At 52.2% G+C, this 115,343-nt stretch carries 101 protein-coding genes, 2 pseudogenes and 1 riboswitch (2 of these 104 cut by a window edge); of the genes and pseudogenes, 56 read left to right on the top strand and 47 right to left on the bottom strand.

The features are described 5' to 3' along the window. Together ABIC79_RS06640 and ABIC79_RS06635 are read left to right on the top strand one after the other, a co-directional pair. Positions 1 to 534: the final stretch of an MFS transporter gene (locus ABIC79_RS06640; RefSeq protein ID WP_013574339.1), read on the top strand. 804 nt of this gene lie to the left of the window's left edge; only the last 534 of its 1,338 coding nucleotides appear in the window; its start codon lies off the left edge, out of view; the stop codon is at positions 532 to 534. Next, the gene (locus tag ABIC79_RS06635) at positions 527 to 1,873 is read left to right on the top strand and encodes an enolase C-terminal domain-like protein (RefSeq protein ID WP_112151297.1); all 1,347 of its coding nucleotides are present in this window, start codon (positions 527 to 529) and stop codon (positions 1,871 to 1,873) included. Before ABIC79_RS06640 ends, ABIC79_RS06635 begins: the two co-directional genes overlap by 8 nt. Positions 1,874 to 1,910: 37 nt before the next feature. On the opposite strand, the gene ABIC79_RS06630 is transcribed toward ABIC79_RS06635, so the two are convergent. The 3 genes from ABIC79_RS06630 to ABIC79_RS06620 form a co-directional block, all read right to left on the bottom strand. After that, the gene (locus ABIC79_RS06630) at positions 1,911 to 2,114 is read right to left on the bottom strand and encodes a hypothetical protein (RefSeq protein ID WP_013574341.1); all 204 of its coding nucleotides are present in this window, start codon (positions 2,112 to 2,114) and stop codon (positions 1,911 to 1,913) included. A 135-nt stretch (positions 2,115 to 2,249) separates the two neighbouring features. Beyond that, positions 2,250 to 3,500 (bottom strand): L-lactate MFS transporter, encoded by a 1,251-nt coding sequence (locus ABIC79_RS06625; RefSeq protein WP_013574342.1) that lies wholly within the window; start codon positions 3,498 to 3,500, stop codon positions 2,250 to 2,252. A 376-nt stretch (positions 3,501 to 3,876) separates the two neighbouring features. After that, entirely contained in the window at positions 3,877 to 4,653 is a 777-nt protein-coding gene (locus ABIC79_RS06620) for an alpha/beta fold hydrolase (protein WP_013574343.1), read from the bottom strand. A gap of 193 nt (positions 4,654 to 4,846) precedes the next feature. Here ABIC79_RS06620 and ABIC79_RS06615 point away from each other — a divergent pair, with 193 nt between their 5' ends. Beyond that, entirely contained in the window at positions 4,847 to 5,245 is a 399-nt protein-coding gene (locus tag ABIC79_RS06615) for a hypothetical protein (protein ID WP_015689469.1), read from the top strand. A gap of 207 nt (positions 5,246 to 5,452) precedes the next feature. Then, positions 5,453 to 7,399 (top strand): peptidoglycan DD-transpeptidase MrdA2, encoded by a 1,947-nt coding sequence (mrdA2, locus tag ABIC79_RS06610; RefSeq protein ID WP_013574345.1) that lies wholly within the window; start codon positions 5,453 to 5,455, stop codon positions 7,397 to 7,399. Between the two features lie 13 nt (positions 7,400 to 7,412). Here the strand turns inward: mrdA2 and ABIC79_RS06605 are convergent, their stop codons facing one another. Together ABIC79_RS06605 and ABIC79_RS06600 are read right to left on the bottom strand one after the other, a co-directional pair. Then, entirely contained in the window at positions 7,413 to 8,180 is a 768-nt protein-coding gene (locus ABIC79_RS06605) for a hypothetical protein (RefSeq protein WP_013574346.1), read from the bottom strand. Between the two features lie 93 nt (positions 8,181 to 8,273). Next, the gene (locus tag ABIC79_RS06600; RefSeq protein WP_354566644.1) at positions 8,274 to 8,996 is read right to left on the bottom strand and encodes a hypothetical protein; all 723 of its coding nucleotides are present in this window, start codon (positions 8,994 to 8,996) and stop codon (positions 8,274 to 8,276) included. Positions 8,997 to 9,759: 763 nt separating this feature from the next. Here ABIC79_RS06600 and ABIC79_RS06595 point away from each other — a divergent pair. From ABIC79_RS06595 to ABIC79_RS06565, 7 genes and pseudogenes are all read left to right on the top strand, one after another. Further along, on the top strand, positions 9,760 to 11,199 hold the full coding sequence (locus ABIC79_RS06595) for a sensor histidine kinase (RefSeq protein ID WP_015689470.1): 1,440 nt from the start codon (positions 9,760 to 9,762) through the stop codon (positions 11,197 to 11,199). Beyond that, a complete protein-coding gene (qseG, locus tag ABIC79_RS06590; protein WP_013574349.1) occupies positions 11,199 to 11,954 on the top strand; it encodes a two-component system QseEF-associated lipoprotein QseG in 756 nt (251 codons plus the stop codon). The genes ABIC79_RS06595 and qseG overlap by 1 nt, the downstream gene beginning before the upstream one ends. Next, positions 11,951 to 13,288, top strand: coding sequence for a two-component system response regulator GlrR (glrR, locus tag ABIC79_RS06585; protein WP_013574350.1), 1,338 nt, complete (start codon positions 11,951 to 11,953; stop codon positions 13,286 to 13,288). The genes qseG and glrR overlap by 4 nt, the downstream gene beginning before the upstream one ends. A gap of 154 nt (positions 13,289 to 13,442) precedes the next feature. Beyond that, positions 13,443 to 13,781 (top strand): nitrogen regulatory protein P-II, encoded by a 339-nt coding sequence (glnB, locus tag ABIC79_RS06580; RefSeq protein WP_013574351.1) that lies wholly within the window; start codon positions 13,443 to 13,445, stop codon positions 13,779 to 13,781. 419 nt (positions 13,782 to 14,200) lie between these two features. After that, entirely contained in the window at positions 14,201 to 14,722 is a 522-nt protein-coding gene (locus ABIC79_RS06575) for a sorbitol dehydrogenase family protein (protein ID WP_013574352.1), read from the top strand. Between the two features lie 26 nt (positions 14,723 to 14,748). Beyond that, positions 14,749 to 16,350 (top strand): GMC family oxidoreductase, encoded by a 1,602-nt coding sequence (locus tag ABIC79_RS06570; RefSeq protein WP_013574353.1) that lies wholly within the window; start codon positions 14,749 to 14,751, stop codon positions 16,348 to 16,350. Positions 16,351 to 16,360: 10 nt separating this feature from the next. After that, positions 16,361 to 17,763, top strand: a pseudogene (locus ABIC79_RS06565) (cytochrome c). A 64-nt stretch (positions 17,764 to 17,827) separates the two neighbouring features. Here the strand turns inward: ABIC79_RS06565 and hmpA are convergent. After that, positions 17,828 to 19,018, bottom strand: coding sequence for an NO-inducible flavohemoprotein (gene hmpA, locus ABIC79_RS06555; RefSeq protein WP_112151292.1), 1,191 nt, complete (start codon positions 19,016 to 19,018; stop codon positions 17,828 to 17,830). A gap of 332 nt (positions 19,019 to 19,350) precedes the next feature. Here hmpA and glyA point away from each other — a divergent pair, with 332 nt between their 5' ends. Together glyA and ABIC79_RS06545 are read left to right on the top strand one after the other, a co-directional pair. Continuing rightward, positions 19,351 to 20,604, top strand: a complete 1,254-nt coding sequence (gene glyA / locus ABIC79_RS06550) for a serine hydroxymethyltransferase (protein ID WP_015689472.1) — start codon at positions 19,351 to 19,353, stop codon at positions 20,602 to 20,604. 163 nt (positions 20,605 to 20,767) lie between these two features. Next, on the top strand, positions 20,768 to 21,928 hold the full coding sequence (locus ABIC79_RS06545) for a 3-phenylpropionate MFS transporter (protein WP_013574357.1): 1,161 nt from the start codon (positions 20,768 to 20,770) through the stop codon (positions 21,926 to 21,928). Here the strand turns inward: ABIC79_RS06545 and csiE are convergent. Then, positions 21,925 to 23,205 (bottom strand): stationary phase inducible protein CsiE, encoded by a 1,281-nt coding sequence (gene csiE, locus ABIC79_RS06540; protein WP_013574358.1) that lies wholly within the window; start codon positions 23,203 to 23,205, stop codon positions 21,925 to 21,927. The genes ABIC79_RS06545 and csiE overlap by 4 nt on opposite strands. Before the next feature lie 187 nt (positions 23,206 to 23,392). On the opposite strand from csiE, the gene ABIC79_RS06535 reads away from it, so the two are divergent. Both ABIC79_RS06535 and ABIC79_RS06530 read left to right on the top strand, forming a co-directional pair. Next, on the top strand, positions 23,393 to 24,058 hold the full coding sequence (locus tag ABIC79_RS06535) for a DUF1007 family protein (RefSeq protein WP_223509731.1): 666 nt from the start codon (positions 23,393 to 23,395) through the stop codon (positions 24,056 to 24,058). Beyond that, complete coding sequence (locus ABIC79_RS06530; RefSeq protein WP_126124668.1) at positions 24,049 to 25,068, top strand: nickel/cobalt transporter; 1,020 nt, start codon at positions 24,049 to 24,051, stop codon at positions 25,066 to 25,068. Before ABIC79_RS06535 ends, ABIC79_RS06530 begins: the two co-directional genes overlap by 10 nt. 80 nt (positions 25,069 to 25,148) lie before the next feature. On the opposite strand, the gene suhB is transcribed toward ABIC79_RS06530, so the two are convergent. Beyond that, positions 25,149 to 25,952: an inositol-1-monophosphatase gene (gene suhB, locus ABIC79_RS06525; protein WP_013574361.1), complete on the bottom strand. Its 804-nt coding sequence runs from the start codon at positions 25,950 to 25,952 to the stop codon at positions 25,149 to 25,151. A gap of 127 nt (positions 25,953 to 26,079) precedes the next feature. On the opposite strand from suhB, the gene trmJ reads away from it, so the two are divergent. The 16 genes from trmJ (at position 26,080) to ABIC79_RS06445 (ending at position 42,564) form a co-directional block, all read left to right on the top strand. After that, positions 26,080 to 26,817: a tRNA (cytosine(32)/uridine(32)-2'-O)-methyltransferase TrmJ gene (gene trmJ / locus ABIC79_RS06520; protein ID WP_354566641.1), complete on the top strand. Its 738-nt coding sequence runs from the start codon at positions 26,080 to 26,082 to the stop codon at positions 26,815 to 26,817. 215 nt (positions 26,818 to 27,032) lie between these two features. After that, the gene (gene iscR, locus ABIC79_RS06515) at positions 27,033 to 27,527 is read left to right on the top strand and encodes a Fe-S cluster assembly transcriptional regulator IscR (protein WP_013574363.1); all 495 of its coding nucleotides are present in this window, start codon (positions 27,033 to 27,035) and stop codon (positions 27,525 to 27,527) included. Between the two features lie 274 nt (positions 27,528 to 27,801). After that, positions 27,802 to 28,971, top strand: coding sequence for an IscS subfamily cysteine desulfurase (locus ABIC79_RS06510; RefSeq protein WP_223509716.1), 1,170 nt, complete (start codon positions 27,802 to 27,804; stop codon positions 28,969 to 28,971). Positions 28,972 to 29,052: 81 nt separating this feature from the next. Continuing rightward, positions 29,053 to 30,363, top strand: a complete 1,311-nt coding sequence (gene pepB / locus ABIC79_RS06505; protein WP_354566640.1) for an aminopeptidase PepB — start codon at positions 29,053 to 29,055, stop codon at positions 30,361 to 30,363. An 82-nt stretch (positions 30,364 to 30,445) separates the two neighbouring features. Next, positions 30,446 to 31,309 carry an enhanced serine sensitivity protein SseB gene (gene sseB / locus ABIC79_RS06500; protein WP_013574366.1) on the top strand — a complete coding sequence of 288 codons (864 nt, stop codon included), beginning with the start codon at positions 30,446 to 30,448 and terminating at the stop codon, positions 31,307 to 31,309. Between the two features lie 221 nt (positions 31,310 to 31,530). Then, positions 31,531 to 31,956, top strand: coding sequence for a nucleoside-diphosphate kinase (ndk, locus tag ABIC79_RS06495; protein WP_013574367.1), 426 nt, complete (start codon positions 31,531 to 31,533; stop codon positions 31,954 to 31,956). Between the two features lie 225 nt (positions 31,957 to 32,181). After that, positions 32,182 to 33,381, top strand: coding sequence for a dual-specificity RNA methyltransferase RlmN (gene rlmN, locus ABIC79_RS06490; RefSeq protein WP_013574368.1), 1,200 nt, complete (start codon positions 32,182 to 32,184; stop codon positions 33,379 to 33,381). A 100-nt stretch (positions 33,382 to 33,481) separates the two neighbouring features. Next, on the top strand, positions 33,482 to 34,219 hold the full coding sequence (gene pilW, locus ABIC79_RS06485) for a type IV pilus biogenesis/stability protein PilW (RefSeq protein ID WP_041673193.1): 738 nt from the start codon (positions 33,482 to 33,484) through the stop codon (positions 34,217 to 34,219). After that, positions 34,209 to 35,201, top strand: a complete 993-nt coding sequence (gene rodZ, locus ABIC79_RS06480) for a cytoskeleton protein RodZ (protein ID WP_013574370.1) — start codon at positions 34,209 to 34,211, stop codon at positions 35,199 to 35,201. Before pilW ends, rodZ begins: the two co-directional genes overlap by 11 nt. 42 nt (positions 35,202 to 35,243) lie before the next feature. After that, positions 35,244 to 36,365 carry a flavodoxin-dependent (E)-4-hydroxy-3-methylbut-2-enyl-diphosphate synthase gene (gene ispG / locus ABIC79_RS06475; protein WP_013574371.1) on the top strand — a complete coding sequence of 374 codons (1,122 nt, stop codon included), beginning with the start codon at positions 35,244 to 35,246 and terminating at the stop codon, positions 36,363 to 36,365. A gap of 136 nt (positions 36,366 to 36,501) precedes the next feature. Further along, the gene (hisS, locus tag ABIC79_RS06470) at positions 36,502 to 37,776 is read left to right on the top strand and encodes a histidine--tRNA ligase (protein ID WP_119261344.1); all 1,275 of its coding nucleotides are present in this window, start codon (positions 36,502 to 36,504) and stop codon (positions 37,774 to 37,776) included. A 13-nt stretch (positions 37,777 to 37,789) separates the two neighbouring features. Next, a complete protein-coding gene (locus tag ABIC79_RS06465; protein ID WP_013574373.1) occupies positions 37,790 to 38,410 on the top strand; it encodes a YfgM family protein in 621 nt (206 codons plus the stop codon). A gap of 11 nt (positions 38,411 to 38,421) precedes the next feature. After that, a complete protein-coding gene (gene bamB / locus ABIC79_RS06460; protein WP_013574374.1) occupies positions 38,422 to 39,603 on the top strand; it encodes an outer membrane protein assembly factor BamB in 1,182 nt (393 codons plus the stop codon). A 211-nt stretch (positions 39,604 to 39,814) separates the two neighbouring features. Next, a complete protein-coding gene (gene der / locus ABIC79_RS06455) occupies positions 39,815 to 41,299 on the top strand; it encodes a ribosome biogenesis GTPase Der (RefSeq protein ID WP_112151287.1) in 1,485 nt (494 codons plus the stop codon). 66 nt (positions 41,300 to 41,365) lie between these two features. After that, on the top strand, positions 41,366 to 42,322 hold the full coding sequence (locus ABIC79_RS06450; RefSeq protein ID WP_013574376.1) for an AEC family transporter: 957 nt from the start codon (positions 41,366 to 41,368) through the stop codon (positions 42,320 to 42,322). Positions 42,323 to 42,333: 11 nt separating this feature from the next. Then, a complete protein-coding gene (locus ABIC79_RS06445; protein WP_013574377.1) occupies positions 42,334 to 42,564 on the top strand; it encodes a zinc ribbon domain-containing protein in 231 nt (76 codons plus the stop codon). Here the strand turns inward: ABIC79_RS06445 and ABIC79_RS06440 are convergent. From ABIC79_RS06440 to ABIC79_RS06430, 3 genes are all read right to left on the bottom strand, one after another. Continuing rightward, on the bottom strand, positions 42,549 to 42,893 hold the full coding sequence (locus ABIC79_RS06440) for a protealysin inhibitor emfourin (RefSeq protein ID WP_013574378.1): 345 nt from the start codon (positions 42,891 to 42,893) through the stop codon (positions 42,549 to 42,551). The genes ABIC79_RS06445 and ABIC79_RS06440 overlap by 16 nt on opposite strands. Next, on the bottom strand, positions 42,894 to 43,928 hold the full coding sequence (locus ABIC79_RS06435) for a M4 family metallopeptidase (protein ID WP_354566639.1): 1,035 nt from the start codon (positions 43,926 to 43,928) through the stop codon (positions 42,894 to 42,896). It lies immediately after the preceding gene. 135 nt (positions 43,929 to 44,063) lie between these two features. Beyond that, positions 44,064 to 45,146: a LacI family DNA-binding transcriptional regulator gene (locus ABIC79_RS06430; protein WP_119262221.1), complete on the bottom strand. Its 1,083-nt coding sequence runs from the start codon at positions 45,144 to 45,146 to the stop codon at positions 44,064 to 44,066. 214 nt (positions 45,147 to 45,360) lie between these two features. Between ABIC79_RS06430 and ABIC79_RS06425 the strand changes: the two genes are divergently transcribed. Beyond that, on the top strand, positions 45,361 to 46,674 hold the full coding sequence (locus ABIC79_RS06425) for an MFS transporter (RefSeq protein ID WP_112151285.1): 1,314 nt from the start codon (positions 45,361 to 45,363) through the stop codon (positions 46,672 to 46,674). After that, positions 46,671 to 49,034 carry a glycoside hydrolase family 31 protein gene (locus ABIC79_RS06420; protein WP_354566638.1) on the top strand — a complete coding sequence of 788 codons (2,364 nt, stop codon included), beginning with the start codon at positions 46,671 to 46,673 and terminating at the stop codon, positions 49,032 to 49,034. The genes ABIC79_RS06425 and ABIC79_RS06420 overlap by 4 nt, the downstream gene beginning before the upstream one ends. 52 nt (positions 49,035 to 49,086) lie before the next feature. Here the strand turns inward: ABIC79_RS06420 and xseA are convergent, their stop codons facing one another. After that, a complete protein-coding gene (gene xseA / locus ABIC79_RS06415; protein WP_013574383.1) occupies positions 49,087 to 50,460 on the bottom strand; it encodes an exodeoxyribonuclease VII large subunit in 1,374 nt (457 codons plus the stop codon). A gap of 168 nt (positions 50,461 to 50,628) precedes the next feature. On the opposite strand from xseA, the gene guaB reads away from it, so the two are divergent. The 3 genes from guaB to ABIC79_RS06400 all read left to right on the top strand — a co-directional run bounded on the left by guaB (position 50,629) and on the right by ABIC79_RS06400 (position 55,365). Further along, entirely contained in the window at positions 50,629 to 52,095 is a 1,467-nt protein-coding gene (gene guaB / locus ABIC79_RS06410) for an IMP dehydrogenase (RefSeq protein WP_015689478.1), read from the top strand. 104 nt (positions 52,096 to 52,199) lie between these two features. Beyond that, positions 52,200 to 53,777, top strand: coding sequence for a glutamine-hydrolyzing GMP synthase (guaA, locus tag ABIC79_RS06405; RefSeq protein WP_013574385.1), 1,578 nt, complete (start codon positions 52,200 to 52,202; stop codon positions 53,775 to 53,777). 253 nt (positions 53,778 to 54,030) lie between these two features. Beyond that, positions 54,031 to 55,365 carry a sensor domain-containing protein gene (locus ABIC79_RS06400; RefSeq protein ID WP_354566637.1) on the top strand — a complete coding sequence of 445 codons (1,335 nt, stop codon included), beginning with the start codon at positions 54,031 to 54,033 and terminating at the stop codon, positions 55,363 to 55,365. 118 nt (positions 55,366 to 55,483) lie between these two features. On the opposite strand, the gene ABIC79_RS06395 is transcribed toward ABIC79_RS06400, so the two are convergent. After that, complete coding sequence (locus tag ABIC79_RS06395) at positions 55,484 to 56,257, bottom strand: NAD(P)H-dependent oxidoreductase (RefSeq protein WP_121019581.1); 774 nt, start codon at positions 56,255 to 56,257, stop codon at positions 55,484 to 55,486. An 85-nt stretch (positions 56,258 to 56,342) separates the two neighbouring features. Between ABIC79_RS06395 and ABIC79_RS06390 the strand changes: the two genes are divergently transcribed. Continuing rightward, entirely contained in the window at positions 56,343 to 57,236 is an 894-nt protein-coding gene (locus ABIC79_RS06390; protein WP_013574388.1) for a LysR family transcriptional regulator, read from the top strand. 51 nt (positions 57,237 to 57,287) lie between these two features. On the opposite strand, the gene ABIC79_RS06385 is transcribed toward ABIC79_RS06390, so the two are convergent. The 6 genes from ABIC79_RS06385 to ABIC79_RS06360 all read right to left on the bottom strand — a co-directional run bounded on the left by ABIC79_RS06385 (position 57,288) and on the right by ABIC79_RS06360 (position 62,934). Next, the gene (locus tag ABIC79_RS06385) at positions 57,288 to 57,947 is read right to left on the bottom strand and encodes a DUF3313 domain-containing protein (RefSeq protein ID WP_013574389.1); all 660 of its coding nucleotides are present in this window, start codon (positions 57,945 to 57,947) and stop codon (positions 57,288 to 57,290) included. Between the two features lie 139 nt (positions 57,948 to 58,086). Beyond that, the gene (locus ABIC79_RS06380; RefSeq protein WP_217192343.1) at positions 58,087 to 58,521 is read right to left on the bottom strand and encodes a GNAT family N-acetyltransferase; all 435 of its coding nucleotides are present in this window, start codon (positions 58,519 to 58,521) and stop codon (positions 58,087 to 58,089) included. 97 nt (positions 58,522 to 58,618) lie between these two features. Further along, positions 58,619 to 60,391 (bottom strand): ArnT family glycosyltransferase, encoded by a 1,773-nt coding sequence (locus tag ABIC79_RS06375; RefSeq protein WP_354566636.1) that lies wholly within the window; start codon positions 60,389 to 60,391, stop codon positions 58,619 to 58,621. Continuing rightward, positions 60,375 to 61,283 (bottom strand): hypothetical protein, encoded by a 909-nt coding sequence (locus ABIC79_RS06370; RefSeq protein WP_126124674.1) that lies wholly within the window; start codon positions 61,281 to 61,283, stop codon positions 60,375 to 60,377. The genes ABIC79_RS06375 and ABIC79_RS06370 overlap by 17 nt, the downstream gene beginning before the upstream one ends. Continuing rightward, positions 61,268 to 61,906, bottom strand: coding sequence for a class I SAM-dependent methyltransferase (locus ABIC79_RS06365; protein ID WP_231576089.1), 639 nt, complete (start codon positions 61,904 to 61,906; stop codon positions 61,268 to 61,270). The genes ABIC79_RS06370 and ABIC79_RS06365 overlap by 16 nt, the downstream gene beginning before the upstream one ends. A gap of 8 nt (positions 61,907 to 61,914) precedes the next feature. After that, positions 61,915 to 62,934, bottom strand: a complete 1,020-nt coding sequence (locus ABIC79_RS06360; protein WP_354566635.1) for a glycosyltransferase family 2 protein — start codon at positions 62,932 to 62,934, stop codon at positions 61,915 to 61,917. Positions 62,935 to 63,224: 290 nt separating this feature from the next. Then, positions 63,225 to 63,323, top strand: a riboswitch (TPP riboswitch). A gap of 34 nt (positions 63,324 to 63,357) precedes the next feature. Between ABIC79_RS06360 and thiM the strand changes: the two genes are divergently transcribed. Together thiM and thiD are read left to right on the top strand one after the other, a co-directional pair. Further along, positions 63,358 to 64,167 carry a hydroxyethylthiazole kinase gene (thiM, locus tag ABIC79_RS06355; RefSeq protein ID WP_354566634.1) on the top strand — a complete coding sequence of 270 codons (810 nt, stop codon included), beginning with the start codon at positions 63,358 to 63,360 and terminating at the stop codon, positions 64,165 to 64,167. Further along, complete coding sequence (gene thiD, locus ABIC79_RS06350) at positions 64,164 to 64,964, top strand: bifunctional hydroxymethylpyrimidine kinase/phosphomethylpyrimidine kinase (protein WP_013574392.1); 801 nt, start codon at positions 64,164 to 64,166, stop codon at positions 64,962 to 64,964. Before thiM ends, thiD begins: the two co-directional genes overlap by 4 nt. Positions 64,965 to 64,971: 7 nt before the next feature. Here thiD and ABIC79_RS06345 read toward each other — a convergent pair whose 3' ends face one another. The 3 genes from ABIC79_RS06345 to ABIC79_RS06335 all read right to left on the bottom strand — a co-directional run bounded on the left by ABIC79_RS06345 (position 64,972) and on the right by ABIC79_RS06335 (position 67,547). Continuing rightward, a complete protein-coding gene (locus ABIC79_RS06345) occupies positions 64,972 to 65,820 on the bottom strand; it encodes a hypothetical protein (protein WP_119261351.1) in 849 nt (282 codons plus the stop codon). 122 nt (positions 65,821 to 65,942) lie between these two features. Next, complete coding sequence (locus ABIC79_RS06340) at positions 65,943 to 66,629, bottom strand: GntR family transcriptional regulator (protein ID WP_013574394.1); 687 nt, start codon at positions 66,627 to 66,629, stop codon at positions 65,943 to 65,945. A 90-nt stretch (positions 66,630 to 66,719) separates the two neighbouring features. Further along, complete coding sequence (locus tag ABIC79_RS06335; protein WP_197060751.1) at positions 66,720 to 67,547, bottom strand: AraC family transcriptional regulator; 828 nt, start codon at positions 67,545 to 67,547, stop codon at positions 66,720 to 66,722. A gap of 281 nt (positions 67,548 to 67,828) precedes the next feature. Here ABIC79_RS06335 and ABIC79_RS06330 point away from each other — a divergent pair, with 281 nt between their 5' ends. Both ABIC79_RS06330 and ABIC79_RS06325 read left to right on the top strand, forming a co-directional pair. Then, entirely contained in the window at positions 67,829 to 69,238 is a 1,410-nt protein-coding gene (locus tag ABIC79_RS06330; protein WP_015689482.1) for an MFS transporter, read from the top strand. A 23-nt stretch (positions 69,239 to 69,261) separates the two neighbouring features. Beyond that, the gene (locus tag ABIC79_RS06325; protein ID WP_354566633.1) at positions 69,262 to 71,235 is read left to right on the top strand and encodes a glycoside hydrolase family 127 protein; all 1,974 of its coding nucleotides are present in this window, start codon (positions 69,262 to 69,264) and stop codon (positions 71,233 to 71,235) included. A 5-nt stretch (positions 71,236 to 71,240) separates the two neighbouring features. Here ABIC79_RS06325 and ABIC79_RS06320 read toward each other — a convergent pair whose 3' ends face one another. From ABIC79_RS06320 to mdtD, 12 genes are all read right to left on the bottom strand, one after another. Beyond that, the gene (locus ABIC79_RS06320) at positions 71,241 to 71,795 is read right to left on the bottom strand and encodes a chorismate mutase (protein ID WP_037036379.1); all 555 of its coding nucleotides are present in this window, start codon (positions 71,793 to 71,795) and stop codon (positions 71,241 to 71,243) included. 277 nt (positions 71,796 to 72,072) lie between these two features. Further along, complete coding sequence (locus ABIC79_RS06315; RefSeq protein ID WP_015689485.1) at positions 72,073 to 73,362, bottom strand: MFS transporter; 1,290 nt, start codon at positions 73,360 to 73,362, stop codon at positions 72,073 to 72,075. A 123-nt stretch (positions 73,363 to 73,485) separates the two neighbouring features. Continuing rightward, complete coding sequence (locus ABIC79_RS06310) at positions 73,486 to 74,499, bottom strand: Zn-dependent oxidoreductase (RefSeq protein WP_013574400.1); 1,014 nt, start codon at positions 74,497 to 74,499, stop codon at positions 73,486 to 73,488. 11 nt (positions 74,500 to 74,510) lie between these two features. Continuing rightward, positions 74,511 to 75,725 carry a D-mannonate dehydratase ManD gene (gene manD, locus ABIC79_RS06305; protein ID WP_013574401.1) on the bottom strand — a complete coding sequence of 405 codons (1,215 nt, stop codon included), beginning with the start codon at positions 75,723 to 75,725 and terminating at the stop codon, positions 74,511 to 74,513. Between the two features lie 191 nt (positions 75,726 to 75,916). Continuing rightward, on the bottom strand, positions 75,917 to 76,930 hold the full coding sequence (yiaK, locus tag ABIC79_RS06300) for a 3-dehydro-L-gulonate 2-dehydrogenase (protein WP_126124676.1): 1,014 nt from the start codon (positions 76,928 to 76,930) through the stop codon (positions 75,917 to 75,919). Then, positions 76,917 to 78,479 (bottom strand): MFS transporter, encoded by a 1,563-nt coding sequence (locus ABIC79_RS06295; protein ID WP_013574403.1) that lies wholly within the window; start codon positions 78,477 to 78,479, stop codon positions 76,917 to 76,919. The genes yiaK and ABIC79_RS06295 overlap by 14 nt, the downstream gene beginning before the upstream one ends. A 245-nt stretch (positions 78,480 to 78,724) precedes the next feature. Further along, on the bottom strand, positions 78,725 to 79,612 hold the full coding sequence (gene yegS / locus ABIC79_RS06290; protein WP_354566632.1) for a lipid kinase YegS: 888 nt from the start codon (positions 79,610 to 79,612) through the stop codon (positions 78,725 to 78,727). Between the two features lie 369 nt (positions 79,613 to 79,981). Continuing rightward, positions 79,982 to 81,367 carry a prephenate-dependent tRNA uridine(34) hydroxylase TrhP gene (trhP, locus tag ABIC79_RS06285; protein ID WP_013574405.1) on the bottom strand — a complete coding sequence of 462 codons (1,386 nt, stop codon included), beginning with the start codon at positions 81,365 to 81,367 and terminating at the stop codon, positions 79,982 to 79,984. 186 nt (positions 81,368 to 81,553) lie between these two features. Next, a complete protein-coding gene (locus ABIC79_RS06280) occupies positions 81,554 to 81,901 on the bottom strand; it encodes a YegP family protein (protein WP_013574406.1) in 348 nt (115 codons plus the stop codon). A 154-nt stretch (positions 81,902 to 82,055) separates the two neighbouring features. Beyond that, positions 82,056 to 82,775 (bottom strand): envelope stress response regulator BaeR, encoded by a 720-nt coding sequence (gene baeR, locus ABIC79_RS06275; protein ID WP_037036367.1) that lies wholly within the window; start codon positions 82,773 to 82,775, stop codon positions 82,056 to 82,058. Further along, positions 82,776 to 84,161, bottom strand: a complete 1,386-nt coding sequence (baeS, locus tag ABIC79_RS06270) for an envelope stress sensor histidine kinase BaeS (protein WP_112151270.1) — start codon at positions 84,159 to 84,161, stop codon at positions 82,776 to 82,778. After that, entirely contained in the window at positions 84,158 to 85,633 is a 1,476-nt protein-coding gene (gene mdtD / locus ABIC79_RS06265; protein ID WP_037036364.1) for a multidrug transporter subunit MdtD, read from the bottom strand. The genes baeS and mdtD overlap by 4 nt, the downstream gene beginning before the upstream one ends. Before the next feature lie 259 nt (positions 85,634 to 85,892). Between mdtD and ABIC79_RS06260 the strand changes: the two genes are divergently transcribed. After that, complete coding sequence (locus ABIC79_RS06260; protein WP_126125293.1) at positions 85,893 to 86,846, top strand: aldo/keto reductase; 954 nt, start codon at positions 85,893 to 85,895, stop codon at positions 86,844 to 86,846. 68 nt (positions 86,847 to 86,914) lie between these two features. Here ABIC79_RS06260 and yegD read toward each other — a convergent pair whose 3' ends face one another. The 3 genes from yegD to tal all read right to left on the bottom strand — a co-directional run bounded on the left by yegD (position 86,915) and on the right by tal (position 91,410). Further along, entirely contained in the window at positions 86,915 to 88,267 is a 1,353-nt protein-coding gene (gene yegD / locus ABIC79_RS06255; protein ID WP_013574411.1) for a molecular chaperone, read from the bottom strand. 141 nt (positions 88,268 to 88,408) lie between these two features. Further along, positions 88,409 to 90,403, bottom strand: a complete 1,995-nt coding sequence (gene tkt / locus ABIC79_RS06250) for a transketolase (RefSeq protein WP_112151268.1) — start codon at positions 90,401 to 90,403, stop codon at positions 88,409 to 88,411. Positions 90,404 to 90,459: 56 nt separating this feature from the next. Beyond that, complete coding sequence (gene tal, locus ABIC79_RS06245; protein ID WP_126124678.1) at positions 90,460 to 91,410, bottom strand: transaldolase; 951 nt, start codon at positions 91,408 to 91,410, stop codon at positions 90,460 to 90,462. A gap of 369 nt (positions 91,411 to 91,779) precedes the next feature. On the opposite strand from tal, the gene maeB reads away from it, so the two are divergent. Further along, the gene (gene maeB, locus ABIC79_RS06240; protein WP_013574414.1) at positions 91,780 to 94,059 is read left to right on the top strand and encodes an NADP-dependent oxaloacetate-decarboxylating malate dehydrogenase; all 2,280 of its coding nucleotides are present in this window, start codon (positions 91,780 to 91,782) and stop codon (positions 94,057 to 94,059) included. 59 nt (positions 94,060 to 94,118) lie between these two features. Here maeB and uriH read toward each other — a convergent pair whose 3' ends face one another. From uriH to amiA, 4 genes are all read right to left on the bottom strand, one after another. Continuing rightward, complete coding sequence (gene uriH, locus ABIC79_RS06235) at positions 94,119 to 95,066, bottom strand: uridine-preferring nucleoside hydrolase UriH (protein ID WP_013574415.1); 948 nt, start codon at positions 95,064 to 95,066, stop codon at positions 94,119 to 94,121. A 54-nt stretch (positions 95,067 to 95,120) separates the two neighbouring features. Next, on the bottom strand, positions 95,121 to 95,570 hold the full coding sequence (locus ABIC79_RS06230; RefSeq protein ID WP_013574416.1) for a YaiI/YqxD family protein: 450 nt from the start codon (positions 95,568 to 95,570) through the stop codon (positions 95,121 to 95,123). Further along, entirely contained in the window at positions 95,570 to 96,553 is a 984-nt protein-coding gene (gene hemF / locus ABIC79_RS06225) for an oxygen-dependent coproporphyrinogen oxidase (protein ID WP_015689490.1), read from the bottom strand. Before hemF ends, ABIC79_RS06230 begins: the two co-directional genes overlap by 1 nt. 99 nt (positions 96,554 to 96,652) lie before the next feature. Then, positions 96,653 to 97,537, bottom strand: a complete 885-nt coding sequence (gene amiA, locus ABIC79_RS06220) for an N-acetylmuramoyl-L-alanine amidase AmiA (protein ID WP_037036359.1) — start codon at positions 97,535 to 97,537, stop codon at positions 96,653 to 96,655. Positions 97,538 to 97,813: 276 nt separating this feature from the next. On the opposite strand from amiA, the gene ABIC79_RS06215 reads away from it, so the two are divergent. Then, on the top strand, positions 97,814 to 98,239 hold the full coding sequence (locus tag ABIC79_RS06215) for a GNAT family acetyltransferase (protein WP_013574419.1): 426 nt from the start codon (positions 97,814 to 97,816) through the stop codon (positions 98,237 to 98,239). Between the two features lie 63 nt (positions 98,240 to 98,302). Here the strand turns inward: ABIC79_RS06215 and ABIC79_RS06210 are convergent, their stop codons facing one another. After that, positions 98,303 to 98,701, bottom strand: coding sequence for a YgiW/YdeI family stress tolerance OB fold protein (locus tag ABIC79_RS06210; RefSeq protein WP_041673194.1), 399 nt, complete (start codon positions 98,699 to 98,701; stop codon positions 98,303 to 98,305). A gap of 217 nt (positions 98,702 to 98,918) precedes the next feature. Between ABIC79_RS06210 and ABIC79_RS06205 the strand changes: the two genes are divergently transcribed. The 10 genes from ABIC79_RS06205 to ABIC79_RS06160 all read left to right on the top strand — a co-directional run bounded on the left by ABIC79_RS06205 (position 98,919) and on the right by ABIC79_RS06160 (position 108,286). Continuing rightward, positions 98,919 to 99,362 carry a DUF2919 domain-containing protein gene (locus tag ABIC79_RS06205; RefSeq protein ID WP_013574421.1) on the top strand — a complete coding sequence of 148 codons (444 nt, stop codon included), beginning with the start codon at positions 98,919 to 98,921 and terminating at the stop codon, positions 99,360 to 99,362. Between the two features lie 150 nt (positions 99,363 to 99,512). Beyond that, positions 99,513 to 100,142 carry an RpoE-regulated lipoprotein gene (locus tag ABIC79_RS06200; RefSeq protein WP_183065307.1) on the top strand — a complete coding sequence of 210 codons (630 nt, stop codon included), beginning with the start codon at positions 99,513 to 99,515 and terminating at the stop codon, positions 100,140 to 100,142. A gap of 104 nt (positions 100,143 to 100,246) precedes the next feature. After that, a complete protein-coding gene (locus ABIC79_RS06195; protein ID WP_037036357.1) occupies positions 100,247 to 101,146 on the top strand; it encodes a Dyp-type peroxidase in 900 nt (299 codons plus the stop codon). 212 nt (positions 101,147 to 101,358) lie between these two features. Next, positions 101,359 to 102,381, top strand: a complete 1,023-nt coding sequence (cysP, locus tag ABIC79_RS06190) for a thiosulfate ABC transporter substrate-binding protein CysP (RefSeq protein ID WP_112151264.1) — start codon at positions 101,359 to 101,361, stop codon at positions 102,379 to 102,381. Further along, a complete protein-coding gene (gene cysT, locus ABIC79_RS06185) occupies positions 102,381 to 103,211 on the top strand; it encodes a sulfate/thiosulfate ABC transporter permease CysT (protein WP_013574425.1) in 831 nt (276 codons plus the stop codon). Before cysP ends, cysT begins: the two co-directional genes overlap by 1 nt. Then, on the top strand, positions 103,211 to 104,086 hold the full coding sequence (gene cysW / locus ABIC79_RS06180; RefSeq protein ID WP_013574426.1) for a sulfate/thiosulfate ABC transporter permease CysW: 876 nt from the start codon (positions 103,211 to 103,213) through the stop codon (positions 104,084 to 104,086). Before cysT ends, cysW begins: the two co-directional genes overlap by 1 nt. After that, a complete protein-coding gene (cysA, locus tag ABIC79_RS06175; RefSeq protein ID WP_013574427.1) occupies positions 104,076 to 105,170 on the top strand; it encodes a sulfate/thiosulfate ABC transporter ATP-binding protein CysA in 1,095 nt (364 codons plus the stop codon). The genes cysW and cysA overlap by 11 nt, the downstream gene beginning before the upstream one ends. A 115-nt stretch (positions 105,171 to 105,285) precedes the next feature. After that, a complete protein-coding gene (gene cysM / locus ABIC79_RS06170) occupies positions 105,286 to 106,170 on the top strand; it encodes a cysteine synthase CysM (RefSeq protein ID WP_013574428.1) in 885 nt (294 codons plus the stop codon). Positions 106,171 to 106,272: 102 nt separating this feature from the next. Then, the gene (locus ABIC79_RS06165) at positions 106,273 to 106,956 is read left to right on the top strand and encodes a response regulator transcription factor (protein WP_013574429.1); all 684 of its coding nucleotides are present in this window, start codon (positions 106,273 to 106,275) and stop codon (positions 106,954 to 106,956) included. Beyond that, positions 106,937 to 108,286 (top strand): HAMP domain-containing sensor histidine kinase, encoded by a 1,350-nt coding sequence (locus ABIC79_RS06160; RefSeq protein WP_013574430.1) that lies wholly within the window; start codon positions 106,937 to 106,939, stop codon positions 108,284 to 108,286. The genes ABIC79_RS06165 and ABIC79_RS06160 overlap by 20 nt, the downstream gene beginning before the upstream one ends. Positions 108,287 to 108,341: 55 nt before the next feature. On the opposite strand, the gene crr is transcribed toward ABIC79_RS06160, so the two are convergent. The 5 genes and pseudogenes from crr to cysZ all read right to left on the bottom strand — a co-directional run bounded on the left by crr (position 108,342) and on the right by cysZ (position 113,315). Continuing rightward, positions 108,342 to 108,851, bottom strand: coding sequence for a PTS glucose transporter subunit IIA (gene crr / locus ABIC79_RS06155; protein ID WP_013574431.1), 510 nt, complete (start codon positions 108,849 to 108,851; stop codon positions 108,342 to 108,344). After that, positions 108,830 to 110,627, bottom strand: a pseudogene (ptsI, locus tag ABIC79_RS06150) (phosphoenolpyruvate-protein phosphotransferase PtsI). Before ptsI ends, crr begins: the two are co-directional and overlap by 22 nt. 50 nt (positions 110,628 to 110,677) lie before the next feature. Continuing rightward, positions 110,678 to 110,935, bottom strand: coding sequence for a phosphocarrier protein Hpr (gene ptsH, locus ABIC79_RS06145; protein WP_013574433.1), 258 nt, complete (start codon positions 110,933 to 110,935; stop codon positions 110,678 to 110,680). Between the two features lie 403 nt (positions 110,936 to 111,338). Continuing rightward, positions 111,339 to 112,304 (bottom strand): cysteine synthase A, encoded by a 966-nt coding sequence (gene cysK, locus ABIC79_RS06140; protein WP_354566631.1) that lies wholly within the window; start codon positions 112,302 to 112,304, stop codon positions 111,339 to 111,341. Between the two features lie 210 nt (positions 112,305 to 112,514). Beyond that, positions 112,515 to 113,315 carry a sulfate transporter CysZ gene (gene cysZ, locus ABIC79_RS06135; protein ID WP_015689492.1) on the bottom strand — a complete coding sequence of 267 codons (801 nt, stop codon included), beginning with the start codon at positions 113,313 to 113,315 and terminating at the stop codon, positions 112,515 to 112,517. Between the two features lie 223 nt (positions 113,316 to 113,538). On the opposite strand from cysZ, the gene zipA reads away from it, so the two are divergent. Together zipA and ligA are read left to right on the top strand one after the other, a co-directional pair. Further along, entirely contained in the window at positions 113,539 to 114,537 is a 999-nt protein-coding gene (gene zipA / locus ABIC79_RS06130) for a cell division protein ZipA (RefSeq protein WP_013574437.1), read from the top strand. A 71-nt stretch (positions 114,538 to 114,608) separates the two neighbouring features. After that, positions 114,609 to 115,343, top strand: partial view of an NAD-dependent DNA ligase LigA gene (ligA, locus tag ABIC79_RS06125; RefSeq protein WP_015689494.1) — the 5' end (the start) only. The gene runs 1,287 nt beyond the window's last position; 735 of the gene's 2,022 nt are visible here — the first part of the coding sequence; the start codon lies at positions 114,609 to 114,611; its stop codon lies off the right edge, out of view.

The raw sequence follows: 115,343 nt of genomic DNA, 5'->3' as shown, positions 1-115,343 counted from the left end.
CCGGAGATCATCGGCCGCATTCAGGGGCTTTCCCCCTTCCAGATCGGCATGCTGAATTCCGTTCCGTGGATTTGCGCCATTATCGCCATCAATATTCTTGGCCGCGTCAGCGACCGTTTCCGCGGCAGTCGCGAAACCATTCTGGCGCTGGCGTTGATTGTGGCTGCGATCGGCACCTGCCTGTGTACGGTCGGCAGTCCGTGGTTTGGCTTATTTGCGCTGTGCGTGGTGTGTATCGGGACGAAATCCAGCGCGGTATTGTTCTGGCCGATCCCGCAAAGTCAGCTACCGTCATCCATCGTGGCACCGGGGATTGCGCTGATCAATTCGCTGGGCAATCTCGGCGGTTTCTTCGCACCGGCGGTGTTTGGTTATCTGCAACAAACCACCGGCAGCACCACTGCGGGTTTGTATATCCTCAGCGGAATTTCGGTTTTCGCCGCTATCACGCTGTTCTTCACCAAAACTCACCGCACGCCAACGCAACCTGAATATCACGCCCCGCAGGGAATGGAGCCAAAACGTCATGTCTGATACGCCTAAAATTGTCGAAATGCAGGTCATTCCGGTCGCCGGTTACGACAGCATGCTGCTGAACATTGCCGGTGCACATAACTGTTATTTCACCCGTATTTTGCTGGTGCTCAAAGACAGTGCCGGACATACCGGCGTGGGCGAAGCGCCCGCCACCGGCGTGGTGCTGAAGATCCTCAATGATGCCATCCCGCATATCGTCGGGCAGAAAATTGGCATCATGAATCAGCTGGTGAGCGATTTGCACAAACGGGATCTGGAGGAAAACCGTCAGCCGAAACCGGTGCTGCCGGGCTTCCGGCCGTGGGATCTCGAACGTCATCACAATGCCGTCGCGGTTCTGGAAACCGCACTGCTGGATCTGATGGGGCAGTTTCTCAATCAGCCGGTGGCGCAACTGCTCGGCCCCGGTAAACAGCGCGATGAAGTGCCGGTGCTCGGTTATCTGTTTTATATTGCCGACCGGCAGAAAACCGATCTGGATTATCAGCCAGGAAAGGCGCAGGCGGGGCAGCATCCGTGGTATCACCTGCGTCATCAGGAGGCCATGAGCCACGAAAAAGTGGTGCAACTGGCGGAAGCGGCACAGGATAAATACGGTTTTAAAGATTTCAAACTTAAAGGCGGCGTGCAGGCGGGTGAAGTCGAAATAGAAACGGTCAGGGCACTGAAAAAACGCTTCCCGCAGGCGCGTATTACTGTGGACCCGAATGCGTCCTGGTCGCTGGATCAGGCGATTTCGCTGTGCAAAAACATGCACGGGATTTTGTCTTACGTTGAAGATCCGTGTGGCGCGGAGCAGGGGTTTTCCGGACGTGAAACGCTGGCGGAATTTAAGCGCGCCACCGGATTACCGGTCGCGACCAATATGATTGCCAACGACTGGCGGCAGATGAGCCATGCGCTGCAACTGAATGCGATCGATATCCCGCTGGCTGATCCCCATTACTGGTCGATGCGCGGGGCGAATACCATCGGCACATTATGTAATGCGTGGGGGCTGACGCTTGGCTGTCATTCGAACAATCACTTTGATGTGTCGCTGGCGATGCTGGCGCATCTCGGGGCGGCCGCGCCCGGCGAGATCACGCCATTTGATACACACTGGATCTGGCAGGAGGGACAGCATCTGACCAAAAACCCGTTGCAGATTAAAGACGGTAAACTGGCGCTGAATGAACTGCCGGGGCTGGGCGTTGAACTGGATATGGATGCCGTCGGCATCGCCCATCAGCGTTACAACAACCTGCGGCACAAAGATCGCGATGATGCGATCGCCATGCAGTATCTGATCCGCGGCTGGGCGTTTGACGGCAAGCGCGCCACTTTGGTTCGCTGACGTCGGGCTGACTGGCGTGTGGTGACTTAAGCGAGTTTTATTTCAAATAATCGGTGCGGGCGTTCAGTTTGTTATGCGCGCTGGCATCGATAGTTGTGGAAGGTCTGGTGCTGCTTTCGCTGGCTTTACGGTTCAGTTCAGAAGCCACTTCCTGAGCGCTGGAAGGGTAAGCCTGAGCGAAACTGTTGAACGTGGTCATTGAGATCATCAGGCCAAAAAGAGCGAGGGTAATGCGTTTCATTTTGCAGGTGTCCGGTCTGTTCACATTTTGTCATAAGGGTACGTGATTCAGCGGCCGATTTTATATGCTTTCTTCATAAGAAACGGGAGCTAATTGTGCTCCCGTTCATCATTTATGCTGTGCTCAGCTGCTGTGTTACACGTGCTGGAGCGTATTATGCGCTTCTTCTGACTTATTCGGTAAGCGAATTGTGGCAGAAAGAACCAATGACACAATCAATAATACAGTGATGATGCTGAAGGTCACTGCGAAGCCACCGAACAGGGAAGCCACCAGTGAGGCAAAGATGCTGCCGATACCGAAGCCCAGATACAGCAGGCCGTAGTTTTTGGTCATGTTGTTCAGGCCGAAGAAGTCGCTGACCAGTGAAGGGTAAACGGTGATGGTTCCACCGAAGCTGAAAGCGACGCAGGCCACGGAGAGGAAGAACATCATTTCGTTCATCTGGGTGAACAGCATCATGCTCATACCGGCCAGCGACACAATCTGCGCGATAGAGATAACGCGGATACGCTGCATTTTGTCAGACAACACACCCAACACCAGGCGGCCGCTCAGGTTAGCAATCGCAATCACGGTTACGGCGTTGGCGGCGGTCAGCGCATCCAGTTTAACCAGGCTTTGACCGATATCTTTCGCCACACCAATCACATACAAACCACTCATGCAGGCGGTCAGGAACATCAGCGCCAGCATCCAGTATTGCGGTGCACGAATGGCTTCGGCCAGGGTGAAATCACGGCTGTCGTTGCTGTTATCGTTCAGGGTGTTTTCCTCACGGGTGACGGCTGATGTTTCCTGTTTCGGCGCATCTTTCATCATCAGTGCGCCGGCAATCACCATCACCATCGCCACACCACCCCAGATCATGAAAGTGTTTTGCAAACCTTCCGTCGCCAGCAGATGACCGCAGACGAATTTGAATAACAGACTGCCCAGCCCGTAAGCACCGATTGAACAGGCTGAAATCATGCCTTTACGCTCAGGGAACCATTTCACGCAGTTGGTGAGGGTCAGCAGGTAACCGGCACCGTCCGCCAGACCGACCAGCACGCCGGCGCTGATGTACAGCATGATCACGTTATCGGAATGGGCGGTCAGCGCGAAACCGGCGGCCATCAGTAAACCGGCGGCGATGGTGACGGCACGCACACCAAACCGTTCCTGAAGTTTACCCGCAACGGAAGAGGCGAGAGCCAGACACAGACTCAGGATACCGAACGTCAGCGCAACGCGGCTGATCGGTTCGCCGAGTTTTTCGGACAACTGACCGTTAAAGAGACTCCAGGTATAAACGGAACCCAGTGCAAGCTGAGTAAGAATGGTACCGGCCAGTGTCAGCCAGCGGGTACGGTTGTCGTTCTGCATGCCAGATTTGTCACTCATAGTGGGTTCTCCCGAGCGAAGTAGATTCAATTAACTGTGGCTATGATAAGTCCGCGGAATGGATGCGGATGATTTGTGGAGTGAGATGCATGAGTTGCGGAATGAAATGCATCCATGACGGCATGAGTCGCCATTTTCTGGCTAAAATCAGCTCAAAATTGGACTTAAAACACCGCTGCAGGCCTTGCGGGGCGCGGGTTTTAGTTGATCTGGATCACTAATCTGTTATTTAGTTTTTTCAGGCAGGGTTACAAAGGTTTCGTTGTGTCACTGGCTGCATCAGAAAGATTCTGACCGGGGGAGTTTTAAACGATTAATTATTAATAAGGTGAAAAAAACGAGCCGTTTGAGCTCGTTTTTGTTTCTGCGTTCCGGTCTACAAGGCCCCGGTATTCAGCGCGGCATTAATCGCGGCCGCGACGCCGGTCGGGTTTTCCCACATCATCGAGTGACCGGCTTGCGGCACAATGGCGGTCTGAACACCATGTTGCGGCAAAACGGCGACATCCGGTTCAGGCAGTGAAAACTCACCAAACAACACCGTCGCAGGCATTTCAAGCTGATAAAGCTGTTCGCGCCATGATACCGTTTCCCCCTTTACCAGCCCGACCGCCTGACGGTGGATGGCCAGCGGCGAGGCGATGCTCATACATCCTGCCCAGATGTGATTATTCCCGCGTACGGCGACATCAATCAGATGTGTATGGCCCTCGCGCAGATATGCTTCTTCTGAATACTGAGTCACCGCGCGGCTGAAGGTGCCGCCGCCGGCATCCAGATTTGGCTCGGCGACAATCAGGCGCTGGATCAGGTCAGGGCGCTGCGCTGCCACCATAATGGCAATGCTGCCGCCCATGCTGTGACCGATTAAATTGACCTGTGGCACACCCAGGCTTTCCAGCCAGGCAATCACACAATCAGTATGCGCCCGGAGGCTGTAGCTGAAATCATCGGGTTTATCGCTGTAACCTGAACCGGCGAAATCCAGCAGCAGCGAGCGACGCGGGCGCAGGGAAGCATCTGTCGCCACCCGTGGAAAATCGCAGGAAGCTGCACAGCCGAGACCGTGTAAAAAGACCAGCGGCACACCCAGCCCTGGTAACTCGTGGAAACGTAACTGCATTTCCATACCGGGTACTTTGAACGATTTCATCTCAATCCTTTGTTAATCACTTAAGTGCAATCTGCGGATTATAGGCAGGATTTTTCTTAGCGGCAGTATAAAAAAGGGGTGAACACGCATCCGGGACTGGCGGCATCATCAATGATGGTGGATTCCCGTTAAGTCATTCAGCATGTGAATATTTTTTTTCCGGACTCTTTCTATCAGCCAGACAAGTGATAGCATGGAACCCTTGCTCACTTTATGGATTTATCTGATGGTCAGGTTAGGCAGTTTTGTGGCGGTTACCCTGGTGTTGGCGTCGTTTTCAGCATCTGCTGTCACTCAGTATCAATGTGTATTAACGCACCACACGCAGTCTGATGATGGCAACGATGTTTCTGAAGTCGTCAATAAAAACGCACAGGTCTATGATGCGGGTAATACGTTCAGCTTTTCTCCGGATGGCAGCAAAATGGTCACCAGCCCGGAACTGACGGACATCATCGGCAAAGACAATCAGCCCATGAAAGCCGGTGCACAAGATAACCTGATGTATATTCACGTAAAAGACAGTTTTGTTGTCGCCACGCAAACCGAAGGTTATGTTTACGGAGATTGCAAAGTGAATACCGCGAAGTAAAAATCCTGGCCACAGCATTTTCTGAATCCGGGCGTTACGTCTGTCCGCAACGCCCTGCAATAAATAGAAACACTCCTGCCAGTTCATTAGCACACTTCTTATAGTCGCCTGTTGCACGACGGGCTATCCTTGCGCACTTTTCCGGTCCCCACTTTTTTTCATTTTCGCCCGCTTCAAGAAGCAGACAAAAAAGGTATTTGCCCGCTTATGGCCTTACTTAACGACGAAATCCGCGACCATACTGCCGAGTCCGTCCTTTTCGTTCGTCGTGCCGTGATCGCATTTATGGTGGTGATCCTCCTGTCGTCTGCGCTGGTGTTTAACCTGTATCACCTGCAGGTGGGCATGCATGATTTTTATCAGACCCGCTCGAATCAGAATGACATCAAAATGCTGCCGATCGCGCCCAGTCGCGGGTTGATCATGGATCGCAACGGTGTCGTGCTGGCGCAAAATATCACCCTGTACCAGATTGAAGTCATCCCGGGAAAAGTGCCTGATCTCAACGCCACGCTGAATGCGCTGAAACCCATTGTCGATCTGACACAGGACGATCTGGACAGTTTTCACGATGCGATGATCCACGGACGTCGCTTTGCGCAGATCCCTCTGAAGCTGGCGCTGACGGATGTTGAAGTGGCGCGTTTTTCCGTCAATCAGTTTGATTTCCCCGGCGTCTCTATCAGCACCTATCAGCAGCGCCGTTATCCGTACGGTGCGGAACTGGCGCATGTTGTGGGTTATGTTTCGAAGATAAACGACAGAGATGCCAAACGCCTCGAGGCGGAGGGTATCGCTGAGAATTACGCGGCTGACCACGATATCGGTAAGCAGGGCGTTGAAAAATACTATGAAAACATTTTGCATGGTCGCACCGGATATCAGGAAGTCGAGGTCGATAACCACGGTCATGTGGTGCGTTTACTGAAAGAGGTTCCGCCGCAGGCCGGGCAAAATATCTATCTGACGCTTGATCTGGATTTGCAGCAGTACATCGAAAAAGTGCTGAAAGGGCAGCGTGCGGCAGTGGTGGTGATGGATCCGCGTGACGGCGGGATCAAAGCGATGGTCTCCAGCCCGAGTTATGATCCGAACCCGTTTGTGAACGGCATTTCCAGTAAGCAATACAGCGCGTTACTGAAGAACCCGGATCTGCCGCTGATCAACCGTGTGACCCAGGGGCTGTATCCGCCGGCCTCGACGGTGAAACCGTTTATGGCAACATCGGCGCTGTTTGAAGGGGTGATCACGCCACAAACCACGTTCTTTGGTGCGCCGACCTGGACGCTGCCGGGTACAGAACGGCATTACCGCGACTGGCTGAAAACCGGTCACGGCCTGCTGAATGTCACCAAAGCTATCGAAGAGTCCGCTGATACTTTCTTCTACCAGGTGGCCTATGAAATGGGCATCGATCGTATTCATACCTGGCTGAGCAAATTTGGTTACGGGCAGTCGACAGGTATTGATCTCGATGAGCAATATAACGGTGTGCTGCCGAGTCGTGAATGGAAACTGAAGGTACATAAAAAGGGCTGGTATCAGGGCGATACGGTGTCTGTCGGTATCGGTCAGGGCTACTGGGTGGCGACGCCGATCCAGATGGTGCGGGCGCTGAGCGCACTGGTGAACAACGGTAAACTGGAAACGCCTCACCTGTTATATTCCGCCAAAAGCGGCAAAGTGATCACGCCGTATAAAATGCCGCCGACGCAGCAAATCGCTGACCCGAAATCGCCCATCTGGGGCATCGTGAAAAACGGGATGTTCGGGATGGCTAATCTCCCGAATGGTACCGGTTATAAACTTTTCCACACCGCGCCTTATCAGATTGCGGCAAAATCCGGAACATCACAGGTATTCAGTCTGCGCGAAAATCAGGTGTATAACGCCAAAATGACGCCGGTACGTTTGCGCGACCATATTTTCTATACTGCGTTTGCGCCTTATAAACACCCGACGGTGGTGATGGCGCTGATCATGGAAAATGGCGGCGGTGATGGTGTGGTGGCCGGGCCGACCGCGCGGGCGATCCTCGACCATATTTTCCTGCCGCCGCAGGCGGTGATGTGTGATCCGGCCAAAGCGGATAATCCGGCAGACTGCGAACAACCGGTGCCGGCGCCAAATTCACTCGGTTTCAGTGAGCATTGATCCGGGCGTGTGATCAGAGCATTTCAAAGGGCACGTTGTTGAGCCGGGCAACGTGTTTTCCAATCTCTTCCGTGGTCTTCATGTGACCAGCAGGGACTTTACTGTAGTCAGGAGACTGCCTCTTATCGGCGCCTAACACTCTCGTCACCCGGATGCTTTGAGTTGCGGGGAGCCCGTCATAGAGATTCAGACCCTGGCGGCCGATAATCAGTATTTCATTGTGGGTAAATTGATTACGGATCACTTTATCTTGCGTCATGAGAGCCGCGGGGGTCAAAAGTTGCTGATAGCCACCCTCGCATCTGAAGTCACCTACCCCTCTTCCGCTCTGAATGCACTCCACAAGTCCATAGGGCTGGAGCACCCGCCCTTGGGGGTTACATCCTTCCCGTCCGGCATGGTTCATAAACCACACGTCACGCGGGAATGTCCCGAGGATATTTTGTCGGGGGACGTCAAGAACCAGCGCGATGTTGTGATACATCCCTGTGTAACGAAAAGACTCTGTCGTGAATTTTTTAATATCGTTTAAATCAACCAATGATGTGCTGAAGACATCCCAACTATTAAACAGGGAGGCTGCGTCCTGACGGCAGAACGGGCTTTCTTGCAGTTCAAAGGTATGGACCAAAACATGGCGCTCAGGCAGTACGGCCCAGCTTTGCAGTATGGCTGCTTTTTGCAGATTCCGCGCTTTTATTCTATCGCCCCGCTTTTCCCGCTCAGCTAAATACATTGCATGCGGCGATAATGTCGGGGTTTTCTTTTTGAAAAATGGCATGATATCAATCCTGAAATAGTCAATATTTTATTAAGTCTGCTTTCATCGTTATGGTGTTACATCAGGCGGGATCCTGTACTTATCGAAATTCCTTCAAACTATTTCGTATTCTAATTCGTTGATTTCCGCCACTTTAGCGGCGACTGTTTCTGGTGAGCCTGCATAATAGTCATACATGCTGTTACTCTCTGTTGGTTCGGCAACGACTATTTTGCGCACCCGGATCCTTTGTGTTGCCGGCAGACCTGCATATAACTTAACTCCCGGGCGACCAATAATGAGTACCTCATTATGTGATTCGATAGAGCGTGTTTTTTTATCTTCTGACAGAAGCGACTGAGGTGTCAGCAGTCGTTGATATCCACCTTCACAATGGTAATCTTCTTTGCCTTCTCCCCGGAATATCGCCCGACTCAGGGCTGAAGCATCGATAATTCTTCCCGCTGCATAGCCATTTTCACGCCCGATATGATTAGGAAACCAGACGTCAGTCGGATGCGTCCCAAGAATATTTTGCACCGGGACATCCAGAATTAAGGCTGTGGTGCAATACATCCCGGTATAGCGTTTAATTTTGGTTAAGGGTTTAATATCTTTTAAGTCAACCAACGAGGTGCTGATAATATCCCAACTGCTTAAAATAGACTCTGCGCGGTGCTGGCAAAAAGGACTTTCTTCACCCTCAAAGGCATGAACCAGCAAATAGTTTTTCGGCAGGGAACGCCAACTGTTGAGTATTTTTTCCTTATCTCCAGATGAATATTTAATATCCTGCTTTTTAATAAAATGAATTCCTGATTTTTTATGTGAAAACATAATAATCTCGCGGGTAAATTTTAGGGGAATATGGTGAGGAATATAACATATGAGTTTTTTTTAATGACTTAATCACTTCTTAAGAATAATGATATTGCAGTTTCTCTTTAACGGGAGGTATAAGCGGCCGTGAAACCGGCAGATTTTTTCATTGCGTATATTTTCTGCGGCGGAACGCCGTCATCCCCCTGCGAAACAGCGTGTGTCATAAAATGGCGACAATCACGTTATGTGCTGTCGTCATTTGGAGACATTTAATATATTGATAATTAAGCGTTTGAATTACTTCATCGAATACTGTTGGGTTTTGGCGACACTCCGGGTGTTTTTTAAACGGGTTATTGCACGTCGTGCAGATGCCTGAAAACACATTTAAAATAAAAAACCTTTAAATTCATCTGGTTGATAATTAAACTTTAAAGTTGGCACGCATCCTGCTAGAATCGGGCAGTTGCTCATTCACCTGATTATGATTGGCTCACGCGAAAGCGTTGATATGCTCATAATGTCCGAATGACGCCAAAGAAACGGTGCCTATCGTTCACCCGACCGATAATCGTTGCGCAAGCACGTTATCAAACATCGAACGACACGTTGAGTGAGGCACCACCTCTTCCGGTTTGCAGAACATCCGTCAGGATGTTCTGCAACACCAACCCCTCTGAAGTCTGCCTTTTTGTTTCCCAATCCTTTTACATATCCTCTCTGACACTGGCTGTTCAAACCGTTGTCCGCTAGCATGACGTTATCGGTGGTCAATGAGATGAATGCGTTGAAAAGAGGACGTTTATTCCCCGGCTCGTTACGTCAGCTGGTCTTAATGGCTTTCCTGCTGGTGATGCTGCCGTTGCTGGTGCTGGCCTATCAGGCCTATGACAGCCTGGATCAGCTCAGCCGGCAGGCGGCGCGTATCAACCGCACCACGCTGAGTGATGCGCGTCGCAGTGAATCGATGTCCGGCATCGCGCTGGAGATGGAGCGCAGCTACCGCCAGTATTGCGTCCTTGACGATCCGACCCTTTCCCGCCTTTATCAGAATCAGCACAAGCAATATGCCCAGTTGCTGGATGCCCATGCGTCTGTGCTGCCGGATTTACGCTATTACCAGACGTTGCGCACCTTACTGACTCAACTGACACAACCGGCCTGCCTGAATAACTCGCCGGATAAAGATTCCTCTGCACGGCTGGAAAATTTCTCGCGCACCAATGCCGAAATGGTTCAGGCGACGCGGGAAGTGGTGTTCTCGCGCGGACAGCAACTCCAGCGCGCGATTGCCGAACGTGGTCAGTTCTTTGGCTGGCAGGCGCTGGTACTTTTTCTGCTCAGTGGCGCGCTGGTGGTGCTGTTCACCCGCATGATTATCGGGCCGGTGAAAGGTGTTGAACGAATGATCAACCGGCTGGGTGAAGGACGTAATCTGGGCGATGTGACCCGTTTCAAAGGGCCGCGGGAGATCCGCTCGCTGGTGCAGCGCATCGTCTGGCTGAGTGAACGTCTTGCCTGGCTGGAATCACAGCGCCACGAATTCCTGCGCCATATTTCTCATGAACTTAAAACCCCGCTCGCCAGTATGCGTGAAGGCACCGAACTGCTGGCAGATGAAGTGGCCGGGCCGCTGACGCCGGATCAAAAAGAGGTGGTGGCTATCCTCAATAGCAGCAGCCGTCACCTGCAAACGCTGATTGAACAACTGCTCGATTACAACCGCAAGCTGGCTGATGCGCCGACGCTGAGTGTGTTTGTCGATCTTAAAGCGCTGGTGGATGACGTCGTAACGGCTAACAGCCTGCCCGCCCGCGCCAAGAAAATCCGCAGTGAAGTGATTATCGGTGCACCCCGGTGTCTGGCGGAACCGACCTTACTGAGGCGGGTGCTGGATAATCTCTATTCCAATGCGGTGCACTACGGGGCTGAATCCGGTACTATTTGGGTCCGTAGCCGGCAGGAAAACGGACGGGTGATAATCGAGGTGGCGAACACCGGAATACCGATCCCGCAGGCCGAGCGCACGATGATTTTTGAACCTTTTTACCAGGGTAGCCAGCAGAGGAAAGGGGCTGTAAAAGGCAGCGGTCTGGGGTTGAGTATTGCTCAGGACTGTATTCGCCGCATGCATGGAGAGCTGCAACTGGTTGCCGTTGAGGATGCGGACGTCTGTTTTCGTATCGAATTGCCCCTGACGGCTGAGAAGAATGAATAATGATGAAATTTTCAGGCTGGCTGCATGTGCTGTTACGCTGCCGGGTAATCTTATTGAGCATACCGCTGGTGCTTGCAGGCTGCGCGCCGCATTCCGCCAGTAATCCCTATTATCAGCAAGTTTCCGATCAGGTCGTGCCTGACAGCAAAGTGATCGACTTTCGCATTGCGCCCTGTGAAACCCTCTGGGCGCTGGATGACAGCGACGCGCTGACCAATTCGCTGTACTGGTTACGGGCGATGGACTGCGCTGACCGGATGAGTGATGCGCAGGCGCGTTACCAGGCGCAACAGATCCCGGCCACAAGTTGGGAACAGGTGTTTAAACAAAGCATCCTGCTTGCCGGCGCGGATCCCGATCAGCAACAGCGTCGCGCATTGCTGGCGAAAGTGAGCGAGTACCGTGGCCAGATGCCGGGTTCGATTCGCCCGCTGGTGCAGTTATGGCGTGAACGTCAGAATTTGCAGGTGGTGCTGGGGGATGAAAAAGCCCGCAACGCCCGTCAGCAGGTGATGAATGAAGAAAAACTTCAGACGATGATCGCCGGACAGCAGGTGCTGGAAAACAATCTTGCGGATACGCGGCGTAAACTGGAAAACCTGACCGACATTGAGCGTCAGCTTTCCTCGCGTAAACAAATTCAGGGAGATTTGCCGGATAACGACGCCAGCGTACCTGCGAAAGCGACATCCGGTAAGCCGGTCAAACCTGCCGAAACCTATGCGCCGCCCGCTAAGGATCAGAACGCCAAATGACGATACGTAAAGCTGCCAGCTTATTGCTGGTTGATGACGATCCCAGCCTGTTAAAACTGTTGGGCATGCGCCTGACCAGCGAAGGTTTTCGCGTCACCACGGCGGAAAGCGGCGCTGAAGCGTTGCGTTTGCTGCATCGCGAACGTATTGATCTGGTGCTGAGCGATTTGCGCATGGATGAAATGGACGGCATGGCGCTTTTCGCCGAAATCCAGAAATTCCAGCCCGGCATGCCGGTGATCATTCTGACGGCGCACGGTTCTATTCCCGATGCGGTGGCTGCCACCCAGCAGGGCGTATTTGGATTTCTCACCAAGCCGGTTGACCGCGATGCGTTGTATAAAGCTATCGATGAAGCGCTGGCGCAGTCCAGCCCGTCAGTCGATGAAAGCTGGCGCGAATCGATTGTCACCCGCAGCCCGATTATGTTGCGTCTGCTTGAACAGGCCAATATGGTCGCACAGTCTGATGTCAGCGTGCTGATTAACGGCCAAAGCGGCACCGGTAAAGAAGTGCTGGCGCAGGCCATTCACGGTGCCAGCCCGCGCGGCAAGAAAGCCTTTATTGCCATTAACTGTGGCGCATTGCCGGAACAGTTGCTGGAATCCGAATTATTCGGTCATGCCAAAGGGGCGTTTACTGGCGCGGTGAGCAGCCGTGAAGGTCTTTTCCAGGCAGCGACCGGCGGCACGTTATTCCTTGATGAAATCGGCGATATGCCCTTGTCGCTGCAGGTGAAATTGCTGCGCGTGTTGCAGGAACGCAAGGTGCGCCCGCTGGGCAGCAATCAGGATGTCGATGTGGATGTGCGCATTATTTCTGCGACGCACCGTGATTTGCCAAAAGCGATGGAGAAGGGTGAGTTTCGCGAAGACCTGTTTTATCGCCTCAATGTCGTCAGCCTGAAGCTGCCGACGTTGAGTGAAAGATCAGAAGACATTCCGCTGCTGGCCAATCATCTGCTGCGTGTTGCGGCGCAGCGACATAAACCTTTTGTGCGCAGTTTTTCGACGGATGCGCTGAAACGGCTGATGGCTGCCAGCTGGCCGGGCAATGTGCGCCAGTTAGTGAACGTCATCGAGCAATGTGTGGCGCTGACGTCTGCACCGGTGATCAGCGAAGCGCTGGTGCAACAGGCGCTGGAAGGTGAAAATACCGCGCTGCCGACGTTTGCCGATGCACGTAATCAGTTCGAGCTGAATTATCTGCGCAAGTTGCTGCAAATCACCAAAGGCAACGTGACGCAGGCAGCACGTATTGCCGGGCGTAACCGCACCGAGTTTTACAAGTTGCTGTCCCGTCATGAATTAGAAGCGACGGATTTTAAAGAGTAACGGGAATTTACTTTCAGAGGCTTGAGGTACATTCCTGCCGCTGAACTATGATACCTTTAGCGCCTTCGCATGCCTCCGGCATCCGAAACCAGATTGTGAACCATGCTGCCGCTCAGGAAGGCGGAGAGCAAACGAATGATTATAAGGGTCCGCCATGAAAAAGATTGATGCGATTATCAAGCCATTCAAACTCGACGATGTCCGTGAAGCACTGGCTGAAGTCGGGATTACCGGGATGACCGTGACCGAAGTGAAAGGCTTTGGCCGTCAGAAAGGTCACACAGAACTGTACCGTGGTGCGGAATACATGGTCGATTTCCTGCCAAAAGTGAAAATCGAAATTGTCGTGGCGGATGACATCGTGGATACCTGCGTGGAAACTATTATGACCACCGCGCAGACCGGTAAAATCGGCGACGGTAAAATCTTCGTGTTTGATGTGGCGCGTGTGGTGCGTATCCGTACCGGCGAGCAGGACGAAGAAGCGATTTAATGTTTCATCAGGGCGGGTAATACGATGTTACCGGCCCTGAGTTTTTCCTCTGTTATTCCCCGTTTCCTCCTTCCTGTCTTGTTATACCAATCTTTTTTTAACCACATTACTTCTCAACTCTTTGTTTATCCAGTTCTTAGCGGTTAATTCTGTTCATCAGCCCCCAAAGTTCCTCTCCGCCAATAACCACAAAAAATGCTATTTGTTAGTTTTGTGTGAAATTTGTGGGGTTTTTATTGTGACTTCATTGAAAAAGTGAGAGTAAAATCACGTTTGTTGTTATACCAGTTCAGATAACCTGTCAGATACGTTGTAATCACCCACTAAAACAATTCAGGGTGAAAGTATCAGGCGGCCGGAACTGGTGTGGATTGATCTCCGTTGATCGTGGTTTTCACACCCATTCAGAAGGCTTTGCAATGTCACAACCAGAAAAACCCATACGCATTTCCCGGCGCGTATTTTTAGGGGGCGCACTGGCGGCGCTTTCCGTTCCGTTGATGAATAAGCTGCTGCTCAGCCCGGTCTATGCCGCGCCGGTTGCCGGTTTGTCACAGGCAAAACAGGATTTCACCCAACTCTCGCTGTATCTGACCGGTCACGACCGGCTGGACCTGGCCCTTTCTGAACGTTATTACCAGACGATGTTAGCGCTGTATCCGGACTTCACCGCGCAGGTTCAGGCGTTGCAGGCGTTTATTACGGCGAATCACATTGATGCCGCTGAACTGCAAAAAGCGCTCGATGCACAGCAGCCCGCGCTGGCGAAATTGCCGCGCAGCATTCTTCAGGCGTGGTATCTCGGTGTGGTCGGCGATGGCAAACAGGCGGTTTGTCTGGCGTATGAAAATGCGCTGATGAATGTTGCGGTTCGCGATCACCTCAATCCGCCGAGTTATGCCTACGGCGCTTACGGCACCTGGGCAAAACAGCCTGTCTGAAAATAACGTTCAAAAAGGGTTAAACAATGAGTGAACAACTTTCCGCTGACGTCGTCGTCATCGGCTCGGGGATCTGCGGCTCGCTGGTCGCACAGCGTCTGGCAAAACAGGGCATCTCCGTCATTATTCTCGAATCCGGCCCGCGTATTGATCGCGGTACGCTGACTGAAAACTTCCGTAATTCGCCGCGCAAAAAAGACTTTATGTCGCCATATCCGTACTCGGACTGGTCACCGCATCCGGTATATAAACCGGAAGATAATGATTATCTGCAACAGCAGGGGCCGTATCCTTTCCCGGCGGAATACATCCGCATTATGGGCGGCACGACCTGGCACTGGGCGGCGCAGGCATGGCGTGTTCTGCCTAATGATATGAAGATTAAAACACTGTACGGCGTCGGGCGTGACTGGCCGTTGTCGTACGAAGAGCTGGAACCGTTTTATTACGAAGCCGAAGTGAAAATGGGCGTGTCCGGTGCGCCGAATAACGGTTCACCGCGCAGCCAGCCCTTCCCGATGGAACCGGTCGCTGAATCCTGGCTGCAACAGCGTTTCCGCGAGCGTCTGGCACCGGGCGGTTATGAGGTGATCGTTAACACCACCGCCCGTAACAGCCGTAACTATGACGGCCGTCCTGCCTGCTGTGGTAACAACAACTGCATGCCGATTTGCCCGATTGACGCGCAATATCACGGCGGCATCGCCGCGCAGGCGGCTGAAGCGGCGGGTGCAAAACTGATCACCAGCGCGGTGGTTTACCGTCTGGAGCATGATGAGAAAGGCCGTATTGTTGCCGCGCATTATTACGACCCGGATAAAGGCGAACATAAAGTTACGGCGAAAAACTTTGTGCTGGCGGCGAACGGCATCGAAAGTCCGAAACTGCTGCTGATCTCCGCCAGCGATAAATATCCTGACGGGCTGGCAAACAGTTCCGGCACCGTCGGGCGTCATCTGATGGATCACCCGAGTAACTCACTGACCTTCGAAACCGAAGAACCGTTGTGGGCGGGGCGCGGGCCAATGAGTCCGGCGTCTATCAACAGCCTGCGCGACGGCGATTTCCGTAAAGATTACGCCTCGTTCCGTATCGATATCGCCAACTCATCTCAGGTGCAGTCGGTAACGCAAGATCTGCTGGCGGAAGGCGTTTACGGCATCAGCCTGGATAACGAAATTCGTCGCCGTGCCTCGCACCAGACCAGCCTGAAAAACGTGATGGAGCAGTTGCCGAATTACGATAACCGCATCATTCTCAGCGACAAAAAAGACAAACTGGGTATCCCGAAACCGGCAGCGATTTACCACATGGACGATTATGTGCATCGCGGTATGGCGCGCGCAGTGAAGGAATATACCGAGATCGCCAGACTGATGGGCGGCACCAATTTGCGCTTCAGCAAGCCGGGCGTTTATGGCAACAACCAGCATATTACCGGCACGATGAGCATGGGGCATGACCCGAAAGATTCCGTGGTGGATGCGTTCGGACGTACTCATGACCATGAAAATCTGTTCATCACCAGTACCGGTGTCATGCCGACCTCGGCCACGGTCAATTCGACGCTGACCGCTGTCGCACTGGCGTTACGCACTGCTGATCATCTTGCCAAAACTGCGCTATAGGCTGACTGACATGACTCTGAATCGTTTAACTCAAAAACGTCTGACGGGCGCGTTGCTGGCCTTTGGCCTGAGCCTGACGGCGGGCACAGCTTATGCCGCGTTATCGCCGGAACAGGATGCGCTGATCAGGAAAGGCGAATATGTCGCGGTCGCCGGGGACTGCGTGGCCTGTCACTCCACCGAAGGCGGCAAACCGTTCGCCGGTGGCCTCGGACTGGCAACGCCACTGGGCACTATTTACTCGAGCAACATTACACCGTCTAAAAAAGACGGTATCGGCAATTACACGCTGGAGCAATTTGAACACGCGGTGCGTGATGGCGTGCGCGGTGATGGTGCGAATCTGTATCCGGCGATGCCGTACACCTCGTATGCCAAAATCAGCGATGACGACATGAAAGCGCTGTACGCCTACTTTATGCAGGGCGTGGAGCCGGTGGATGTGCCGTCAACGCCGACGGCGCTGCCGTTCCCGTTCAACGTGCGTTTGTCGATGGCAGGCTGGAATTTACTGTTCCTCGAAAAAGGCGCGTTTAAAGCCGATCCGTCGAAAAGCGATCAGGTCAACCGTGGCGCGTATCTCGGCGAGGCACTGGCGCACTGCAGCACCTGCCATACGCCGCGTAATGCGCTGATGGCCGAGCAGGGCGATAAAGCGCTGGGCGGCAGCAGTCTGGGCACCTGGTTCGCGCCGAACATTACGTCGGATGCGGTCAGCGGGATTGGCAACTGGAGCACCGGTGAGATCGCCGGTTACCTGAAAACCGGTCACGCGCCGGGTAAAGCACAGGCGGCAGGGCCGATGGCGGAAGCGATCGACCATAGCCTCAGCCATCTGAGTGACAGCGATTTGCAGGCAATTGCCGTCTGGCTGAAACAGACCACGCCGGTCAGTCAGCAAGGGCAGGCGAGAGCCGCAGACCAGTTCGGATCACCGGCAAATTATGCCGATACTTTGCGTGGTGTTCCGCGTCCGGCTGATGCCGATAAAATGACTGGCTGGCAGGTTTATGACGGCTATTGTGCCAGTTGCCATCAGCCCGACGGCCGTGGCAGCAAGGACGGTGGCCTGCCGTCGCTGATCAATAATACAGCGCTCGGGCACCTGAACAGCGACAACCTGGTGATGGCGATTCTGCATGGCGTGCAGCGCGGGCCGGAAAGCAAAGATGTCGCGATGCCAGCGTTTGAGCATTTACTGTCGGATACGCAGGTCGCTACGCTGAGCAATCAGTGTTGCGGCAGTTTGGTAACGATCAGGCGAAAGTGACATCTGACCGCGTGAAAGAATTGCGTGCAGGTGGCAAACCTTCGCCGTTGCTTGAACTGGCGCACTGGGGCATGGGCATTGCGGGACTGGTGGTTATCCTGCTGATTGCGCTGTTCTTTGTACGTCGCCGACGTCGTCATTAATCTGTACTGAACAGCAATAAAAAAGGCTGACATTCTGTGTCAGCCTTTTCTTTTCGTGCAGGGATTAAAGGACTTTGTGCGGACCGAAACATTCGTAATGAATGTTGGCTTCGCTGATGTTCATCGCCAGCAGTTGTTTCGCTGCAAACTGCATAAAGCCGACCGGACCGCACAGGTAGAAATGCATCGCCGGATCGCTCAGCTGTGCGCTGACTTTGCTCAGATCCATCAGCCCTTCATACTGAAAATCTTCACCGGGTAAATCATTCGCCTGTGGCCGGTTATACCAGACATGGCTTTCCAGTTGCGGCAGGTTTTTCTGCGCGCTTGTCACTTCACCGGCAAATGCGTGCACGGCACCGTTTTCAGCCGCGTGCAGCCATTGTACCGGCGCATGATGTCCGCGTTCTGCCAGCGTATTGAGCATACCCAACATCGGCGTCTGACCAACACCTGCAGAAATCAGCGCCACCGGCGTGGTATCGCTGATATCCATAAAGAAATCACCGTGAGGGGCAGCAAGATGAATGATGTCGCCCGGCTGCGCAAAATTATGCAGGAAGTTGGATACGGCACCTTGCCCTTCGCGTTTTACCGCGATGCGGTAGGTTTTGCCGTTCGGTGCCTGGGTCAGGGAATACTGGCGGATTTCCTGATTTTCCAGTGAGGCATCGCGGATATATACCGCCAGATATTGCCCCGGCTGGAAGTCGGCCACCGGTTTACCGTCGACAGGTTCCAGCAGGAAAGAGGTAATCAGCTCACTCTGCGGTTGTTTTTCGGCGATGCGGAATTCACGCGTGCCGCGCCAGCCACCCGTTTTTTCTGCGCTGTCCTGATAAATCTCGGTTTCACGGTTAATAAACACATTCGCCAGCACGCCATAGGCTTTGCCCCATGCATCCAGCACTTCCTGACCCGGACTGAACATTTCATCCAGCGTTGCCAGCAGGTGAGCGCCGACAATATTGTATTGTTCAGGCTGGATGGTGAAGCTGGTGTGTTTTTGCGCGATGCGTTCCACTGCAGGCAGCAGCGCCGCCAGATTTTCAATATTAGCGGCATAAGCGCAGATGGCATCAAACAGCGCCTGACGCTGATCGCCGTTGCGCTGGTTGCTCATATTGAAGATGTCTTTCAGTTCGGGATTATGCGCGAACATACGGTCATAAAAGTGTGCGGTCAGTTTCGGACCGGTCGCAGCGAGCAAAGGAATAGTGGATTTAATGGTGGCGATAGTGGCTGAATCAAGCATGGTGAACACCTTGTCTGTGATGATTTTATTTAAACATGTATTTTAAATGCATCTTATATAAACCCACTATTTCTGTAAACACCCCCTAAAGGGGTAAGGGCTTTTCCCGACAGGGGCTGAGTCACAAAGCTGAAATTTGTACATGTTCAGGTGAATATTTATCCCTTGATTATGGACAGATGTTCGCAGATCAAAGCCTTGCTGTATCTGGAGCCAATCGTTTGCCTAAAAACCTCAAACTGACCCTATCCGAAGGCCGCTTAAACATTTACACTGTGGCGCAGAACCCGGAAGGGGCGTTTATTTTTAGTTTGTTGAGTCAGGAGATGCGGATGTTAAAGCGTGAAATGAACATTGCCGATTATGATGCTGAGCTGTGGGCAGCAATGGAAAAAGAAGTTGTTCGTCAGGAAGAACATATCGAGCTGATTGCGTCAGAAAACTATACCAGCCCGCGTGTCATGCAGGCTCAGGGTTCGCAACTGACCAACAAATATGCAGAAGGCTACCCGGGCAAACGTTATTACGGTGGCTGTGAGTACGTCGACATCGTTGAACAACTGGCTATCGACCGTGCAAAAGAATTGTTCGGTGCAGATTTCGCCAACGTTCAGCCGCACTCCGGCTCACAGGCAAACTTCGCGGTGTATACCGCACTGCTGCAACCGGGCGACACCATTCTGGGGATGAACCTTGGCCATGGCGGTCACCTGACGCACGGTTCACCGGTTAACCTTTCCGGTAAACTGTATAACGTGGTGCCTTATGGTATCGACGAAAGCGGCGACATCGATTACGAAGACGTGAAACGTCAGGCCGAACTGCACAAACCAAAAATGATCATCGGCGGCTTCTCTGCATTCTCCGGTATCGTTGACTGGGCAAAAATGCGTGAAATCGCCGACAGCGTTGGCGCTTACTTCTTCGTTGACATGGCACACGTTGCCGGTCTGATTGCTGCGGGCGTTTACCCGAACCCGGTTCCACACGCACACATCGTGACCACCACCACGCACAAAACGCTGGCTGGCCCACGCGGCGGTCTGATTCTGGCGAAAGGCGGCGACGAAGAGTTCTACAAAAAACTGAACTCTGCTGTCTTCCCGGGTGGTCAGGGCGGCCCGCTGATGCACGTGATTGCCGGTAAAGCGGTAGCACTGAAAGAAGCGATGGAACCTGAGTTCAAAGCTTACCAACAGCAGGTGGCTAAAAATGCACAGGCAATGGTGGCTGTAGTTCTGGAACGCGGCTACAAAGTGGTTTCCGGCGGTACGCACAACCACCTGTTCCTGATGGATCTGGTCGATAAGAATCTGACCGGTAAAGAAGCCGATGCCGCTCTGGGTCGCGCTAACATCACTGTGAACAAAAACAGCGTACCTAACGATCCGAAGAGCCCGTTTGTGACCTCTGGTGTGCGTATCGGTACCCCGGCTGTGACCCGTCGTGGTTTCAAAGAAGCTGAAGTGCGCGAACTGGCTGGCTGGATCTGTGACGTGCTGGACAACGTGAACGACGAAGCAACGATCGAACGCGTTAAACAGAAAGTTCTCGACATCTGTGCACGTTTCCCGGTTTACGCGTAATATTTGCGAAGCCGTTAAGCTGCTAAAACCCGCTACGGCGGGTTTTTTTATGGGCATGTATCAGAATTTGTGAGCTGGCAGACATTACGGGAGTATGAAAGCGTCTGCGGATTGCTAGCGATTGTGAGCTTTGTCAAAGTATTGGCCTCACACCGGAGGATTTATGGAATTGCGTTCCACGCGCTGGCTTGCACTCAGTTATTTCACCTATTTTTTCAGTTACGGTATTTTTCTTCCTTTCTGGGGCCTGTGGCTTAAAGGTGAGGGGATCTCCTCCGAAAGCATCGGCTTGTTGCTGGGTGCGGGTCTGGTCGCCCGTTTTCTCGGCACGTTAATCATTTCTCCGTCCATCAAAGACCCGTCTTACCTCATCACCGGTTTGCGTATTCTGGCGCTGCTTACGCTGGCGTTTGCCGTCGGGTTCTGGTTTGGCAACGGCTGGGCTTGGCTGATGATCAACATTGCCGGTTTCAGTCTGTTTTTCGGTCCGCTGGTGCCGCTGACCGATGCGCTGGCAGGCACGTTGCAACGCCAGATCAATATGGATTACGGCAAGGTGCGTGTCTGGGGCTCCATTGCCTTCGTGATTGGATCGGCGGTGACCGGCAAGCTGGTTGAGGTCTACGGTCATAAGGCGATTTTGTACACACTGACCGCAGGCGTGGCCGCGATGTTGCTCGGTATGTTGCTGCGCCCGAGCGTGAAGCCGGTGGGAGAGCCGCGTACCAGCGGTGCGCCGGGTATTTCGTGGAAAGCGTTGCTTGGCGAAAAACCAGTCTGGCGTTTCCTGTTATGTGTGACGCTGTTGCAGGGCGCCCATGCGGCGTATTACGGTTTCAGTGCAATTTACTGGCAGGATGTGGGCTATTCTTCCACGACCATCGGCTATTTGTGGTCGCTGGGCGTCGTGGCGGAAGTGCTGGTCTTTACCTTTAGCAAACAGCTGTTCAGCCGCTGGTCAGCGCGGGATCTGCTGCTGCTTTCGGCCGTGTGTGGCGTGGTGCGCTGGGGAATGATGGGTGCGTTTACCGCGTTGCCGTGGCTGATTGTGATGCAGATTCTGCACTGTGGCACGTTTACGGTTTGTCATCTGGCGGGCATGCGATTTATCGCTGCACGACCACGTGATCAGGTGATCCGCCTGCAATCGGTGTATTCCGCACTGGCGATGGGGGGCGGCGTGGCCGTGATGACCATGGTATCCGGTTTCCTGTTCGAACATCTGCATGCCGGATTGTTCTGGGTGATGGCGCTGCTGGCGGTGCCGGCGATTTTCCTGCGTCCGGTGGTTACGCCGTCAGCGCCGGTGACGTCAGCCCGTTAGGGGGCTTCGAGCAGCGAGCGGATACGTTTACGCTGCTCTTTGGCCAGCGGTAGTTGCGTGTGGATCACCAGCGGGTCGGCGTCGGTGCTGCGGGTGGCGTAAGGGGTGACAATCAGCGCTACGCCACTCGGCGCACCAAATTTATAGAAATCCGCCAGCGTCTGATATTTAATGTTCAGCGGCAGCAGCGTCGCTTCGCGAATTTGCTGCTCGACCGCTTCTTCCAGCTGCGGATTGTCGTGCGTCAGCAGCAAAATTTGTTTTTCCTGCAAGGCATTACCCTGCATCAGCCACGCGCCGAAAGTGATCGCCACCAGCCCGATTTCATCCTCAGAAAGCGTAATCAGATATTCGTGTTCGAAACCCTGCAACGCCTCGCGGGTGGTTCGCACCAGACGCGGATACATGCGGTTCACTTCTTCCTGCATCAGATTGTCGATGCCGATGCCAAAATGACAGCGTTCGATCGCCGGGCCCAGATGGGCGAAAAGCTGGCCGACCAGCCCTTCGTAACTGCTGAATTTCATCCCGGCGATATCCTGAAAACGCGCCACCATATTTTCAATTTCTAATAACAGCCGCTGATCTTCCGTCGAACCGGAACTCTGATAACTGTGGATTTTCAGCATGCGTAACATCAGGGTGAAAAACTCACATTCGCACTCATCCAGCCGGCCGTTGCTGAGTTCCTGTAACTGAATAAACAGTTCGCGGGCGGCAGGATATTCGGGCTTTTCGCGCAGCCAGCGACGCTGTTGTTCGGTGAAGCGTAAGCCGGTCGGGCCATTGTTTTGCCACAGACAGTATTGCAGGCAGATGAGCATCAGCTGGCGGTCGTGTCCGCTCAGGGGTTTGGGTAATAACGCGCCGCAGTCTTCCAGCATCATGCCAAGAATGTCGGTGCGCAGAGCAGCCTTCGGGCAGGCCTGGCCTTCGAAGGCAATATGCAGCCAGGGAATAAAATGGCGGGAAACGAAGTCCGGTGAAATGCGCAATGTACGGCGCAAGCCCTGAAATAAACACAGCCTTTGAGCGAGCGTATCGCCCTGAATGCGGCATTCTTTTTCGCTGTACTGCAGCACATCAAGCTGGTGGATCCGCTGAATTTCGCAGGTCACTTCCGCCAGATCTTCCCACGTCATGTCTAGCCCGACGCCGTTAATTTCGCTGATGATCTCCAGCTGAACCGCCGTCAGCGGCGCGTACAGCATCAGCAACACGTGGCAACGGCGTTGCGTAGCGGAAAGCGCAGGGGAGGGCTGTTTTTCTGGATTCATATCACCTGCCGAAAAGGTATCGCCTGAAATTATTAGTCAAGCATAGCAAAGCGAATGCCCGCAATAAGGCGCGGGGATTGGCTTTTACTCCGGCTTACAACTCAGATCACAGATATTTTTGACGACCGGTTAAATGCACAGCAAAATACTGTTACTTAGTAACAATATAATGGCGCCTGATATGGAAATGACGTTACACCAGGCCCGGAACCGGCCTTTCTCCCGTTACGCCAAATGGCTGGGCGTTGCGCTGTTCTGTCTGCCCGCAACGGTGCTGGCGCACCCGCACAGTTTTATTGATATGCAGACCACGCTCGTGGCGAATGAAACCTCGCTGACCGGGCTGAAAATGGTCTGGACGATGGATGAAATCACCTCGGCAGATTTGCTGTACGACGCACAGAACGCCAAACCGGGGTCGGATATCTGGAAGAAACTGGCGGCCGAAGTCATGGCGCGGGTGCTGAGCCAGCATTACTTCACGGATTTCTATCGCGACGGAAAACCGGTGAAATATCTGGATCTGCCCAGTGAATATCAGCTTTCCCGTAAGGGCGATCAGGCAGTGCTGGAATTCGTCCTGCCGCTGGCCAAACCGCAAGGGCTGGAAGGCAAACCGATGGAATTCTCCACTTTTGATCCTTCGTATTTTGTCGATATGACCTATAAAGACAAAACCGCGTTGCATCTGCCACCGGCGCTGGAAAAACGCTGTACGCTGGCACTGTTTACGCCGAAGCCGGATGCCTCGCTGCAAAATTATGCCCTGTCACTCGATAAGGCTGATGCCCCGCCGGAAGACATGGATCTTGGTCAGCAATTTGCTCAGAAGGTCACGCTGGAATGTCATTAATCTCCACGCCATCGAAAACCCTGTCCTGGCGCGATCTCTGGCCGCTGGCAGTATTTCTGTTGCTGCTGGCGGGCGGCGCTTCCCTCTTAATCCATTACTGGCCGCGTATTTTGCTCAGCAGCATTATCTGGCAGCGGGAGTTACATCAGGAACTGGCGGGTCTGCTGCGGCAGGTGAAAGAAAATCCGATGCAGGCGGGTATGACGCTGGCCGGTTTTAGCCTGATTTATGGCGTGATCCACGCCATCGGGCCGGGGCACGGCAAAATCGTTATCACCACCTATCTGGCGACGCATCCTTCGCGACTGAAAAACAGCCTGAAGCTGACCTTCGCGTCGGCGATTGTGCAGGGGCTGGTGGCAATATTATTGGTCAGTGTGGTGCTCGGCGTGCTGCAACTGTCTTCGCGTCAGCTGCATCAGAGCAGTTTCTGGATGGAGCGGGGCAGTTTCATTCTGGTGATGTTGCTGGGGTTGCTGTTGTGCTGGCGGGCGCTTAAACGGATGTGGCAAACCATCAACAGTTTGCGTCCGGTTCACGCCATGAAAATCCACAGCCTGTCGCCGATGGGCAATGAAACGCATGTCCACGACGAACATTGCGGTTGCGGCCATCAGCATGTGCCAAACGATCAGCAGCTTCAGGCGGGCGGAGATTTGCGCACGCAGGTGGCGATTGTGCTGGCGATGGGATTACGCCCGTGTTCCGGCGCGATCATGGTATTGCTGTTTTCCAAGGTGATTGGCGTCTACAACTGGGGCGTGATTTCAGCCATTACGATGGCTATCGGCACCTCGCTGACCGTCTCGCTGATTGGTGTGCTGGTGTTTTACAGCCGTGCGCTGGCAGTGAAACTAAGCGCAACCCGCACGCCTGCGGCGTGGCAGCGGATCACCTGGTCACTGCTGGCGCTGACCGGCGGAATTGTGCTGCTGGTGGCGGGCATTTTGCTCTTCAGCACCGGCGGCGGTGATGTTTCACCGATAACCGGCGGGCCATTCAGGGGATAACCTCCTGTACATAAACAACAGACATAAAAAAACGGACGCCCGAAAGGACGTCCGTTTTTTTTAACTGATACTCAGCGGAATTAACGCTTCAGCGCTTCGCTCAGTTCATCACGCATGGTCATCAGAATACCTTTAACGACGCGTGGGTTGCCGGCAACGATGTTGCCTGACGAGAAGTGGTTGTGGCCGCCAACAAAGTCAGTCACCACGCCGCCGGATTCACGAACCAGCAGTTCGCCGCCAGCGAAATCCCAGGGCTTGAGGGCGATTTCGAAGAAACCGTCAACGCGGCCAGCAGCCACGTAGGCCAGATCCAGCGCAGCAGAACCGGTGCGACGGAAGTCTGCACATTCGGTGAACAGTTTGCCAACCACATTCATGTAGCTGGTTGCGTGTTGTTTTGCTTTGAACGGGAAGCCGGTCGCCAGAATGGTGCCGTCGAGATCTTTCGCGTTAGTACCGCGCAGACGGTAACCGTTCAACTGTGCGCCCTGACCACGGCTTGCGGTGAACAGCTCGTTACGCATGGGATCGTAAACTACCGCGACTTCAGTGCGGCCTTTGATGCGCACGGCGATAGAAACAGCGAAATGTGGGAAGCGTTTAACGAAGTTGGTGGTGCCATCCAGCGGGTCGATAATCCATTGTACGTCTTTGTCTTCGCCTTCCAGCTCGCCACACTCTTCACTGATGATGGTGTGTTTTGGATAGGATTTGCGAATAACATCGATAATCATGTGTTCTGCATCGCGGTCTACGTTGGTAACAAAATCGTTGGTACCTTTTTGTGTAGATTCTACAGAGTCTGGCGTTTCGTAATGTTTGGCAATCAGGTTACCGGCCTTGCGCGCAGCGCGCACGGCGATGGTGAGCATCGGATGCATGGATATCTTCCAACTAGGATGTTAAAGAACGGGAATACGGGAAACGGCGCGCAGTATAGCAGGGGTTCTGAAAATTAACTACCGTTGTGTTAGGCTGTTGTGATTTTCCGTCTGGTTAAGAGTTCCTATGCTGCCCAATATCCGCATTGTATTAGTAGAAACGTCCCACACTGGCAATATGGGCTCTACCGCCCGTGCTATGAAAACCATGGGCTTATCAAGCCTTTATCTGGTGAATCCGCTGGTAAAACCTGACTCTCAGGCTATCTCTTTGTCTGCCGGAGCCAGTGATGTCATCGGTAACGCGACAATTGTTGATACGCTTGATGAAGCGCTGGCTGGCTGTAGTCTGGTGATCGGCACCAGCGCACGTTCCCGTACACTGCCGTGGCCGATGCTTGAACCGCGCGAGTGCGGTGAGCACAGTGCGAAAGCCGCACAAACCGCGCCGGTGGCGCTGGTGTTTGGCCGTGAACGCGTCGGGCTGACCAACGAAGAACTGCAAAAATGTAACTATCACGTGTGTATTCCGGCAAACCCTGAATACAGCTCGCTGAATCTGGCGATGGCTGTGCAGATTATTGCCTATGAAGTACGCGTCGCACATCTGGCTTTACTGGAAGCGGCAAAACCGCAAATCGAATACGAAGAAACGCCGTATCCGCTGGTCGACGATCTCGAACGTTTTTATCAGCATCTGGAAAAAACCTTGCTGGAAACCGGCTTTATTCGGCAGGCACATCCGGGGCAGGTGATGAGCAAATTACGCCGTCTGTTTACCCGTGCACGACCTGAATCTCAGGAATTAAACATCCTGCGCGGTATCCTGACGTCGATTGAAAAGACTCATAGCAGCAAAGAATAAGTATCGGAATTTGATTATAAAACACCGGTTTGTGGCTTTTTATCAAAGGGTTGTCGATTATCAGTAAATGACAGAAATCGTGCGGTTCTGCCCGCTCTGTAATACTTGAGTAAATTACTAGGTTAAATAGTTGACTGTTTTACTCGGGAATGGCAGACTCGTTTGCATGTTCCGCACTATTGAATTTCTAAGTCATTTAAACAGGTAACCATGCTATGAGACTGACATCCAAAGGCCGTTATGCCGTGACCGCTATGCTCGATGTTGCACTGCATTCCCAGGAAGGACCAGTACCACTGGCTGACATTTCTGAGCGTCAGGGTATTTCCCTTTCTTACCTGGAGCAGCTTTTCTCGCGCTTACGCAAAAATGGTCTGGTTGCCAGTGTTCGTGGTCCGGGCGGTGGTTATCTGTTAGGTAAAGATTCTGGTGATATCGCCGTTGGTGCCGTGATTACTGCCGTTGACGAATCTGTCGATGCGACCCGTTGCCAGGGTAAAGAAGGCTGCCAGAATGGCGAACGTTGCCTGACTCACACCTTATGGCGTGATCTGAGCGAACGCATCAGCGGCTTCCTGAACAATATTACGCTGGCAGAGCTGGTCAATAATCAGGAAATCCTGGAAGTGGCTGACCGTCAGAACGGTGAAACCCGTCGTCAGCCGAATGGCCGCCAGATGGAAACTATCAACGTCAATCTTCGAGCCTAATCCCTGTCATCCTTCGCGTCGCCTCGGGGTTTGCTCCGTTGCCGCCTTGATGCGACACGAATGATTTAGGGGAAGCATGTGAATTTTTACGTTACTCAAAGCCCGCGGAAATGCACATTTCCGCGGGCTTTTGCTTTTCTGACGTCAATTCTTACCGATTAGTGCCCGCAAAGCGTCATTTCCCTTTTAAGAAGCCGTGAACCCGTTTTAAACTGGATGTCGTTTTTTAATTCTTTCGTTCGAAGCCGAACGCGCAGTCCGGAGCTTACCTGCCATGAAATTACCTATTTATCTTGATTACTCTGCCACCACGCCGGTTGATCCGCGTGTTGCACAGAAAATGATGCAGTGTTTAACACTGGACGGTACTTTCGGTAATCCGGCTTCCCGTTCTCACCGTTTCGGCTGGCAGGCTGAAGAGGCGGTGGATGTGGCGCGTAACCAGATTGCCGAGCTGATTAATGCCGATCCGCGTGAAATCGTCTTCACGTCGGGCGCCACCGAATCTGACAATCTGGCGATTAAAGGTGCCGCCCACGCGCACAGCACGAAAGGCAAACACATTATTACCAGCCAGACTGAGCATAAAGCGGTGTTAGACACCTGTGCACAGCTGGAAACTGAAGGCTTCGACGTCACCTATCTGTCGCCGCAGGCAGATGGTTTTATTCCGCCAGCGGCGATTGAAGCGGCGCTGCGCCCGGACACCATTCTGGTGTCCATCATGCAGGTGAATAATGAAATCGGCGTGGTACAGGATATTGCGACCATCGGCGAACTGTGCCGCAGTCGGGGCATCCTTTTCCATGTGGATGCGACCCAAAGTGTGGGCAAGATTGCGATTGATCTCAGCGAGTTGCAGGTTGATCTGATGTCGTTTTCCGCGCATAAGATTTACGGCCCGAAAGGCATCGGCGCGCTGTACGTGAGTCGTAAACCGAAAGTGCGGATTGACGCGCAAATCCACGGCGGCGGTCATGAACGCGGCATGCGTTCCGGTACATTGCCGGTGCATCAGATTGTCGGGATGGGCGAGGCTTATCGTATCGCCAAAGAAGAAATGACCGCCGAAGTAGCGCGTCTGACTGAACTGCGCGATCGTTTGTGGAAAGGCATTCAGGCGCTGGATCAGGTGTTTCTGAACGGCACGCCGAAACATGCGGCACCGAATATTCTCAACGTCAGTTTTGCCGGTGTAGAAGGGGAGTCTCTGATCATGGCGTTGAAAGATCTGGCGGTATCGTCAGGTTCGGCTTGTACGTCTGCCAGCCTTGAGCCTTCCTATGTTCTGCGTGCTCTGGGATTAAGTGAAGAACTGGCGCACAGCTCCCTTCGCTTCTCGCTGGGGCGCTGGACAACGGAAGAAGAAATTGATTATGCGATTGCGCTGGTGGTGAAATCTGTCCGCCGCCTGCGCGAGTTGCCACCTGTTTATACGAAATGAAGTGCCACCCGATGAAAGGGTGATTTGCCTGTCATTGAAAATGAATATTCATTGAAGATAAAAAACATCAGGAGTGCTGTTATGAGTTCCGAAGTCACGACCAATGAAGCAATGTCCGTATTCCTTTCTTCCCAGCCTGCTGATGCGCGCTGGGGCGAAAAAGCCACACTGAGCACCGATTCCGCCGGTATGACCATTCATTTGAATGGCGGCGATGTGCTGACGGTCATTGCCCGTGCCGCGCGTCGTATCGACGGTCAGGGTGTTAAAAATGTTAAACTGGCGGGTGAAGGCTGGGATCTCGAAAATAGCTGGGCATTCTGGCAAGGCTTCCGTGGCCCGAAAGGCACACGCAACGTTGAATGGGCAGAATTGTCCGAAGATGACGCCAACATGCTTAAAAAACGGCTGAAAATCATCGACTGGGTACGTAATACCATTAATACCCCGGCAGAGGATTTGTCCCCTGAACAACTGGCGACCCGCGCGGTTGATCTGATGTGTGAATTCGGTAATGAAAAAGTCAGCTACCGCATCACCAAAGGCGACGACCTGCGTCAGCAAAGTTATATGGGTATCCACACCGTGGGCCGCGGTTCTGACCGTCCGCCGGTATTACTGGCGCTGGATTACAACCCGGGCGGCGACGCAGATGCACCGGTTTACGCCTGTCTGGTCGGCAAAGGTATCACTTTTGATACCGGCGGCTACAGCCTGAAGCCAAGTGCGTCAATGGATTCCATGAAAGCGGATATGGGCGGCGCGGCCACGCTGACCGGCGCACTGGCGCTGGCAGCGGCGAACGGTCTGAATAAACGTGTGAAACTGTATCTGTGCTGCGCGGATAACATGGTCAGCGGCAATGCACTGAAACTGGGCGACATTATCCGCTACCGCAACGGTAAAACCGTTGAAGTGATGAACACCGACGCCGAAGGCCGTCTGGTGCTGGCTGATGGCCTGATCGACGCTTCTGCGCAAAAACCCGAACTGATCATTGATGCGGCCACGCTGACCGGCGCGGCGAAAACTGCGCTGGGTAACGATTATCACGCACTGTTCAGCTTTGACGATGCACTGGCAGGCGAACTGCTGGAAAGCGCGAAAGCCGAACACGAACCGTTCTGGCGTCTGCCACTGGAAGAATTCCACCGTTCACATCTGCCGTCTAACTTTGCCGAGTTGAACAACATTGCCGGTCCTGCACACACTGCGGGCGCAAGCACAGCCGCTGCGTTCTTGTCTCATTTCGTCACTGACTATAAGAAAGGCTGGCTGCACATCGACTGTTCCGCAACGTACCGCAAAAGCGCGGCGGATCAGTGGTCTGCCGGTGCGACGGGTCTGGGTGTGCGTACCGTCGCCAACCTGCTGTTAGCCAAGGCGAAGTAAGTTTTAGAAAGCAATGCATGCATGAAGCACAACGGGGCGCTTAACAGCGCCCCGTTTTATACCACTAGCGGAGTTAAGAACCATGAGTGTCCCACACGATCATCTCCCTGCCAGCGCGGCGGCGACCGACGGTGAAAACGAGCTGGAGCGCCTGCTCCGCCTGTCTGTCACCGCGCCTGCCTGGCGTCCGGCGTTTTATCAAACTTTGCTGGAGTCCACCGTGTTTGTGCTGGGTGATGCAGGGCAGGATGACGCTGAAAAGCAGGGCAGTGTGGCGATTACCGCAGGCAGTGAACTGAATGTTTTGCACTGGGAAAAACAGGACGGCAGCTCGATCATTCCTTTCTTTTCCTCTGTGGAGGTTCTGGAAAAAGCCAGTGCCGGCGAAAGCCCGGATGAGCAGGCGTTTGTCGCGCTGCCTGCCCGCGTGTTGTTTGAAATGACACAAGGGGAGGAGTTGTTTCTGAATCCGAAGTCGGAGTACGGCAAGGAATTCACCCCGAACGAGGTGACGCTGTTGCTGAGCAATGGCGGGTTAAATGCGCCGTCTGAGCTGGTGCTGGATAAAGAAAGTCAGCTGCTGATCGGCCAGCCGGAGGAGTATCCTTCCGCTATGATCGACGCGCTCACCACGCTTTTCACCCAGAAGAAACCGGTGCGCCGTGCATTTATGGCGCTGATCCACGATAAAGCCGTGGATGAACAGCCAAACCTGCTGATTGGCGTCGAAGCGGATGGTGATGAGCAGGAGATTGACGCGCTGATCCGCGAGGCAGGGAATGTGGCGAGTGAAACCTCTCCCGACGAGCGTCCGGTGGATTTCTGTATCGTTTCTGAAAAAGAGCGTGGCATCAGCCATTATCTGATCAGCCACACCCAGCCGTTCTATCAGCGCAAGTGGGGAAGCTGGTTGCGCAATATTATTCCTTCGTCAGGACAGGCATAAAGTGAGAGGACACCAGGGGAAAGCACCGTTTTGCCCCTGTTTTGTTTGCGGGAAATAGGTGGTTTAGGTTCGATAGTGAATTAATCACACATTTTTTTAATTAAATGTTGTGATTCGGGTAGGCAATCGTAACTTCGCTCCCTATAATCACCGCCATTTTACGGCAGGTATAACATTAAATTAACCGGCCCTACCTATAAAAGTCAGACAGAGGTTTTTTCATGACTATCGAACGCACTTTTTCCATCATCAAGCCAAACTCCGTAGCTAACAACGACATCGGTGCTATCTACGCACGTTTCGAACGCGCTGGCTTCACCATCATCGCGTCTAAAATGCTGAAACTGACGAAAGAACAAGCTGAAGGCTTTTACGCAGAACACAAAGGCCGTCCGTTCTTCGACGGTCTGGTTGAGTTCATGACCTCTGGCCCGATCATGGTTCAGGTTCTGGAAGGTGAAAACGCGGTTCAGCGTAACCGTGACATCATGGGCGCAACTAACCCGGACAACGCACTGGCTGGCACACTGCGTGCAGACTTCGCGGATAGCTTCACTGCTAACGCGGTTCACGGTTCTGATGCTGTAGAATCTGCACAACGCGAAATCGCTTACTTCTTTACCGAAAGCGAAATCTGCCCGCGTTAAGATTTTTGAGTCACCGTTGCTGGAAGATAAGCCGCAAATTCACAAGAATTTTGTAACTGTACTTTCCAAACATGGCAACCGTGCCCTAAAATTTGTACAATGTTGCGCCCCGAATGAGCCAGCCTCTTCGGGGCGCAATTTTATTTGCAGGCCAGCCGTTACCTTTCGGGCCAGGCTCTGCACTTCCAATACGCCATAACGTGTAACAACGAGGCCATTTTCATCATGTTAGAATCCAACACGTCCGAGCCAATTTTGTCTGAAAATAACGCTGTTTCCGCAGAAGCCGTGAATACTGTCGTGCCTGCTGCCGCAAAAATTAACCTTCTTGACCTTAACCGCAAGCAAATGCGTGAGTTCTTCATCAACATGGGCGAAAAACCGTTCCGTGCTGATCAGGTCATGAAGTGGATGTATCACTACTGCAGCGATGATTTCGAGCAAATGACCGATATCAATAAGGCGCTGCGTGAAAAGCTGGCCCGCGTTGCAGAAATTCGTGCACCGGAAGTCGCGTCAGAACAACGTTCAACTGACGGCACCATCAAGTGGGCGATTCAGGTGGGCGGACAACTGGTTGAAACCGTGTATATCCCGGACGGCGACCGTGCGACGCTTTGCGTTTCCTCTCAGGTCGGCTGTGCACTGGAATGTACTTTCTGTTCCACGGCGCAACAGGGCTTTAACCGTAACCTGCGTGTGTCCGAAATTATCGGTCAGGTATGGCGTGCGGCAAAAATTATCGGTGCGGCGAAAGTGGCCGGTACGCGCCCCATCACCAACGTGGTGATGATGGGCATGGGCGAACCTTTGCTGAACCTCAATAACGTGGTTCCGGCCATGGAAATCATGCTCGACGATTTCGGTTTCGGTTTGTCAAAACGTCGCGTGACGCTTTCCACATCGGGTGTCGTCCCTGCGCTGGACAAGCTGGGCGATATGATTGATGTCGCGCTGGCGATTTCCCTGCATGCACCTAACGACGCCATTCGTGACGAAATTGTGCCGATCAACCGCAAGTACAATATCGATACCTTCCTGGCCGCGGTTGAGCGTTATATTAGCAAATCCAACGCCAATCAGGGCCGCGTTACCATCGAATACGTTATGCTGGATCACATCAATGATGGCACCGAGCATGCGCATGAACTGGCTGAGCGTCTGAAGAATACGCCATGCAAAATCAACCTGATCCCATGGAACCCGTTCCCGGGCGCGCCGTATGGCCGCAGCTCGAACAGCCGTATTGATCGTTTCTCTAAAGTGCTGATGGATTATGGCTTTACAGTTATCGTGCGCAAAACCCGTGGTGATGACATTGATGCCGCGTGTGGTCAGCTGGCCGGTGATGTTATCGACCGTACCAAACGTACGTTGAAGAAAAAAATGGCAGGCGAGCAACAGATTTCCGTAAAAGCCGTCTGATCCCAATGGGCTTCGCCACGGTGTTCCGTCGAAGCCCGCTGTTTTATTGTCGCTGGCAGGGTAAAGGGAATTAAGCATGGCAATGAAGGGCAGTGTGAAAATGCTGATCGCCGCAGGCATGACTGTGGCTTTACTGGCGGGATGTTCCAGTTCACCGAAAGAAACGCAACAGGCCAGCGGCGCAGCACAAACGCGTCTCGAACTTGGCATGGCGTACCTGAATCAGGGGAACATGGAGGCGGCCAGGCAGAATCTGCAGAAAGCCGTTGACGGTGCGCCGCAGGATTATCGGACACAGCTTGGCATGGCGCTTTACGAGCAAAAAAACGGCAATCAGAAAGCAGCGGAAAGCCGCTACCAGCAAGCGTTGCAGCTGGCGCCGCAAAATGGGACGGTCTTAAATAATTACGGTGCGTTTTTGTGTAGTTTAGGGCAGTATGTACCCGCACAACAGCAGTTTAGCGCCGCAGCTAATGCGCCTGATTACGGTCAGGTTGCTGACAGTCTGGAAAATGCAGGCTACTGTTTTCTGAAGGCCAATCAGAATGAGGAAGCGCGAGTGTTACTAAGCCGGGCATTGAAAGTGGATCCCGATAAAGGCGCACCCTTGCTGACTGAGGCAACCAAAGAATTTGGGGAAGGGAACCGCGCTCAGGCGAAACTATTACTGGATGTATATCAACATGTTCTGCCAGCCACTGCCGACAGCCTCATGTTACAAATTCGATTCGCTGCGTTAGCGGGCAACCCGGATAGCGTTCAACGCTACGGTAAGCAACTTGCGCGTAGTTATCCACAATCTAAACAGTACCAGCAGTTCTTAGCCAATGAATACTGAAGCCCCTCAAGAAAATAATGCAAAACTGACTACAGGCGAACGTCTGCGTCAGGCTCGTGAACAGTTAGGTCTTAGTCATCAGGCTGTTGCAGAACGCCTGTGTCTGAAAGTCTCAACTATTCGCCAAATCGAAGAAGAAACGACGCCGGCCGATCTTGCGCCGACTTTCCTGCGTGGTTACCTCCGTTCCTATGCAAAACTGGTTCATGTCCCGGAAGAAGAATTATTAGGTCTGATCGGTAAACAAGCGCCGATTAAAGTGCCTAAAGTGGCTTCAATGCAGGGATTCTCTCTCGGTAAGTCTCGCAAAAAACGCGATGGCTGGCTGATGGGCTTTACCTGGCTGGTGGTGTTTGTGGTGATTGGCCTGACCGGTGCATGGTGGTGGCAAAATCATCAGGCGCAACAGCAGGAAATCGCAACAATGGCCGATCAGTCATCAGCACAACTGAATCAGGATAACGGCCAGGGGCAAACTATTCCTCTGGGCGACAATGCGAATTCTGCACCGACAACAGAAGATACTTCTTCTGACCCGGCTCCTGCTGCAAACACAACACAGCCGCAGAATTCTATCCCGCTGAATACCGCACCGGGCGCAGCAGCAAGCAACGCACCGGCAGCATCAGGTACGCCAGCGGAGCAAGCGCCTGCCGCTGTTTCAACCAGTCAGCCTGCAACTGCTGAAAACGGTCTACCAACCGGTGATGCACAAACTGCGGCAGCAGGTGCGGATCCACAAGCGGTGACCTTTACCTTTAAAGCTGACTGCTGGTTCCAGATTGATGACGCATCAGGGAAAACCCTGTTCAGCGGCATGAAGAAAGGCGGAGAGACCTTCAGCGTGAAGGGCACTGCGCCGTATAAACTGAAAATCGGTGCGCCGGGGGCGGTGGATATCCAATTCCAGGGCAAGCCGGTTGATTTAAGTCGTTTTGTAAAATCAAGCCGTGTTGCGCGCCTGACCTTAGCTGCCGAGTAATCGGCAGTTTGTCAGACGATTGCAACGATGGAGAGTGAAGTAATGCATAACCAAGCACCCATTACCCGTCGCAAATCAACCCGGATTTATGTCGGCAAGGTGCCTGTAGGTGACGGAGCACCGATTGCGGTGCAATCGATGACCAACACTCGCACCACAGATGTCGCGGCGACAGTCGCACAGATCAAATCACTGGAACGCGTCGGTGTCGACATTGTTCGCGTTTCTGTGCCAACCATGGATGCGGCAGAAGCATTCAAACTTATCAAACAGCAGGTTAATGTCCCGCTGGTCGCTGATATTCATTTCGATTACCGCATCGCCCTGCAGGTTGCAGAATACGGCGTAGATTGCCTGCGTATTAATCCAGGTAACATCGGTAACGAATCCCGCATCCGCTCCGTGGTGGATTGCGCACGCGACAAAAATATTCCTATCCGTATCGGTGTGAACGGTGGCTCCCTGGAAAAAGATATTCAGGAAAAGTACGGCGAACCTACGCCGCAAGCGCTGCTGGAATCGGCGATGCGCCACGTTGATATTCTTGACCGTCTTAACTTCGACCAGTTCAAAGTCAGCGTAAAAGCCTCTGACGTTTTCCTGGCTGTTGAGTCCTACCGCCTGCTGGCTAAGCAAATTGTTCAGCCTCTGCATCTGGGAATTACCGAAGCCGGTGGCCTGCGTGCAGGTTCCGTTAAATCAGCCATTGGTCTGGGCCTGCTGCTCTCAGAAGGTATCGGCGACACGCTGCGTATTTCGCTGGCGGCTGATCCGGTTGAAGAAGTCAAAGTCGGATTCGATATCCTCAAATCACTGCGTATCCGTTCCCGTGGTATCAACTTTATTGCCTGTCCGACTTGTTCGCGTCAGGAGTTTGATGTCATCGGTACCGTGAATGCGCTGGAACAACGTCTGGAAGATATCATCACGCCAATGGACGTTTCGATCATTGGTTGTGTGGTTAACGGTCCGGGCGAAGCGCTGGTTTCTACCATGGGCGTCACCGGCGGTCATAACAAAAGCGGTTTCTATGAAGACGGTGTCCGTCAGAGAGAGCGTTTTGATAACAATGATATGATCGACCAGTTAGAAGCAAAAATTCGCGCCAAAGCGGCGATTATGGATGAGAGTAAACGTATCGTTATCAATCATCTTGAAAAGTAACATCGGTTGCAGGTGTCAGCGTACATCTGCATTATTATATTGAACCCGACTGGGGTAATGGCGTCTGTGCGTTGAACCACAAGCCACAAAGCCCCTATAATCGGGTTCATTTTTTATAAAACGATAGAGAACTGACGTGGCAAAGAATATCCAGGCCATTCGCGGCATGAACGACTACCTGCCAGAAGACACAGCCCTGTGGCAACGTATTGAAGGATCGTTGAAACAAGTGCTTGGCAGTTACGGCTACAGTGAAATCCGTATGCCGATTGTAGAGCAGACCCCATTGTTTAAACGCGCTATCGGTGAAGTGACTGATGTCGTGGAAAAAGAAATGTATACCTTTGAAGACCGCAACGGCGAAAGCCTGACGCTGCGTCCGGAAGGTACGGCGGGCTGCGTGCGCGCCGGTATTGAACATGGTCTGCTGTACAATCAGGAACAACGTCTGTGGTACATCGGTCCGATGTTCCGTTACGAACGCCCGCAAAAAGGTCGCTATCGTCAGTTCAATCAGTTGGGTGTAGAAGTCTTTGGTCTGCAAGGGCCGGACATTGATGCCGAATTAATTCTGCTGACCGCCCGCTGGTGGCGCGCGCTGGGGATTTCTGAGCACGTGGCGCTGGAACTGAACTCTATCGGTTCACTGGAAGCCCGCGCGGACTATCGTGATGCGCTGGTGGCTTTCCTTGAGCAACATAAAGACAAGCTGGATGAAGACTGTAAACGTCGCATGTACAGCAATCCGCTGCGTGTTCTGGACTCCAAAAATCCCGATATTCAGACGTTATTAAATGATGCACCGGAGCTGGGTGATTATCTTGATGAAGAATCAAGAGAACACTTTGCAGGTCTGTGTGAACTTTTAGAGCAGTCTGGTATCCCATATACGGTTAATCAGCGACTTGTGCGCGGTCTGGATTATTACAACCGCACCGTGTTCGAATGGGTAACCAGCAGCTTAGGCTCACAAGGGACTGTGTGTGCGGGGGGCCGCTACGACGGTCTGGTCGAACAACTGGGCGGTCGTGCAACACCGGGTGTCGGTTTCGCCATGGGGCTGGAACGTTTGGTATTACTGGTTCAGGCCGTAAACCCGGACTTCAAAGCACCGGCAACCGTCGACACCTACGTGATCTCATCCGGTGCTGGCACGCAAAGCGTGGCTATGCAACTGGCTGAAACACTGCGTGATGCGCTGCCTGAGCTGAAAGTTATGACTAACTACGGTGGCGGCAATTTCAAGAAACAGTTCGCCCGTGCTGATAAATGGGGTGCGCGTGTTGCCCTGGTACTAGGCGAAACTGAAGTCGCTAACCAGCAGGTCGTCGTAAAAGACCTGCAGAGTGGAACGCAAGAAACGCTGGCGCAAAGCGAAATCGTCGCGCGTCTGGCTTCGATGTTGGGTTAAGGAGAAGGACACTGTGGAAGTCTATACCACTGAGAATGAACAGGTTGATGCTGTACGTCGCTTCTTTGCCGAAAACGGTAAAGCGCTGGCCATCGGCGTTGTTCTGGGTATTGCAGCCCTGGGCGGCTGGCGTTTCTGGCAGAGTCACCAGGACTCTGCCCTGACGGAAGCTTCTGCGTCTTTCCAGCAAGCTAATCAGTCGCTGACCAGCAATAACGCGAAAGGCGTGGCTGATCTCGAAAAATTTGCTCAGAGCAATGACAATAATTACGGCGTATTTGCCGCCCTGCAACTGGCTGATCATTTTGTCGGAACCAGTGATTTCGCCAATGCTGAAAAGCAATTAGTGCAGGCGCAAGGTCAGGCCAAAGAAGATAATTTACGTTCGCTGGTGAATTTACGTCTGGCGCGTGTCCAGATGCAGCAAGGCAAATTTGATGATGCACTCAAAACGTTAGACGGCGTGAAGGGTGAAGGCTGGACGGCTATGCAACAAGGCATCCGTGGTGATGTTTTGCTTGCCAAAGGCGATGCAAAAGGTGCTCGTGAAGCCTACAGCAAAGGACTTGATTCTAAACCCTCTCAAACGCTGCAAACCGTGCTGCGTATGAAATTGAACAACTTAGCCAGCTAAGGGGAACCCCGATGCAATTGCGTAAAACACTCTTGGTAGGATGGGTTTCTGTTGCCCTGCTAAGTGGCTGTTCATTGTTTAACAGCGAAGAAGACGTGGTCAAAATGTCTCCTCTGCCAAAAGTTGAGAACCAATTCACACCGACGCAAGTGTGGAGCAAATCCGTAGGCGACGGCATTGGCGAATTCTACTCCAATCTGCGTCCGGCCTGGCAGGACAGCACCATTTTTGCGGCTGACCGTTTTGGTCTGGTTAAAGCACTCGACGCTGACAGTGGTAAAGAAAAATGGAGCGTCAACCTGTCTGAAAAGACCGGCTTCCTCTCCCGAAATATTTCTGCACAGCTGTCTGGCGGCCTGACAGTTTCAGGTGATCACGTTTACGTTGGCAGTGAAAAAGCTATCGTTTATGCATTGAACACCACTGATGGTAAAATCGCCTGGCAGACCAAAGTGGCGGGGGAAGCATTGTCCCGTCCGGTTGTCAGCGATGGTCTGGTTCTGGTTCACACCGGCAATGGTATGTTGCAGGGTCTGAATGAATCCGACGGTACCATTCAATGGACCGCTAACCTCGATATGCCAACGCTGTCTCTGCGTGGTGAATCAGCGCCTGCAGTAGCCTTTGGTGCTGCAATCGTCGGTGGTGATAATGGCCGCGTCAGTGCTGTACTGATGAAAGAAGGTCAGCTGATCTGGCAACAACGTATTTCTCAGACTACCGGTACGACTGAAATCGACCGTCTGAGCGATGTGGATACCACGCCGGTTATCGTTGATGGCGTTGTTTATACGCTGGCATACAATGGCAATCTGGTGGCGATGGATCTGCGTTCTGGTCAGATTATGTGGAAACGTGATGTTGGTTCTGTGAATGACATCATTGTCGACGCAGGCCATATCTATATGGTTGACCAGGATGACCGCGTGATGGCGCTCGATACTCAGGGTGGTGTCAGCGTGTGGCGCCAAAGTGAGTTGCTGCACCGTAACCTGACGGCACCGGTGCTGTATAATGGTTACATTGTGGTCGGCGATTCCGAAGGCTATCTGCACTGGATCAACACCACTGATGGTCGTTTTGTTGCTCAGCAGAAAGTCGACAGCGATGGCTTCCTGAGTGCGCCGATTGTGGCAAGCGACAAGCTGGTTGTGCAGGCGAAAGGTGGCGAGGTTTACTCCTTCACCCGCTAATACTGCGACCGGCATCTGGCCCTGAGGTCGGTTGACCCCGGGCTTTAAAACGGCTCCTGAATTGCTCAGGGGCCGTTTCGTATTCTGAAATCCGCGTAATCCCAAATGAGAGATTACGCTGTAACAAATTGAATTATAGTGGTTTGCAATGAAATTCAGCAGGCCAGCTATTTGCGTTTAGCACCACCTATAAAAACACTGAGGCTTCAAAATGATACCTGTCGTTGCGCTTGTTGGGCGCCCGAATGTGGGTAAATCCACTTTATTTAACCGTTTAACCAAGACGCGTGATGCGCTGGTGGCGGATTTCCCGGGGCTTACGCGTGACCGCAAGTATGGTCGTGCCGAAATTGAGGGTAATGAATTCATCATCGTGGATACCGGCGGTATTGACGGTACCGAAGATGGCGTTGAAACCCGCATGGCAGGGCAATCTCTGCTGGCTATCGAAGAAGCGGATATCGTGCTGTTCATGGTGGATGCGCGCGCGGGCCTGATGCCTGCCGATCAGGGCATTGCCCAGCATCTTCGCAGCCGTGAAAAAGCCACCTTCCTGGTGGCGAACAAAACTGACGGGCTGGATCCGGACAGCGCAACCGGTGATTTCTACTCACTCGGTTTGGGCGATGTGTATGCTATCGCGGCTTCACACGGCCGTGGCGTGACGCAGCTTATCGAACACGTTCTGATCCCGTTCGTGGGCGAAAAGCCGGAAGAAGTCGAACTCACCGAAGAAGAGGCGAATGCCGCTTACTGGGCTGAGCAGGAAGCCACCGGTGATGAAATCCCTGAAGACGAAGAAGATAATTTCGACCCGCAGTCTCTGCCAATCAAACTGGCTATCGTCGGACGTCCGAATGTAGGTAAGTCCACACTGACTAACCGTATTCTGGGTGAAGAGCGCGTCGTGGTTTATGACATGCCGGGCACCACCCGCGACAGTATTTATATCCCGATGAACCGAGACGACCGTGAATACGTTCTGATCGACACCGCCGGTGTGCGTAAGCGCGGCAAAGTGACTGAAACCGTGGAGAAATTCTCGGTAATCAAAACCCTGCAGGCGATTGAAGATGCCAACGTAGTGATGTTGGTTATCGATGCCCGCGAAGGCATTTCCGATCAGGATCTCTCGCTGTTAGGCTTTATCCTCAACAGCGGGCGCTCACTGGTTATCGTGGTCAACAAGTGGGATGGCATGAGCGAAGAAGCACGTGCTCAGGTTAAAGATCAGCTGGATCTGCGTCTTGGTTTCGTTGATTTTGCCCGCATTCACTTCATCTCTGCCCTGCACGGAAGCGGCGTTGGCAACCTGTTTGAGTCAGTAAACGAAGCGTACACCTGTGCAACCACGCGTGTGAGCACCTCCTTACTGACCCGTATCATGCAAATGGCGGCTGACGATCACCAGCCACCGCTGGTCAATGGTCGCCGCGTGAAACTGAAATATGCTCACGCCGGGGGCTATAACCCGCCAATCGTGGTGATTCACGGTAATCAGGTGAAAGACTTGGCTGATTCCTATAAACGCTATCTGATGAACTATTTCCGTCGTTCACTGAAAGTGATGGGAACGCCAATCCGCATTCAGTTCAAAGAAGGTGAGAACCCGTATGAAGGCAAGAAAAACTCGCTTTCTCCTCACCAGCAGCGCAAGCGCCGACGTCTGATGCAGCACCTGAAAAACAAATCCTAAACGAATGGGGTGCATGAAAATGTACCCCTTTTTTTCGTCTTAATTTCCCCGCAAGGAGCTGGCTGGATGTTCTGGCAGACCTGGAGTTTTGCGTTTGGCGTTACGGTCCCAAACTTACTGATCTTGCTGCTGGGCGTGTTTTTGCGCCGCACTGGCCTGATGGACGACAGTTTTAACGAGAAAGCCAGCCGTCTGGTATTCAATATCGCCTTACCTTGCCTGCTTTTTTTCAGCGTGGCGCAAGGGCATGATTCCTCAGGCTCAAATCTGCCGCTCGCCATTTATGGTGGCCTTGGCACCGTCGCTTCATTTCTGTTGCTGGAACTGGTGGCGATAAAACTGGTGAAAGACCCGCGTGAGCGCGGTATTTTTGTGCAGGGAGGATTCCGTGCCAATACCGGCATCGCGGGTCTTGCTTATGCCTCGCTGGCCTTTGGCAGCGAAGGTATTGCGCTGGGGTCGATGTATCTGGCGGTCACAGTGATCCTCTTCAACGTGCTTTCCGTGATTACGCTAACCCGCAGCCTGAAAGGCGGGCAGGGGAATAGCATCGGGCTGAAGCCGATTCTGCGCGGCATTATCACCAATCCGCTGATTATTGGTCTGGTGCTCGGGCTGGCGTTTAAGTACAGCCATTTACCGATGCCAGCGACCATTGCCAGCACTGGTGAGTTTATTTCAGGGATGGCGCTGCCGCTGGCAATGTTATGTGCCGGTGCCAGTCTTGACGTGAAGGCGATGTTCCGCAGTTCTCACGTGGCAGCCTGGTCTTCCGCGTCACGTGTGATATTTGTGCCTGCGCTGATGACCTTCGGGGCATGGCTGTTTGGCTTTCGCGACGCGGCGCTCGGCGTTATATTTCTCTTTTCCTGCACACCGACCGCAGCGGGCAGCTACGTGATGACCCGTGCAATGGGCGGCAACGCGACGCTGGCGGCGAATATTATTGCCGTCACCACGCTCGGATCATTTTTCACTACCGCACTGGGTCTGTATTTACTGCGGACGCTGGGTGTTATTTAGAGGGATAGACGATGGATGCACTTTGTCCGGTTTGCAGCCAGCCGATGAGCTGGGTAAGTGGTCACTTTCATTGTGACGCCAGCCATGGCGACTATCAGCAAATCGCATTATGCCCGGATTGCCAGCAACCGTTGCAGGAGCTGAAAGCCTGCGGCGCGGTCGATTACTTCTGCCAAAACGGGCACGGGATGATTTCTAAAAAAAGGGTACGGTTTACGTATTCGCCTTATTCCGCAGAGTGATCGTCAGGGGGAGCCTGCTTCCATAAATTCACCAGTTCCTCGGGCGTTTCGGTTTCAGGAATAATCACCACCAGGCTGGCCGAATGCGCTTGCGAAGCATAGTAAATCTCCAGCCGGAAATAACGCTGGTCGCCATGACCGGCGTTTTCTTTTTCCTGAGCATAGGGCAGGGCTTTGTTGATGAGCTGGCAAATTTCCCGCCGCTTATCATCACTCATACCTGAAAGTTCGACCCGTCGCGGCCCGCTGAGTTTCGGGATAAACGCAATGCCGCCTTCGCGGTAAATCTCAATGACCGCATTACTTTCCAGCGAATCTAAAGGTTTCATTTACATCACTCCGACCTGCTCCCAGGCTTCACGAACCGCTTGTGCAACGGAAGCGTCAAAGCGTTTTTCCGCATGCTGAATCGTCAGTTGGGCGAACGTGACAAAGTCTGCATTTTTGGGCAGGGATTTATCACAAACCGTGTCATACCAGACGTAACCTGCACGTTCCCACGCGTTACCACCCAGTTTAGTCGCTGCCAGATAGAACGCGCGGTTAGGTATGCCTGAATTAATGTGCACACCGCCGTTGTCATCGCGGGTATTCACATAACCCTTCATGTCCGCTGGTTGCGGATCTTTACCCAACAGCGGGTCATCGTAAGCGGTACCGGGATGAGACATAGAACGCAGGCCGGAACCGTTAATGCCTTTCGCCAGCAAACCTTCACCAATAATCCAGTCGGCTTTATCGGCAGTTTGTTTCAGGTGGAATTGTTTCACCAGCGAACCAAACACATCCGACATCGATTCGTTCAGTGCGCCGGACTGGCCGTTATATTCCAGACCTGCTTCCGTTTCGGTGACCCCGTGGGAAAGCTCGTGCCCGACAACGTCGATAGCAATCGTGAAGCGGTTAAAGATTTCGCCGTCACCGTCACCAAACACCATCTGCTGCCCGTTCCAGAAGGCATTCTGATAGCCTTTGTCATAATGCACCGTGCCGAGAAGCGCCAGCCCTTTGTTATCAAGGGAATTTCGCTGATAGGCCTGCCAGAAGAAATCATAGGTCACGCCAAGATAATCATAGGCTTCATCCACCGACACATCGCCGTTACTTGGCTGACCTTCCTTACGCACGGATTTCCCCGGTAGTCGGGTGGTATTTTTGGCGTCATAAATATCACGCTCAACCTGACCCGCTTTGGCTGTCACGATCTTCTGCGGTTTGGCGTAGGGCTGTGCCATCAGGGTATTCACATGTACCAGCGTCTGTCTGGCACATCTGCGCTGGGGCTCTGAACCGTGTTCAATAATACGGTTAAGCATGTAGGGCGGGATAACGCTGTTGTAACGCTTTGCTGAACTGTGATTCATCGTGAATCTCCTTATCAAGAGTCACCCGAAGGTGAAAACAAGGTGTTCTGACCGTCTGATACTGAAAGCCGGCTAATGAATAGTCATCACCGTCAGTATAGGACTGCTGAGCGTTAAGTCTGTTAAAGATGGGATTTATCTGTCCGGCTGCGGGTCATACAACGTATGCGAATGACAAATCACAGCGCGTCCGCTGGCTTTTCTGACCGATTCGCGCACCACCAGTTTTCCCTGCAACAGCTGCGTTGTGTGAGGCGCATCGGGGCGCAGCATGCGCCGTTGCAACAGGGAAATCGCTTCGGCACCGAGTTCATCGCGCGGCACATGCACCGCTGTCAGCGGCACATCGTGAATTTCTGCAAGATTGAATCCGTCAGTGCTGATAACGCTGATATCCCCGGGCACGGAAAAGCCGCGTTTAGCCAGCGCTGCTACCACGCCGGAAGCCATAAAATCGCCACCGGCCAGGATTGCGGTCGGCAGCGGCTGGCCGGGCGGCAAGGCATCCAGAAATTCCAGCAGCGCCTGTTCGCTTTCCTGGGCACCGAATCCTGAGGTATTCAGCAAATGCTGGCTGTCACTGAAAACCTGATGATGGCGCGTGAACGCCTGTTTAATCCCCGTGAGCCGAAGTTCCATCGTATGACGTCGCAGGCACTGCACGGTCACGATATGTGTGTGGCCCTGAGAAAAGAGATAGTCGCAGGCGAAATCGCCCATCGTCTGATGATCGGGGCTGACACTGTCATGGCGCATATGCCGGTCATGGCAATTGACCAGCACGCAGGGCTTGCCCATGTCAGCGGCCAATTGATGAATGTGAGGATCGTCGATACCGACCAGTAATACGGCTTCGGTTTGCGGATCGGTCATTTTGGCGATGAACAGCGCAGCATCGGCATTTTCTTCTTCCATCGCACAATACCGGACGCGCACTTCATGATGGGCGGTGGCAGCCAGAATGCCCTGGATCACCTTGTAGTAAAAAATATCGCTGCGCACATCAAAGGCGCGGGCGGGAGCGAAAATCAAAATGTTGTTGAGCATCAGCCTGCCGGTGGAAAGGCCATTGAGAACGCCCTGAGATTTGGCACACTCAAGCACGCTGTCGCGCGCCTTGCTGCTGGTGTTATTTTTTCCGGCTAAAACCCGTGAAACGGTACTGATCGACAACCCTGTCTGGTCGGCAATTTGCTGGATATTTAACTTTCCTTTCAAACTGTGATCTCCTTCAAAATCGTCCATGCAAAAATTTTCATATCAGAAGATGTGCTTCCCGTGAGCTTTTATCCTCCCTGACTTCCCCGTCCAGTTATAGCGTGAAAGCTTTTGCAAAAAATCACGTTTCCCTCACAAATCCGGCTGCCTACTCTGCAGAAGTACCTCACATGACACATCATCTGCGGCCAGGCCGACGGGTGGGAGAACGGACATGACAATTCAAATAAATACCGGGACAGCTGCGGTTGCAGGACGCAGAAAGATAAAGGCTTTACGCTGGTGGATGCTGGCGCTGTTTCTGCTCGGCGTGACGGTCAACTACGTCACCCGAAATTCTCTGGGGTTACTGGCGGCTGAACTGAAAACCAGCCTGAACATGACCACGGAACAATATTCTTACATCGTCGCGGCGTTTCAGGCGGCGTACACCATTTTCCAGCCGTTGTGCGGCTGGCTGATTGATGTAATTGGCCTGAAGCTGGGCTTTCTGATCTGCGCCTCAATCTGGGCGGTGGTTTGTATGCTGCATGCAGGGGCGGGCAGTTGGATCCAACTCGCCGTTCTGCGCTTCTTTATGGGCAGTGCCGAAGCGGCGGCGACTCCGGCCAACGCCAAAGCGATTTCCGACTGGTTCCCGCGTAAAGAGCGTCCGGTTGCCGCGGGCTGGGCAGGCGTAGGCTTCTCGATTGGTGCCATGCTGGCCCCGCCGATTATCCTGGTCGCGCACGTGTCATTTGGCTGGCGTGGTGCGTTCCTGTTCTGCGGCGTGCTGTCGATGCTGTGGGTTCTGCTGTGGTGGAAGTTCTACCATTCACCGGAAACGCATCCGAACCTGAGCAAAGATGAACTGGCGCTGATCCGTTCAGATAACGAGCCGCAACAAACGCGTCTGCCGTTTATCAAATCGCTGAAAATTGTCTGTAAAAACAAGAAATTCTACGGTATCGCCATTCCGGCATTTCTGGCTGAGCCTGCGTGGGCGGTGTTCAGTTTCTGGGTGCCGTTGTATCTCGCCAATGAACGTGGGATGGATTTAAAACACATTGTGATGTTTGCCTGGCTGCCGTTCCTGGCCGCCGACCTCGGCAGTATTGCCAGCGGCTATCTCACCACGTTGTACCGCAAAGTGTTTGGCTGCACCCGCATTAACTCCATCGTCGCCAGCTCCGTCACCGGCGCATTTATGATGCTGTCGCTGGCGCTGGTCGCCTTGACGCAAAGCCCGTATGCCGCCATCGCCCTGATTTCCATCGGCGGTTTCGGTCATCAGGTGATTTCCTGCATGCTGAGCGCCGTCGTGGTGGAGACATTCGATAAGAGCCAGGTGGCGACAGTTAACGGCATGCGCGGTTCTTCGGCGTGGATCGCCAGTTTCCTGTTTTCACTGCTGATCGGCGCCGTTGCCGACAAAATGGGTTTCAATCCGCTGTTTATCGCGATGGGTTTCTTTGATTTGATCGGCGCAGTCTTCCTGGTTGCTCTGATCGCTGAACGCCGCAATCCGGCAAAAAGGGAGAGTGTATGAAGACGTTAAAACACTGGGAGCTTGCCGGGCAGGATGAAGCAGGCGTGGATTTGCGGGTTGATGGTAAACATCTGTTTTCTCTGCGTGTGCTGGAACAGGGTTTAATCCGCGTATTCATCCAGCGAAACGGCGAGCTTGCGCTGGATCGTACCTGGAGTATCGCACCACAAAATGATGCACCATGGGAAGGGCGTGGCCGTCTGAGCAACGAAGGTTTTTCAGTGCCGGGCTATCAGCTCGAACAGGGCGACGATTGCCTGACACTGACCACTGAGGCGCTGCGCGTCACGGTGCATCAGCCGTTGTGGCTGGAGTGGGAATATAAAAATGAGGCCGGTGTCTGGCAGCCGCTGGTAAAAGATCGGAAAACCGGTGCATATATGCTCGGCGTGAAAAACGAAGCATCGGCGCACTATCAGCTGCGTGAGGCGCAGGATGGCGTGTACGGGCTGGGCGAGAAAGCCGGTGATCTCAACCGTAGCGGCCGCCGCTTTGAAATGCGTAATCTGGATGCGATGGGCTATAACGCCGCCAGCACCGATCCGCTGTATAAGCATATCCCGTTTACCCTGACGCGGCGCAATGGTGTCAGTTTTGGCGTTTTCTACGACAATCTCAGCAATGTCTGGCTTGATCTCGGCAATGAACTGGATAATTACCATCTGCCTTACCGTCGTTTCAGTGCCGAAGCGGGCGATCTGGATTACTACCTGTTTGTCGGCCCGACGTCACTCGACGTCACCAAAAAGCTGGTGCGCCTGACCGGTAAAACTACCTTTGGGCCGAAATGGAGTCTCGGTTACAGTGGCTCGACCATGTATTACACCGATGCGCCGGACGCTCAGCAACAGCTGATGAAATTCATCACGCTGTGCGAACAGCATGAAATTCCGTGTGATTCATTCCAGTTATCATCGGGTTACACCTCGATCGGCAACAAGCGCTACGTCTTTAACTGGAACTACGACAAAGTGCCTGAGCCGGAAGTGATGTCGAAAGCGTTTCTTGACGCTGGTATCCGTCTGGCGGCCAATATCAAACCTTGCCTGTTGCAGGATCACCCGCAATATGAACAGGTTGCTGAGCAGGGTTTATTTATCCGTGACAGCGAAAGCGACGTGCCGGAACGCTCAGTATTCTGGGATGACGAAGGTTCCCACCTCGATTTCACTCATCCTGCCGCTGTGTGCTGGTGGCAGAAAGGCGTGACGCAACAGCTGCTCGAAAAAGGCATCGGTTCGACGTGGAACGACAACAACGAGTATGAAGTCTGGGACAGCGATGCGCGTTGCCACGGTTTTGGCAAGTCTATCGCCATCAAACATATCCGTCCGGTGATGCCGCTGCTGATGATGCGTGCGTCGTTTGAAGCGCAGCAAAACTTTGCGCCGGAAATCCGGCCGTATCTGATTTCCCGCTCCGGCTGTTCCGGCATGCAGCGTTACGTGCAAACCTGGAGCGGTGATAACCGCACTAACTGGCAGACGCTGCGCTACAACACCCGCATGGGGATTGGTATGAGTTTATCCGGTTTGTATAACGTCGGGCACGACGTCGGTGGATTCTCAGGAGATAAGCCGGATGCCGAACTGTTTGTCCGCTGGGTGCAAAACGGCGTGATGCATCCACGTTTCACCATTCATTCCTGGAATGATGATCACACGGTGAATGAGCCGTGGATGTATCCGCAGGTGACGCCGCTTATTCGTGATGCCATCCGTCTGCGTTATCGCTTATTGCCTTATTTCTACACCTTGCTGTGGCAGGCTCATGCGGATGACGAGCCGATGCTGCGCCCGACATTCCTCGACCACGAGCACGACAAAAACACCTTCGCGGAAACCGATGACTTCCTGATGGGACGTGATTTGCTGGTCGCCAGCGTGGTGGATGAGGGGCAGCGTGAGCGTAATGTTTATCTGCCTGATAACGGAATGGGCTGGTGCGATTTCTATACCGGCGAATGGTTTGCGGGCGGGCAGACAATCACCCTCGACGCACCACTGGACAGATTGCCGCTGCTGGTGCGCGCCGGTGCTGCATTGCCGCAATCTTGCCGTCTGGCGCATGTTGAGGCCAGTAAAGATATGCTGCGTGAATTGCATGTGTATCCGGCACCGGGTCAGGTGACATCGTCAGGCATGCTGTTTGAAGATGACGGCGAAAGCCATCGCTGGGAGCAGAATCATGCGCTGTGGCTGAACTGGGATATCGCCAGTGACGATCAGCGAATCAACATCACGCTGACGCAGCGCGGTGATTTCAAACCAGCGTGGAAAACCCTGAGCATTGTGCTGCCGCAAGGCGAAACGCGTGAAGTTTGGGTGAATGGCGTGAAGACAAATAACTATAATCTGTAAGCTTTTCAATCTCCTCCCCCTGCGAAGGGGGAGGATGGGGGAAACCTAACGCTTATTTAACCGCACGTTTACGCACCTTCTTCTCTACCACAATCGATTTCACTTCACTTTCAATCCAGCCATCGGCCAGACGTGTTTTCAGTGTATCGCCCGGTGCAGTCTGCGTGGTTTTCTTCAGCAACGCGCCTTGCGGCGTGGTCGTCACGCTATAGCCGCGGGCGAGTGTCGCCAGCGGACTGACGCCTTCCAGTTGCGTACAGGCAGTACCGAAACGCTGACGGCTTTCGGTCAGTTGCGATGACATCGCCTGTTGCAGCCGGTACTGAAGCTGCTGAACCCGCTGCTGGGCGCGGTGAATACGCGGCTGCGGTTGCTGTTGTGTGAGGCGTTGCTGCAAACGGTCGGTGCGGCGCAGCATCTGACGCAGCTGGTTTTGCATGGCTTCATCAAGACGACGGCGCAATTTGAACAGCGCCGTTTGCTGACGCGCCAGACGTAAATGCGGATGCTGCTGTTGCAGGCGGTGATTCAGACGCGTGAAGCGCTGCGTCAGTTGTGCGAGATAATAATCCATCGCCATTTCGAGGCGCTGCTGCTGCGACTGGATCTGGCGCAGCAATTCCAGCTGATTGCGGCTGATCAGTTCGGCAGCAGCAGACGGCGTCGGCGCACGTAAATCAGCAACAAAATCGGCAATCGTCACATCGGTTTCGTGGCCGACGGCGCTGACGATCGGAATGCGGCTGGCAAAAATCGCCCGTGCCACGCGCTCATCGTTAAAGCTCCATAAATCTTCCAGCGAACCGCCACCGCGCCCGACAATCAGGACATCGACTTCTTCCCGAGCGTTAGCCAGCTCAATGGCGCGGACGATTTGCCCCGGCGCATCCGCGCCCTGAACTGACGTCGGATAAATAATGACGGGTAACGACGGGTCGCGACGCTTTAAGACATTTAACACGTCATGCAGCGCGGCACCACTGGCGGAGGTGATGACACCCACGCATTTGGCCGGTGAAGGCAGCGGCTGTTTAAACTGCGCATCAAACAGACCTTCGGCGGCCAGTTGCTGTTTCAGCAGATCGAATTTTTGCTGCAATAAACCGTCGCCGGCTTCCTGCATACTTTCGGCAATCAGCTGATAATCGCCACGTGGCTCATACAAGGTAATGGTCGCGCGGACTAATACCTGCTGGCCATTTTGCGGGCGGAACGTTGTGCGGCGATTCGTGTTGCGGAACATGGCACATTTGACCTGAGCGCGGTCATCTTTGAGCGTAAAATACCAGTGGCCGGAGGACGGCTGAGAGAAGTTTGAAATCTCACCGGAGAGCCAGACCTGACCCATTTCGTTTTCCAGCAACTGTCGGACCGTCTGATTCAGGCGGCTTACGGTAAAAATAGGAGGCGAAGAAGGTAGCGACATGTGATCCAGATCAAATTCAAAAACAGAGACTTAATCGAACGATACTACATGCCCGCAAAAGGTAATCAAGAAGTTTTTGAAATAGTTCTGGTCGAAATGCCTACTCACCTGTATACTCCCGCTGCAATATTTTATCTTTTCCGCATCCACCTTGGTGAGATATTGCCCATGCTACGTATCGCAAAAGAAGCACTAACGTTCGACGACGTTCTCCTTGTTCCAGCCCACTCCACAGTTTTGCCTAATACTGCCGACCTCGGTACTCAACTGACCGCTAAAATCCGTCTGAATATCCCTATGCTGTCCGCAGCGATGGATACCGTGACTGAAGCGAATCTGGCGATTGCTCTGGCGCAGGAAGGCGGCCTCGGATTCATTCACAAGAACATGTCTATTGAGCGTCAGGCGGAAGAAGTCCGTCGCGTGAAGAAGCATGAAAGCGGCGTTGTTGCTGACCCTAAAACCGTCACGCCATCGACCACTTTGCGTCAGGTTAAAGAACTCACTGAAATTAACGGTTTTGCCGGTTATCCGGTCGTGACTGAAGAAAACGAACTGGTCGGTATTATTACCGGTCGTGACGTGCGCTTCGTGACCGATCTGGAACAGCCTGTCACTGCGGTCATGACGCCGAAAGAACGTCTGGTCACCGTCAAAGAAGGCGAAGCCCGCGAAGTCGTGCTGCAAAAAATGCACGAAAAACGTGTAGAGAAAGCGCTGGTGGTTGACGCGCAATTCCATCTGCTCGGTATGATCACCGTAAAAGACTTCCAGAAAGCCGAACGTAAACCGAATGCCTGTAAAGATGAGCAGGGCAGCCTGCGCGTCGGTGCAGCGGTTGGTGCGGGCGCGGGCAACGAAGAACGTATCGATGCGCTGGTTGCTGCCGGTGTTGACGTCCTGCTGATCGACTCCTCTCACGGCCATTCCGAAGGCGTTCTGGAACGTATCCGCGCAACCCGCGCAAAATACCCGGATCTGCAAATCATTGGCGGTAACGTTGCAACTGGCGCAGGTGCTCTGGCACTGGCGAAAGCAGGCGTGAGCGCGGTGAAAGTCGGTATCGGTCCTGGCTCCATCTGTACTACCCGTATCGTGACCGGCGTGGGTGTTCCGCAAATCACTGCCGTTTCTGACGCGGTTGAAGCGCTGGAAGGCACCGGTATTCCGGTTATCGCTGACGGCGGTATCCGCTTCTCCGGTGACATCGCAAAAGCTATCGCTGCCGGCGCAAGCTGTGTGATGGTCGGCGGGATGCTGGCGGGTACTGAAGAATCTCCGGGCGAAATCGAGTTGTATCAGGGCCGTTCATACAAATCTTACCGCGGCATGGGTTCTCTGGGCGCGATGTCCAAAGGCTCTTCAGACCGTTACTTCCAGACTGATAACGCTGCTGACAAACTGGTACCGGAAGGTATCGAAGGTCGCGTCGCATATAAAGGCCGTCTGAAAGAGATCATCCACCAGCAAATGGGCGGTCTGCGCTCCTGTATGGGGCTGACCGGTTGTGCTACCATCGACGACCTGCGCACCAAGGCTGAGTTTGTCCGCATCAGCGGTGCCGGGATCCAGGAAAGCCACGTACATGACGTGACGATTACCAAAGAGTCACCGAACTACCGCATGGGATCCTGACCCTAAAGACAGCGAGCTAAAGGCTCGCTGTCTGCTTTTAAGATTGTTAGAAAATTTAACCTGTTGTTTTAACGCTTTTATTGCTTTCTGGAAAACGCCCCCTCATGAGCGAAAATATTCACAAGCACCGTATCCTGATCCTCGATTTCGGCTCCCAGTACACCCAACTTGTTGCGCGCCGCGTGCGTGAACTGGGTGTCTATTGCGAACTCTGGGCCTGGGACGTAACCGAAGCCCAAATCCGCGAATTCAATCCGAACGGGATCATCCTGTCCGGCGGCCCGGAAAGTACCACCGAGCATGACAGCCCGCGTGCACCAGACTATGTCTTCGAAGCCGGTGTACCGGTTCTGGGCGTCTGCTACGGCATGCAAACCATGGCGATGCAGTTAGGCGGCCATGTTGAAGGCTCTAACGAGCGCGAATTTGGTTATGCGCAGGTTGAAGTTCAGACTGAAAGTGCGCTGATCCGTGACATTCAGGATGCCCTGAGCGAGAACAACAAACCGTTGCTCGACGTCTGGATGAGCCACGGCGATAAAGTGACGGCCATCCCGTCTGATTTTGTGACCGTTGCCAGCACTGAGACTTGCCCGTTTGCCATTATGGCCAACGAAGAAAAACGCTTCTACGGTGTGCAGTTCCACCCGGAAGTGACGCATACCCGTCAGGGCCTGCGTATGCTCGAACGTTTCATCATGGATATCTGCGAGTGCGAAGCACTGTGGACGCCAGCAAAAATCATTGAAGATGCCGTTGAACGTCTGCGTGTGCAGATTGGCGACGATCATGTGATCCTCGGCCTGTCCGGTGGTGTTGACTCTTCCGTGACCGCCATGTTGCTGCACCGCGCCATTGGCGACCGTCTGACTTGCGTGTTCGTCGATAACGGTCTGCTGCGTCTTAACGAAGCAGATCAGGTGCTGGAAATGTTCGGTGACCGTTTCGGTCTGAACATCGTTCATGTCGCTGCGGAAGAGCGCTTCCTGTCTGCGCTGGCAGGCGTTGATGAACCTGAGGCCAAACGTAAAATCATCGGCCGCGTCTTTGTTGAAGTGTTCGATGAAGAAGCCTGCAAGCAGGATGAAGTGAAATGGCTGGCGCAGGGCACCATCTACCCTGACGTGATTGAATCCGCAGCCTCGGCCACCGGTAAAGCGCACGTGATCAAATCGCATCACAACGTGGGCGGTTTGCCGAAAGAAATGAAACTGGGTCTGGTTGAGCCGCTGAAAGAACTGTTCAAAGACGAAGTACGTAAAATCGGTCTGGAACTCGGCCTGCCGTATGACATGCTTTACCGTCACCCGTTCCCGGGCCCGGGTCTGGGCGTTCGCGTGCTGGGCGAAGTGAAGAAAGAGTACTGCGACCTGCTGCGTCGCGCCGATGCTATCTTCATCGAAGAACTGCATAAAGCCGACCTGTATAACAAAGTCAGCCAGGCCTTCACCGTCTTCCTGCCAGTCCGCTCCGTTGGTGTGATGGGCGATGGACGTAAATACGACTGGGTCGTTTCCCTGCGTGCAGTAGAAACCATCGATTTCATGACCGCGCACTGGGCACACCTGCCGTACGATTTTCTTGGCCGCTGCTCCAATCGCATCATCAACGAAGTCGACGGTATCTCCCGCGTTGTCTATGACATCTCGGGCAAACCACCGGCAACGATTGAGTGGGAATGATTTCGCGTCTGGCAACAGTCTGCACGCTAAAGCAATAAATACCTCTAAGCCCGCGTAAATGCGGGCTTTTTGATATCTGTCAGATATCAGACGGCCGTTTCAACCTTATCATGTGATTCTTTCCTGAGTTTATTCAACTGTACCTGTACTATCTTTAACCGGTGGTGCAAAACGATGCAGTGCTAATGGACGACGGATATCTATCGTAAAGGTAGTCGTATTCACTCTTATATTCAGGCCTTATAGTTTCTCTATGGAATCGAATCCTCACGCGCCGTTGGCCAGTTTTATTGATCTCATGATGGATGCTGTTTTTGCGGTTGATGCCCATGCCAATATCGTTTTTGCGAGTGCATCATGCGAACGTATCTTTGGCTATACGCCGAAAGAAATGATCGGCAAAAACATGTTTGACATGATGCTGCCTGAAGATCGGGAAATAACCCGAAACTCGGTGGTGGGGATCATGTCTGGCAATCCTCAGTTTCATTTTGAGAACCGTTACATTCATAAGAATGGACAAGTAGTCAACATCATGTGGACGGCACGCTGGTCACCGGCTGATCAATTGCGCATTGGGGTTGCCCGTGATATTACCGAACGCAAACGATCCGAATTGTTGCAATCTGCGCTTTATTCTATTTCTGAAGCTGCACATACCGCCGAAGATTTACTCAAGTTATTCCAGCGTATTCATGAGATCGTCGGCACGCTGCTGCCCGTCGATAATTTCTCGGTGACGCTCTACGATGATGAAACCGGTAAACTTAGCTTCCCTTATCATGTGGATCAGTTTCTGCCGAGGCCAGACCCCTTTACCCTGATCCCAGGTACGTTCTACGCAGAGATTATTCATACCGGTCTGCCGCTGCTGCTCACACCTGAAACGATGGTTGCCCGCATGGAAGAATTGCGGGTCTCTTTTGGCATGAATCCATTCTGCTGGCTGGGTGTTCCGCTCAAGTCGCATAAGGGCACGATTGGCGTGCTTATGGTCAAAAGCTACCCGGGGGGTGTGTGCTACAACGAACAGGATCAGGAGTTACTGCAGTTCGTTTCGACTCAAATTGCGACTGTCATTGAGCGTCAGCAAATGCAGGCTCGGCTGCAGTATATGGCGCAGTATGATCCACTGACCGACCTCCCGAACCGGGGTTTTTTGCATGACCGCCTGAAAGTCGCGCTCTCAACAGCACGTCGGGAGCAAGGTCAGTTGTCGCTGTTATACATTGATCTCGACAAATTTAAACAGGTTAACGATACGCTTGGCCATGGTATTGGGGATTTACTGCTGCAGGGGGCCGCTGCGCGCCTGAAGTTGTGTGTGCGCGAATCGGACACCGTCGCTCGTGTCGGCGGCGATGAGTTTGTGGTTTTGCTTCAGGGGGGTTCCTTACCCGCGTCTGCTCGGGTAGCAGAAAAAATCCGTGACGCTTTCAATCCTCCTTTTACCCTGGAAGGCCACAGTTTGACCATCACGCCCAGTATCGGAATCGCACTCTATCCGGAGCATGGTAACGATGAACGTCAGCTTCTCGAATATGCCGACAACGCCATGTATGTAGCCAAAAACGGCAAAGCGCATTGAGAAAATAGCGATCAAATGGGAATAAGTTTTAGAGACATCTGCTATTTAAAATCCACAAAACGCCAGTGTGATTAAATTATCCACTGGCATTTTTTATGCCTGAAATTCTCTCAGATCGTTATTTCAAATGCGCCGCAAACCCATTTTTCTCCGGCGCAATTTCCGGTTTCAATATCAGTGACGGAATAGCGTAATCGCCGCCATTCTGCTGGCGGAATGAAATGGGTGTCGCGCTTTCTAATGTATCCAGCCGGTGAGACATCTCCGCGCAAATTTGCGCATAGCGGGTTTCATCCATGCGTCCGGTGCGGTAGAACACCAGCGGCGGCAGTACGCTGAAGCCCGGATAGTGCAGGATGCCGTGATGGATCGGGAACAGCAGCTCGTCGATAGGGCCATTAATCCCACGCGCACTGTAATGCGGTTCCCACCCGCCGGTCGTGACCATCAGCATGGCGCGTTTACCGGCCATTTTGCCTTCTCCGTAACGGTCGCCCCAGTGCGTGTCGGAATGTTCACCGACACCGTAAGCAAATCCGTAGGCATAAACGCGTTCCACCCAGCCTTTCATAATCGCGGGCATTGAAAACCACCATAGCGGGAACTGAAATATCACGGTATCAGCCCACTGTAATTTTTCCTGTTCGGCGCCAATGTCATGGCTTTGCGTGCCATTCTGGTAAGCGCGCTGTGAATCCTGCGAAGGTTGAAAAGGCCCTGGTGAAGGCTCGGTGTTATCTCCGGCATCCAGCGCAGCTTTCCATTGCATGGCATACAAATCCGATATCTGCACATTGTGCCCGGCGGCCTGCAGGTGACTGACCGCAAAATCTTTCAGCGAGCCGTTCAGTGATTGTGATTCAGGGTGGGCATAGACGATCAATACATTCATGACGAATTCTCCGCTAAGTGGTAAACGCAGAGTAGGTTGTTGTCAGGTATAGTTGAAATGAATTGATCATATAGCAGGTATAGCGATGAGTAATTTCGGCCGTTTGGATCTCAATTTGTTGCTGACGCTGGATGTCCTGCTCGCCGAGCAAAACGTCACGCGTACGGCGCAACGCCGTAATCTTTCACAACCTTCAGTCAGCGTTCAGCTCGCGAAGTTGCGGGAATTTTTTGATGACCCTTTGCTGCTGCCGGGACCACGGGGGATGCGGCCGACCGCGCGTGCTGATGAATTACGTGAGCCGCTGCGACGGGCACTGGCCGCGCTGGAGCAGGCCGTGTCTGCGGGTGAAGTGTTTGACCCCTCGACGGCAAAGAATACCTGGAATCTGGGGGCGGCAGATTATGGCGAATCGACCATTGTGCTGCCCGCGTTACGGGCATTACGTAGAGCCGCACCTTCTGCACGGCTGGCTATTTTTGAAACGTCACCTGCGCGGATTATCCGCAAAATGGAGCAGGGTACGCTGGATCTCGCATTCCATACCGGCGAGGCGGTGATGAATGGCCTGCACAGCCGATTATTGTTTGCTGAACGTTATGTTTTGGTGAGCAGAAAAAGACATCCGCAGGTTAAAGGCGAGATATCGCGTTCAGCGTTTTGCGCACTGGAACATGTGATCGTTTCACCTGATGGTGGGGGTTTCTATGGCAATACCGACATCGCGCTGGCGGCCACTGGATTATCGCGCCGCGTCGTCATGTCAGTGCCGCATTTCCTGTTTGTCGTTCAGGTGCTGATGACCACTGATCTGGTGGCGATGTTGCCGGAACGTCTGGTACGTGGAAATCCTGCTTTGCAGGTTACTACACCGCCGCTGGATGTTTCGGGGTTCGAGATGTACATGGTCTGGCACGAGCGCGCTCATCGTGATCCTGCACATCAGTGGCTGCGTGAGTTTATCGCTGATTCAGTCTGAAAAAAGGCAGCCTTACGACTGCCTGTGTCTGACGGTGCGGAAAACCGGAACTTATTCGTTGAACAGCTTGGTATCATTCGCCAGGCTATCTACCACAACTTTTAAATCGTTGGCGGTAACTTTCTGTTTATCATTAGAAACTTGTTTACCGAATCCTTTACGCACGACTTTGATCACCGGTTTGCCAGTACTGGCGTCGATCAGCTCACCTTCGAAATACACTTCAGTGTCACGCGTGCGGTGGCCTGTCGCGGTTTGAGTTCCGGCAATAACCAGCGCGACCGGGACGACTTCATAGAACTGCAAACCTTCTGCCGACGTGTTCACACCGGTGATCGCACCTTTGAAAATCAATGTGCGCGGCCCTGCGTGATCTGTCAGTGGCAGGCGCTCTGCCAGTGCAGGTTTCATGCGGCTGTTGGCGTAATCCAGCACCCCCTGCAAGGTGGTTTTGTCGATCTGCGCCGTAGGCTGCGGTTCCGGGTAGAATTTAATCGGTTCGTATTTGATGTAAGAATAATTTTCTTTCTTAAACGAAGGATCGATCCAGCGCAGAACCGGATTTCCCCCAGCCGTTTTCACTTCCTTAAGGCCGGAATAATCGCCTAAAAAACCTGAGTATTTTTCCGTCTTGGTAATGTGGCTGGTACAACCGGCCAGGAACAGTGCGCCAGTCACTGCGGCGATCTGCATCAGTTTTATTGTTTTCATTCGTACCCTCGAAATATTTTAAGGAAGACCAAGTATGTATAGCACCGCTGCGGAATTTAACCTCTTAACGACAAAGAAAAATTGATATTCATCAGGATCGCGAAAATACGGTTCTGTGAGGTAATCATTTCTTCCTTAATTATTTTTTTGATGAATGAAACAAATAGTATTCACCTTTTGGACTGTCCCCCGTAGAGATGATGTTCCAGCCTTTTGACAGATAAAAAGCGACTGATTTTTTACTCTTTACTAAACATTTCAACGACCCCTGACGGGTAAACGTTTCTTCCGCAGCCTGAAGCAATGCTGAACCTGCGCCGGTTCCCTGATATTGCGGATCAACAAACAGGTTATGCAGGAAATTTTCCTGAGTGAAAATTGAGGCGAATCCCAGTAAATGTCCGTCACGTTCTGCCACCAGAATCGTCTCGCCGATCACTGCGCGGTCAAAATCTTCCAGCTGAAAATCGTCTTCCAGCCATGTCCAGGTATGCTTGCGTGAGGCCAGATACAACGTGCGTAAAAACGGGCGGTCTGCTTCTTCATAAGGACGGATCTTGAGAGTTGATGGCAAAACGTAATCTCCCTGAAAGCCAATTCTTAAAAAATAATTTCCGCATCTACTGATAGTGAGGATACGAAGGAGAAGACGTTATACTATCTATAACTTACTAATTTTTAAATGCATAATTCCAGGCTGGCCCGTAAATTTTGAATGAGAATGTTGCCTCTAGTGGCTTTTCATCTATAAATGCTTGGACACCTTCATTATCTTTGCTGTTTGATTCTTCCGGTCCATACACTGTCCCATTATACATAGGATAAGGGTTGGGTTTTTTATAGGCATACCAGGTAATTGCGTTTCCCTGAATACTATCATGTGATGATAATCTGAGTTTATACATTGATCCTTTTATTAGAACTGTTGGTTTAAAATTAAAAGTGACCCAAGTATTATCGTGAATTTTGTTTATGCTTAATTTGCTTTGCGCTATCACATTATCTGAGTTATCAACTATTTCCAGTGACAGTATTCCGGTGTTTATTCTTGCATAGGTGGCGAGATTCAGATCAACCCTTTCTACAGAATTGTATTGTGCAATAAAACTTTGCTCAAACAAGTGGTCTTTTGTGAGTTCGCCTACTACTGTATTGATACTGGTTTGTCCAAAATAGGGGTGAATCATATTGCTTACTGAAGGGTAGAATGCAGGATAAAAGGAAAGTAGAGTCGTAAATGATATTAAGATACTTAGCGAAAGTCTTATGAAATTTATTTTTATACCATGGATAACGAGGGCGTAAACGATGACCATAGCAGGTAAAAAACCAAAAAAATAACGAGCTTGCATAGCGCCTGGATATCCAGTTTTAACATTTAAACGATAAATTGTAATGAAATAAAATCCTATGAATAATAAAAATGAAATTGCACTTAATGCAATGAAGCGCCATTGTGGAGAGCGATCTTTTATTTTTCTATAAATAGCGATGACACAAAATATTGGCAACAGGCTTAAGGTCAGGCCCAGAAGTTGTCGTCTGATGTCCCAGTCATCGAATGATTTATGTCCATATGGTGTTAGTAATGTATTTAAGTTTGACTGATAAAAAGCAGTAATGTACTCCATTTTTGTAAAGCGTGGTGCGTCAGGATTAGCGGCGTGGAACCAATCACTTGGATCACCCTGAGGTGCCGGGAAAAACTTTCCATAAGTGAGCAGCATGAAAACATAATAGGTCACAACACATAATATTGAGAGGGTTATGTAAATAAAATCTGCGCGTTTCAATTCATTGCATTTGATGAGCAGTCTTTTGTTTTCTATAAGGATGAATATAAAAAGAATACAAACAACAGATAAAGCACCAGTGGCCTTTGTCAAAGAAACGATAATTCCGCCAATTAATATATAATGCAATGTATGCCTGACAGAATGATAATTATAGTAGAGGCTGAGACCATAAAATACCAGAGCACATCCTAAAATCATAAGAGGGTCATTATTTATCGAAGCGCTAAGCAAGATAAACATAGGTATACTGATGAGTACCAGCATTGAGAGAATAGCAGATTCATTATTTACTTTAAAAGATTTTAGGCTTTTATAGATGAAGATTAGCGTAAGTGAAGATATGAAGAAATTGATAATGCGTAAAGACTTATAAAGAGGCGAGCTAAGTAAAGTTGCGATATTATCTATTATTCCTGCAATGATATAATAAAGTGCCGGGTGCTCGAGCCTGTTCAACTTTACAGAACCATATGATTTTCCAGATGTATAATCAGGGAAGCCGTGTTTGGCAACATCAAGAACATATCCGAGATGCGGGTTTTCATCAGGAAACAACCCTAAGTCAGTGTTTAAATAGTAGCCAGTGCAAAGGATGAAAAAAATCACAAACACAAGCAGGGCCATTTTATCTTTATTTAACAGGCTCATGACTTTTATCCTTTTTGATATTCAATAGCGTGTATACATAGAAATAGAATACGACATCCCCGAGAACGGTGACAAAACGCCCTAATACCACGGCTAGCAACAATTCAGACTCTGGGATAATAGATCGCAGACAAAAAACAATAACTAACTCTCTTATGCCCACTCCTGCTGGCGCTCCCGGAGTGATTAACCCTACAAGCCATGCAATGGTATATGCGCCAAATATATAAATATAGTAGTTTAATGGTATTCGTTCTTTGAATGAAATTTCTGTTAAAATAAAAGTAAATATTATTGCAGACAGAGAAAGAAATAGTAGTTGCAATAAGAATGCATACGAAAGTTGCTTACTAAAAAATACTTTAATTACAGCGAAGGTTATGATGATGCTTAAGACGGTAATCATTACCCCTATAACTTGCGGTATGACGGGGAATATTATTGGTATAATGAGAAATATAGAGGTACTACCTGCTATTGCTATCAATATTAATTCATAAAAATTTGATTTTAAAACTTGCCTGGAAGGGTATCCTGAAGCCATTGCTATAGCTTGTCTTCCCGCTATATGAAAAATATTCCCGGGAATATATTTAGCAAGCTGAGATATCCCATAAGTTCTGATTGCCCACCTTTTTTCGACAGAAATAGTCAAGTGAAGTAAGATGCTTTTCCATGCAATAGCAAGTAACAAATTTATTATGCCATAGCATATGGCCATAAACCCAATCAATAACCAAGAGACAGGAGGTAAAGATTGAATGTCCGCTTTTTGCCAATAATTATGGAGGCGTGCTACGACAAAAATGACGCCGATTATTGCCAATCCGCTACCCAGGATATTAAGTGCGATATTTATCGTCGATTTATTAAATTTTAACGCTGGCGACATAAAATCATTGTCCATGGTAATGGGCTTTTCACTTCAACAATAATGAAGTGTTTATCAACTAATTCTATGAATGATTTTTTTGACCAGTGTTGTAAGTGACCGGGAGTGTTTCCAATATCCTTAACATATTTCCCACGGGCAAGGTTAAGTACTCGCCACAAAGGCTCTCTGGGAACACTTAATATGACATAATTATCGGCTACTTTTTTTATTGCCTTTAAGCCTGCTTCAGGATCTTCCAGATGCTCCAGCACCTCGCAACAGACAATCAGCTCCGCAGAATCCTCAGATTTATTGAGGTCATAAATACTTCTTGTTTTGAATAATGAAGCGGGCAAATTTTCTGAGGATGAGTTTTCTTGTGCAATACTAATAATTTGTTGTGAAAAGTCACACCCCCTCGCATCAATTCCCTCTTTATTCCACTTAAGAACCCAATATCCTTCGCCACATCCAACTTCATGGATCGTCTGAGGATCAACGGTTGCAACAAGTCCTGAAAGAGAATTCTCGAACCCTTTCATCATCCAGCGTACTATTGGATTTTTAGAAGCATATTTATCGTAATTATTACCTACAACAATACCATCTTCAGTTTTACCACCAGCAATTTTTATAGCCATCATTTTTCCTATTGTAATAATTTTCTAGTTTTATAATTGATCTTTTTCAGGTGGATAATTTTTTTTTGCCAAAGGTTGAGGATTTCTGTTGTGCAGTTGTGCAGTTGTGCGGTTTTAAATCTTAAATCTTCAAGTAATGTTCTGTTAGCAGAAAGCAAATCTGCAACGAATGCAATCAGCAAGGTCTGAAATCCCATCCCCAACAAGATAGATGCCAAAATTAGAGACTGTATATTTCCTGTGCCATCTCCCGTAAAGTATTTGAATAAGAAACGTAGTCCGATCAAAAATCCAATGGTGAAAAGTGTCAAGCCAATGGTTCCAAAAAATCTGAATGGACGATAGATCACGAATATTCTTATAATTGTGATTACGCTTCTTTTGATATATGAAAATGTACTTTTCACCAGTCGGGAAGGGCGTAAGTCATCATTTACTCTGATAGGTACGGATGTAATAGAGATGTTTTTCTGTCCGGCTTGGATAATAGTTTCAAGGGTATAAGTATAATTACTGAAAACTATAAGCTTTTGAGCCGTTTCGCGGTTAATTGCACGAAAACCACTGGGCGCGTCAGGAATATCCGTTTTACTGGCCGTCCGCACAACCCAACTCCCTAGTTTTTGAAGTAATTTCTTCAAAGGTGAGAAGTGTTCAATTGCCTGAATTGGACGTTCCCCAATAACAAATTCTGCCTGTGACGAGAGTATTGGGGCAACTAATTTCGGAATATCATCTGCATTATATTGATTATCGGCATCAGTATTGACGATGACGTCGGCACCAAATTTTAAACAGGCATCAATTCCTGTCATGAATGCATAAGCCAGGCCTTTATTGGTCTTATGCCTGACTATGTGGTCTACGCCATTTTTCCTGGCCACGTCGATGGTATCGTCTGAGCTGCCATCATCAATAATCAGCCATTCAACGCTATCAAAGCCTTCAACATGCCGGGGCAAGGCATTCAGAGCAATAGCCAACGTGCCACCTTCATTAAAGCAAGGTATTTGTATAATTAATTTCACATCACATTCCTCTGCTAACGCTGATGTATATTATTCATGAATTTAATATAATCATTTCAATAAGTAAAAGCACTTATAGATATTCTTAAGCATATATAAAACCAGACGGTATTTGATATAGATTAGCAGGTATATGTGATGCTTGTGGCAAAAATAACATATTAATGAAAAGCCGCCTTAGTAAGGGTATTCCTGTCAAACCAATGGATATGTTAATACTGTCCTATTAGAGAACAGTGGTTTTTAACGCATTTCCTGATTGATCTTCTGACCTTCGCCGCCAATAATGTTCCCTTGACTCGGGGTGCCCGCTGCAAAGCAGGGCTGAGATTTTACCCGTATTACCTGATCTGGATTATGCCAGCGTAGGGAAGTCAGGTATCTCTCCTGATACCGCCTTCCTGAGTGCCGGTGGGGAGATTTATGAATACCCGACCTAACTTCTTGCCCGGCGCCTTAGCCGCCACTTCTCTCAAACAACTCCGCCTTTCAGCGCCGCTGGTTCATTGCCTGACCAACGACGTGGTGCAATCTTTTACCGCCAATGTCCTGCTGGCGCTGGGTGCATCTCCGGCGATGGTGGTTGATCCCGCCGAAGCGGCGCAATTTGGCGCCATTGCCGATGCCTTATTGGTGAACGTCGGCACGCTGACACATCCCCATGCCGATGCGATGCGGGCGGCTATTCACGCAGCCACTCAGGCCGGAAAGCCCTGGGTGCTGGATCCGGTTGCTGTCGGCGGTCTGAGCTGGCGTACAGAATTCTGTCGTGAAATCATCACACTTAAACCTGCCGCAATCCGCGGTAATGCCTCGGAAATCCTGGCTCTCAGCGGCCTCAGTGCGTCCGGGCGCGGCGTGGACAGCGGTGATGATTCCCTTTCTGCCTTACCTGCCGCACAGCAACTGGCGCGGGAGACCGGCGCGGTAGTGGCTGTGACGGGTGAAACCGATTACGTCACCGACGGGATGCGCAGTTGGGCGGTGGCTGGCGGACATCCGATGATGACCCGCGTGGTGGGTACCGGATGCGCATTATCTGCGGTGGTGGCGGCCTTTGTGGCTTTGCCGGGTGATCGCCTGGATAACGTGGCCGCCGCCTGCCGGGTGATGTCCTGTGCCGGCGAGCGCGCCTGTGCGGTCGTGAAGGGGCCGGGCAGTTTCACGCCTGAATACCTCGATAATCTGTATTTAATGGGCGAGGAATGGCTGAATGGCGAGGAAATACAATGAAACGTATTAATGCACTGACGATTGCAGGCACAGATCCGAGTGGCGGGGCGGGGATCCAGGCGGATTTGAAAACCTTCTCGGCGCTGGGTGCGTACGGCACCAGTGTGATCACCGCGCTGGTGGCGCAGAACACCCGTGGTGTGCAGTCGGTCTATAACATTGAGCCCGGTTTCGTTTCAGCGCAGCTCGATTCCGTACTGAGCGATGTGCGGATCGACAGTGCGAAAATCGGCATGCTGGCGAACAGTCAGATTGTGGAGGCGGTTGCGGAGCGACTCAGACATTATCAGCCGCCGTTTGTGGTGCTGGATACCGTGATGCTGGCGAAAAGTGGCGATCCGTTACTGCTGCCGGAGGCCGTGGATGCCGTGCGTCGTTTGCTGATCCCGCAGGCTTCCATTATTACGCCAAATCTGCCCGAAGCGGCGGCGTTACTGGACTGTGCGGTGGCGGCGAATGAAACCGAAATGCGTAAGCAGGGAGAAGCCTTACTGGCGATGGGATGTGGTGCCGTGCTGATGAAAGGGGGACATCTGAGTGATGAGGAAAGCCCTGACTGGTTGTTTGTGACCGGTTCCCGTGAGCGGTTTACTGCGCCGCGTGTGAATACCCGACATACTCATGGCACCGGTTGCACGCTGTCGGCCGCGCTGGCCGCGTTACGTCCGCGTCATCACAACTGGGCCGATACGGTACGCGAAGCCAAAGCCTATTTACAGCAGGCGCTGATGCAGGCCGACTCACTGGAAGTCGGCCACGGTATCGGGCCTGTGCATCATTTCCACCGCTGGTGGTAACCGCGGATTATGCCTGGTGCTGGGTTTCGCTCAGCGCCTGTTCAACCTGATGAAATTTCGTCAGCGCCTGTTGCAAATGAACGGCATCAAACGGGTTCAGCGGATAGAATTTTTCTTCTTTACGCGGGCGCAGCATGACGCGGATTTTAGTTGCTGACATCCGTTCAAACAGATAGCTGGCAATATCGTCGTTCTCCTCGTCCTGCCACGACAGCAGCAATGCCGCATGCTCACCGCTGCGGCGGCCAATAAATTGTCCGTGTGACCACAGCCCTTCAAATTCGCCATCCTTTTGCAGTTTTTTGCCACTGAACCACGGTGATTCAGCCAGCGTCAGGAGGGCTTGCGGCGTGATATCCGCATACAACTGGCGCCACTGCGGGCGGTTGTTATCCATCTGCCAGCAGGCCATGCCGAGATAATCGTTCAGTTCACGCCAGTCCTGTTCCAGTTTCTCCCTGAGTTCAGGATCCTGCACATGCATGAACTGTTGCAGGCCGGTCGCCTGATCACCCAGCTTGTTATAGGCAATAACGGTCATGGTGCGGGGCTTACGGCGGAATGTGACCCACAGCAGTACTTTGGGGATGCGGAAAGTGATGGCCTGAACGGTGAGTTTGTAACGGTTGCCACGTGACATCACCAGGCCGCTGGAAGTGCCCCGTTTGTCCTGATAATTTCTCACCAGTACCACGCTGTTCTGTCCCATCCAGCCCGTGACGTAATGTTCTTTTTCGCTTTCTGCCACGTCCAGATCGTGAACGATCTGGGTGATTTTCTCGTTATCGAGCTGGGAGAGGGACAGTGACTGATCGGCACTGTAGTAGCTTTTTTTCAGGGCGGCTGCGGCTGGCATAAAAGTATCCACGATATTGATGTGGTTTACAGCTTACACCAAGTTGTCATACAGATTTTAGGGATAACCCGCAAAATTTGATCGCTGTCGTTCACTGTTTGTGTATTACAACGTCCTTTTACTTACTCGGCATCAAACCAGTCACTGTTCTGTTCGGCAATCGGGGTAATGGTGGAAATCATTTCCTGCAAATGAATGCGGATAGCTTTTTCAGCGGCGTCCGGGTCATGCGCTTTCAGCCCGTCAAAAATCGCATAATGTTGTGCAATCAGATTTTCCGGCGGTGACACTTTACTGAGTGTCAAAAAGCGCACGCGATCCATTGTCGCTTTGATGTGCTCGACGGTTTCCCATGCCAGGCGGCAGTCGATGATCTGCGCAATCGTGCGGTGGAACTCATCATCCAGCAACAGGAATTCCTGCGTTTGTTGACTCTTTGCCGCCAGCGTCTGACGCTCAAGATTATGTTCGAGCAAGGCCAGATCTTTATCGGTGGCGACCATGGCTGCACGGCGTACCACGGCGGTTTCGACTGCTTCGCGAATGAAGCGTCCGTCGGCAACCCGCTTGGAGGAAATTTTCATTACATAGGTGCCGCGTTGCGGTAAAACCTGAACCAGCCCGGCTTCGGCCAGTTTGATAAAAGCTTCGCGAACCGGCTGGCGGGACACATTAAAGCGTGTGGAAATTTCTTTCTCCGACAGGAATGCCCCCGGCGCGATGGCACAGGTGACGATGTCCTGACGCAAGGTGCGATAAATCTGCTGATTAACCGGCACATTACTGAGAAATTCAAAGGAGTCTGTCATGGGCAAAAGTTGTCTTTAAAGTCGGGAAACGACAATACTAACATGAGTTTTCTGATGTTTTTGAGATTGTTAGCGCAAGCTTTCATCAAATTATTGGGAGTTTATATGCTCCCGGCAATACAGCTTTTTATAGGCCGCGGGTGTGATACCCAGCAGTTTACGAAATACCCGGCGAAAATACGCCACATCGTTAAACCCCGTCAGGCGTGCCACGTCTGCCACATTGCCGGTATTGGCCAGTAACAGCTTTTCTGCTGCAGCGACACGTTGTTTATGCAGCGCATCCGTCAGCGTCATCTGAAAGGTCAGGCGGAAAACCCGCCCGAGATAATCCGCGTTACAGTGCAGCCGCTGCGCCAGCTCAGAGGCCCCCAGTGGCAGATGAAACTGTGTGGTGATCAGCTGACGGGCTTTGTAGGCCAGCGCCACGCCGGGGCCGCCGGGTTCGACATTCTCCGGCCAGGCGCGCGAGACTTCCTCTAACAGCAAAATCAGGAACAGCTCAAGAGAATTACCGCCGCGTTCCTGTTCATATAAAAATAATCTGAACAGCGTTAACAGGGTTTCACTGTCCCTGACTTTACAATGCTGTGGAATATTTAGCTGTAAAGAGGGACTATTTTGCTGTGGTTTAATGATTGCTATATCTTCCACAATATCAAAATGCAGCCAGTAAAATTTTAAATCGGGATCAAAGGTTGTGACGCCTTTATGTTCCCTGCCGGGAAATAACAGTAAACTTTCTCCTGTATGCAAATCAAAACGCGTATTTTCTTCCTGTAAAGACAACGAGCCACGGACGACATAAATTAATTCGTGCGAACTCAGGCGTCGGGTCGGATGTGTGCCAATTCCTCTGGAAATGAACAGGCCACCGTTTTGCACTTTAACCGGGTAATTTACGGAGAACGCGAGCATTTCAGGCATTTTAAGGCACTCATCAGGCAAGTTTTGTCTGACAGTAGCACAGGAAACGTGCACCACCAGCCGGGTATGAAGAGGTTTTGATCTGCTTCACAGATTCTGGATGTGAGTCGGAATTGTCCCGTTTAACTACTTTTCTCTCCTCTTGTTGGCATGAGAACCCTATGCCAGATTTATGGCGTACCTTATTTCATCTCAGGGCTGATACGAATAATTAGCCTTATTCATTGTGTTCCTACAGCTTATAAATAACGATATAAAAGCGAGGAAAGATAATGCCAACAGATTCAGTTAATACAGGCTCTGCACCGGTAAACGGTGAGGACAGAATACTTTCTGCTAATGCCAAACTTTCTGTCAGTGAAAAAATCGGTTATGGATTAGGTGATGCCGGTGGCACGATAATTACCTGTCTTATCACCAGTTTTCTGACATTCTTTTATACCGATGTTTTCGGGCTGACACCTGCGATTGTCGGTACGCTGTTTATTTCGCTGCGTGTGATTGACGCGATTTCCGATCCGCTGATGGGCATTCTGGCTGACCGCACGCAAAGCCGCTGGGGACGTTTTCGTCCCTGGCAGTTATGGATCGCGTTGCCTATTGGCGTGGTCGGATTTCTCACTTTTACGGTACCCGGCCTGAGTGGCGATGCCAAAATTGCCTACGCCTTCTTCACCTATTTCCTGCTCTCCGTGTCCTATACGGCAATCAACGTGCCGTACTGCGCGCTGATTAACACCATGACCACTGATCATCGCGAAGTGATGTCTTGTCAGTCGTGGCGCTTTGTACTGTGCGGCGTGGCGGGCTTTATGGTTTCCGTCGGGCTGCCGTGGCTGGTGCAGGTGTTGGGTAAAGGTAATGCGGCGGTGGGATATCAGCAGGGCGTAGGGTTGCTTTGCGCGGTTGCTGTGGTGATGTTCCTGTGGTGCTTCTTCACGGTACGCGAACGCCTGCCCCTTGCACTGCTCGGGCAATTCAGCGTTAAGGAACACATTCGCGGGATGCTGAAAAACGATCAGTTGCTGCTGGTTTTACTGATGTCTTTCCTGCTGATCAACGTGTTCAATCTGCGTGGCGGCGGCTACATGTATTTCATCACTTATGTGCTGAAAGGCGGGGCGGGCTACGCCTCTATGTTCTTCGGCATGGTAACGCTGGCATCCATTCTTGGCGCGGTGATCGTCAATCAGCTGACCAAATTTATCGACAGCGTGCGGCTGTATATGTTGACTAATCTGGTACTGGCGGTGTTTTCCCTGATGCTGTGGTTTGTCCCTGCCGGTGAACATTATCAGACGCTGTGGCTGGGTATCATCTTTGTACACTGTGTGATCCTCGGGTTCACCTTGCCGCTGCACTTTTCCATCATGGCGTTCGCCGACGATTACGGGCACTGGAAAAATGGTATCCGTTCCTCCGGCATGAACTTTGCCTTCAATTTGTTCTTTATCAAACTGGCCTGGGCATCAAGTGCCGGGATCATCAGCCTGGTCTTTATTCTGGTCTCTTATCAGGCTGGCGCAGAGCATCAGACTGCAGCGTCGCTCGGCGGGATCACTTTGCTGGAAACATTGTTGCCTGCGGCGATGCATCTGCTGCTGGCGGGAACGCTGATGTTTTGCAAACTCGATAACAAATTGCTGTCGCGGATGTCGCACGATTTGGCCGCAAAAATCTAATTTACTGTTTTTCAGGAGGTTGTATGCCGTTTTCTCCGGTTGATTCTTTAGAAGTGCCTTTGCAAAAAGTGAATGTTTCCGATGCGTTCTGGCTGGAATATCAGCGACTGGTGAAAGATGTGGTGGTGCCGTATCAGTGGAAAGCGCTCAACGATGACGTCGCCGACGCCGAACCAAGCCATGCGATTGAAAATTTCCGGATTGCCGCCGGGCAAAGCGATGGCGAGTTTTATGGCATGGTTTTTCAGGACAGCGACGTGGCTAAATGGCTGGAAGCGGTGGGGTATTTGCTGGCGAAAACGCCGGATCCTGCGCTGGAAGCAACGGCGGATCAGGTGATCGAGCTGGTCGGCGCGGTGCAGCAACCTGACGGCTATCTGAACACGTATTTCACCGTCAAAGAGCCGCAACAACGCTGGGCCAATCTGGCTGAATGTCACGAACTTTACTGCGCCGGACATCTGATTGAAGCGGGTGTGGCCTATGCGCAGGCGACCGGCAAAACCCGGTTACTCGAGATTGTCTGCAAACTGGCGGATCACATCGCAGACGTTTTCGGGCCGGGCGAACAGCAACTGCATGGCTATCCGGGGCATCCGGAAATTGAACTGGCGCTGATGCGTTTGTATGAACAAACTGCCGAAACGCGATATCTCGAACTGACCCGCTATTTTGTTGAACAGCGCGGCACACAGCCGCATTTCTACGATATCGAATATGAAAAACGTGGAAAAACTTCGCACTGGAATACTTACGGTCCGGCGTGGATGGTGAAAGATAAGGCCTACAGTCAGGCGCATGTACCGGTGGCTTTGCAGACAACGGCCATCGGGCACGCGGTGCGTTTTGTGTATCTGTATGCCGGTGTGGCGCATCTGGCGCGGTTGAGTCAGGATCAGGAAAAACGCGAGGTGTGCCAGCGATTGTGGGAAAACATGACCCAGCGGCAGATGTACATCACCGGCTCAATCGGCTCGCAAAGCAGCGGTGAGGCGTTTTCTTCCGACTATGATTTACCCAACGACACGGCTTACACCGAAACCTGCGCATCGATTGGCCTGATGATGTTTGCCAACCGTATGCTGCAGATGGATTCTGACAGCCGTTATGCCGATGTGATGGAGCGTGCGCTTTATAACACTGTGCTGGCCGGTATGGCGCTCGACGGCAAACATTTTTTTTATGTGAATCCTCTGGAAGTGCATCCGAAAAGCATTCCGTTCAACCATATTTATGACCACGTAAAACCGGTGCGTCAGCGCTGGTTCGGCTGTGCCTGCTGTCCGCCGAATATTGCGCGTCTGCTGGCGTCGCTCGGCCATTATATCTATACCCAGCGTCCGGACGGTGTGGATATCAATCTGTATATCGGCAGTGATGTCGAAGCGACCATCGGCGGAAAGGCGTTGCGACTGAAACAGTCCGGCGGTTATCCGTGGGCAGAAGGCGTGCTGATTGAAATCGATAACGATCAGCCACTGGAAGCCACGCTGGCGCTGCGTTTACCTGACTGGTGCGCCAGTCCGCAGGTCACGCTCAATGGCAATCCGCTTGAACTGACCGGCCTGACGCAACGTGGATATTTGCGTTTGACGCAGGAATGGCAGAAAGGCGATCGCATTGAAATGATGCTGCCGATGCCGGTGATGCGGGTGAAAGGCAACGCGCTGTTGCGGCATGTCGCGGGGAAAGTGGCAGTGCAGCGCGGGCCGCTGGTGTATTGCCTTGAGCAGGCAGACAACGGCAGTGAACTGCATAACATCCGCCTGCCGGGTGATGCGCAATTTCGTCTGATTTCCGGCAGCGGATTGTTCGCCGGTAAAACCTTATTGCAGACACAGGGCGAACGCCGGACATCCGTTCAGGCCAGTCAGCAGCCACTGTATCGTTACAATCCGCCAGCGCAACAAACGGTACCGCAAACCATAACCTTTGTGCCGTACTTTACCTGGGCGAATCGTGGGGAAGGAGAGATGCGGGTTTGGGTGGACGAATAAAACCGTCATCCTTCAGCCTGTTTCACGCGTCTGATCCCGGATAACCCCTGGACCAGACGCGCTTTATCCACCTCGGTTAGCTGCGGCGCATGCAGCAGAATCATAATCTCTGATTTATCTTCCTCACTGAACCCGCCGGCCAACAGGCGCTGACTAATGGCGCTCAAAATTTGCTTATCTTGTGCAGAGATGGAGTCCCTGACCTTATCGAGGCTTTTCGGTTTGTCCCCCATATCGGGCTGCGATAACCAGTCAGCAAAATAGCGGTACTGGATAGCTTTGGCGACGTCCATCTGCGCCTGAATAAAAGGAAGCACCGAGTGCGGGTCAAGCCCTGCCTCTTCCGCTTCAGCCTGCGCGAGAGAGAGGACCTTCTTTTCACGCACCAAATCTTCGACCGGTAAATGATTTGCCGCTTTATAAGCCGCCACGTCTTTCATATCCACCATGCGTTCGTTCATCGCCGTTGTGAGAGAAGAGATCGCTGTGGCCGGCACCGATGCCGCATAAACTGAGCCCACCATAAATAACGAAGACAAAAACACCATGATATAAGCCATAACACCCTCAGTTGCGTCAGGAAGAATAAGGAATTTACTTTGCCATTAAAATAATACCGCAGTGTTACAAAGATTCATGCATTACGCCTGAAATGTGCTCTGACGGCTTTTGAGTGATGGGCAGTATGGCAAGCATGGCGTACCGGGTACAGATTGTGCAGATGGCGGAAAGGGCGCTTCCGGAATGAACGGCATCGCGTTAATGTAAGATTACAATCAGCAAATAGGGAAAAATGCCGCTCCCCTGTGGCAGGGAGCAGCATTGGTATTCAGAATATCAGTTGTGAGACAGAGTGGAGTCGGGCAGGTGTTTTGGCGGTTTAATCACGAAGAACACCAGCATTGCACCCAGTGCGGCGACGCCGCCAGCGAGAATAAAGGCACTGTCAAAACGTCCGGTGTTTTGCACAATGAAACCCGTCACGACCGGACCAATGATGCCCGAGACGCTGCCGACCAGATGAATAAATCCGCTGGTGCCGCCGACGCGGGATTTATGCACCACATCCTGAATAATCGCCCAGTAAATCGCACCGGTGGTATACAGGAAGAAAATAGACACTGACATCAGAATGACTGCCGGCACCACGCTGGTGACAATACCGGCGAGGGCGACACAAATAGCCGCGGCTAACAGGCTGACCACTAATATAATTTTACGCGACAATAACAAACGGCCGGTAATATTGAAAATCTTATCAGAAATATAACCGCCCAATGCCAGGCCGACAAAACCGACAATCCACGGAATAACCGTTGTCAGACTCATCTCTTTGATATTCAGGCCATGTGCCTGAACCAGGTAAGCCGGGAACCAGCTGAGGAAGAAAAATAAAATATAGTTGTAGCAGAAGAACGCAAATGCCGTAACCAGAATAATCGGCTGACGTAAATAATAGCCCAGACCATGTGCGGCCTGCGCCATATTCTCTTCTTCGCTTAAATGCTCGTTCTTCATTTCATCAACTAAACGCAATTCTTCCGGTGAAACGCGTTTACTTTTCAGCGGATTATCGGCAACGGTAAAGAACCACACGACCATCCAGACGATCCCGATACTGGCAATGACCATAAACGCCGGACGCCAGCCGAAGGAAATCGCCAGATACCCGACAATCGGCCCGGCCACTGCACCGCCGAGGGGAGAACCGGCGCTGAGCAAGCCCATCGCGGTTGCCGCCTGTTTCTTCGGGAACCAGCCGTTAATCATCTTATTTGCTGAGGCGCAGATCGGGCCTTCGGCCATGCCGAATAATACCCGTAAAATAAGCATGGAATAAAAACCGGTCGCGATAGCGGTCATGCCGCAAAATACTGACCATAAGCCGACGGCTAATCCCATTACCAGCGTCGGACCGAATTTATCCACGGCCAGGCCACCGATAAAGTTAAATATCGCGTAACCAAAGAAGAAGCTGCCAAATATCATGCCAAATTGTTCGGGATTAATGGTCAGTTCTTTTTCTATCATAGGCACAGTAATCGACAGCGCAACGCGGTCGAGGTAATTGATCATGTAAACCAAGAACAGCAAAAATACGATGATCCAGCGTAGGTTCTTAAACATAAATGTATGCTCCACTTGTAGGTGTCGTTTTAATAGTGTTGCGTTTTTATAGGTAGAATATGAGGTACGGGAGGCGGGAAGATATTTGAAATCTTCCCGTCTTTTATAAAAAAAATCAAAAAATCAGAATGTCAGTAAAACCTTGCAGCAGGAACGCTGATCTTTCTCAAACAGCGTTAATGCCGCTTCCACTTCGCTGGCGGGCATCCAGTGCGTCACCAGTTTTTCGGGTGCGATTTTTCCCTGCTCCATCCATTCAATCACCTGGGGGAACCGGTGACTGTTCAGGCGTGAAGAAAACAGTGAAATCTCTTTGCTGGTAATGCTTTGCTGCGTGACCAGGCTGGGCTCGCCGGAGAAACCCATCATACCGATACGTGCTGCCGGAGACGCCAGCAGAATAGCTTCCTGCAAAATCGCCGGATGGCAGGCGGCATCGACGATGAGCGTTGGTCGCACACCTTCAGCGGCCAGTTCATCAGCCACGCTGCGTTCGCTATTGTTGATGATCCAGTCTGCGCCGCTGGCCTGCGCCATCTGCAACCGTTCGTCGATACGGTCAGCGACAATCACTTTCTGCACACCATAAACGCCTTTCAGCACCTGAATCACCGTCAGCCCCATCGGGCCGGCGCCGTATATCAGCGCGGTATCCTGCGGCGTCGGTTGTAGAAACGCCGTGATATTGGCCGCGATAGTAAACGGCTCGACCATACTGGCGAGTTTGTCCGGGATTATTTCCGGCACCACATAAGCGTTTTTCGCTGGCGCACAGGCGTAATCACTGAAACCGCCGTCGCGGTGGACGCCGATAACCTGCAGTTCTGCACAGACATTCGGGCGGCCAATCGAGCACGGATAACAATGTCCACAGCTGACGACCGGATCGATAACCACGCGCTCGCCGATACGTTTGACGTCTACGCCTTCACCGACGCTGTCGATGTGGCCGAAAAACTCATGGCCGATTACCCGTGGATATTTCGCAAACGGATTGTGACCGTGATAAATATGAACATCTGAACCACAGATGCCCGCGTGACTGACCCGAACTCGTACCTCACCGGCGGCAGGTACCGGCAAAGCACGTTGCTCGATGACTAACTTTCCAGGTTTCTGAATAACGACACTGTTCATTTTTCGCTCCCTCACCAGTTCCACAAAGTGCCGTCTTCCAGACGGGCCACCGGCAGATACGCCGGTTCGTACGGATATTTCGCGGCCAGCTTTTCGTCAAACTCAATGCCCAGCCCCGGTTTTTCGCCCGGGTGCATGTAGCCGTTGTCGAACGTCCAGTTATGCGGGAAGACTTCCAGCATTTGCTCGGAATAACCCATGTATTCCTGCACGCCGAAGTTCGGCACCCACAGGTCGAAGTGCAGGGCTGCGGCCATACAAATCGGCGAAAGGTCAGAAGGGCCGTGGGAACCGGTACGCACCTGATACAACGAAGCGAAATCAGCGATGCGGCGCATGCCGGTGATGCCGCCAGCGTGCGTCAGTGTGGTGCGGATATAGTCGATAAGCTGTTCTTCGATAAGCTGTTTGCAATCCCAGATACTGTTGAACACTTCGCCGACTGCAATGGGTGTGACTGTGTGCTGGCGGATCAAACGGAAGCATTCCTGATTCTCAGCGGGGGTCGGATCCTCCATCCAGAACAGGCGATATTCTTCGATGCTTTTGCCAAAGCGCGCTGCTTCGATGGGCGTCAGACGGTGGTGCATGTCGTGCAGCAGATGTTCGTCGAAACCGAATTTATCACGCACGGCTTCGAACAGTTTTGGCGTGAAATCGAGGTATTTTTCCGTCGACCACAACTGCTCTTCCGGCCAGTTACCTTTCGTCGCCGGTTCGTAGGCCAGACCTTTGCCTTTCGCCATGCCGTAAGTCGTTTTCATGCCCGGAACACCGCATTGTGCGCGGATCGCCTTGAAACCGAGCTCTTTATGTTTGGCGTAATCGTCGAGCACTTCATCAATGGAATGGCCGGTGGTGTGGCAGTAAACCATGACGCCGGTGCGGGATGCGCCGCCGAGCAACTGGTACAACGGCATGTTGGCGGCTTTGGCTTTGATGTCCCATAACGCCATGTCCACGGCAGAAATCGCCGACATAGTGACCGGGCCGCGACGCCAGTAAGCGCCTTTGTAGAAAAACTGCCAGATGTCTTCAATCTGATGCGCATCACGGCCAATCAGTTGCGGACACACATGATCTTTCAGATATGACGCGACCGGTAACTCGCGGCCGTTCAGCGTGGCATCACCAATGCCAGTCAGTCCGCTGTCAGTGGTGATTTTCAACGTAACAAAGTTGCGTCCCGGACAAGTGACAAAAACTTCAGCATTCACGATTTTCATCGGTTACGACCTTCTGCAGTAAAAGTAGGATGCATTTTCTGTGGTTATAAATACGCCTTATCCTAACTACCATACAAGTATGTTTATCGTTTTTTGCCGGAGAGGATCACACTTTGTGAGGGAAATGTTGCGGGGATTAAAAACAAAACGCCTGCTATTAACAGGCGTGATTTGACGTGAAAGAGCGGGAACTATTCCGCCAGCCGTACCACTTCATCCCATACGGCTTCATCGACCGGGATGCCCAAACGGCGGTTTTCTTCGCGGTTGGAAGCGGCAGTCTGGCCCGGATAAAGGACATCGCGGCTGTTTTCGGCCGGGTCGGACTGATTCACATAGTCTGCAACGCTGTCGGCCATGCGTTCGGTGAATTCGGCACCACCGAGTTGTGTCGGGTCAAACACCATAAAAATCTGGCTGGCGCCGGTACAACTGCCTTTGCCTATTTTGTCGATCTCATTGGTGGGCGATCCGGCAGACAACAGCGCGGCCATAGCATCGAGCACAATTGCCAGGCCGGAGCCTTTCCAGTAACCCGTCGGTAAAATACGCATGGAGGCCTCGATTGGGCCAGGATCGTCTGTGAGATTTCCTTCTTTATCGTAGCCGCCGGGGAACGGCAGTTTTTCCTTTTTCAGCCGCGTGACCTGCAATTTACCGTAGGAATATTGTGACATCGCCATATCCAGCACGATCGGGCCTTTGGCCCGGGGCACGGCCATCACGAACGGGTTGTTGCCCACGCGGGGGTTTTTGCCGCCCCACGCAGGCATACAGGATTCAGTATTCGTCCAGCAAATCGCGGCCATGCCTTGTTTTGCCGCATGCCAGCCATAACTTCCGCCACGCATCCAGTGGCTGCTGTTTTTCAGTGCGACAATGCCGACGCCGTATTCTTTTGCCATCTCTGCCGCTTTTTCGACGGCAAACAGGGCGTTGGTAATGCCGATCCCGCGGTTACCGTTGTAGATGGCGATGGCACCAAGAGATTTTTCCAGCGCTGGTTGGGCATGAATATCAATCCAGCCTTTTTTAACGTAATCGACAAAGCGCGCCACACGGTTCAGCCCATGGGATGAAATGCCGTCGCAACTGGACTCTGTGTGGATTCGTGCACAGGTACGTGCGCTTTCTTCATCCAGACCGGCTTTTTGCAGGGCGCGGAAGATGGTCTGTTGCATCATGCTGAATTCAATTCTTGGCATGGTTGGCTCCGGTTGAGAGATCATCAGGCGTCAGAGGGGATAATTCTTCTGTCTGGATAAGAATATTATTATCACCCCAACATTTTTCGTACGGCCAGCCGGTAAGTTGCTCGGCAACTAAACGGGCTTCTGGTGTAACATCGTATTTACTGCCGCCGGCTTTCAGCCGCTCAATTTCACTGACCAGCAACGCATGGTTATGTCGGGTGAGACGGAATTTCATTGAGCTGTATAACCCTACCAGCAGGAAAATGACGGAACCTGCGCCAAATACCAGCGTGATGCCGTAAACAGCTTCGACCGGTTGCGTTGCGCTTTTCGGTGTAAATCCGTAATGCTGTAATAACAGGCCAACTCCAAATAACGCCACCGCCTGAACGGCTTTGCGTACAAATGTCATTACCCCGGCGAATATCCCTTCGCGCCGTTTTCCGGTCAGCATTTCATCCACATCGGGAATAAAGCTGTAGATATTCCAGCAAACATAACTGGTACCCGAACGGCCAACGCCCATTAAAATGACGGAGAGATAAAGCAGCGCCATATTAAAAGGCAATTGTAATAAATGAATGGCTAAAAATAACCCGACACTGCCCAGCATAAATAGCTGTGCGATGCGGTAAGAAGCCCCGTTGCCTAATTTCATACACAGGAAAATAAACAAGGCGACGCAGACAAACTGCACCAGAGTCATTAACGTCATGGCATTCGACGCGGTCACGGCGTTTTGCCCGAGGACAAAAATAATGTAGTAGGCCAGCACCGCACCGAGCACGTCGAGGGCGACATAACCGCCAAGATACATCCCGACATGCTGACGGAAGGTGCGGACTTTCATCGTCGAAATCAGGGATTTAAACAGATGTTTCATGTCACGGCGGAAAGAAAGTTTCGGCGCAGCGACGTCAACCGGGATCGGACGCTCCCAGGTGTAGAAGTAAAGCATCAGGATCACCACGGCAAACAGCACGCCAAAAATCACCCCCATAATCAGAAATGATGACGATGAATCTTCACCGAGATAGGCAATGATCCGGCCGGGTAACCAGGCCGCTAATATCGCGGCACCGGTAGAGAAGAACATTCTGACGCCGGTCAGTTTGGTGCGCATTTTAAAACTGGATGTCATTTCCGCTGCCAGTGTTTCATAAGGCACAATTGCCAGCGTATAAGCAGCATAGAATAGAATATAAGTGAAAAGGTAGTACCAGAATCCCATGCCGCTGACCCACATAATAATGTAGGTCACCATAATCAGCGGAGCACCAAATAAGAAGAAGAAACCGCGGCGGCCGTATTTTTTACCCAGCGGATTACGATAGAAATTATCCGTGACATACCCCATAAGCGGATCGAAAAAAGCATCCAGCAGACGTGCTGTCGCAATAACGGCACCGGCCTCTGCGGGGCTTAATCCTGCATAGGTAGTATAGAAAAACATTATCCACAGACCCAAAACCGCAAAACAACCGCCGCCGAAGAAATCTCCTCCGCCGTAAGCCAGCATATTTTTTACCGATATCGGTCTTTCTTTATCGTGATTAATCATACTACCCCTGCATTCCGTCACCGGATAAATAAGAGTCGTAAAAAGAAATACGTCGTTTTTGCCCGCAAAAAATTCATGAATGAATTATTCAGCGACATCGGCAGATTAAAATTAGGTAATGCACTTCTACCATACAAGTATGTGAAGTGGGTTTTATCGGATGGGATCACAAAAATAAGGGCAGAATTCCTCTGTACTGCAAGATGGATCACAGTACAGAGAATGAACAATGAGAAGGGGTAATATCAGCCGAGCAGTTCGCACTGAGGGGGTAAGCGGCACTGGATGGCATCAGGCAACACTTCGATACGGAACTGTTTGCCGGTCAGCGGTTCGCCGTCGAGGTTGAAGGTCATGTCGTGCGGCGCGGTGATTTCGAGCCACGGCAGACTGGCAGAAAGGATGTTTTTATTTTCTTCATTGCTGAGCAGACTGCGCAGGAATGAAGGCAGCAGCTCTTCTGATGTCAGAAGGCGTAGCTGCAACAGGCCGTCGTTGATCAGCGCGTCCGGGCAAATTTGTTGCCCGCCACCGGCCTGTCGGCCGTTACCGATGCCGATAACCAGCGCATCGCCTTCCCACTGAAAATCAGGGCCTTTAATTTCGCAGCGGTCAGCTTTGAGCGTATCCAGGCGTAAAAGTCCGTGGATGAAATAGGAAACACCACCCAGAGCTGCTTTCAGTTTTTCCGGTGTTTCCGTAGTGATACGCGTCCCAAAGCCGCCGGTCGCCATGTTGATGAAGAAATGCTGGCTGTTGACGCATGCCAGATCAATATCGACGGCCCGGCCTTTTACCGCCAGTTGTAACGCCTGTTCCGGCGTCGGGGGAATACCGCAGGCGGTGGCGAAATCGTTCGCCGTCCCCAGTGGCACAATCCCCAGAACCGGTCTGACACCGTCAATTTGCGCCAGCGTACCTGCCACTTCGTTAATGGTGCCATCACCTCCACCGGCGATCACGGTTTCACAGCCCAGTTCTATGGCTTCAGCGACATAACGCGCCGCATCACCGTGTTCCCAGGTGACCCGTACTTCCAGCTTCACGCCTTCGGCACGCAGCGCGTTCACCGCTTCGCGCAGTTCTTCGATGGCTGCACCTTTTCCATTTAAAATCAGCAGTGCTGTGGTCATGTACGCTCCTTTTATCTATACATAACAACAATAGATGATTATGACCGTATTTGGCTATCGGATAAATCAGTGAAGCATTCTTTCTGGTATTAAATAATTGCAGTTAAAGTCATTCAATAAAACACTTATTTATCTGCAAATGATTTTTTATTTTGAGGGCGGAAAGAGGTTATTTGTTCACTGAATGGGAGAACAGAGAATTGCCCGAATACCAAAAGAAAAGCCAGCTCAAGGGAGATTGAGCTGGCCAAGGAGGTGGTTCCTGGTATAGTCCGGTGCTTTATTTTGCATTCGAAGTAAATTGCGAATGCATATTAACCAACCACCCTAAAAATAGATGTGATCGAATTCTTGTTTTCGAAGAATTCCTTATTTTGAATGCGGATTCCGGGTGTCGGTTTCTTCCAGATTACGCAACAAAATAGCGAATTCCAGGCTGACATCTTCCGGCAACGCGACATATACGAAGTGGCCATTACCCGGCGCCACGTCGGTCGGCTGACCTTTTTTGTTGCGCAGCGCTTCCAGTGTGAACTGAACGTTACCCTGCGGCGTCATCATTTCCACACTGTCGCCGACGCTGAACTTATTTTTCACGTCGATTTCTGCCCAACCATCCTTACGGTTACCGGTGAATTCACCGACAAACTGCTGGCGGTCGCTGACGGAGAAACCGTATTCGTAGTTCTGTTGTGCGTCATGCGTATGACGGCGCAGGAAACCTTCGGTGTAACCGCGATGCGCCAGGCCTTCCAGCGTTGAAAGCAGAGTCGGGTCAAAAGGTTTTCCGGCGACTGCATCGTCAATGGCGCGGCGATAAACCTGTGCGGTGCGGGCGCAATAGTAGAAGGATTTGGTACGGCCTTCGATTTTAAGCGAGTGCACACCCATTTTGGTCAGGGTTTCCACGTGCTGTATCGCCCGCAGATCCTTGGAATTCATAATATAAGTGCCGTGTTCGTCTTCAAACGCACTCATATATTCGCCCGGACGCATCGCTTCTTCCAGCATAAAGACTCTATCCGTCGGCTGGCCGATGCCTAATGTCGGTTCGGCGGCTTCAACCTGTTGAACGGGGATTGGCTCGTACTGATGCACGATATTGCCGATGGCGTCTTCTTTGCCTTCCTGAACCTTATATTCCCAACGACAGGCGTTGGTGCAGGTTCCCTGATTGGGATCGCGTTTATTGATGTAACCGGAAAGCAGGCAGCGGCCTGAATACGCCATGCACAGTGCGCCGTGCACGAAGATTTCGATTTCCATGTCCGGCACCTGAGCGCGGATTTCAGCGATCTCTTCCAGCGACAATTCGCGGGATAAAATCACCCGCGTCAGCCCCATTTGTTTCCAGAATTTTACTGTCGCCCAGTTAACGGCGTTGGCCTGCACCGACAGGTGAATATCCATCTGCGGAAACGCTTCCCGCACCATCATGATAAGGCCAGGATCGGACATAATCAGGGCATCCGGCCCCATATCGATGACCGGCTGTAAATCACGGATAAAGGTTTTCAGCTTGGCGTTATGGGGGGCGATATTCACTACCACATAGAATTTTTTACCCAGAGCATGGGCTTCGTTGATGCCGGTCTCCAGATTCTGGTGGTTAAATTCGTTATTACGTACGCGCAGGCTGTAGCGCGGCTGACCGGCATAAACTGCATCGGCACCGTAAGCAAAAGCGTAACGCATGTTTTTCAGGGAGCCGGCAGGGGACAGCAGTTCCGGAACAAAAGAATCGCGGGTAAACATAGTCAATCTCAGTCTGATCACAAGTCAGGGCCGTCCCGGATGCGGGGCGACGAAAGGTCGGAATTGTAACGTCTGAGTTGATCAAAAGCAGCCAGTTCGTGTGGGTATTTGAGGTTTTACGGGGGCAGATCAATTTTTGCATCCTGAGGCTACAACAGGGAATGTGGCAGCCTCAGGACAATCAGGTCAGGCGGTTTGCTGGGTAAGATCACGGATATCGGTACTGGTACCGTTTTTCACGACCGACTGAACGCCTTTCTTCGATGCACTTTCCGTTGAGTACATTTCGCTCACGCCGATCACCTGATGATTTTTTGCTTTCAGCACAAAGTAGAACTGGCCGTCTTTCGAGGGTTTGACTTCGTACTGCGCTTCGTCAGGTGCGTTGGTTTGAACCGATGAAATGCCGTTTTCGGCCGAGGCTTTGCTGGCATACATTTCACTGGTGAGGATAATCTCTCCGTTCCCGGCCTTCAGGTTAAAGTGAAACTGTCCATTCTTCGCTTTTTTCAGATCATAGTGACCATTAGCCATAAAGGTAATCTCCATCAGAGGGGTTATTTTCCAGAGATAAGTGTAGTTAAAGGAAACTTTTTCGCGGAGACAGGAGAAATTTAAGGCATGAAATGTGAACTGGCCGACAGACTTTCAGCAACTTTACAAAACTCAATTGCCGGCCAGAAGCGCGTTAAACCAAATGGCAGGGCTCCGCTTCCCAGCGGTAACCGACGCCGTATACCGCGCGGATAAACGCCTTTTCGCCGTCCAGTGATTCGAGTTTGCGACGCAGATTTTTGATGTGGCTGTCGATGGTGCGATCGGTCACAACGCGGTAATCGTCGTAGAGATTATTGAGCAGCACTTCGCGGGTAAAAACGTAACCCGGTTTGACGGACAGGGTTTTCAGCAGGCGGAATTCCGCTGGCGTCAGCTCCAGTTCGTGCCCCTGGAATGTCGCCTGAAAGCGGGCTTCATCAATATGCAGACCGGTTTCTTTTGCCACGTGCTCATCCGGACGTACACAACGGCGCAGGATCACTTTCACGCGCGCGACCACTTCCCGCGGGCTGTACGGCTTGCAAATGTAATCATCGGCACCGATTTCCAGGCCAAGCAGGCGGTCGATCTCTTCGGTTTTGGCGGTCACCATCATGATCGGGACATCAGAGAACTGGCGGATATCGCGGCAAATCGACAGGCCACTGCTGCCCGGCAGCATCAGATCCAGAAGGATCAGCGCCGGTGGCTGATTTTTAACCAGCGTAATCACGTCGTGCCCGTCCGGTAACCATTGGGTGGCATAGCCGGCGGCTTCCAGGTAGTCGATCAGCAACTGGGCGAGTTTAGGTTCATCTTCCACGATCAGAATTTTCAACGGCGCAGGGCCGGACAGTACAGAGTCGTTCATTCAGTTTCTCAGGCCATGTGGAACAGAAAGGGGCAGGACGATGGTAATGCGCACGCCACCTGCCGGAGAGTGGCTGGCGCTGATTTGCCCGCCGTGGGCTTCGACGATATTCTGGCAAATCGCCAGACCTAACCCCGAGCCGCCGCTGGCGCGGTTACGCGAGCCTTCGGTACGGTAAAATCGTTCAAAAATACGGATCAGTTGTTCATCACTGATGCCCGGCGCGCTGTCCTGGAACATCAGATGCAGCGTTTTTTCGCGAATTTCTCCCAGAATTTCCAGGCCGCCATTTGGGTCAGTATAGCGCAGGCTGTTTTCCAGCAGATTGTTGATAAGTTGCGACAACCGCTGCGGGTCACCAAATACTTCGGCGCTTTCCGGCAGATGGCTGGTGAGCGTTAAATGTTTGTTGTGGAAACGATCGCGCGAACCGGCCTCTGCCAGTTGCACCAGATGTACCACATCAGTGTCGACTTTACGGTACGCCAGCGCACCGGCATCAGACAGCGAAAGCTGGTGCAGGTCATCGACCAGTTTGGTCAGAATCGATACTTCAGATTGCAGTGATTCCAGTGAACCGACTGTCATTTTTCGCACACCGTCCTGCATGGCTTCCAGCTCACCGCGCAATACCGCCAGCGGGGTGCGTAATTCGTGAGAAATATCCGCCATGAATGCCCGGCGCATTTGCTCGTTTTTCTCCAGCGTCATTGCCAGCTGGTTAAAGTCCTGCGCCAGTTTCCCCAGTTCGTCTTCACTGTCGACCTCCACGCGGGTGCTGAAATTCCCTGCGGCAAGCTGGTGGGTGCCATTCACCAGCCGTTTTACCGGCGCGAGCATTCCGCGGGATAAAACCCAGGTTACGGCGGCGGCCAGCAGTGCAGTAAATGCGACAATCATCCAACTGGTCCGGCTTTGCTGGCGCTCAAAGTTGATATCGGCATCGCGGGTCAGGCGCTCAGCAGGTGTGGAAATTACCGAACCGATGACGACGCCATCAACGGTCATCACGCGGCGCGGTCCCTGCAGATCGGGGGGAACAGGCTGATCGTAACCACCGATCCGGCGGTCGTGACTGTCGAGGATCCAGAATTTTGTCCGCCAGCCCTGCGGTGGCATTCTCGGGCTGCTGTTTTGTTCAAATGAGCGCATCAGCTGATAGATTAACCGGTCATTTGTTTCCAAAAATTCCCAGTTGCCATGCTGCTTGTACTGCTCCTGCAATGTGTCCGCCAGCAGCTCGACACGCTGTTCATTGCTTTGGCGGATGTAGTCAATAAAGCCCCGTTCGAAGCTCATCCGTACGCCCCAGTTCATGGTGATCAACACCAGCGCGCAGGTACAAAAGATGGCCATAAACAGCTTGGCAGTGATACCAGGTTTCATGATTTTCTCATCGGATCGGGGGAGCCGGCCTCAGCACGACGACGGCTAATGATGGCATTTTTCTGCGTGTCAGGCGGCACTTTGGAAAATACCCAGGCGGGCAGGGCAATCACCAGTGCCATTGACATGTAGCAATACAGGAAAGCGGTGTGCATGGTGCTGCTGTCTGGCGTAATCGCTTGCTGATGTGCAAACAGGCCAATCAGCAACCCGGCGACGCTGACACCGAGGCTCATCGACAATTGCATGATCATCGACAGTAAGCTGTTGCCGCTGCTGGCAAGGCGCGGCGGCAAATCTTTGAGCGTAAGAGTATTCATCGACGAGAAGCGCAGGGAGTTCACCATTCCCTGGAAGAAGAGCACAATCGGGATCATCCACATGGCGCCATAAATCGCCACCAGCGGGAAGATAAGCGTAATCAGTGCCAGCAGCAAGGTGGCGCTGACCAGTGCAGAACGGTAACCCAGCTGATTTACCAGCCGGACCACCACGCGTTTCATCCCCATGCTGCCCAGCACCATCGGGATCATCATCAGCCCGGCGTGGAAGGGCGTAAAGCCCATCCCGAGTTGCAGAAAGACCGGCGTCATAAATGGCAACATGCCGCTGCCGATACGTCCCAGCAGGCTGCCAATCAGACCGATCTTAAAAGTCGGTGTATGGAACAGGCGCAGGGAAAACAGTGCCGAGAGATTGCCGCGCGCATGCATCCAGTAAATGCCCAGCGCGCCGCCACCGGCCACCACCAGCAATACGATTTCCAGCGCCGTCAGCCCCATGCTGCGGCTGCCTTCCAGTGCCAGCGTCAGCGTCGCCATACACACGGCCAGCATGACAAACCCGCTGATATCAAAGCGCCGGGTCTGCATTTTATAATTTGGCATGATCATTAATGTGGCGATGCAACCGGCCAGACCGACCGGCAGATTGATCAGAAAAATCCAGTGCCAGCTGGCATATTGCACCAGAAAACCACCCAGCGCCGGACCCAGTAACGGACCGACCTGACCGGGCAGTGTCACCATCGTCATCGCTGCCATGTATTCGCTGCGCGGGACAATTTTCAGCACCGTCAGCCGTCCGACCGGCACCATCATCGCGCCGCCGATCCCCTGAACTATGCGCGACATCACCAGTTCACGCAGGCTTTCCGATTGCGCGCACAGCAGCGAGCCGAGCGTGAACAGCACAATGGCTGAAAAGAATACCCACTTCACACCGACTTTATCCGCCAGCCAGCCGCTCGCCGGTAACATCACCGCAACCGTCAGCACATAAGCGACAATAACCGAATGCATGTGCAGCGGGTTTTCGCCCAGACTGCGGGCCATGGACGGCAGGGCAGTATTGACGATCGTGGTGTCGAGGGCCTGCATAAAGAAGCCAAAGGCGACGATCCACAATTGCCAGCGAACCGAAGGTGGCAGCGGCGTGGAAGGCGATAAGGTGTCAGTGTTTTCAGATTTCATGAGTCATCGCATCAGCACAATCATTTTTTTGGCATTTCAGGAGGGAATTCACCTGCAGACCGGCTCACAGTGTAGCCAGAATGTTTCAGCAGAAAATGGAGGAAATAAGGAGAGTCTTTCCCATTTTTTGACAATTCCTCTGACAATAAAGAATAGCTTTCAGCCTGACATTTTATATCAAAATGCTAAGGTTGACCTTTGACCATGAACCGTTCGCACGCAAAGTAAGTCTAATCTGAACTTATAAAGGGAGAGAATGATGAGCAAAAGAGAACTGGGTCGTTCAGGTATTCAGGTGCCGCTGTTAACCTTTGGTGGCAATGTATTTGGCTGGACCGTCGATCAGGCTGCCTCGTTTAACCTGCTGGATGCCTTGCTGGATCATAAACTGAATTTCATCGATACGGCAGATGTGTACTCGAGCTGGGTTGAAGGCAACAAAGGGGGAGAATCCGAAACCATCATCGGCAACTGGCTGAAAAAATCCGGTAAGCGTGACCAGATCATTCTCGCCACCAAAGTCGGTAAGCCGATGGGCGAAGGTAAAGTTGGTTTGTCGCCGCGCTATATTAAAGAAGCGGTAGAAGCCTCTCTGAAACGTCTGCAAACAGATTATATCGATTTGTATCAGTCACATGATGACGATGCGGATACACCGCTGGCCGAAACTATGGCGGCATTTGACGCGTTAATCAAAGAAGGGAAAGTGCGCGCCGTCGGGGCATCTAACTACAGTGCGCCGCGTCTGGCCGAAGCGCTGAAAGTCAGCCAGGAAAACGGGCTGGCACGTTATGAAACGCTGCAACCACAATATAATTTGTATGACCGCAAAGTGTATGAGGAAGCGCTGGAAAAAGTCGTGACAGATAATGGTCTGGGCGTCATCAACTTCTATGGCCTGGCCGCCGGCTTTCTGACCGGGAAATATCGAACCAAAGCCGATGCCGGTAAGAGTAAACGCGGCGAAAACGTGATTGCGCGTTGCCTGAATGAGCGCGGCCTGAAAGTATTGGCCGGACTGGATCAGGTGGCTGAGAAGCATGGCGCACAACCGGGACAGGTTGCACTGGCCTGGCAGATTGCCCGCCCGGGCATTACCTCACCGATCGTCAGTGCGACCTCCCTGCAACAGCTCAATGAACTGGCGCAGGCTGCAACCCTGAAACTCGATGATACCGATATCAGGATCTTAAATGACGCCAGTGCCTGGTAAACCCGGGATCTGAGATATAAAAAAACCGCCTGATTCAGGCGGTTTGCGTTTATCTGCATCTTTAAATCTTAACGGAACAACGTTTGTGCCCAGCGCGCCAGACCGGCGGTGACCGAGCCAAAATCATTCCCTCCGACCAGCGGGATACCCGGTAACTGAGCCTGCAACGCAGCACGCAATAACGGTGAACGCGCACTGCCACCGGTCAGGTAAATTACATCCGGTTTAATTTCGCTGCTGGCAAGTGCCAGACTGACCTGCTCCTGAATACGTTCCAGTGGCTGAGAAATCGCTTCGCTCAGTTGTTGCTGGCTGATCGTTTCTGCCAGACCCGATTCAATGAAGTCCATTGCCGCCGTTACGCTTTCATGTTCAGACAGTGCAATCTTACTTTCTTCCGCTGCACGAACCAGACGGTAGCTCAGACGTTGTTGCTGAATTTTAAGCAGGCGTTTGATCAAATCAGGCTGTGCTGCATCGCGGATCAGATCACGCAGCATGCGGCCATTCGCCACACTATAGAAATCCAGTTGCGCCGGAACGTCGTTGGTCGCGACGGCATTCCAGTAAGGCAGGGCCGGAATAGCGATACCTTTCTGGGTTTCACTGCCCATACCAAATTGTGGTGTCAGTTGCTTGAATGCGGTCATGATATCCAGATCATTACCGCCGACGCGGCAACCACTATGGCCGAGCAGGCTGTTCTGACGCTCTGCTTTATCACGCCATTGTGGCCCCATCAGCAGCACCGAGCAGTCGGTGGTACCGCCGCCGATATCGACAACTAAAACCGTTTTCTCTTCGGTCAGTGTGGCTTCGAAATCCAGACCTGCCGCCACCGGTTCAAACTGGAAAGCGATATCGCGGAAACCTGCGCGTTCAGCCGCACGCTGCAAAATCCCCTGCGCCTGGGCATTGGCCTCTTCACCCCCCATACCCTGAAAGTTAATCGGGCGGCCGATAACGGTCTGTTCAATACTTTCCTGCAAGACGGATTCAGCCTGGCGTTTGATGTGGAACATCATCGCGCAAACCAGATCTTCGAACAGAGCGATCTGCTGGGGTTTCAGGCCATTTGCGCCAAGGAAAGATTTTGGTGAACGCACAAAGTACACTTCTTCAGGATCTTCCATATAGGTCGAAAGGGCCTGCAAACCGAAGTTTACGCTGTTGGCATTGACCGGAATATCTTCCTCGCGGTTAAAGCTGATACTGCGACGCAGCAGCGCCAGATTTTCATCACTGCCTGCCGGAACCTGTCCGTGACGGTTCAGCCATTCGCTGACTGCTTCACGTGTCGGCGCACAAAGCATGGAGGGTAAGTAAGGATCGTTATTTTCGAGCGCCAGAAGGTGAGCGTTATTGTCACGCATCACCGCAACGGAGCAATTCGCTGTACCGTAGTCAAATCCAATAAACATCATTGTTCCCCATGCCAAAGAAGGGACGGGACTTTACCGGAGAGAGCGAGATTCATCAAGTCAGATGGGCGGTACAATTCTGAGGAAGTCCCTCTCCCGGGGCGGAGAGGGAACAAAGGGCGGAGAATTACTTCATTTCTATCACTTCAATAGCCCCTGTGCTTTCGCAACGACATTATCAGCGGTAAAGCCGAACTCTTTAAACAGTTGCTCTGCGGGTGCGGATTCCCCGAAGGTTGTCATGCCGACAATGGCACCGTTAAGGCCTACATATTTGTACCAGTAATCGGCGATACCGGCTTCAACAGCGACGCGTGCGGTCACAGTTTTCGGCAGAACAGACTCACGGTACGCTGCGTCCTGTTGATCGAAGACATCGGTGGACGGCATGGACACCACGCGAACCCTGGTACCCAACGCGGTCAGTTTCTCTGCGGCTTCCACCGTGATGCCGACTTCAGAGCCGGTGGCAATCAGGATAACGTCTGGTGTGCCGTCAGAATCTTTCAGTACATAACCGCCGCGAGCTACGTTAGCCAGTTGCTCAGCAGTACGTGGCTGCTGAGTCAGGTTCTGGCGCGAGAAGATAAGTGCAGAAGGACCGTCAGTACGTTCGATGGCGTATTTCCAGGCGATAGCTGATTCTACCTGATCGCCCGGACGCCATGTGTTCATGTTTGGCGTCACACGCAGGCTGGCCATTTGTTCTACCGGCTGGTGCGTCGGGCCGTCTTCACCCAGACCGATAGAGTCATGGGTATACACGAACACGTTGCGGATTTTCATCAGTGCCGCCAGACGAACGGCGTTACGGGCATATTCCACGAACATCAGGAAGGTCGCCGAATACGGCAGGAAACCGCCGTGCAGGGCGATACCGTTAGTGATGGCGGTCATGCCAAATTCACGGACACCGTAGTGAATGTAGTTACCCGCTTTATCGTCACCGATGGATTTTGAACCAGACCACATCGTCAGGTTACTTGGCGCAAGGTCCGCAGAACCGCCGAGGAATTCAGGCAGGATTTTACCGAAGGATTCCAGCGCGTTTTGCGAGGCTTTACGGCTGGCAATATTGGCCGGTTTCGCCTGCAATTCTTCGATATATTTCTGAGCTTCGTTTTGCCAGTGAGCGGGAAGTTTGCCGCTCACTCGGCGCTCAAATTCTGCGGCCAGTTGCGGATAGGCTTTTGCGTAAGCCGCAAATTTCTCGTTCCAGGCTTTCTCTTTCGCTTTACCGGCTTCTTTGGCATCCCATTGGGCGTAAATATCCTGCGGTATTTCAAACGGAGGATAGTTCCAGCCGATATGTTTACGGGTGGCTGCAACTTCATCATCGCCCAGCGCGGCACCATGCGCGCCGTGGGTGCCGGCTTTGTTCGGTGAGCCGAATGCAATCACGGTTTTGCATAGCAACAGCGACGGTTTGTCGGTCACCTTGCGGGCTTCTTCGATGGCGGCTTTTACGGCGTCAGGATCATGCCCGTCAATACCGCGGATCACATGCCAGTGATAGGCTTCAAAGCGTTTGGCGGTGTCATCGGTGAACCAGCCTTCAACATGGCCGTCGATGGAGATACCGTTGTCATCATAAAACGCAATCAGCTTGCCGAGCTTCATGGTGCCGGCGAGCGAACAGGCTTCGTGTGAGATGCCTTCCATCATGCAGCCGTCGCCTAAAAAGGCGTAGGTGTAGTGGTTCACGATGTCGTGATTTTCACGGTTAAACTGAGCTGCAAGCGTGCGCTCGGCAATCGCGAAACCTACGGCGTTAGCGATACCCTGACCCAGCGGGCCTGTGGTGGTTTCGACGCCCGGTGTATAGCCGAATTCCGGGTGCCCAGGCGTTTTCGAATGCAACTGGCGGAAGTTTTCCAGCTCTTTCATTGGCAGATCGTAACCCGTCAGGTGCAGCAGGCTGTATTGCAGCATTGATCCGTGTCCGTTAGACATCAGGAAGCGGTCGCGATCGGCCCATTTCGGGTTGGTCGGGTTGTGATTCATGTAATCACGCCACAGCACTTCAGCGATATCCGCCATTCCCATTGGTGCGCCGGGATGGCCTGAGTTCGCTTTTTGAACGGCATCCATGCTCAGGGCACGGATCGCATTCGCAAGTTCTTTACGAGAGGGCATATTCACTCCATCTGTTTTTTTCAAAGCTAAAGTTCAGCGCTTAAATTGAGTTAAAACTAAAGTTGTGCTGACAGCATATCTTCGAGTTTTTTCTGATCGACGGCGAACTGGCGGATACCTTCGGCCAGTTTATCTACCGCCATCGCATCCTGATGATGTTCCCAGAGGAATTCAGCCTGAGTCAGCGGTGCAGGCTTTTTACCCGCCTGAGAGGACGGTTGCAGTTTGCGTTCAACCGGCGCGTCACTGGCTTTTAGCTCTTCCAGCAGGTTTGGAGAAAGGGTCAGACGGTCACAGCCTGCCAGTGCCAGAATTTGTTCCACTTTGCGGAAACTGGCACCCATGATGACGGTCTCGTAACCGTGGGATTTGTAGTATTCGTAGATATCCCGGACAGATTTCACGCCCGGATCTTTTTCAACGTCGTAAGTGGCATTGGGCTCTTTGGCTTTGTACCAGTCGTAGATACGGCCAACGAAGGGAGAAATCAGGTAGACACCGGCTTCGGCGCAGGCGCGTGCCTGAGCAAAGGAGAACAGCAGGGTCAGGTTACAGTTGATGCCTTCTTTTTCCAGTTCTTTGGCGGCCTGAATGCCTTCCCACGTAGACGCCAGTTTGATCAGAATGCGCGATTTATCAATGCCATGATCCTGATATAAACCAATCAGTTTGCGGGCTTTTTCGATACACAAATCCCGGTTAAATGACAGGCGGGCATCCACTTCTGTCGAGACGCGCCCCGGTACACTTTTCAGAATTTCGGCCCCGATATTGACGGCCAGTTTATCTGTGGCATTGATCACCTGAGCTTCTTTGCTGCCGCCTTGCTTGCGGGCATAGTCCAGCGCGTCTTTAATCAGGTTTTGGTATTGTGGCAGGTCGGCTGCTTTGAGGATCAGCGAAGGATTGGTCGTCGCATCCTGAGGCTCGAAATGACGGATAGATTCAATGTCACCGCTGTCGGCAACGACGGTGGTGATTTTTTTTAGTGCGTCTAACTGGTTCATCTCTTAGCTCCTTGGCGAGAAAAAACGATACAGCAATAAGGTCGAACGACTCTCTTTCGTAGGGCTCCTACCCTGCATCATCCGGTTAACAAACTGAATGCGCTTTTTCTGATTACTGCAATGGGTCTCAACAATGGCGGCCCCTGTTGCCCGTCAAACTGAGCGTCTGGCGAGAAAAGCGCAAGGACAAACTTTAAGCTTAGTGCATTTTTACGAGACGTCTTCCATGAATGAAAAGTAATCAATGTAACCGCTAATTTTTGGTCGTGATCCGCGTTTAGTCGTGGCAGGGTTATCTATACTGGTCAGCGGGAAAACCAGATGCTGATATTTCCCCGTACCCTACAAAAACAAGAAAAGGATCCTGCAATGGACGAACAACTCAAGCAAAGTGCGCTCGATTTCCATGAGTTTCCGGTGCCCGGAAAAATTCAGGTTTCGCCCACCAAGCCTCTTGCGACACAACGTGATCTGGCGCTGGCCTATTCTCCGGGCGTTGCTGCCCCGTGTCTGGAGATCGCTAAAGATCCGCTGGCGGCATACAAATACACCGCACGCGGCAATCTGGTGGCGGTGATTTCCAATGGTACTGCCGTTCTCGGACTGGGGAATATCGGTGCACTGGCGGGGAAACCGGTGATGGAAGGCAAGGGCGTATTGTTCAAAAAATTCGCCGGTATCGATGTTTTTGATATCGAAGTGGATGAGAACGATCCCGATAAACTGATCGATGTGATTGCCGCACTAGAGCCGACATTCGGTGGCATCAATCTTGAAGATATCAAAGCGCCGGAATGTTTCTACATTGAAAAAAAGCTTCGGGAACGCATGAAAATCCCGGTGTTTCATGACGATCAGCACGGCACCGCCATTATCTGTACTGCCGCAGTATTAAATGGTCTGCGCGTGGTTGGGAAAAGCATTTCCGATGTGCGGCTGGTCGTTTCCGGCGCAGGGGCTTCCGCTATCGCCTGCCTGAATTTGCTGGTGGCGCTGGGGCTGAAACGCCACAACATCACGGCCTGCGATTCCCGTGGTGTGATTTATCAGGGGCGTGAAGAAAATATGGCCGAAACCAAAGCGGCGTATGCCATTGCAGATAACGGCCAGCGTACGCTGGCCGATGCAATCCCGGATGCGGACATTTTCCTGGGCTGTTCCGGCCCCGGCGTGCTGACGCAGGAGATGGTGAAAACCATGGCCAAAGATCCGCTGATTCTGGCGCTGGCCAATCCGGAGCCGGAGATTTTACCGCCGCTGGCAAAAGCCGTCCGGCCGGATGCCATTATCTGCACCGGACGCTCGGATTACCCGAATCAGGTGAACAATGTGCTGTGTTTCCCGTTCATTTTCCGCGGCGCGCTGGATGTCGGGGCGACCACCATTAATGAAGAAATGAAACTGGCCTGCGTTCATGCTATCGCGGATCTGGCGATGGCCGAACAAAGTGATGTGGTGGCTTCCGCTTACGGTGAAGAAGAGCTGTCTTTCGGCCCCGAATATATTATTCCTAAGCCTTTTGACCCGCGTTTGATCGTGAAAATTGCGCCTGCGGTGGCGAAAGCTGCAATGGATTCCGGTGTGGCCATGCGCCCGATTGAGGATCTGGAAGCGTATACCGAAAAACTCGCCGAGTTCGTCTACAAAACCAATCTGTTCATGAAACCCATTTTCTCGCAGGCGAAGAAAGACGCTAAACGGGTGGTGATGGCAGAAGGAGAAGAGGAGCGCGTACTGCATGCCACGCAGGAGCTGATTTCCCTCGGGCTGGCGAAGCCAATTCTGGTCGGGCGTCCCAGTGTCATCGCTATGCGCATCAAAAAGCTCGGCCTGCAACTGGAAGCGGGACGGGACTTTGAAGTGGTGAACAACGAATCTGATCCGCGTTTTAATGAATACTGGCGTGAATATTATGAGCTGATGAAACGGCGCGGTGTATCGCAGGAGCAGGCGCGTCGGGCAGTGATCGGCAATCCGACACTGATTTCTGCCATCATGCTGCTGCGCGGAGAAGCCGATGCGATGATTTGCGGCACGGTTGGCACCTATCATGAGCATTACGATATCGTGGAGAATGTATTCGGGTTTCGCAAAGGTACACATGTTGCCGGGGCGATGAATGCGCTGTTGCTGCCGAGCGGCAACACTTTTATTGCGGATACCTACGTCAATGATGACCCGACGCCGGAACAACTGACGGAAATCACGCTGATGGCGGCAGAAACGGTGAGGCGGTTTGGCATTGAGCCGAAAGTTGCGCTGTTGTCGCATTCCAGTTTTGGTACATCAGACAGCCCGGCTGCGCTGAAAATGCGGCGTACGCTGGAGCTGATTAATGAGCGTGCTCCTGATCTGGAAATTGACGGTGAGATGCACGGCGACGCGGCGCTGGTCGAAAGCATCCGCCAGGACATCATGCCGGACAGCCCGCTGAAAGGTTCAGCAAATATCCTGATCATGCCGAACATGGAATCAGCGCGTATCAGTTACAACCTGCTGCGGGTGTCGTGTTCGGAAGGAGTGACCGTCGGACCGGTGCTGATGGGGGTGTCGAAACCGGTACATATCCTGACGCCAATTGCATCGGTCAGGCGAATAGTCAATATGGTGGCGCTGGCTGTCGTTGAAGCACAAACCGAGCCTTTATAAACACCTTATAGTGAAGAAAACGGGCCTCATAGCGAGGCCCGTTTTTCTCAATCGCTGGCTCAGTATTTTACTTCGCCGATACGCTCCAGCGCATCGACGATCAGATCCCAGAAACGCTGATGATCAAGTTTAACTGCCACTTGTGTATGGCAATCCGGCGGAGCTGGGACGCGGAAATCGGCTACTGTCATGCCCAGCGTTAAAGTGCCGGTCAGTTCGATATCCACCGGCACTTTTTGCACGGTCATTACGTTCGGATCAATCACGTAAGCCACAGCACAAGGATCATGAACCGGTGGAGAATCAAAGCCCTGACGGTCTTTGTAGCTCAGACCAAAGAACTCCAGCAACTCACCGACAAATTTAGCGGGCTGAGTACCCACAGCGGCAATGCGCGCGGCGACTTCTGGTGTCGCCAGCGCCTGATGGGTTAAATCCAGTCCGACCATGGTCAGCGGCCATTTTTCGTTGAACACGATATGCGCGGCTTCAGGGTCAATCTTGATATTGAATTCTGCGACCGCACTCCAGTTACCCACGTGATAACCGCCGCCCATCAGCACGACTTCCTTCACGCGTTCAGCAATGCGCGGTTCTTTGCGCACCGCCATGGCTATGTTGGTCAGCCCGCCAGTGGGTACCAGCGTGATAGTTTTCGGTGGATGAGACATGATCAAATCAATGATCAAATCGATAGCGTGAACCGGCTCCAGCGTAATGACGGCTTCCGGCAGCACCGGCCCGTCAAGACCTGATTCGCCGTGGATTTCGTCAGCCACTTCAATCTGACGCACCAGCGGACGGGTTGCGCCCGCCGCAAACGGCACGCCGGTCAGATTAATAACACGCGCCACGGCAAGGGCATTGCGGGTGACTTTCTCCAGCGTTTGATTGCCGACGACCGTAGTAACGGCCAGCAACTCAATTTCCGGGTTACCGTGAGCCAGTAACATCGCGATAGCGTCGTCGTGCCCCGGATCGCAATCAAGGATGATCTTTTTGACCATTTTTTATTCCTTTAATTAATGTAGTGGTACGTCGGTTTCGTCAGCCAGATCGGATTATTTTTTAGCGTGTTGCAGCCACTTATCCAGTTCATTGGCAAATTGCTGGCGGTCGCGCTGATTAAGCGCGGGTGGTCCGCCGGTCTGTACGCCGCTGGCGCGCATGGTGTCCATGAAATCACGCATATTCAGACGTTCTTTAATGGTTTCAGTCGTGTAACGCTCGCCGCGTGGGTTGAGCGCAACACCACCTTTTTCAATCACTTCCGCTGCCAGCGGAATATCGGCGGTGATCACCAGATCGCCGGGTTCGGTGCGTTTCACAATTTCGTTATCCGCAACGTCGAAACCCGCTTCTACGCGTAAGGTGCGCAGGAATTTTGACGGCGGTGTGCGGATGATCTGGTTGGCAACCAGTGTCACCATCATGCCGGTGCGTTCCGCGGCGCGGAACAGCACTTCTTTAATGACGTTCGGACAGGCGTCTGCATCAACCCAGATTTGCATCAGTTTGGCGCTCCGTTTTCAGATAAGCCCTTTTCAGCCAGCCAGTCGCGAACTGGCAGGAAATCGCTGTAAAGCGCGGCCTCCGGGCTGCCTTCTTCAGGTTGATAGCCGTATTCCCAGCGCACCAGCGGCGGCATCGACATTAAAATGGATTCTGTACGGCCACCGGTTTGCAGACCAAACAGTGTTCCGCGATCCCACACCAGATTGAATTCGACGTAGCGGCCACGGCGGTAAAGCTGGAACTGGCGCTCGCGTTCGCCCCACGGCAGGGCTTTACGTTTTTCCACTATGGGCAGATAAGCGTCGGTAAAGCCGTTGCCCACGGCCTGCATAAAGCTGAAGCTGGTGTCGAAATCCGGCGAATTCAGGTCATCAAAGAATAAGCCGCCGATACCGCGTGCTTCGTTGCGGTGTTTGATAAAGAAGTAATCGTCGCACCACTTTTTGTATTTCGGGTACACATCATCGCCAAACGGCTGGCAAAGTTGTTGTGCTGTCAGGTGCCAGTGGCGGGCATCTTCTTCAAAACCGTAATAAGGCGTGAGGTCAAAGCCACCGCCAAACCACCAGACCGGTGCTTCGCCGGGCTTTTCCGCAATGAAAAAGCGTACGTTGGCGTGGCTGGTTGGCACATAAGGATTCAGCGGATGAATAACCAGTGAAACGCCCATCGCCTGAAAACTGCGACCAGCCAGTTCGGGGCGATGCGCGGTTGCTGAGGCAGGCAGGGTGGCACCGGCAACATGCGAGAAGTTTACCCCCGCCTGTTCAAACACTGCGCCATGGGTCAGCACCCGGCTCTGGCCGCCGCCACCTTCTTCCCGTACCCATTGATCTTCAGAGAACTGGCCGTTGCCATCAGCGGCGGCCAGTTGCTGGCAAATATGATCCTGGAGCTTAAGCAGGAAAGTTTTAACTTGCTGGATGTCGGGAATGGATTGGCTCACGGGCAAACTCGCAGACGTTGACTGAAAAGACATTCAGCGCTTTGCAGGCGCTGAATCAGAAAGAGGAAGTGATTATATACCCAAAATCATCCGGGTCGCCCAGATGCGTCTGCTTTTGGTGGCGGAAGAACTTTACCGTGGCTTGCGTTCATTGGCATCGAAGTAACTGAAGAAATTCACAATACCCTGAGAAATCGCCTGTGCGATCTCGCGACGGAACGCTGTGGTGCTGAGCAACTGTTCTTCCTGGTGATTGGTGATAAACGAAGTTTCCACCAGAATCGACGGGATCGACGGAGATTTCAGAACAGCAAACGCCGCCTGTTCGGTCTGCTGGCTGTGCAGATGGTGGATCGGGCGGATCCTGTCGAGCACGTGATGCCCTAATGTCAGACTGTTTTTGATGGTGTCGGTTTGCACCAGATCGAACAAAACCTGTTGCAGATAATTGTTGTCTTCTTTGGCATATTTCGCGCCCGCGACCAGATCGGCATCGTTTTCTTTTTTTGACATATACCGCGCCATTGTGCTGCTGGCACCGCGATTAGAGAGGGCGAAAACAGACGCGCCGGAAGCGGTGGGGCTGGTGTAACCATCGGCATGAATCGAGACAAACAAATCGGCCTGATGCTGATGCGCCAGTTCAACGCGCTGATAAAGCGGAATAAAGTGATCAGAGTCACGGGTCAGTTTAACTTCAATATGACTTTGTTCGCCGAGGAATTCCCGCACATAGTTGGCGATTTCCAGCACGACGTGTTTTTCTTCCGAGCCTTCATGACCGACCGCACCGGAATCGATGCCGCCATGGCCGGGGTCAATCATCACCAGTTTTTTTGCGCCTGGCGGTTTAGGGGCCGGGGCTGATTTGGTGATGTGTTCCTGCTGCGCAGCGCTGGCAGAGCGCGAACCGAATGCGGCAATCGCTAATCCCAGCCCGGACAACAATAGCTGGCGACGTGTGGCGGTGGCAGGCAAAGGCTGGAAATGCAGAAATTTGTTCAGAGGGTTTAACATCAGTCCGTTACCGTCAGAAAAGTGCAGAATGCTCTATGTTATAGAGTATCTTTTTTATAGTTTCGATCTGAGAACTATTACTTTTTATGAATATTGTGTCGTGAATGATGTCATGACCGAATAAATATCCGTTGCAGGAAAGGTGTCACGTTGTTTTATGTGAAGATTTTATCGTTCAAAATGGTTTGTAAAGTCCTCAATTTGTGATTTTGATGTTGCGTATCAAACAGATCACGCGATAATCATATAAACCCCTATCAACAGCGGCGAACAGTGATGGAAATTCGCGTATACCGTCAAGAAGATTTTGAAGAAGTACTGACCTTATGGGAGCGCTGCGATTTATTGCGCCCGTGGAATGATCCTGAGCTGGATATTGAACGTAAAATTAACCACAGCCCGGAGTTTTTCCTGGTGGCGGAAGTCGGTGGTGAAGTGGTAGGCACGCTGATGGGGGGGTATGACGGTCATCGTGGTTCGGCGAATTATCTGGGTGTGCATCCGGATTATCGCGGGCGTGGCATTGCCAATGCGCTGGTTAACCGTCTGGAGAAGAAGTTAATCGCCCGCGGCTGCCCGAAGATGAATTTAATGGTGCGTGCTGAAAACGATGCAGTGGTCAGTATGTATGAAAAACTGGGTTATGAAATTTCGGATACTCTTTTGCTTGGCAAACGTTTGATCGAAGATCAAGAGTACTGAAGCTGTTTCCTCAATAAAAAGCCCCGGCAAGTATGACTTTGCCGGGGCTTTTAGTTTTCTGATTTACTTAATCAATTTTACGCTTTTGACATCCACTTCCACAGAGTTCCAGTCTTTATCGACTTTACCTTCAATGCGGATTTTGTCCTTCGGCGACACGTTCTGTCCCTGCCAGCGTTTGCCGTCAATTTCGACATTGAGTGTGCCGGTATTGTCGCGGAAAATGTATTTATCGTGGTCGATACGCTGATCGATAAACCCTTCCAGCATAACCCACTGATCATCTTTCATGGTTTGCGCATCTTTTACTGTACTCAGCGCCGTGGTGCCAGTGAAACCGCCCTGTGCTGCTGGCTGGGTCTGCGACTCCTGCGCTGACGGGCCGTTAAAGCCACCGGTCTGTTGGGCAAATGCAGTCGCTGAACAAAGTGCAATCAGGGTTGCCAGAGTGATCTTCTTCATCATAATAGGTCGTCCTTAATTTAACGTTTCCGGGTACCGGCAACTATGACATCGTTTCGCATGTCTTGCCGTGCTGGAGACCATTAAAACAGACAGTTCTTAACAGTTTCTTAAGCGCATACCCGGCATACTTTACATTGCAGATTATGAATTATTTTGGGTATGTCCTTGAGTGATGGTTAACTTTCACCTTATTTGCAGGAATGTTGTCCTTTTTATGAACCCGGATGATTATAACGACCACGGTATGTTGCGATTGCCGCTGTGGTTCTGGACTATTTTGATTTTGCAGGCGAGGACCTGGTTATTGTTTGTGATGGCCGGCGCATCGCGCCAGCAGGGGAGTGATCTGCTGGCGTTGTTTTATCCTGATCAGCAAAGTTTCTGGTCTGGCATGCTGCTCGGGTTGCCGCCCGCGCTGGTTTTTCTGCTTAGCGGCCGTCGCCATCTGTGGCCGCGTATCTGGCAGGCCGGTTACTGGTTACTCCTGGCAGGGATGTTTATCACTTTCGCATTGCAGGGGCTGGGGCTGTGGCAAAGCACAGATACGATTTCCGGCGTGGATATCGTGCTGGCCTTGCTGGATGCCGCCGCGCTGGCTTACTGGTTACTGAGCCGCCGTCTGCGCGCTTGTTTTGATGCCGCGCGGCGTCTGGCCTGATGCATATTCCATTCGAGGCTGAACTTTTTTACCAGAAAAGTACTCGAACTGGCGCTGAACAATAATGCGTAAATAAATAATAATTTCACTGCCGGTTTATCCGTCAGGCCGCACCGGCCAACGGGAACGGGGAGTATAGGAGTGTACCGAATGACTGTTCGCCTGCGGGTTCGCCCGATGTTACTGGTGCTGCCGCTGATCCTGACCGGCTGTTCGTCGATGTCATCTATGTCATGGCCGGGCGTGTCCTGGTCGGCCATGAATCCGCTTAACTGGTTTGGCAGCAGCCTGACGGTCAGCGACAAAGGGGTGGGTGATATTACGGCCAGCACCCCGCTGACAGAAACGGCCATTAAAGATGCGCTGGACGGCGACTATACCCTGCGCAGCGGTATGTCGATGAGCAACGGCAAAATGCTGAGCTTCTTCCAGGCGATGGACGGTAAAGACGTGAAGATGTCGATCAGCGGTGAGCCGAAAGGTAACGTCCAGCGCGTCGATGTTGTTGATACGAAAGTTGAAAGTGAATGGGGCGTTAAAATCGGTACGCCCTTCAGCGATCTCTACAGCAAGGCTTTCGATGTGTGCGTGAAGGGCGAAGGGGACGATGCTGAAAACGTCGAGTGTAAAGCGCCGCAAAGTGCTCACGTGACGTATGTGTTCAGCGGTATCTGGCATGGCCCGGATTCGCTGATGCCTTCGGATGATGCCCTGAAAGACTGGAAGGTCAGCAAAATTATCTGGCGTGCTAATCCTGCGCAGGCCGCTGCCGCGCAATAAACGGGTTTCTCCGCTTAAAAAGCCCTCAATGCCTTGCCTTCGCGCAAGGCATTTTTATTGACATCCGGTATGATATCGCCGGTCAAATTAACGAGGATGAGAAAATGACTCAGGTTCAGAGCGGCATTTTACCCGAACATTGCCGTTTCGCGATTTACATTGAAGCGAAAGCTCAGGGTGACCTGGATGCGCTCCGGCACGGCTGCCGTGCATTTTTGGCCGTACTGGAAGACATGCAGAAAAAATTTCCCACTGAACATCTTGGTGCGGTCGTGGCCTTTGGCAACGATGTATGGCGTGATTTATCCGGAAATCAGGGTGCCGCTGAGCTGAAGTCTTTCGAGCCGCTGGGTAAAGGTCTGGCACCGGCGACGCAGCGCGATATGTTGTTGCACATTCAGTCCCTGCGTCATGACGTGAACTTCGCGCTGGCACAGGCGGCATTGAAAGCCTTCGGCAGTTCAATCACTGTCGAAGAAGAAACCCACGGGTTCCGTGCGCTGGAAGAACGTGACCTCAGCGGTTTTATCGACGGAACTGAAAACCCGAAAGCAGAAGCCCGCGCTCAGGTGGCGATTATTCCTGAAGGCAGTGTTGATGCAGGCGGCAGTTACGTGATGGTTCAGCGCTGGAAACATAATCTGGTGCAATGGGAACGCTTCTCCGTGCAGCAGCAGGAAGATGTTATCGGGCGTACAAAAGAAACCGACGAAGAGCTGGATTCAGAAACTCGCCCGGACACTTCCCACGTCAGTCGTGTTGACCTGAAAGAAGACGGCAAAGGCCTGAAAATTCTGCGCCAGAGCCTGCCTTACGGTACGGCCAGCGGTGAGCACGGTTTGTATTTCATTAGCTATTGCGCCCGTTTGTGGAACATTGAGAAACAGCTGCTGAGCATGTTTGGCGATCTTGATGGCAAACGCGATGCCATGCTGCGCTTCACCCGTCCGGTGACCGGCAGTTATTATTTCGCCCCTTCACTGACCCGACTGTTAGCGCTTTAAGTTCTTCCGGCGCGTTCCGTCGCGGACGCGCCTGCTTCTTCCCTTTTTGTTATTCCCCCATCGCTTGTTAATGCCTTATAGCTTTTCATGCTTGAAAATCACCAAATGGTATATAAAACCGTTACAGCCTGACCCTCAGTTATAAATACACTGTGTGATATTGAGCGACATATATCAGCGTCGCATATCGGTTCACTCACCTAAGGCTAAGCATGAAAACACTCGGATTTACCGGCAATGTGCTGAAAAGTTCTGTGGCGGCATTGTTGCTGGCCAGCGGGGCGGCTTCGGCAACCGAATTGCTCAACAGCTCTTATGATGTGTCCCGTGAACTTTTTGCCGCGCTGAATCCGCCATTCCAGAAACAGTGGGCTGATCAAAATAATGGCGATAAACTCGATATTAAACAGTCGCATGCCGGTTCCTCCAAGCAAGCGCTGGCGATTTTGCAGGGCCTGAAAGCAGATGTGGTGACGTATAATCAGGTGACCGATGTGCAGATTTTGCATGACCGCGGCAACCTGATCCCGGCCAACTGGCAAAGCCGTCTGCCTAATAACAGTTCGCCATTCTATTCCACCATGGCCTTCCTGGTACGTAAGGGCAATCCAAAAAACATTCACAGCTGGGACGATTTAGCACGTCCGGGCGTGAGTCTGGTGTTCCCGAATCCAAAAACCTCCGGTAATGGTCGTTATACCTATCTCGGTGCCTGGGGCGCATTCAATCTGGAAGACAATAAAAACCAGACGCAGACCCGCGAAAAGATGGCGAGTTTCCTGAAAAACGTGCAGGTATTTGATACCGGCGGTCGTGGCGCAACCACCACATTTGTCGAACGTGGACTGGGCGATGTGTTGATCAGCTTTGAATCGGAAGTGAACAACATCCGTAAGCAGTACGGTGATGATAAATATGAAGTGATTGTTCCGAAGGTGGATATTCTGGCGGAGTTCCCGGTCGCCTGGGTGGACAAAAACGTTGAGAAAAATGGCACAGAGAAAGCCGCAAAAGATTATCTGAATTATTTGTGGAGCCCGCAGGCGCAGAAAATCATCACCAGTTTTAACTACCGCGTGTATGACAAAACGGCGATGGCGGCGGCGAAAGAGCAGTTCCCGGAGACCCAACTGTTCAAAGTTGAAGAGCAGTTCGGTGGCTGGCCACAAGTGATGGAAACCCATTTCAGTACCGGCGGTGAGCTGGATAAACTGTTAGAGCAAGGTCACAAGTAATGTTGTTGTCGAGCAAACGCGTATTACCCGGATTCACCCTGAGCCTCGGCAGCAGTTTGTTGTTCGTGTGCCTGGTGCTGTTGCTGCCGCTGAGTGCACTGGTGATGCAGTTGTCACAAATGACACTGGCGCAATATTGGGATGTGATCACCAACGGTCAGGTGGTGGCGGCCTATAAAGTAACGCTGCTGGCGGCGGGCGTGGCGAGTATTTTTAACTGTTTCTTCGGCATGCTGATGGCGTGGATCCTGACCCGTTATGAATTCCCGGGTAAAAGTCTGATCGATGGTCTGATGGATTTGCCGTTTGCCCTGCCGACGGCAGTCGCCGGTTTAACGCTGGCAGGATTGTTTTCTACCACCGGTTTTTACGGTCAGTGGCTGGCGCATTTTGATATCAAAGTGGCGTACACCTGGCTTGGTATTGCGGTGGCGATGGCATTTACCAGCATCCCGTTTGTGGTGCGTACCGTGCAGCCGGTGCTGGAAGAATTAGGCCCGGAATATGAAGAAGCGGCTGAAACGCTGGGCGCTTCGCGCTGGCAGAGTTTTCGTCGCGTGGTGTTGCCGGAAGTGATGCCTTCCTTGCTGGCGGGTACGGCGTTGTCCTTCACCCGCAGCCTGGGCGAATTCGGCGCAGTGATTTTCATCGCCGGTAACATTGCCTGGAAAACCGAAGTGACCTCGCTGATGATTTTTATCCGCTTACAGGAGTTTGATTACCCGGCAGCCAGCGCTATTGCTTCGGTGATCCTCGCCGCATCGCTGCTGTTGCTGTTTGCGATTAACACCTTACAGAGCCGTTATGGCCGTCGTCTGGGAGGCCAGTAATGTCTGATATTCCGGCTTTTGCGGGCGAAAGACGTCAGCGTATTGACTGGGTGAAATGGTCGTTGATCGGCACGGGGGTGCTGATTTGTATTCTGCTGCTGGTGATCCCGATGATCAGCATTTTTGTGCTGGCGTTTTCCGACGGCATTGCAGCGGTGTGGAAGAACCTGTCGGACTCCGACATGTTGCATTCTATCTGGCTGACCGTACTGATGGCGCTGATCACCGTGCCGGTGAACCTGATTTTCGGCACGTTGCTGGCCTGGCTGGTCGCGCGCTTTAATTTCCCGGGACGTCAGTTATTACTGACGCTGATCGACATCCCGTTTGCGGTTTCACCAGTGGTTGCCGGTTTACTGTATTTGCTGTTTTACGGCACCAACGGCCCGATTGGCGGCTGGCTGGATGCGCACAATATTCAGTTTATGTTCGCCTGGCCGGGCATGGTGATGGTGACAGTATTCGTCACCTGTCCGTTTGTCATCCGTGAGCTGGTGCCGGTGATGTTGAGTCAGGGCAGTCATGAAGATGAAGCCGCGGTGTTACTGGGTGCGTCCGGCTGGCAGATGTTCCGCCGCGTGACCCTGCCGAATATCCGCTGGGCATTACTGTATGGCGTGGTGCTGACCAACGCCCGCGCGATTGGGGAATTCGGGGCGGTATCGGTGGTGTCCGGTTCTATCCGCGGAGAAACCTACACGCTGCCATTACAAGTCGAATTACTGCATCAGGACTACAACACCGCAGGCGCGTTTACTGCCGCTGCGCTGTTAACCCTGATGGCAATTGTCACACTGTTTCTGAAAAGCGGCCTGCAATGGCGTCTGAAGCGCCACAACGACCGTCTTGAGCGGGAGGAAAGTCATGAGCATTGAAATTAACGGTATCAACAAATATTTTGGCCGCACTAAGGTGCTCAATGATATCTCGCTCGATATTGCTTCCGGAGAGATGGTGGCGTTGCTCGGGCCTTCCGGCTCAGGTAAAACCACGTTGCTGCGTATTATCGCCGGACTGGAAAATCAAAGCGCCGGACACCTGAGTTTTCACGGTAAAGACGTGACGCGCCTGCATGCCCGTGATCGCCAGGTCGGTTTCGTTTTCCAGCATTATGCGCTGTTCCGCCATATGACGGTGTTCGACAACATCGCGTTTGGCCTGACGGTGCTGCCGCGCCGTGAGCGTCCGAATGCTGAAGCCATCAAACAGAAAGTCACTAAATTGCTGGAGATGGTGCAACTTGGCCATCTGGCAAACCGTTATCCGGCACAGCTTTCCGGCGGTCAGAAACAGCGTGTGGCGCTGGCCCGTGCGCTGGCGGTTGAACCGCAAATTCTGCTGCTGGATGAACCTTTTGGCGCGCTGGACGCACAGGTGCGTAAAGAGCTGCGCCGCTGGCTGCGTCAGTTGCATGAAGAACTGAAATTCACCAGCGTGTTCGTGACTCACGATCAGGAAGAAGCGATGGAAGTCGCTGACCGCGTGGTGGTCATGAGCCAGGGTAATATCGAACAGGTCGGCGCCCCGCAGGAAATCTGGCGTGAACCGGCAACTCGTTTCGTGCTGGAATTCATGGGTGAAGTTAATAAAATTCATGGCGAAATCCGGGGATCTCAGCTGTACGTCGGTGCATATCACTGGCCGCTGGATAACCCGCCCCTGCATCAGGGTGTGGTCGATTTATTCCTGCGTCCCTGGGAAATGGAAATTACGCCGCACAGTACAGCACGCTGTCCGTTGCCGGTGAAGGTGCTGGAAGTCAGCCCGCGTGGCCATTTCTGGCAGCTTATCGTGCAGGCCGAGGGCTGGCACGACGAACCGCTTTCGGTGGTGCTTTCCGAAATCCACGGTAATAGCGCACCTCAGCGCGGCGATCGTTTCTATGTCGGCGGGCTGAATGGCCGCCTGTATGCTGGCGACCAGCCGTTACAACCCGTTGCGTTAGCGAAGAGTGCCTGATATTTTTTAATCAGCATTTTTCTCAGGGCGGTCATCGGGCCGCCCTTTTTATCGCCTGATACCTGTTTATGTGTTTTTTATCAGTCAATATACCTTTTTAATATAAGGCAAGCCCGTGAGTACGCTCGAACATTACATCGGCAATACCCCTCTGGTGAGATTACAGCGTCTGACGCAGGGGCTGGACAGCGAGATTTGGGTCAAGCTGGAAGGCAATAACCCCGCCGGTTCTGTTAAAGATCGCGCCGCGCTGTTTATGATTGAGCAGGCGGAAAAACGGGGCGAAATTCATCCGGGGGATACGCTGATTGAAGCCACAAGCGGCAATACCGGCATTGCGCTGGCGATGATTGCGGCGCTGAAAGGCTACAGGCTTAAATTGCTGATGCCCGAAAATATGAGCCTTGAGCGTCAGGCATCAATGCGGGCGTATGGTGCTGAACTGTTGCTGGTCAGCCGCGCGCAGGGAATGGAAGGCGCACGTGATCTCGCTCTGGAAATGGAAAAACAGGGACTGGGGAAAGTGCTGGATCAGTTTAACAATCCTGACAATCCGCTCGCACATTTTACGACGACAGGCCCTGAAATCTGGCAACAGACACACGGGCGCATCACCCATTTTGTCTCCAGCATGGGCACTACCGGCACGATAACCGGTGTCAGTCGTTATCTGCGCAGCCAGCATGCTGGCGTGAAAATTGTCGGGCTGCAACCGTCAGAAGGCAGCAGCATTCCAGGTATCCGCCGCTGGCCGGAAGAATATCTGCCGGGCATTTTCAATCCTGAACTGGTCGATGAAGTGATGGATATGGGGCAGGGCGAAGCAGAAGACACCATGCGGGCGCTGGCGCGTAGGGAAGGTATCTTCTGTGGCGTGAGTTCCGGGGGGGCGGTAGCGGGCGCTTTACGCGTCGCCAGAAATCATCCGGGTAGCGTGATTGTGGCGATTATTTGTGATCGTGGTGACCGTTATTTATCCACAGGTGTGTTTAATGTTTGATCCTATATTCATCTGTTGAATGTAAAATTAGAGTAAAAGCGGCTGCTAATGGCTGGCTTAGTGGTAAAAATGACCAAAATTTTAGCCAGGCGGAAATGAAGAATGAAAATTTTATTAGTCGATGACGATCTTGAATTAGGCACCATGCTCAGCGAATACCTGATCGCAGAAGGCTTTGATGCTTCTCTGGTGCTGACCGGTAAAGCGGGTGTGGAAGGTGCGATGTCTGGCGAATATACCGCAATGATCCTCGACATTATGCTGCCGGACATGAGCGGTATTGATGTATTGCGTCAGGTGCGTAAAAACAGCCGTCTGCCGATCATCATGCTGACCGCGAAGGGTGACAACATTGATCGTGTCATCGGTCTGGAAATGGGCGCAGATGATTACATGCCAAAGCCGTGCTATCCGCGCGAACTGGTGGCGCGTCTGCGTGCTGTGCTGCGTCGTGTGGAAGAGCAGCAGGAATCACACTCTGATAACTCCTCGGTCAACTATGGCGATCTGACGCTCAATCCGGCGACCCGCAGCAGTGAATGGCGCGGCGTGCCATTCGATCTGACGGCTTCTGAGTTCAACCTTCTGGAGTTACTGTTACGTTCTCCTGAACGCGTGGTATCGAAAGATGAGTTGTCGGAAAAAGGTCTCGGGCGTCCGCGCGAAGCTTATGACCGCAGTATTGATGTGCATATCAGTAACATCCGTCAGAAACTGGGGTCACTGGAAGGTGGCGATATTCTGACTATTGAAACGGTGCGCAGCATTGGCTATCGAATCCGCTAAACGACTGCGCGGCAGACTGTTCTGGAAAATACTGCTGGGATTCTGGTTTACTTTCGTGGCGATCACTCAGGGCCTCTGGGTGGTTTTTGCTTTCTACAATCCACATGAACCGCCGGAAAGCGGAATTGCCCGCCGGTTTGTGAAACTGCAAATTACCTCGGCTGTTTCCACGCTGCATTACGGCGGTCTGCCTGCTCTTAACGCCATGATGGCCGACTGGCCGCAAGATGACCGACAATTCTTCTCAGTGTCGCCGTCGTTGCTGCCTGCTAAAGGCAATACGATTAAGGATCTGGAACCCGGTAAAATTCCGCATGAAGTCGTGCAGTTTGTGCAGGGACCGGACGGGCAGGGTTACCGGCTGAAATATGATGTTGACGGGCTGATGCATGAATATCGCCCGAGACGTCACAGGGACTGGCTGAATATGCCGCCGCCACTGTTATGGCTGGGTGGACTGGGCGGTTTACTGTTCAGCGCCGTACTGGCATGGAACCTGACGCGGCCAATGTTGCAAATGCGTAAAGCCTTCGGACGGGTGGCGCAGGGGGATTTATCAGTCCGCCTGTTTACCAGCATGGGTAAGCGGCACGATGAGCTGTCTGAAGTGGCGCGTGATTTTGACTCTATGGCTGAACGCCTGCAGGTGCTGGTCAAAGCGCGTGAAGAGCTGTTGCACGATGTCTCGCATGAACTGCGTTCTCCGCTGGCACGTTTGCAACTGGCAATCGGTCTGGCGCGGCAGAATCCGTCGAATGTCGAAAGCTCCCTGAGTCGCATAGAACACGAAGCGGGCAGGCTGGATAAAATGATTGGCGAACTGCTGGCGTTGTCACGTACTGAAAGCAGTGAAATCCCTGATGAAGAGTATTTCGATCTCTACGGATTGGTGGAGGCGGTCGTTAATGATGCCCGCTATGAAGCGCAGTTGCCGGGGGTCGAAATCGCGATGTACCCCGGGTCTCCGGATAACATGGATTACACCGTGAAGGGTAATGCTGAGCTGATGCGTCGTGCGGTGGATAATGTGGTGCGTAATGCCCTGCGTTTTTCGGCTCGCGGCCAAACTATCAGTGTTTCACTGGCTCAGGTTGAACAGTATTTGCAAATTGAAGTGGCCGATCAGGGGCCGGGCGTGGAAGAAGATAAGCTGTCGAGTATCTTTGACCCGTTCGTGCGCGTGAAATCGCCGCTGTCAGGCAAAGGCTACGGACTGGGGCTTGCGATCACCCGCAAAGTGATGTTGGCGCATGAGGGGAAAGTAGATGCCCGTAACGCGCAGCCTCATGGCCTGATCATCAGCCTTCAAGTCCCGCACTGGCAAATGTGAGGCAATAAAAAACGGCGCTGATTAGGCGCCGTTTTTTTACTTCTCGCTGAGCAAATTACTTCCTGATGCGGATGATTGGGGTTTCGCCCACAGTCACGCTACCAGTCAGTTTAATCAGCTCTTTGATCTCGTCCATGTTAGAGATGACAACCGGAGTCAAAGTAGACTTCGCTTTCTCTTCCAGCAGAGCCAGATCAAACTCGATAACCAAATCGCCTTTCTTAACACGTTGACCTTCTTCAGCGATGCGTTTGAAGCCTTCGCCTTTCAGTTCAACGGTGTCGATACCGAAGTGCACGAACAACTCAATGCCACTGTCGGATTCGATTGAGAAAGCATGGTTAGTTTCGAAGATTTTACCGATAGTGCCGTCAACCGGAGCAACCATTTTGTTGCCAGATGGTTTGATAGCAATACCGTCACCAACGATTTTCTCAGCGAAAACAACGTCTGGCACATCTTCAATGTTGACAATTTCACCAGAGATTGGCGCTACGATTTCAATAGTGCCAACGTCTTTTTTATCATCAGAAACCAATGATTTCAGTTTATCGAACAAACCCATGATCTTCTCCTAAGCATTAATTTGGGCAGCTTTACCAGCATCGCGCAATTAGCAGAGTGTTTTTTCTTCAATGAACTTGTTAACCAGGTTCATCAACTCTTGCGCCGTAGGTTGGGCCAGGGCCTGGTCTGCCAGCGCTTTCACATCTTCGAAGTTTGTATTGCGAATAATTTTCTTGATGCGTGGGATAGAGATAGCGCTCATGCTGAACTCATCTAACCCCATGCCCAATAGAAGAAGTGTAGCACGTTCGTCACCGGCTAGCTCGCCGCACATCCCTGTCCATTTACCGGCAGCATGAGATGCGTCAATAACTTGTTTAATTAAACCAAGTACAGACGGAGACATTGGGTTGTACAGATGAGAAATCAGCTCGTTACCGCGATCCACCGCCAAAGTATACTGGGTAAGATCGTTTGTACCAATACTGAAGAAATCGACTTCTTTCGCCAGGTGATGCGCAATCACAGCCGCTGCGGGTGTTTCCACCATCACGCCGACTTCGATAGTCTCATCGAATGCCTGGCCTTTTTCACGAAGCTGCACTTTCAGCATTTCGAGTTCTGCTTTCAGTTCACGCACTTCTTCAACCGAAATGATCATCGGGAACATGATGCGCAGTTTACCGAACGCAGAAGCACGCAGAATACCTTTCAGCTGATCGTGAAGAATTTCTTTGCGATCCAGACAGATACGGATTGCGCGCCAGCCCAGGAACGGGTTTTCTTCTTTCGGCAGGTTCATGTACGGCAGGTCTTTGTCACCGCCGATGTCCATGGTGCGTACGATAACCGCCTGTGACCCCATCGCTTCAGCAACGGCTTTATACGCCTGGAATTGCTCTTCTTCGGTAGGCAGACTGTCACGATCCATGAACAGGAATTCTGTACGATACAGGCCGACACCTTCAGCGCCATTGCGCTCTGCACCGGCGACGTCGCGCACGGTACCGATGTTGGCACAAACTTCAACCTGATGACCATCAAGCGTGATAGCCGGCAAGTCTTTCAGTTTAGTCAGTTCGTCTTTTTCAGTGATGTACTGGTTCTGAACGGCTTTCAGCTCGTCAATAACGTCTGCTGTCGGGTTGACATAGATTTTATTGTTAACAGCATCGAGGATCAGATAGTCATCATTTTTAACTTGTTTGGTCACATCGCTGGTACCCACGATAGCAGGCAGTTCCAGGGAGCGGGCCATGATTGAGGTGTGGGAAGTACGACCACCCAAATCAGTGATAAAGCCCAGAACCTTGTTCAGGTTCAGCTGCGCTGTTTCTGATGGCGTCAGATCGGTCGCAACCAGGATAACTTCGTCCTGGATGGAGCTCAGATCAACGATGGTCATGTTCAGAATGTTGCGCAGCAGGCGTTTACCGATGTCACGCACGTCAGCCGCACGTTCTTTCAGGTATTCGTCATCAAGCTCTTCCAGGGCTTTCGCCTGGCCTTCAATGACAGAGAAAGCTGCAGCGTCAGCAGAAGCGTGCTCGTCTTTGATGAGGGCTATGATTTCCTGTTCAAGCTCTTCGTCTTCCAACAACATGATGTGGCCTTCGAAGATGGCTTCTTTCTCTTCACCGAAGGTCTCACCGGCTTTGGTCTTGATCACTTCCAGTTGAGCAGACGCTTTCGCACGGCCCGTCAGGAAACGTTCAACTTCCTGATCAACGTGATCTGGAGAGATTTTTTTCCGGTTGATGACAATTTCATCTTCTTTCAACAGAAGTGCTTTGCCGAAAGCGATACCGGGAGATACTAAAATGCCTGAAATCATAACCCTACCTTTCTCTTGACTGGTTTAAACTTTATAAGAGCGGCTGTGTATTACTCGAGCTCTGCCATCAGTTTTACCAAGTGTTCAACGGCTTTCTGCTCGTCTTCACCTTCAGCTGAGAGGGTCACAACGGTACCTTGGGTCAGGCCCAGAGTTTGCAGTTTGAAAAGGCTTTTAGCACTGGCGCTTTTACCGTTTGAAGTCACGGTGATGTCAGAAGCGAAACCTTTAGCTTCTTTCACGAACTGTGCAGCAGGGCGAGTGTGCAGACCATTAGGAGCGGTAATAGTAACTTCTTGCTGGAACATTGTTGTTTCCCCAACTTATTAAAGTAATGTTGTGGAGCTAAAGTTTAGCTTATGGCCTTCACTTTAGCCTGTAGAGATTCGCGCCTGACTATGGTTCAGGGGCAGGTTCAGATGCAACAGAAAAGAGAAAATAACGCACTCAGCGATAAAACTCTTTGCCCTGGATCCAGGCTTTTTCTGTTATTCCTCCATTATGCCGTCTTTTCCCCTCGTGTAACAAATCAGTAAATCGATTCAGCGGGGAAGACTCGTGGAAGCGATTAATTTCGAGCATCGAAATAATTGTCCGGTTAAATACTAAACCTGGCGGGTAAAATCAATGACGAAGTGGTGTAAAGTTTGACGCAGGCCACAAAAAAGCACCCCTCGAGGTGCTTTTTTGGCCGCTTTTAAGGATGTGGCATTATTGTTGCAATTCTTTTTCAGTGAATAAATCTGCAAACAATGTGGTACTCAGATAGCGTTCACCGGAAGAAGGCAGAATAACCACAATCGTTTTATCTGCAAACTCCGGTTCTTTGGATAATTTCACCGCAGCTTCAACCGCCGCACCGGAAGAAATCCCGGCCAGAATGCCTTCTTCTTCCATCAGACGGCGTGCCATCTGAATGGATTCGTCGTTGGTGATTAGCGTGACACGATCCAGCAATGCCAGATCCAGGTTACCCGGAATAAAGCCTGCGCCGATACCCTGGATTTTATGCGGGCCCGGCTTCACTTCTTCACCGTTGAGCGTCTGGGTGATAACCGGGGAGTCTGTTGGCTCAACGGCCACCAGTTTCACGCTGCTTTTTTTACTTTTCAGATAACGGCCCGTTCCGGTGATAGTCCCGCCGGTACCCACGCCTGCAATCAGCACATCCACTGCGCCATCGGTATCTTCCCAGATTTCCGGGCCGGTGGTTTGCTCGTGGATAGCCGGGTTGGCCGGGTTGCTGAACTGCTGAAGAATAAGATAGCGCTGCGGATCACTGGCCTGAATTTCTTCGGCTTTGGCAATCGCCCCTTTCATACCTTTGGCGCCTTCGGTTAACACCAGATTGGCGCCGAGCGCTTTGAGCAGCTTACGGCGTTCAACGCTCATGGTTTCCGGCATAGTCAGTGTCAGCTTGTAACCGCGCGCAGCAGCCACATAGGCCAGTGCGATACCCGTGTTACCGCTGGTAGGTTCAACCAGTTCGATATCTTTGGTCAGAATGCCTTTCTTTTCAGCATCCCAGATCATGTTGGCACCGATACGGCATTTTACGCTGAAGCTCGGGTTACGTGACTCGACCTTAGCCAGAATTCGACCATTACCGATACGGTTCAGGCGAACCAGTGGCGTGTGGCCAATTGTTAATGAATTGTCTTCATAGATCTTGCTCATAACCCGTCCTTTAACTGTATGAAATATTCACGGTGTGAAGCTTTCAACACTATGAAATTAGTGGGAATCAGGAAAGCATACGCGAACCGCTTTCCCAGTGAAGTAAGGTTTTGGTATTTGCTATATCGATACGTTATTAAGAAATAAGTTTGAGGGAGAAAAGTCAAGCATAGCAGGCAGCCGCCCGCAGGCGGCTGTGAATAAAAAACGTTATTTGCGGCTGGAATTCACGTCGATACTATTGTTATAAACATCGCTTTTAACGTAAATATTGCGATAACGATCACACCACATGGCCGTCGCGCCGCACACGGCAACCGGCAGGATCACCAGATTCAGCAACGGGATCATCGTAAACAGGCTGACCAGCGAACCAAACTGCATGTTGTCGATTTTGTTGCTGCCGAGCGAACGGCGCATATCGGCAAAGCTGACTTTGTGGTTATCGAACGGATAATCGCAATATTGAATGACGACCATCCACGCGCTGAAGAAGAACCACAGCACCGGGGCCACGGTCTGGCCGATCACCGGAATAAAGTACAGCGCGAACAGCAGCAGGGCGCGCGGCAGGTAATACGCCAGTTTCTGCCATTCACGTTTCATGATACGCGGTAAATCTTTCATGATGTCCCAGATGCCGGTATCAGGCAGCGTTTTCCCTGTCAGGCGCGCTTCGAGTTGTTCGGCGAGCAATCCGCTGAAGGGGGCGGCTATCCAGTTGGCGAGGGTGCTGAAGAGATAGCTGAACACCAGCACGACAGAAAGCACCGCGACCGGCCAGATCAGATAATCCAGCCAGCTGAGCCACGACGGCACCTTGCTCATCATCGCCGGGATCCATTCACCCAGTTTGGTGAACAGCCACCAGAATGCGCCGCCCATCAACAGCACGTTGACGGCAAGGGGTAAAATCACAAAACGTCGTATCCCCGGCAAGGAAATGAGCGCCCAGCCTTGTTTGAAATAATGCACACCATTTTGTTGTCTGGTGCTGTGCGAGGAGGTCATAAACGAAATTTTCTCTCTGAGTTGAATGACATGGGCTATCATATCGGTATGATTTTCCACTGGCTAGCGGTGGATTGGCTGAAAAAACAGCAAAAAAAGGTGCAACTGCCCTATTTATTAGCAGAAAGTAGAGTCGAGACTTGCACTTATCTACGTGGGCAAATAGAGTTAATCATGTGAATGTTTGCCGTGGTGGCAATGTATTAGAACAACAGAGATAGCAATGATGCAGGATTTGCGTCTGATATTAATCGTTGTTGGCGCGATCGCCATAATAGCGTTGTTGTTACACGGTTTGTGGACCAGCCGTAAAGAACGCTCTTCGCTTTTCCGCGATCGTCCAGCTAAACGTGTGAAAAAAGAACGGGAACAATCTCCGTCCGAAGATTTTGTCGATGGAGTGGGGGAAGTGCGCGTGCGTCCTGCTTATCCTCAGGATGAACCGACTTTAGGTCAGTATGACGAGCCCGAACAGACTGCACCGCCACGTCAGCCGCAGGTTTCCCCTGCGCAGCCAGCGCCAGCATCTGTTGCTCGTCCTCAGCAACCGGCTCAGCCGCAGCAACATGCTGTGCAGGATGATCCCTTGCTGAGTGGTTATTCAGCTGCTGAACCCGTCACTGCACCGCGTCGCGAACCTGCCGCAGATTTTGCGCATCAGGAATACACGCCTGAAGCTAAACCGCACACACCGGTTCCGCCGCAGGAAATTCATGCTGATGCCGCGCCTGCTGCGAAAGCAGAACCTCAGGCTGCACCTTTTGCTCCTGCAGAAGAAGCACCGGCTGAGAAAGCGAAACTGAAAGAGACGGTTCTGGTATTGCACGTTGCCGCGCATCAGGGCGGTGTCATCGGTGGTGAAGTGTTGCTCAACAGCGTGCTTCAGGCCGGTTTCCAGTTTGGTGCCATGAATATTTTCCATCGTCACGTCAGCCCTGCGGGCAGCGGTCCGGTGTTGTTCAGTCTGGCAAATATGGTCAAACCGGGTTCCTTCGACCCTGACAATATGTCTGACTTCTCCACCCCAGGCGTTACGTTGTTTATGATGGTACCTTGCTACGGTGATGCGCATCAGAACTTCAAACTGTTGCTGCAGTCCGCCCAGCGTATTGCCGATGATGTCGGTGCGATGGTGCTTGACGATGAGCGTCGTATGATTACGCCGCAGAAGCTCGAAACGTACAAAGCGCGGATCCGCGAGGTCCTCGAGGCGATCGCCTGAGTCCGGCGTTCGTGAAACACCCACTTCCCTGACCCCCGCTTGCCGGGGGTTTTTTATCTCCACGGTGAGTCATGGCCACTATCGAAGAACAAATCAGTCAATTACGCACTCAGTTGCGCCATCACGAATATCAGTATCACGTTCTGGATGCACCGGAAGTGCCAGATGCCGAGTATGACCGCTTAATGCGCGAATTGCGCGAGCTGGAAACCGCGCATCCTGAGCTGGTCACCGCGGATTCCCCGACGCAGCGCGTGGGGGCGGCACCGCTTTCTGCATTTGAACAGGTCAGGCATCGGGTACCGATGTTATCGCTGGACAACGTATTTGATGAAGAAAGCTATCTGGCATTTTATAAACGCGTGCAGGATCGCCTGAAAACCGCTGAAGCACTGACGTTCTGCTGCGAGCTGAAACTTGATGGTCTGGCGGTGAGCCTGTTGTATGAAAATGGCGAACTGGTGCAGGCTGCCACGCGTGGCGATGGCACGACCGGTGAGAACATCACCGCGAACGTACGCACCATCCGCGCGATCCCTCTGCGTCTGCATGGCGACAACATTCCTGAGCGCCTTGAAGTGCGTGGTGAGGTGTTTATGCCACAAGCGGGCTTTGAAGCGATGAACGACGAAGCGCGTCGTACGGGAGGGAAAGTGTTCGCTAACCCGCGTAATGCCGCCGCCGGTTCGTTACGTCAGCTCGATCCGCGTATCACCGCCAAACGTCCGCTGACCTTCTTCTGCTACGGCGTTGGCCTGCTGGAAGGGGGTGAACTGCCGCGCAGCCACTTCGCCCGCCTGCAACAG

The organism is Rahnella sp. 2050 (assembly GCF_040544515.1).
Taxonomy (GTDB): domain Bacteria; phylum Pseudomonadota; class Gammaproteobacteria; order Enterobacterales; family Enterobacteriaceae; genus Rahnella; species Rahnella aceris.
This window is presented reverse-complemented; position numbering and strand designations above follow the sequence as displayed.

Excerpts from the sequence above, each read along its gene's own strand:
- ABIC79_RS06400 (WP_354566637.1), top strand. The coding sequence starts at position 54,031 with ATGGAATCGAATCCTCACGCGCCGTTGGCCAGTTTTATTGATCTCATG.
- bamB (WP_013574374.1), top strand. The coding sequence starts at position 38,422 with ATGCAATTGCGTAAAACACTCTTGGTAGGATGGGTTTCTGTTGCCCTG.
- cysW (WP_013574426.1), top strand. The coding sequence starts at position 103,211 with ATGTCTGATATTCCGGCTTTTGCGGGCGAAAGACGTCAGCGTATTGAC.
- ABIC79_RS06340 (WP_013574394.1), bottom strand. The coding sequence starts at position 66,629 with ATGACAGACTCCTTTGAATTTCTCAGTAATGTGCCGGTTAATCAGCAG.
- rlmN (WP_013574368.1), top strand. The coding sequence starts at position 32,182 with ATGTTAGAATCCAACACGTCCGAGCCAATTTTGTCTGAAAATAACGCT.
- ABIC79_RS06260 (WP_126125293.1), top strand. The coding sequence starts at position 85,893 with ATGAGCAAAAGAGAACTGGGTCGTTCAGGTATTCAGGTGCCGCTGTTA.
- ABIC79_RS06370 (WP_126124674.1), bottom strand. The coding sequence starts at position 61,283 with ATGTCGCCAGCGTTAAAATTTAATAAATCGACGATAAATATCGCACTT.
- cysP (WP_112151264.1), top strand. The coding sequence starts at position 101,359 with ATGAAAACACTCGGATTTACCGGCAATGTGCTGAAAAGTTCTGTGGCG.
- glnB (WP_013574351.1), top strand. The coding sequence starts at position 13,443 with ATGAAAAAGATTGATGCGATTATCAAGCCATTCAAACTCGACGATGTC.
- ABIC79_RS06335 (WP_197060751.1), bottom strand. The coding sequence starts at position 67,547 with ATGCTCGCGTTCTCCGTAAATTACCCGGTTAAAGTGCAAAACGGTGGC.
- ABIC79_RS06575 (WP_013574352.1), top strand. The coding sequence starts at position 14,201 with ATGTCACAACCAGAAAAACCCATACGCATTTCCCGGCGCGTATTTTTA.
- qseG (WP_013574349.1), top strand. The coding sequence starts at position 11,199 with ATGATGAAATTTTCAGGCTGGCTGCATGTGCTGTTACGCTGCCGGGTA.
- iscR (WP_013574363.1), top strand. The coding sequence starts at position 27,033 with ATGAGACTGACATCCAAAGGCCGTTATGCCGTGACCGCTATGCTCGAT.
- ABIC79_RS06420 (WP_354566638.1), top strand. The coding sequence starts at position 46,671 with ATGAAGACGTTAAAACACTGGGAGCTTGCCGGGCAGGATGAAGCAGGC.
- zipA (WP_013574437.1), top strand. The coding sequence starts at position 113,539 with ATGATGCAGGATTTGCGTCTGATATTAATCGTTGTTGGCGCGATCGCC.
- trmJ (WP_354566641.1), top strand. The coding sequence starts at position 26,080 with ATGCTGCCCAATATCCGCATTGTATTAGTAGAAACGTCCCACACTGGC.
- cysT (WP_013574425.1), top strand. The coding sequence starts at position 102,381 with ATGTTGTTGTCGAGCAAACGCGTATTACCCGGATTCACCCTGAGCCTC.
- amiA (WP_037036359.1), bottom strand. The coding sequence starts at position 97,537 with ATGTTAAACCCTCTGAACAAATTTCTGCATTTCCAGCCTTTGCCTGCC.
- ABIC79_RS06295 (WP_013574403.1), bottom strand. The coding sequence starts at position 78,479 with ATGATTAATCACGATAAAGAAAGACCGATATCGGTAAAAAATATGCTG.
- ABIC79_RS06545 (WP_013574357.1), top strand. The coding sequence starts at position 20,768 with ATGGAATTGCGTTCCACGCGCTGGCTTGCACTCAGTTATTTCACCTAT.
- ABIC79_RS06600 (WP_354566644.1), bottom strand. The coding sequence starts at position 8,996 with ATGTTTTCACATAAAAAATCAGGAATTCATTTTATTAAAAAGCAGGAT.
- ABIC79_RS06200 (WP_183065307.1), top strand. The coding sequence starts at position 99,513 with ATGACTGTTCGCCTGCGGGTTCGCCCGATGTTACTGGTGCTGCCGCTG.
- ABIC79_RS06390 (WP_013574388.1), top strand. The coding sequence starts at position 56,343 with ATGAGTAATTTCGGCCGTTTGGATCTCAATTTGTTGCTGACGCTGGAT.
- pepB (WP_354566640.1), top strand. The coding sequence starts at position 29,053 with ATGAGTTCCGAAGTCACGACCAATGAAGCAATGTCCGTATTCCTTTCT.
- ABIC79_RS06450 (WP_013574376.1), top strand. The coding sequence starts at position 41,366 with ATGTTCTGGCAGACCTGGAGTTTTGCGTTTGGCGTTACGGTCCCAAAC.
- ABIC79_RS06395 (WP_121019581.1), bottom strand. The coding sequence starts at position 56,257 with ATGAATGTATTGATCGTCTATGCCCACCCTGAATCACAATCACTGAAC.
- cysA (WP_013574427.1), top strand. The coding sequence starts at position 104,076 with ATGAGCATTGAAATTAACGGTATCAACAAATATTTTGGCCGCACTAAG.
- ABIC79_RS06625 (WP_013574342.1), bottom strand. The coding sequence starts at position 3,500 with ATGAGTGACAAATCTGGCATGCAGAACGACAACCGTACCCGCTGGCTG.
- trhP (WP_013574405.1), bottom strand. The coding sequence starts at position 81,367 with ATGTTTACCCGCGATTCTTTTGTTCCGGAACTGCTGTCCCCTGCCGGC.
- ABIC79_RS06310 (WP_013574400.1), bottom strand. The coding sequence starts at position 74,499 with ATGAACAGTGTCGTTATTCAGAAACCTGGAAAGTTAGTCATCGAGCAA.
- ABIC79_RS06385 (WP_013574389.1), bottom strand. The coding sequence starts at position 57,947 with ATGAAAACAATAAAACTGATGCAGATCGCCGCAGTGACTGGCGCACTG.
- ABIC79_RS06595 (WP_015689470.1), top strand. The coding sequence starts at position 9,760 with ATGAATGCGTTGAAAAGAGGACGTTTATTCCCCGGCTCGTTACGTCAG.
- ABIC79_RS06635 (WP_112151297.1), top strand. The coding sequence starts at position 527 with ATGTCTGATACGCCTAAAATTGTCGAAATGCAGGTCATTCCGGTCGCC.
- glyA (WP_015689472.1), top strand. The coding sequence starts at position 19,351 with ATGTTAAAGCGTGAAATGAACATTGCCGATTATGATGCTGAGCTGTGG.
- uriH (WP_013574415.1), bottom strand. The coding sequence starts at position 95,066 with ATGGTCAAAAAGATCATCCTTGATTGCGATCCGGGGCACGACGACGCT.
- glrR (WP_013574350.1), top strand. The coding sequence starts at position 11,951 with ATGACGATACGTAAAGCTGCCAGCTTATTGCTGGTTGATGACGATCCC.
- ABIC79_RS06345 (WP_119261351.1), bottom strand. The coding sequence starts at position 65,820 with ATGCCAGCCGCAGCCGCCCTGAAAAAAAGCTACTACAGTGCCGATCAG.
- der (WP_112151287.1), top strand. The coding sequence starts at position 39,815 with ATGATACCTGTCGTTGCGCTTGTTGGGCGCCCGAATGTGGGTAAATCC.
- maeB (WP_013574414.1), top strand. The coding sequence starts at position 91,780 with ATGGACGAACAACTCAAGCAAAGTGCGCTCGATTTCCATGAGTTTCCG.
- ABIC79_RS06375 (WP_354566636.1), bottom strand. The coding sequence starts at position 60,391 with ATGAGCCTGTTAAATAAAGATAAAATGGCCCTGCTTGTGTTTGTGATT.
- cysZ (WP_015689492.1), bottom strand. The coding sequence starts at position 113,315 with ATGACCTCCTCGCACAGCACCAGACAACAAAATGGTGTGCATTATTTC.
- ABIC79_RS06325 (WP_354566633.1), top strand. The coding sequence starts at position 69,262 with ATGCCGTTTTCTCCGGTTGATTCTTTAGAAGTGCCTTTGCAAAAAGTG.
- ABIC79_RS06605 (WP_013574346.1), bottom strand. The coding sequence starts at position 8,180 with ATGCCATTTTTCAAAAAGAAAACCCCGACATTATCGCCGCATGCAATG.
- ABIC79_RS06320 (WP_037036379.1), bottom strand. The coding sequence starts at position 71,795 with ATGGCTTATATCATGGTGTTTTTGTCTTCGTTATTTATGGTGGGCTCA.
- ABIC79_RS06315 (WP_015689485.1), bottom strand. The coding sequence starts at position 73,362 with ATGTTTAAGAACCTACGCTGGATCATCGTATTTTTGCTGTTCTTGGTT.
- guaB (WP_015689478.1), top strand. The coding sequence starts at position 50,629 with ATGCTACGTATCGCAAAAGAAGCACTAACGTTCGACGACGTTCTCCTT.
- rodZ (WP_013574370.1), top strand. The coding sequence starts at position 34,209 with ATGAATACTGAAGCCCCTCAAGAAAATAATGCAAAACTGACTACAGGC.
- yiaK (WP_126124676.1), bottom strand. The coding sequence starts at position 76,930 with ATGCCAAGAATTGAATTCAGCATGATGCAACAGACCATCTTCCGCGCC.
- ABIC79_RS06230 (WP_013574416.1), bottom strand. The coding sequence starts at position 95,570 with ATGCAAATCTGGGTTGATGCAGACGCCTGTCCGAACGTCATTAAAGAA.
- ABIC79_RS06425 (WP_112151285.1), top strand. The coding sequence starts at position 45,361 with ATGACAATTCAAATAAATACCGGGACAGCTGCGGTTGCAGGACGCAGA.
- thiM (WP_354566634.1), top strand. The coding sequence starts at position 63,358 with ATGAATACCCGACCTAACTTCTTGCCCGGCGCCTTAGCCGCCACTTCT.
- yegD (WP_013574411.1), bottom strand. The coding sequence starts at position 88,267 with ATGTTTATTGGATTTGACTACGGTACAGCGAATTGCTCCGTTGCGGTG.
- ABIC79_RS06615 (WP_015689469.1), top strand. The coding sequence starts at position 4,847 with ATGGAACCCTTGCTCACTTTATGGATTTATCTGATGGTCAGGTTAGGC.
- ABIC79_RS06215 (WP_013574419.1), top strand. The coding sequence starts at position 97,814 with ATGGAAATTCGCGTATACCGTCAAGAAGATTTTGAAGAAGTACTGACC.
- ABIC79_RS06205 (WP_013574421.1), top strand. The coding sequence starts at position 98,919 with ATGAACCCGGATGATTATAACGACCACGGTATGTTGCGATTGCCGCTG.
- ABIC79_RS06440 (WP_013574378.1), bottom strand. The coding sequence starts at position 42,893 with ATGAAACCTTTAGATTCGCTGGAAAGTAATGCGGTCATTGAGATTTAC.
- ABIC79_RS06210 (WP_041673194.1), bottom strand. The coding sequence starts at position 98,701 with ATGAAGAAGATCACTCTGGCAACCCTGATTGCACTTTGTTCAGCGACT.
- baeR (WP_037036367.1), bottom strand. The coding sequence starts at position 82,775 with ATGAACGACTCTGTACTGTCCGGCCCTGCGCCGTTGAAAATTCTGATC.
- guaA (WP_013574385.1), top strand. The coding sequence starts at position 52,200 with ATGAGCGAAAATATTCACAAGCACCGTATCCTGATCCTCGATTTCGGC.
- ABIC79_RS06435 (WP_354566639.1), bottom strand. The coding sequence starts at position 43,928 with ATGAATCACAGTTCAGCAAAGCGTTACAACAGCGTTATCCCGCCCTAC.
- ptsH (WP_013574433.1), bottom strand. The coding sequence starts at position 110,935 with ATGTTCCAGCAAGAAGTTACTATTACCGCTCCTAATGGTCTGCACACT.
- crr (WP_013574431.1), bottom strand. The coding sequence starts at position 108,851 with ATGGGTTTGTTCGATAAACTGAAATCATTGGTTTCTGATGATAAAAAA.
- thiD (WP_013574392.1), top strand. The coding sequence starts at position 64,164 with ATGAAACGTATTAATGCACTGACGATTGCAGGCACAGATCCGAGTGGC.
- cysK (WP_354566631.1), bottom strand. The coding sequence starts at position 112,304 with ATGAGCAAGATCTATGAAGACAATTCATTAACAATTGGCCACACGCCA.
- hemF (WP_015689490.1), bottom strand. The coding sequence starts at position 96,553 with ATGTCTTTTCAGTCAACGTCTGCGAGTTTGCCCGTGAGCCAATCCATT.
- ABIC79_RS06535 (WP_223509731.1), top strand. The coding sequence starts at position 23,393 with ATGACGTTACACCAGGCCCGGAACCGGCCTTTCTCCCGTTACGCCAAA.
- sseB (WP_013574366.1), top strand. The coding sequence starts at position 30,446 with ATGAGTGTCCCACACGATCATCTCCCTGCCAGCGCGGCGGCGACCGAC.
- ABIC79_RS06195 (WP_037036357.1), top strand. The coding sequence starts at position 100,247 with ATGACTCAGGTTCAGAGCGGCATTTTACCCGAACATTGCCGTTTCGCG.
- ABIC79_RS06365 (WP_231576089.1), bottom strand. The coding sequence starts at position 61,906 with ATGGCTATAAAAATTGCTGGTGGTAAAACTGAAGATGGTATTGTTGTA.
- baeS (WP_112151270.1), bottom strand. The coding sequence starts at position 84,161 with ATGAAACCTGGTATCACTGCCAAGCTGTTTATGGCCATCTTTTGTACC.
- manD (WP_013574401.1), bottom strand. The coding sequence starts at position 75,725 with ATGAAAATCGTGAATGCTGAAGTTTTTGTCACTTGTCCGGGACGCAAC.
- ABIC79_RS06510 (WP_223509716.1), top strand. The coding sequence starts at position 27,802 with ATGAAATTACCTATTTATCTTGATTACTCTGCCACCACGCCGGTTGAT.
- csiE (WP_013574358.1), bottom strand. The coding sequence starts at position 23,205 with ATGAATCCAGAAAAACAGCCCTCCCCTGCGCTTTCCGCTACGCAACGC.
- yegS (WP_354566632.1), bottom strand. The coding sequence starts at position 79,612 with ATGACCACAGCACTGCTGATTTTAAATGGAAAAGGTGCAGCCATCGAA.
- mrdA2 (WP_013574345.1), top strand. The coding sequence starts at position 5,453 with ATGGCCTTACTTAACGACGAAATCCGCGACCATACTGCCGAGTCCGTC.
- ABIC79_RS06620 (WP_013574343.1), bottom strand. The coding sequence starts at position 4,653 with ATGAAATCGTTCAAAGTACCCGGTATGGAAATGCAGTTACGTTTCCAC.
- ABIC79_RS06570 (WP_013574353.1), top strand. The coding sequence starts at position 14,749 with ATGAGTGAACAACTTTCCGCTGACGTCGTCGTCATCGGCTCGGGGATC.
- ABIC79_RS06330 (WP_015689482.1), top strand. The coding sequence starts at position 67,829 with ATGCCAACAGATTCAGTTAATACAGGCTCTGCACCGGTAAACGGTGAG.
- ABIC79_RS06445 (WP_013574377.1), top strand. The coding sequence starts at position 42,334 with ATGGATGCACTTTGTCCGGTTTGCAGCCAGCCGATGAGCTGGGTAAGT.
- ispG (WP_013574371.1), top strand. The coding sequence starts at position 35,244 with ATGCATAACCAAGCACCCATTACCCGTCGCAAATCAACCCGGATTTAT.
- xseA (WP_013574383.1), bottom strand. The coding sequence starts at position 50,460 with ATGTCGCTACCTTCTTCGCCTCCTATTTTTACCGTAAGCCGCCTGAAT.
- ABIC79_RS06280 (WP_013574406.1), bottom strand. The coding sequence starts at position 81,901 with ATGGCTAATGGTCACTATGATCTGAAAAAAGCGAAGAATGGACAGTTT.
- ndk (WP_013574367.1), top strand. The coding sequence starts at position 31,531 with ATGACTATCGAACGCACTTTTTCCATCATCAAGCCAAACTCCGTAGCT.
- tal (WP_126124678.1), bottom strand. The coding sequence starts at position 91,410 with ATGAACCAGTTAGACGCACTAAAAAAAATCACCACCGTCGTTGCCGAC.
- ABIC79_RS06630 (WP_013574341.1), bottom strand. The coding sequence starts at position 2,114 with ATGAAACGCATTACCCTCGCTCTTTTTGGCCTGATGATCTCAATGACC.
- hmpA (WP_112151292.1), bottom strand. The coding sequence starts at position 19,018 with ATGCTTGATTCAGCCACTATCGCCACCATTAAATCCACTATTCCTTTG.
- pilW (WP_041673193.1), top strand. The coding sequence starts at position 33,482 with ATGCTGATCGCCGCAGGCATGACTGTGGCTTTACTGGCGGGATGTTCC.
- mdtD (WP_037036364.1), bottom strand. The coding sequence starts at position 85,633 with ATGAAATCTGAAAACACTGACACCTTATCGCCTTCCACGCCGCTGCCA.
- ABIC79_RS06530 (WP_126124668.1), top strand. The coding sequence starts at position 24,049 with ATGTCATTAATCTCCACGCCATCGAAAACCCTGTCCTGGCGCGATCTC.
- tkt (WP_112151268.1), bottom strand. The coding sequence starts at position 90,403 with ATGCCCTCTCGTAAAGAACTTGCGAATGCGATCCGTGCCCTGAGCATG.
- suhB (WP_013574361.1), bottom strand. The coding sequence starts at position 25,952 with ATGCATCCGATGCTCACCATCGCCGTGCGCGCTGCGCGCAAGGCCGGT.
- ABIC79_RS06165 (WP_013574429.1), top strand. The coding sequence starts at position 106,273 with ATGAAAATTTTATTAGTCGATGACGATCTTGAATTAGGCACCATGCTC.